General features: G+C 72.4%; 95 protein-coding genes, 1 tRNA gene, 1 other RNA gene and 1 riboswitch (1 of these 98 running past the window's edge). Of the genes, 44 read left to right on the forward strand and 53 right to left on the reverse strand.

Translation table 11 applies throughout. From position 1 onward, the window contains the following. On the reverse strand, nucleotides 1-128 hold the 5' end (the start) of the coding sequence (locus KBY32_RS17690) for a serine hydrolase (protein WP_210980712.1). 688 nt of this gene lie to the left of the window's left edge; 128 of the gene's 816 nt are visible here — the first part of the coding sequence; its start codon is at nucleotides 126-128; the stop codon falls past the left edge of the window. A gap of 140 nt (nucleotides 129-268) precedes the next feature. Between KBY32_RS17690 and KBY32_RS17695 the strand changes: the two genes are divergently transcribed. After that, a complete protein-coding gene (locus KBY32_RS17695) occupies nucleotides 269-751 on the forward strand; it encodes a MerR family transcriptional regulator (protein WP_108706690.1) in 483 nt (160 codons plus the stop codon). Further along, nucleotides 748-1,761 (forward strand): aldo/keto reductase, encoded by a 1,014-nt coding sequence (locus KBY32_RS17700; RefSeq protein WP_210980713.1) that lies wholly within the window; start codon nucleotides 748-750, stop codon nucleotides 1,759-1,761. The genes KBY32_RS17695 and KBY32_RS17700 overlap by 4 nt, the downstream gene beginning before the upstream one ends. A gap of 6 nt (nucleotides 1,762-1,767) precedes the next feature. Here KBY32_RS17700 and KBY32_RS17705 read toward each other — a convergent pair whose 3' ends face one another. The 3 genes from KBY32_RS17705 to KBY32_RS17715 form a co-directional block, all read right to left on the reverse strand. Further along, nucleotides 1,768-2,631 (reverse strand): DUF4429 domain-containing protein, encoded by an 864-nt coding sequence (locus KBY32_RS17705; protein WP_055620762.1) that lies wholly within the window; start codon nucleotides 2,629-2,631, stop codon nucleotides 1,768-1,770. A 58-nt stretch (nucleotides 2,632-2,689) separates the two neighbouring features. After that, nucleotides 2,690-3,907 (reverse strand): alpha/beta hydrolase, encoded by a 1,218-nt coding sequence (locus tag KBY32_RS17710; RefSeq protein ID WP_210980714.1) that lies wholly within the window; start codon nucleotides 3,905-3,907, stop codon nucleotides 2,690-2,692. 93 nt (nucleotides 3,908-4,000) lie between these two features. After that, nucleotides 4,001-4,627 carry a TetR family transcriptional regulator gene (locus KBY32_RS17715; RefSeq protein ID WP_210980715.1) on the reverse strand — a complete coding sequence of 209 codons (627 nt, stop codon included), beginning with the start codon at nucleotides 4,625-4,627 and terminating at the stop codon, nucleotides 4,001-4,003. Nucleotides 4,628-4,777: 150 nt separating this feature from the next. Here KBY32_RS17715 and KBY32_RS17720 point away from each other — a divergent pair, with 150 nt between their 5' ends. Both KBY32_RS17720 and KBY32_RS17725 read left to right on the forward strand, forming a co-directional pair. After that, a complete protein-coding gene (locus KBY32_RS17720) occupies nucleotides 4,778-6,313 on the forward strand; it encodes an MFS transporter (RefSeq protein ID WP_374224955.1) in 1,536 nt (511 codons plus the stop codon). Between the two features lie 271 nt (nucleotides 6,314-6,584). Further along, the gene (locus KBY32_RS17725) at nucleotides 6,585-6,890 is read left to right on the forward strand and encodes a small hydrophobic protein (protein ID WP_210980717.1); all 306 of its coding nucleotides are present in this window, start codon (nucleotides 6,585-6,587) and stop codon (nucleotides 6,888-6,890) included. A 149-nt stretch (nucleotides 6,891-7,039) separates the two neighbouring features. On the opposite strand, the gene aceE is transcribed toward KBY32_RS17725, so the two are convergent. After that, nucleotides 7,040-9,787, reverse strand: a complete 2,748-nt coding sequence (aceE, locus tag KBY32_RS17730) for a pyruvate dehydrogenase (acetyl-transferring), homodimeric type (protein ID WP_210980718.1) — start codon at nucleotides 9,785-9,787, stop codon at nucleotides 7,040-7,042. Nucleotides 9,788-10,150: 363 nt separating this feature from the next. On the opposite strand from aceE, the gene KBY32_RS17735 reads away from it, so the two are divergent. The 6 genes from KBY32_RS17735 to KBY32_RS17760 all read left to right on the forward strand — a co-directional run bounded on the left by KBY32_RS17735 (nucleotide 10,151) and on the right by KBY32_RS17760 (nucleotide 14,704). Further along, nucleotides 10,151-10,588 (forward strand): DUF3052 domain-containing protein, encoded by a 438-nt coding sequence (locus KBY32_RS17735; protein WP_055620756.1) that lies wholly within the window; start codon nucleotides 10,151-10,153, stop codon nucleotides 10,586-10,588. A gap of 116 nt (nucleotides 10,589-10,704) precedes the next feature. Further along, the gene (locus KBY32_RS17740; RefSeq protein ID WP_055620755.1) at nucleotides 10,705-11,163 is read left to right on the forward strand and encodes a peroxiredoxin; all 459 of its coding nucleotides are present in this window, start codon (nucleotides 10,705-10,707) and stop codon (nucleotides 11,161-11,163) included. A gap of 150 nt (nucleotides 11,164-11,313) precedes the next feature. Next, on the forward strand, nucleotides 11,314-11,889 hold the full coding sequence (locus KBY32_RS17745) for a TerD family protein (RefSeq protein WP_055620754.1): 576 nt from the start codon (nucleotides 11,314-11,316) through the stop codon (nucleotides 11,887-11,889). 117 nt (nucleotides 11,890-12,006) lie between these two features. Next, nucleotides 12,007-12,582, forward strand: a complete 576-nt coding sequence (locus KBY32_RS17750; RefSeq protein ID WP_055620753.1) for a TerD family protein — start codon at nucleotides 12,007-12,009, stop codon at nucleotides 12,580-12,582. 126 nt (nucleotides 12,583-12,708) lie between these two features. Beyond that, nucleotides 12,709-13,854: a DUF475 domain-containing protein gene (locus KBY32_RS17755; protein WP_055620752.1), complete on the forward strand. Its 1,146-nt coding sequence runs from the start codon at nucleotides 12,709-12,711 to the stop codon at nucleotides 13,852-13,854. Between the two features lie 106 nt (nucleotides 13,855-13,960). Beyond that, entirely contained in the window at nucleotides 13,961-14,704 is a 744-nt protein-coding gene (locus KBY32_RS17760; protein WP_055620751.1) for a Tellurium resistance, read from the forward strand. 15 nt (nucleotides 14,705-14,719) lie between these two features. Here the strand turns inward: KBY32_RS17760 and KBY32_RS17765 are convergent, their stop codons facing one another. After that, nucleotides 14,720-15,532: a TerD family protein gene (locus tag KBY32_RS17765; protein WP_210980719.1), complete on the reverse strand. Its 813-nt coding sequence runs from the start codon at nucleotides 15,530-15,532 to the stop codon at nucleotides 14,720-14,722. 188 nt (nucleotides 15,533-15,720) lie between these two features. Between KBY32_RS17765 and KBY32_RS17770 the strand changes: the two genes are divergently transcribed. From KBY32_RS17770 to KBY32_RS17780, 3 genes are all read left to right on the forward strand, one after another. Further along, nucleotides 15,721-16,890 carry an HpcH/HpaI aldolase/citrate lyase family protein gene (locus tag KBY32_RS17770; RefSeq protein WP_055620749.1) on the forward strand — a complete coding sequence of 390 codons (1,170 nt, stop codon included), beginning with the start codon at nucleotides 15,721-15,723 and terminating at the stop codon, nucleotides 16,888-16,890. 62 nt (nucleotides 16,891-16,952) lie between these two features. Beyond that, complete coding sequence (locus KBY32_RS17775; RefSeq protein WP_210980720.1) at nucleotides 16,953-19,403, forward strand: phosphoribosyltransferase; 2,451 nt, start codon at nucleotides 16,953-16,955, stop codon at nucleotides 19,401-19,403. Further along, nucleotides 19,403-20,227: a hypothetical protein gene (locus KBY32_RS17780; protein ID WP_055620747.1), complete on the forward strand. Its 825-nt coding sequence runs from the start codon at nucleotides 19,403-19,405 to the stop codon at nucleotides 20,225-20,227. Before KBY32_RS17775 ends, KBY32_RS17780 begins: the two co-directional genes overlap by 1 nt. 90 nt (nucleotides 20,228-20,317) lie before the next feature. Here KBY32_RS17780 and KBY32_RS17785 read toward each other — a convergent pair whose 3' ends face one another. The 3 genes from KBY32_RS17785 to KBY32_RS17795 all read right to left on the reverse strand — a co-directional run bounded on the left by KBY32_RS17785 (nucleotide 20,318) and on the right by KBY32_RS17795 (nucleotide 22,796). Beyond that, a complete protein-coding gene (locus tag KBY32_RS17785) occupies nucleotides 20,318-20,533 on the reverse strand; it encodes a zinc ribbon domain-containing protein (RefSeq protein ID WP_079033540.1) in 216 nt (71 codons plus the stop codon). 9 nt (nucleotides 20,534-20,542) lie between these two features. Beyond that, complete coding sequence (locus tag KBY32_RS17790; RefSeq protein ID WP_210980721.1) at nucleotides 20,543-21,952, reverse strand: hypothetical protein; 1,410 nt, start codon at nucleotides 21,950-21,952, stop codon at nucleotides 20,543-20,545. 73 nt (nucleotides 21,953-22,025) lie between these two features. After that, nucleotides 22,026-22,796, reverse strand: coding sequence for a DUF4097 family beta strand repeat-containing protein (locus KBY32_RS17795; protein ID WP_210980722.1), 771 nt, complete (start codon nucleotides 22,794-22,796; stop codon nucleotides 22,026-22,028). 231 nt (nucleotides 22,797-23,027) lie between these two features. Between KBY32_RS17795 and KBY32_RS17800 the strand changes: the two genes are divergently transcribed. Both KBY32_RS17800 and KBY32_RS17805 read left to right on the forward strand, forming a co-directional pair. Next, entirely contained in the window at nucleotides 23,028-24,707 is a 1,680-nt protein-coding gene (locus tag KBY32_RS17800) for a transposase (protein WP_247689590.1), read from the forward strand. Between the two features lie 16 nt (nucleotides 24,708-24,723). After that, a tRNA-Val gene (locus KBY32_RS17805) sits at nucleotides 24,724-24,795 on the forward strand. Between the two features lie 46 nt (nucleotides 24,796-24,841). On the opposite strand, the gene KBY32_RS17810 is transcribed toward KBY32_RS17805, so the two are convergent. Then, the gene (locus KBY32_RS17810) at nucleotides 24,842-25,183 is read right to left on the reverse strand and encodes a hypothetical protein (protein ID WP_108710630.1); all 342 of its coding nucleotides are present in this window, start codon (nucleotides 25,181-25,183) and stop codon (nucleotides 24,842-24,844) included. Between the two features lie 135 nt (nucleotides 25,184-25,318). On the opposite strand from KBY32_RS17810, the gene KBY32_RS17815 reads away from it, so the two are divergent. Further along, nucleotides 25,319-26,044 (forward strand): bifunctional 2-polyprenyl-6-hydroxyphenol methylase/3-demethylubiquinol 3-O-methyltransferase UbiG, encoded by a 726-nt coding sequence (locus tag KBY32_RS17815; RefSeq protein ID WP_210980724.1) that lies wholly within the window; start codon nucleotides 25,319-25,321, stop codon nucleotides 26,042-26,044. Between the two features lie 40 nt (nucleotides 26,045-26,084). Then, complete coding sequence (locus KBY32_RS17820; RefSeq protein ID WP_108706675.1) at nucleotides 26,085-26,315, forward strand: DUF2277 domain-containing protein; 231 nt, start codon at nucleotides 26,085-26,087, stop codon at nucleotides 26,313-26,315. Between the two features lie 24 nt (nucleotides 26,316-26,339). On the opposite strand, the gene KBY32_RS17825 is transcribed toward KBY32_RS17820, so the two are convergent. The 4 genes from KBY32_RS17825 to KBY32_RS17840 all read right to left on the reverse strand — a co-directional run bounded on the left by KBY32_RS17825 (nucleotide 26,340) and on the right by KBY32_RS17840 (nucleotide 30,278). Beyond that, nucleotides 26,340-26,981, reverse strand: coding sequence for a hypothetical protein (locus KBY32_RS17825; RefSeq protein ID WP_210980725.1), 642 nt, complete (start codon nucleotides 26,979-26,981; stop codon nucleotides 26,340-26,342). Nucleotides 26,982-27,090: 109 nt separating this feature from the next. Continuing rightward, nucleotides 27,091-27,711 (reverse strand): DedA family protein, encoded by a 621-nt coding sequence (locus KBY32_RS17830; protein WP_055620741.1) that lies wholly within the window; start codon nucleotides 27,709-27,711, stop codon nucleotides 27,091-27,093. 177 nt (nucleotides 27,712-27,888) lie between these two features. Beyond that, the gene (locus tag KBY32_RS17835) at nucleotides 27,889-29,532 is read right to left on the reverse strand and encodes an alkaline phosphatase D family protein (RefSeq protein WP_210980726.1); all 1,644 of its coding nucleotides are present in this window, start codon (nucleotides 29,530-29,532) and stop codon (nucleotides 27,889-27,891) included. Nucleotides 29,533-29,633: 101 nt separating this feature from the next. Then, on the reverse strand, nucleotides 29,634-30,278 hold the full coding sequence (locus KBY32_RS17840) for an HNH endonuclease family protein (RefSeq protein WP_115508873.1): 645 nt from the start codon (nucleotides 30,276-30,278) through the stop codon (nucleotides 29,634-29,636). 372 nt (nucleotides 30,279-30,650) lie between these two features. Here KBY32_RS17840 and KBY32_RS17845 point away from each other — a divergent pair, with 372 nt between their 5' ends. Together KBY32_RS17845 and KBY32_RS17850 are read left to right on the forward strand one after the other, a co-directional pair. After that, nucleotides 30,651-31,229 carry a TMEM165/GDT1 family protein gene (locus KBY32_RS17845; protein WP_055620738.1) on the forward strand — a complete coding sequence of 193 codons (579 nt, stop codon included), beginning with the start codon at nucleotides 30,651-30,653 and terminating at the stop codon, nucleotides 31,227-31,229. A gap of 215 nt (nucleotides 31,230-31,444) precedes the next feature. Continuing rightward, nucleotides 31,445-32,113 (forward strand): HAD family hydrolase, encoded by a 669-nt coding sequence (locus tag KBY32_RS17850; RefSeq protein WP_210980727.1) that lies wholly within the window; start codon nucleotides 31,445-31,447, stop codon nucleotides 32,111-32,113. Between the two features lie 76 nt (nucleotides 32,114-32,189). Here KBY32_RS17850 and KBY32_RS17855 read toward each other — a convergent pair whose 3' ends face one another. Next, nucleotides 32,190-33,062: a peptidoglycan-binding domain-containing protein gene (locus KBY32_RS17855; protein ID WP_210980728.1), complete on the reverse strand. Its 873-nt coding sequence runs from the start codon at nucleotides 33,060-33,062 to the stop codon at nucleotides 32,190-32,192. 291 nt (nucleotides 33,063-33,353) lie between these two features. Here KBY32_RS17855 and KBY32_RS17860 point away from each other — a divergent pair, with 291 nt between their 5' ends. Beyond that, nucleotides 33,354-35,423 carry an MFS transporter gene (locus KBY32_RS17860; protein ID WP_055620735.1) on the forward strand — a complete coding sequence of 690 codons (2,070 nt, stop codon included), beginning with the start codon at nucleotides 33,354-33,356 and terminating at the stop codon, nucleotides 35,421-35,423. A 12-nt stretch (nucleotides 35,424-35,435) separates the two neighbouring features. On the opposite strand, the gene KBY32_RS17865 is transcribed toward KBY32_RS17860, so the two are convergent. Further along, nucleotides 35,436-35,927, reverse strand: coding sequence for a GNAT family N-acetyltransferase (locus KBY32_RS17865; protein ID WP_210980729.1), 492 nt, complete (start codon nucleotides 35,925-35,927; stop codon nucleotides 35,436-35,438). A gap of 155 nt (nucleotides 35,928-36,082) precedes the next feature. Here KBY32_RS17865 and KBY32_RS17870 point away from each other — a divergent pair, with 155 nt between their 5' ends. After that, complete coding sequence (locus tag KBY32_RS17870; RefSeq protein WP_055620733.1) at nucleotides 36,083-36,706, forward strand: hypothetical protein; 624 nt, start codon at nucleotides 36,083-36,085, stop codon at nucleotides 36,704-36,706. A gap of 1 nt (nucleotide 36,707) precedes the next feature. Continuing rightward, nucleotides 36,708-37,325 (forward strand): hypothetical protein, encoded by a 618-nt coding sequence (locus KBY32_RS17875; protein ID WP_210980730.1) that lies wholly within the window; start codon nucleotides 36,708-36,710, stop codon nucleotides 37,323-37,325. Here the strand turns inward: KBY32_RS17875 and KBY32_RS17880 are convergent. Continuing rightward, nucleotides 37,314-37,763, reverse strand: a complete 450-nt coding sequence (locus KBY32_RS17880) for a DUF1992 domain-containing protein (protein ID WP_055620731.1) — start codon at nucleotides 37,761-37,763, stop codon at nucleotides 37,314-37,316. The genes KBY32_RS17875 and KBY32_RS17880 overlap by 12 nt on opposite strands. A 98-nt stretch (nucleotides 37,764-37,861) precedes the next feature. On the opposite strand from KBY32_RS17880, the gene KBY32_RS17885 reads away from it, so the two are divergent. After that, the gene (locus KBY32_RS17885; RefSeq protein WP_055620730.1) at nucleotides 37,862-38,254 is read left to right on the forward strand and encodes an FHA domain-containing protein; all 393 of its coding nucleotides are present in this window, start codon (nucleotides 37,862-37,864) and stop codon (nucleotides 38,252-38,254) included. A 58-nt stretch (nucleotides 38,255-38,312) separates the two neighbouring features. Here the strand turns inward: KBY32_RS17885 and KBY32_RS17890 are convergent, their stop codons facing one another. Then, nucleotides 38,313-38,984: an O-methyltransferase gene (locus KBY32_RS17890; protein WP_055620729.1), complete on the reverse strand. Its 672-nt coding sequence runs from the start codon at nucleotides 38,982-38,984 to the stop codon at nucleotides 38,313-38,315. A gap of 290 nt (nucleotides 38,985-39,274) precedes the next feature. On the opposite strand from KBY32_RS17890, the gene KBY32_RS17895 reads away from it, so the two are divergent. Further along, nucleotides 39,275-41,329, forward strand: a complete 2,055-nt coding sequence (locus KBY32_RS17895) for a bifunctional glycosyltransferase 87/phosphatase PAP2 family protein (protein WP_210980731.1) — start codon at nucleotides 39,275-39,277, stop codon at nucleotides 41,327-41,329. Here KBY32_RS17895 and KBY32_RS17900 read toward each other — a convergent pair. Continuing rightward, nucleotides 41,262-42,914, reverse strand: coding sequence for a hypothetical protein (locus tag KBY32_RS17900; protein ID WP_374224956.1), 1,653 nt, complete (start codon nucleotides 42,912-42,914; stop codon nucleotides 41,262-41,264). The genes KBY32_RS17895 and KBY32_RS17900 overlap by 68 nt on opposite strands. A gap of 89 nt (nucleotides 42,915-43,003) precedes the next feature. After that, nucleotides 43,004-44,173 carry a steroid 3-ketoacyl-CoA thiolase gene (locus KBY32_RS17905; RefSeq protein ID WP_210980733.1) on the reverse strand — a complete coding sequence of 390 codons (1,170 nt, stop codon included), beginning with the start codon at nucleotides 44,171-44,173 and terminating at the stop codon, nucleotides 43,004-43,006. A gap of 229 nt (nucleotides 44,174-44,402) precedes the next feature. On the opposite strand from KBY32_RS17905, the gene KBY32_RS17910 reads away from it, so the two are divergent. Then, a complete protein-coding gene (locus KBY32_RS17910) occupies nucleotides 44,403-45,638 on the forward strand; it encodes a cytochrome P450 (protein WP_210980734.1) in 1,236 nt (411 codons plus the stop codon). A gap of 61 nt (nucleotides 45,639-45,699) precedes the next feature. Here the strand turns inward: KBY32_RS17910 and KBY32_RS17915 are convergent, their stop codons facing one another. The 6 genes from KBY32_RS17915 to KBY32_RS17940 all read right to left on the reverse strand — a co-directional run bounded on the left by KBY32_RS17915 (nucleotide 45,700) and on the right by KBY32_RS17940 (nucleotide 51,983). Further along, nucleotides 45,700-46,116: a transglycosylase SLT domain-containing protein gene (locus KBY32_RS17915; protein ID WP_055620725.1), complete on the reverse strand. Its 417-nt coding sequence runs from the start codon at nucleotides 46,114-46,116 to the stop codon at nucleotides 45,700-45,702. Nucleotides 46,117-46,446: 330 nt separating this feature from the next. Continuing rightward, complete coding sequence (locus tag KBY32_RS17920; protein ID WP_210980735.1) at nucleotides 46,447-47,274, reverse strand: ECF transporter S component; 828 nt, start codon at nucleotides 47,272-47,274, stop codon at nucleotides 46,447-46,449. Beyond that, on the reverse strand, nucleotides 47,271-48,959 hold the full coding sequence (locus KBY32_RS17925) for an ABC transporter ATP-binding protein (protein WP_210980736.1): 1,689 nt from the start codon (nucleotides 48,957-48,959) through the stop codon (nucleotides 47,271-47,273). The genes KBY32_RS17920 and KBY32_RS17925 overlap by 4 nt, the downstream gene beginning before the upstream one ends. Continuing rightward, on the reverse strand, nucleotides 48,956-50,137 hold the full coding sequence (locus tag KBY32_RS17930) for an energy-coupling factor transporter transmembrane component T (RefSeq protein ID WP_210980737.1): 1,182 nt from the start codon (nucleotides 50,135-50,137) through the stop codon (nucleotides 48,956-48,958). The genes KBY32_RS17925 and KBY32_RS17930 overlap by 4 nt, the downstream gene beginning before the upstream one ends. Continuing rightward, nucleotides 50,137-50,775 carry an SCO2322 family protein gene (locus tag KBY32_RS17935; protein ID WP_210980738.1) on the reverse strand — a complete coding sequence of 213 codons (639 nt, stop codon included), beginning with the start codon at nucleotides 50,773-50,775 and terminating at the stop codon, nucleotides 50,137-50,139. Before KBY32_RS17935 ends, KBY32_RS17930 begins: the two co-directional genes overlap by 1 nt. After that, nucleotides 50,772-51,983: a prenyltransferase/squalene oxidase repeat-containing protein gene (locus tag KBY32_RS17940; RefSeq protein WP_210980739.1), complete on the reverse strand. Its 1,212-nt coding sequence runs from the start codon at nucleotides 51,981-51,983 to the stop codon at nucleotides 50,772-50,774. Before KBY32_RS17940 ends, KBY32_RS17935 begins: the two co-directional genes overlap by 4 nt. A gap of 138 nt (nucleotides 51,984-52,121) precedes the next feature. Beyond that, a riboswitch (cobalamin riboswitch) is annotated at nucleotides 52,122-52,219 on the reverse strand. A 639-nt stretch (nucleotides 52,220-52,858) separates the two neighbouring features. On the opposite strand from KBY32_RS17940, the gene KBY32_RS17945 reads away from it, so the two are divergent. Continuing rightward, the gene (locus tag KBY32_RS17945; protein ID WP_234350806.1) at nucleotides 52,859-53,704 is read left to right on the forward strand and encodes an alpha/beta fold hydrolase; all 846 of its coding nucleotides are present in this window, start codon (nucleotides 52,859-52,861) and stop codon (nucleotides 53,702-53,704) included. 41 nt (nucleotides 53,705-53,745) lie between these two features. Here KBY32_RS17945 and fxsT read toward each other — a convergent pair whose 3' ends face one another. The 6 genes from fxsT to KBY32_RS17975 all read right to left on the reverse strand — a co-directional run bounded on the left by fxsT (nucleotide 53,746) and on the right by KBY32_RS17975 (nucleotide 64,210). Further along, nucleotides 53,746-57,816: an FxSxx-COOH system tetratricopeptide repeat protein gene (fxsT, locus tag KBY32_RS17950; protein WP_308293749.1), complete on the reverse strand. Its 4,071-nt coding sequence runs from the start codon at nucleotides 57,814-57,816 to the stop codon at nucleotides 53,746-53,748. Then, complete coding sequence (locus tag KBY32_RS17955) at nucleotides 57,809-59,059, reverse strand: TIR-like protein FxsC (protein WP_210980740.1); 1,251 nt, start codon at nucleotides 59,057-59,059, stop codon at nucleotides 57,809-57,811. Before KBY32_RS17955 ends, fxsT begins: the two co-directional genes overlap by 8 nt. Continuing rightward, nucleotides 59,056-59,715, reverse strand: a complete 660-nt coding sequence (locus KBY32_RS17960; protein ID WP_063885451.1) for a TIR-like protein FxsC — start codon at nucleotides 59,713-59,715, stop codon at nucleotides 59,056-59,058. The genes KBY32_RS17955 and KBY32_RS17960 overlap by 4 nt, the downstream gene beginning before the upstream one ends. Beyond that, complete coding sequence (locus tag KBY32_RS17965; protein WP_210980741.1) at nucleotides 59,712-60,557, reverse strand: aminoglycoside N(3)-acetyltransferase; 846 nt, start codon at nucleotides 60,555-60,557, stop codon at nucleotides 59,712-59,714. The genes KBY32_RS17960 and KBY32_RS17965 overlap by 4 nt, the downstream gene beginning before the upstream one ends. Next, nucleotides 60,554-62,740: an FxsB family cyclophane-forming radical SAM/SPASM peptide maturase gene (locus KBY32_RS17970; protein WP_210980742.1), complete on the reverse strand. Its 2,187-nt coding sequence runs from the start codon at nucleotides 62,738-62,740 to the stop codon at nucleotides 60,554-60,556. Before KBY32_RS17970 ends, KBY32_RS17965 begins: the two co-directional genes overlap by 4 nt. Nucleotides 62,741-63,181: 441 nt before the next feature. After that, on the reverse strand, nucleotides 63,182-64,210 hold the full coding sequence (locus tag KBY32_RS17975) for an MBL fold metallo-hydrolase (protein WP_210980743.1): 1,029 nt from the start codon (nucleotides 64,208-64,210) through the stop codon (nucleotides 63,182-63,184). Nucleotides 64,211-64,451: 241 nt separating this feature from the next. Here KBY32_RS17975 and KBY32_RS17980 point away from each other — a divergent pair, with 241 nt between their 5' ends. Further along, entirely contained in the window at nucleotides 64,452-65,909 is a 1,458-nt protein-coding gene (locus tag KBY32_RS17980; protein WP_055620714.1) for an aldehyde dehydrogenase, read from the forward strand. A 2-nt stretch (nucleotides 65,910-65,911) separates the two neighbouring features. Then, nucleotides 65,912-66,145 (forward strand): ferredoxin, encoded by a 234-nt coding sequence (locus KBY32_RS17985; protein ID WP_055620713.1) that lies wholly within the window; start codon nucleotides 65,912-65,914, stop codon nucleotides 66,143-66,145. 5 nt (nucleotides 66,146-66,150) lie between these two features. On the opposite strand, the gene KBY32_RS17990 is transcribed toward KBY32_RS17985, so the two are convergent. Further along, nucleotides 66,151-66,780 (reverse strand): TetR family transcriptional regulator, encoded by a 630-nt coding sequence (locus KBY32_RS17990; RefSeq protein ID WP_210980744.1) that lies wholly within the window; start codon nucleotides 66,778-66,780, stop codon nucleotides 66,151-66,153. Between the two features lie 209 nt (nucleotides 66,781-66,989). Between KBY32_RS17990 and KBY32_RS17995 the strand changes: the two genes are divergently transcribed. Genes KBY32_RS17995 through KBY32_RS18005 form a run of 3 tightly spaced genes read left to right on the forward strand, consistent with a single transcriptional unit; the run spans nucleotide 66,990 to nucleotide 70,230 of the window. After that, complete coding sequence (locus KBY32_RS17995) at nucleotides 66,990-68,438, forward strand: glycosyltransferase family 4 protein (protein ID WP_210980745.1); 1,449 nt, start codon at nucleotides 66,990-66,992, stop codon at nucleotides 68,436-68,438. Next, nucleotides 68,432-69,166, forward strand: coding sequence for a class I SAM-dependent methyltransferase (locus KBY32_RS18000; RefSeq protein ID WP_115508895.1), 735 nt, complete (start codon nucleotides 68,432-68,434; stop codon nucleotides 69,164-69,166). Before KBY32_RS17995 ends, KBY32_RS18000 begins: the two co-directional genes overlap by 7 nt. Next, a complete protein-coding gene (locus KBY32_RS18005; RefSeq protein ID WP_210980746.1) occupies nucleotides 69,163-70,230 on the forward strand; it encodes a prenyltransferase in 1,068 nt (355 codons plus the stop codon). Before KBY32_RS18000 ends, KBY32_RS18005 begins: the two co-directional genes overlap by 4 nt. A 19-nt stretch (nucleotides 70,231-70,249) precedes the next feature. Here the strand turns inward: KBY32_RS18005 and KBY32_RS18010 are convergent, their stop codons facing one another. From KBY32_RS18010 to KBY32_RS18035, 6 genes are all read right to left on the reverse strand, one after another. Further along, nucleotides 70,250-70,543, reverse strand: a complete 294-nt coding sequence (locus tag KBY32_RS18010; RefSeq protein WP_055620708.1) for a hypothetical protein — start codon at nucleotides 70,541-70,543, stop codon at nucleotides 70,250-70,252. 45 nt (nucleotides 70,544-70,588) lie between these two features. After that, nucleotides 70,589-71,599 (reverse strand): LLM class F420-dependent oxidoreductase, encoded by a 1,011-nt coding sequence (locus tag KBY32_RS18015; RefSeq protein WP_055620707.1) that lies wholly within the window; start codon nucleotides 71,597-71,599, stop codon nucleotides 70,589-70,591. A gap of 94 nt (nucleotides 71,600-71,693) precedes the next feature. After that, nucleotides 71,694-72,404 carry a hypothetical protein gene (locus KBY32_RS18020; RefSeq protein ID WP_055620706.1) on the reverse strand — a complete coding sequence of 237 codons (711 nt, stop codon included), beginning with the start codon at nucleotides 72,402-72,404 and terminating at the stop codon, nucleotides 71,694-71,696. Nucleotides 72,405-72,601: 197 nt separating this feature from the next. Further along, a complete protein-coding gene (locus KBY32_RS18025; RefSeq protein WP_210980747.1) occupies nucleotides 72,602-73,525 on the reverse strand; it encodes an N-acetylmuramoyl-L-alanine amidase in 924 nt (307 codons plus the stop codon). 46 nt (nucleotides 73,526-73,571) lie between these two features. After that, on the reverse strand, nucleotides 73,572-74,222 hold the full coding sequence (locus tag KBY32_RS18030) for a class I SAM-dependent methyltransferase (RefSeq protein WP_210980748.1): 651 nt from the start codon (nucleotides 74,220-74,222) through the stop codon (nucleotides 73,572-73,574). Between the two features lie 100 nt (nucleotides 74,223-74,322). Continuing rightward, nucleotides 74,323-76,065, reverse strand: a complete 1,743-nt coding sequence (locus tag KBY32_RS18035) for an MFS transporter (RefSeq protein WP_210980749.1) — start codon at nucleotides 76,063-76,065, stop codon at nucleotides 74,323-74,325. A gap of 226 nt (nucleotides 76,066-76,291) precedes the next feature. On the opposite strand from KBY32_RS18035, the gene KBY32_RS18040 reads away from it, so the two are divergent. Both KBY32_RS18040 and KBY32_RS18045 read left to right on the forward strand, forming a co-directional pair. After that, nucleotides 76,292-76,834: a SigE family RNA polymerase sigma factor gene (locus KBY32_RS18040; RefSeq protein ID WP_210980750.1), complete on the forward strand. Its 543-nt coding sequence runs from the start codon at nucleotides 76,292-76,294 to the stop codon at nucleotides 76,832-76,834. Next, the gene (locus KBY32_RS18045; RefSeq protein ID WP_247689592.1) at nucleotides 76,831-77,769 is read left to right on the forward strand and encodes a hypothetical protein; all 939 of its coding nucleotides are present in this window, start codon (nucleotides 76,831-76,833) and stop codon (nucleotides 77,767-77,769) included. The genes KBY32_RS18040 and KBY32_RS18045 overlap by 4 nt, the downstream gene beginning before the upstream one ends. A 19-nt stretch (nucleotides 77,770-77,788) precedes the next feature. On the opposite strand, the gene KBY32_RS18050 is transcribed toward KBY32_RS18045, so the two are convergent. Together KBY32_RS18050 and KBY32_RS18055 are read right to left on the reverse strand one after the other, a co-directional pair. Beyond that, entirely contained in the window at nucleotides 77,789-78,421 is a 633-nt protein-coding gene (locus tag KBY32_RS18050; RefSeq protein WP_210980781.1) for a response regulator transcription factor, read from the reverse strand. Nucleotides 78,422-78,645: 224 nt separating this feature from the next. Then, nucleotides 78,646-79,845, reverse strand: a complete 1,200-nt coding sequence (locus tag KBY32_RS18055) for a sensor histidine kinase (RefSeq protein WP_210980751.1) — start codon at nucleotides 79,843-79,845, stop codon at nucleotides 78,646-78,648. 332 nt (nucleotides 79,846-80,177) lie between these two features. Between KBY32_RS18055 and KBY32_RS18060 the strand changes: the two genes are divergently transcribed. Genes KBY32_RS18060 through KBY32_RS18070 form a run of 3 tightly spaced genes read left to right on the forward strand, consistent with a single transcriptional unit; the run spans nucleotide 80,178 to nucleotide 83,138 of the window. After that, nucleotides 80,178-81,035 (forward strand): MaoC/PaaZ C-terminal domain-containing protein, encoded by an 858-nt coding sequence (locus KBY32_RS18060; protein WP_210980782.1) that lies wholly within the window; start codon nucleotides 80,178-80,180, stop codon nucleotides 81,033-81,035. Nucleotides 81,036-81,078: 43 nt separating this feature from the next. Further along, on the forward strand, nucleotides 81,079-82,155 hold the full coding sequence (locus KBY32_RS18065; RefSeq protein WP_210980752.1) for a Zn-dependent alcohol dehydrogenase: 1,077 nt from the start codon (nucleotides 81,079-81,081) through the stop codon (nucleotides 82,153-82,155). A gap of 41 nt (nucleotides 82,156-82,196) precedes the next feature. Beyond that, nucleotides 82,197-83,138 carry a 3-oxoacyl-ACP reductase gene (locus tag KBY32_RS18070; RefSeq protein ID WP_210980753.1) on the forward strand — a complete coding sequence of 314 codons (942 nt, stop codon included), beginning with the start codon at nucleotides 82,197-82,199 and terminating at the stop codon, nucleotides 83,136-83,138. A gap of 70 nt (nucleotides 83,139-83,208) precedes the next feature. Here the strand turns inward: KBY32_RS18070 and KBY32_RS18075 are convergent, their stop codons facing one another. After that, nucleotides 83,209-83,376 (reverse strand): hypothetical protein, encoded by a 168-nt coding sequence (locus tag KBY32_RS18075; RefSeq protein ID WP_210980754.1) that lies wholly within the window; start codon nucleotides 83,374-83,376, stop codon nucleotides 83,209-83,211. Between the two features lie 96 nt (nucleotides 83,377-83,472). Beyond that, nucleotides 83,473-84,624, reverse strand: coding sequence for a hypothetical protein (locus KBY32_RS18080; protein WP_210980783.1), 1,152 nt, complete (start codon nucleotides 84,622-84,624; stop codon nucleotides 83,473-83,475). A gap of 257 nt (nucleotides 84,625-84,881) precedes the next feature. On the opposite strand from KBY32_RS18080, the gene KBY32_RS18085 reads away from it, so the two are divergent. The 3 genes from KBY32_RS18085 to KBY32_RS18095 are packed head-to-tail and all read left to right on the forward strand — an operon-like array spanning nucleotide 84,882 to nucleotide 87,706. Beyond that, nucleotides 84,882-85,736: a Nif3-like dinuclear metal center hexameric protein gene (locus KBY32_RS18085; protein ID WP_210980755.1), complete on the forward strand. Its 855-nt coding sequence runs from the start codon at nucleotides 84,882-84,884 to the stop codon at nucleotides 85,734-85,736. After that, nucleotides 85,733-86,476 carry a zinc ribbon domain-containing protein gene (locus tag KBY32_RS18090; protein ID WP_115508998.1) on the forward strand — a complete coding sequence of 248 codons (744 nt, stop codon included), beginning with the start codon at nucleotides 85,733-85,735 and terminating at the stop codon, nucleotides 86,474-86,476. Before KBY32_RS18085 ends, KBY32_RS18090 begins: the two co-directional genes overlap by 4 nt. Nucleotides 86,477-86,494: 18 nt before the next feature. Further along, nucleotides 86,495-87,706, forward strand: a complete 1,212-nt coding sequence (locus KBY32_RS18095) for a bifunctional RNase H/acid phosphatase (protein ID WP_210980756.1) — start codon at nucleotides 86,495-86,497, stop codon at nucleotides 87,704-87,706. Here KBY32_RS18095 and KBY32_RS18100 read toward each other — a convergent pair. Then, the gene (locus KBY32_RS18100) at nucleotides 87,689-88,321 is read right to left on the reverse strand and encodes a bifunctional 4-hydroxy-2-oxoglutarate aldolase/2-dehydro-3-deoxy-phosphogluconate aldolase (RefSeq protein ID WP_210980757.1); all 633 of its coding nucleotides are present in this window, start codon (nucleotides 88,319-88,321) and stop codon (nucleotides 87,689-87,691) included. The genes KBY32_RS18095 and KBY32_RS18100 overlap by 18 nt on opposite strands. Before the next feature lie 75 nt (nucleotides 88,322-88,396). Next, nucleotides 88,397-89,179 (reverse strand): peroxide stress protein YaaA, encoded by a 783-nt coding sequence (gene yaaA / locus KBY32_RS18105; protein ID WP_210980758.1) that lies wholly within the window; start codon nucleotides 89,177-89,179, stop codon nucleotides 88,397-88,399. A gap of 73 nt (nucleotides 89,180-89,252) precedes the next feature. On the opposite strand from yaaA, the gene KBY32_RS18110 reads away from it, so the two are divergent. Then, nucleotides 89,253-90,689: an RNB domain-containing ribonuclease gene (locus KBY32_RS18110; RefSeq protein WP_210980759.1), complete on the forward strand. Its 1,437-nt coding sequence runs from the start codon at nucleotides 89,253-89,255 to the stop codon at nucleotides 90,687-90,689. Here the strand turns inward: KBY32_RS18110 and KBY32_RS18115 are convergent. Continuing rightward, nucleotides 90,601-91,242 carry a hypothetical protein gene (locus KBY32_RS18115; protein ID WP_210980760.1) on the reverse strand — a complete coding sequence of 214 codons (642 nt, stop codon included), beginning with the start codon at nucleotides 91,240-91,242 and terminating at the stop codon, nucleotides 90,601-90,603. The two genes, KBY32_RS18110 and KBY32_RS18115, sit on opposite strands and share 89 nt — an antisense overlap. Beyond that, nucleotides 91,239-91,991, reverse strand: a complete 753-nt coding sequence (locus KBY32_RS18120) for a MerR family transcriptional regulator (RefSeq protein ID WP_210980761.1) — start codon at nucleotides 91,989-91,991, stop codon at nucleotides 91,239-91,241. The genes KBY32_RS18115 and KBY32_RS18120 overlap by 4 nt, the downstream gene beginning before the upstream one ends. A 147-nt stretch (nucleotides 91,992-92,138) precedes the next feature. Between KBY32_RS18120 and KBY32_RS18125 the strand changes: the two genes are divergently transcribed. Both KBY32_RS18125 and rnpB read left to right on the forward strand, forming a co-directional pair. Next, on the forward strand, nucleotides 92,139-92,717 hold the full coding sequence (locus tag KBY32_RS18125) for a Uma2 family endonuclease (protein WP_210980762.1): 579 nt from the start codon (nucleotides 92,139-92,141) through the stop codon (nucleotides 92,715-92,717). 54 nt (nucleotides 92,718-92,771) lie between these two features. After that, an RNA gene (gene rnpB, locus KBY32_RS18130) (RNase P RNA component class A) lies at nucleotides 92,772-93,175 on the forward strand. A gap of 97 nt (nucleotides 93,176-93,272) precedes the next feature. On the opposite strand, the gene KBY32_RS18135 is transcribed toward rnpB, so the two are convergent. The 4 genes from KBY32_RS18135 to KBY32_RS18150 form a co-directional block, all read right to left on the reverse strand. After that, a complete protein-coding gene (locus tag KBY32_RS18135) occupies nucleotides 93,273-93,704 on the reverse strand; it encodes a hypothetical protein (protein ID WP_247689593.1) in 432 nt (143 codons plus the stop codon). Next, entirely contained in the window at nucleotides 93,697-94,614 is a 918-nt protein-coding gene (locus KBY32_RS18140; protein ID WP_247689594.1) for a hypothetical protein, read from the reverse strand. Before KBY32_RS18140 ends, KBY32_RS18135 begins: the two co-directional genes overlap by 8 nt. Nucleotides 94,615-94,948: 334 nt before the next feature. After that, the gene (locus tag KBY32_RS18145; RefSeq protein WP_210980763.1) at nucleotides 94,949-96,340 is read right to left on the reverse strand and encodes a hypothetical protein; all 1,392 of its coding nucleotides are present in this window, start codon (nucleotides 96,338-96,340) and stop codon (nucleotides 94,949-94,951) included. A gap of 159 nt (nucleotides 96,341-96,499) precedes the next feature. Next, complete coding sequence (locus KBY32_RS18150) at nucleotides 96,500-97,135, reverse strand: hypothetical protein (protein WP_210980764.1); 636 nt, start codon at nucleotides 97,133-97,135, stop codon at nucleotides 96,500-96,502. 138 nt (nucleotides 97,136-97,273) lie between these two features. Here KBY32_RS18150 and KBY32_RS18155 point away from each other — a divergent pair, with 138 nt between their 5' ends. Next, nucleotides 97,274-98,785, forward strand: coding sequence for a triacylglycerol lipase (locus KBY32_RS18155; protein ID WP_210980765.1), 1,512 nt, complete (start codon nucleotides 97,274-97,276; stop codon nucleotides 98,783-98,785). Between the two features lie 98 nt (nucleotides 98,786-98,883). Here the strand turns inward: KBY32_RS18155 and KBY32_RS18160 are convergent, their stop codons facing one another. Then, nucleotides 98,884-99,237: a MazG-like family protein gene (locus tag KBY32_RS18160; RefSeq protein WP_115508923.1), complete on the reverse strand. Its 354-nt coding sequence runs from the start codon at nucleotides 99,235-99,237 to the stop codon at nucleotides 98,884-98,886. Between the two features lie 44 nt (nucleotides 99,238-99,281). After that, entirely contained in the window at nucleotides 99,282-99,839 is a 558-nt protein-coding gene (locus KBY32_RS18165) for a DoxX family protein (RefSeq protein WP_210980766.1), read from the reverse strand. 142 nt (nucleotides 99,840-99,981) lie between these two features. Here KBY32_RS18165 and KBY32_RS18170 point away from each other — a divergent pair, with 142 nt between their 5' ends. Further along, nucleotides 99,982-100,308 (forward strand): hypothetical protein, encoded by a 327-nt coding sequence (locus tag KBY32_RS18170; protein WP_055620683.1) that lies wholly within the window; start codon nucleotides 99,982-99,984, stop codon nucleotides 100,306-100,308. Nucleotides 100,309-100,619: the final 311 nt, after the last annotated feature.

The following is a 100,619-nucleotide window of genomic DNA, read 5'->3' on the forward strand; positions in this document are numbered from 1 at the left end:
GAGGCCAGGGGGAAGCGGTGTGCGACGGGACCGTGGGTACCGAGGACCGTGCCGTCGGCGCGGACGACCCCGGCGGCGGCGGTGGGAACAGGCCAGTTCTCGATCAGTGCGAGGCTGCTCAGCGACATGCCGTCGAGCTTAGGGGGTGTCTTGTCGATCATGCCGGGCTCCCGTACGGCAGGCGGGCCGCGGGGATCAGGCCAGGTCCCACCCGTTTCTCACCGTTCTCCTTGCTTGGAGCGCACTCCAAGGTCATAGCGTGGACGGTATGACGGTGATGGAGACCACGAGCACCGACAGCTGCGCCGCCCCGCCGCGCCCGGACCGGCGCCCCCAGGGCCAGGACAGCTACACGATCAGCGAGGTCGTCGCGTTCACCGGCCTGACGGCCCACACCCTGCGCTGGTACGAGCGCATCGGCCTCATGCCGCACATCGACCGCTCGCACACCGGCCAGCGCCGCTACAGCAACCGGGACCTGGACTGGCTCGACCTCGTCGGCAAGCTGCGGCTCACCGGGATGCCGGTCGCCGACATGGTCCGCTACGCCGAGCTGGTGCGCGAAGGCGACCACACCTTCGGCGAGCGCTTCGAGCTGCTGGAGACGACCCGCCGCGACGTCCTCGCCCGGATCGCAGAACTGCAGGACACGCTGGCGGTGCTCGACCGGAAGATCAACTTCTACGCCGACGCGGGACGCCTCCACGAGCGGCAGGCGTACACCGAGCAGAAGACGGAGCAGGCCGGATGAGCGACGGCAGGATCACGACGGCACGCCTCGGCGCGGACGGCCCCGAGGTGGGCGTCCAGGGCCTCGGCTGCATGGGCATGAGCTTCGCCTACGGACCGTCCGACGCGGACGCGTCCCGGGCCACCCTGGGGCGGGCACTGGACCTGGGCGTCACGCTGTACGACACGGCGGACGCGTACGGCAGCGGCGAGAACGAACGGTTCCTCGCGCCCTTCTTCAAGGCCCACCGCGACGAGGTGGTGATCGCCACCAAGTTCGGTCTGGCGATCCACCCCGACGACGCCACGAAGCGGATCATCCGCAACGACGAGCCCTACATACGCCGCTGCGTCGAGGCGAGCCTGAAGCGGCTGGACGTCGACGTCATCGACCTCTACTACATGCACCGCCGCCAGGTGGAGATCCCCCTGGAGGACACCGTCGGCGTGATGGCCGAACTGGTCCGCGAGGGCAAGGTGCGGCAGCTGGGCCTGAGCGAGGTCACGGCCGGTGAGCTGCGGCAGGCGCAGGCCGTGCACCCGATCGCGGCCGTGCAGTCCGAGTGGTCGCTGTTCAGCCGTGACATCGAGACCGGCGTCGTCCCGGCCGCCCGCGAGCTGGGTGTGACCCTGGTGCCGTACTCCCCGCTGGGCCGGGGCTTCCTCACCGGCTCGTTCGCCCGGGCCGAGGAGCTGAGCGCGGACGACTTCCGCCGTCAGCAGCCCCGGTACACGGGCGAGAACGCCGCGGCCAACGCGGCCCTGCTCGACCCGATCCGCGCGATCGCGGAGGCGCGGGGCGCGACGCCCGGGCAGATCGCCCTGGCCTGGGTCCAGCAGCGCGCGGCGGTGCACGGCCTGCCCGTCGTCCCGATCCCGGGCACCCGCAGCCCGGCCCGGGTGGAGGAGAACACGGCGGCGACCAGGATCGAGCTGGACGCGGCGGAACTGGCTCTGCTGGAGCCGCTGGCGGACCGGGTGTCCGGCACCCGGTACGCGGACATGTCCTTCACGTCCGCCGGCCGGGAGTAGGCGGGCTCACAGCTCGGCGAGCAACTCCGCCTTCTTGCCCGCGAACTCCTCGTCGGTGACGAGCCCGGCCTGGTGCAGTTCGCCCAGGTGGCGGATCCGCTCGGCGATGTCGGCCGGGTCGCGCCGCGGTGCCCCGGCCGGCGCCGCGGTCACCGGTCCGGCGCGGCGCACGGCCTCGAGCACGGCGGCGGCGAAGGGCAGCGACTCGTGCACCGGCCCGTAGCCCAGCCCGAAGACGACGGCCGCCGGGTCCTGGTCGGCCTGTGCCGGCTGGGCCTGCGCGGCGTCGCGGCGCAGCAGCCGCAGATGCCCCTCGAAGAGCTCGGGGGAGCGCCACTCGACGCCGCTCAGCTCCGACACAGGGAAGCTCTGGTCGCCGGCCTTCCACTTCGCCGAGGACGCACCGGTCCAGAACCACCTGAAATGGACTATTTTCCCGTCAAATGACGCTTTCCCGTCATATGCCTTGAACTGCAAGGGCACTTCGGGCGCGCCCACGAGAAAGTCCTCGGCCGCGGAGGGGTCCTCCGTCAGCCGGTCGCGCACCTCGTCGCGGTAGTACTCGGCGAGCGTCTCGCGCTCGGCCGGCAGCACCAGCCGGTACGGATCGCTTCCTTCCTTCAGCTGCCCCGCGGCGGCCGTCAGCAACGGATCGGCGCCGGGGCGCAGTTCGAGGCGCAGCACCACGGTCCCGCGCCGGCCCGGAGTCAGCGTCGCGCCGGCGATCGCCCGGTAGGGGACACGGCGCTCCCCGAGCGCCTGGAACAGCTTCGGTGTCCGAAGGCCCCGTTCGTAGCGGATGAGCACGGAGTCGGACTCGAACTCCCAGGCGGCATGAAATCCGGCCAGTACGTCACCCATGCGGCTCATCGTATGCGGCACGTGTTCCTCCGTCCCCACCCCGCGCACACCGCAATTCCTTCCGTCTCTACGCGCGTCCGGCCGACGCGGCGTCGGACAGGCCCGCACGGCACCCGACCGTGTCGTCGGCGCACCGCACCGACTCGTACGCGCCGACCCCGATCTCCGCGAAGTTCGTCACACTCTCCGTGCCGGGCTCGAAGTAGCCGCTGTGGCCCTTCGCGTCCCGCGCCGACAGCACCCGCGCCCCGAACACCGAGGACACCGGGTCCTCGCCGTGCCCGAGCCCGCCGAGCTCCAGATACGGCACGTCCTGCACCCAGTCGTCGGCGTCCCGCATCGCCCACACATGCGCGGACGTGCGCAGCTGCGAGGCCCGCTCCACCCGCATGCCGGGGCTGCCCGCCACCGCTATGTCGGTCACCCGGCCCGGCAGTTCACGTGCGGCCAGACCGCACAGCACCGAGCCGTAGCTGTGACAGAACAGGGAGACGGGCGAACGGCCGGGCAGCGCGCGCACCAGCGCGTTCAGCCGTACGGCCCCGTCGGCGGCGCGGGTCGCGGTCGCCGAGTCGAGTCCGAGACCGCCGGGCGAGGTGTAGTCCGCCCAGGCGATGACGGCCGTACGCGTCCTGGGCGCGGCCCGGCGCTCGGCGTCGTACAGGGAACGGGCCATGCCGACCGGCGCGGAGTACGCGCGGTGCGTGCGCTGGAAGGTGAGCACGTCGGTGTCGACGCCGGGGACGACGACCGAGACCCGCTCGGCCCGCTCCAGGTCGCCGAAGACCTCCGCGGCCCGTCCGGTGCCGGCCGGGTCGAAGGCGAGGATCCGGCGGTCGGAGCGCAGCAGCACCCCGAAGCGCTCGGCGCGGCGTGCCGCCTCGCGCTGCCCGTCCGGCGTGAGCCCCTTGTCGTGCACCCGCTTGCGCTCCACCTCGCGCGCCTCGCCGAGCGCCACCCGATTGGCCCGGTAGCGCAGTTCGACGGGCGCGCCGTTCATGTTGCCGATCGCGAGCGGATAGCGGCGTACGAGATGGGCGCGCTGGTGCTCGGTCAGCGAGTCGAAGAACGCGGCGAGCCGGGTGGGCGGGGAGTCCGCCGCCGGAAGCCGGTGGCCGGCGATGCTGCCGTGCTCCCAGGCGCTGATCGAGGCCTGGAGCGGCGCGGCACCGCGATGGTGCCGCAGGGCGGTCCAGCCCGTGGTCGCCAGCATCACGAACACGACGGCCAGAGCGAGCAGTGCGCGCCAGACGTTCAGCTGCGGGGTGGTGTCGAAGGAAGTCACTGGGAGGACACACTAGGAGAACGAGAGGGTCTCGCGTTAACCAAGTGACGGGTATCACGTTTTGATCAAGGTGGCGTGAACACGCCGATCTTCTCAGTGTGTTCGCCAGCTCCCGGTGAGTGCCGGACCCACCTGTTCCAGGTACTGGACCGTCAACGCCCGTATGGCGTCCAGGCTCGCCTCCTCGCCGGTGCTCCACCGGCGCTCCGTGAGCCGCATCACCCCGCCGAACACGGCCACCGCCAGCCGCGGCCGCGGATCGGCGTCGACGTCGACGCCCTCCCGCTCGGCCAGCACCCGCGCGATCGCCTCCTCCGTCTCCAGCGAGCGCCGCAGATGCGCGGCGAGCAGCACCGGCGTCGACTCGATGACCTGGTACATGCGCAGGAACACCTCGACCGGCGCCACCGACTCGACGACCTCGCTGAGGCTGTCCCAGCTCTCCAGGACGGCCTGCCGCAGCGCCTCCATCGGGGGCTCGTGCGCCGGCCGCTCGCGCACCGCCTGCAGGAAGTGCGTCTCCGTCATCTCCTGGAGCGCGAGGGCGGCCTCCTCCTTGCCGGCGAAGTACCGGAAGAACGTGCGTTGCGACACCTCGACCGCGTCGGCGATGTCGTCGACGGTCGTGTCCTCGTACCCGCGTGTCGTGAAGAGCTCCAGCGCGGTCCGCAGCAGCGCTTCCCGGGTGCGCTGTTTCTTGCGTTCGCGCAGTGTTTCCATATGTGTCAGTTACCGACTTGTGAATTGGTTTGTCAATTGTCAGTGACTGTCACTAGCCTCGAACACATGACTAGTCAGACCACCATCGACACGACGGGGTCGGGGGGCGACGCACCGGCGGTCCCCTCCGACGCGACGTCGGCCAAGGGGATGCGCGGACACCCCTGGCTCACGCTCATCACCGTCGCAGTGGGGGTCATGATGGTGGCCCTCGACGGCACCATCGTGGCCATCGCCAACCCCGCCATCGGCGACGACCTGAAAGCCAGCTGGTCCGATCTGCAGTGGATCACCAACGCGTACTTCCTCGCGCTGGCCGTCTCGCTGATCACCGCCGGCAAGCTCGGCGACCGCTTCGGGCACCGCCAGACCTTCCTCATCGGCGTGGCGGGCTTCGCCGCCTCCTCCGCCGCCATCGGGCTGTCCCAGGGCATCACGATGGTCATCGTCTTCCGTGTCTTCCAGGGCCTCTTCGGCGCCCTGCTGATGCCGGCCGCGCTCGGCCTGCTGCGCGCGACCTTCCCGGCCGAGAAGCTCAACATGGCCATCGGCATCTGGGGCATGGTCATCGGCGCCTCCACGGCCGGCGGCCCGATCCTCGGCGGTGTCCTCGTCGAGCACGTCAACTGGCAGTCGGTGTTCTTCATCAACGTGCCGGTCGGCGTCCTCGCCGTCGCGCTCGGCGTGTGGATCCTCCTCGACCACCGCGCGGAGAACGCGCCGCGCTCCTTCGACCTGCTCGGCATCGCCCTGCTGTCCGCCGCGGTGTTCTGCCTCGTCTGGGCCATCATCAAGGCCCCCGAGTGGGGCTGGGGCGACACCGGCGTCTGGGCGTTCATCATCGTCTCGCTCGCCAGCTTCGGGTTCTTCGCCTACTGGGAGACGAAGGTCAAGGAGCCCCTCGTCCCGCTGGGCCTCTTCCGCTCGGTCCCGCTGTCCGCGGGTGTCGTGCTGATGGTCCTGATGGCCATCTCCTTCATGGGCGGCCTGTTCTTCGTCACCTTCTATCTGCAGGGTGTCCGCGGTCTGGGCCCGGTCGACGCCGGTCTGCACCTGCTGCCCCTGACCGGCATGATGATCGTCGGCTCCCCGCTCGCGGGCGCCATGATCACCAAGGTCGGCCCGCGCGTCCCGCTCGCGGGCGGCATGGCCCTCACCGCGCTCGCCATGTACGGCATGTCGACGCTCGACACCAACACCGGCAGCGGTGTGATGTCGCTCTGGTTCGCCCTGCTCGGCCTGGGTCTCGCCCCCGTCATGGTCGGCGCCACCGAGGTCATCGTGGGCAACGCCCCGCTGGAGCTGTCCGGTGTCGCCGGCGGTCTGCAGCAGTCCGCGATGCAGGTCGGCGGAAGCCTCGGTACGGCGGTGCTGGGCGCCGTCATGGCCTCGAAGGTCGACAGCGACCTCCCGGGCAACTGGACGGACGCGGGACTGCCGCCGCTGGCCCCGGAGCAGCTCGAAGGGGCGGCGACGGCCGTGCAGAAGGGCGGCGCCCCGGTTCCCCCGGGCACCCCCGAGGCCATCGCCGCCAAGATCACGGACGTCGCCCACGACACCTTCATCTCCGGTATGAGCGCGGCCTCGCTGGTCGCCGCCGGCGTGGCCGTCGTCGCCGTCCTCGTCGCCTTCCTCACCAAGAGGGGCGAGAACGCGGGCGCCGGCGCGGGCGCCGCACACATCTGACGCGTGCGAACGGAGGGGTTCGCGGCGGGAGTTCCCTCATCAGGGTGACAACCGCCGCGGACCCCTCCCGTCGTCCGGCGCCTCAGGTGACAGTAAGTCAAGCCCTCCGTACGGCATGGTCCACGGGCAGATGGACGCCGTGGGGGAGGGCGACCGCGGCCGGCGGCGCGCTGCCGGAGGGGGACGGCGCGCCGACGGTCCGGCCCGCGCGGGCATGAAGTCCGCCGCATCGGTTACTCGTCAAGTCCAACGCCGAACCAGGGAGTTGACGATGGCGGGCTTCGGACACGGCACGCGCAGGCACCCCCGCTCACGTGGCCGGACGTGGTCACGGACCGGGCCGGATCGCGCGACGCTGGGAATCGTCGGAGCCATCTGCGCGATCGCCGGATTCTTCGTACTGGGCATCATCCTCGGCCCGGTGGCGATCGTCTGCGGCTGGCTGGCCATGGGCCGCTCATGGTCGGGAGCCCGCCCGGCACCTGCCCTGGTGGCGCTGGTCCTGGGTGTGATCGACACGCTGCTGGCGGTCATCTGGCTGGCCGGCGCGGCCACCCCGGGCATGGGCCTGGCCTGACGCGCCTCGCCGCGCGGTGAACGGCGACGGCGGCGCGTCACCCGGCGCCCTGATGTTCCCCTTCAGTACCTGACCTTCCGCACATGACGACGGGGTGGGGCGCACCGCGGATCACCCGAGGTGCGCCCCACCCCGTCGCTCTGTCTTCCTTACGCGTCGCCGCCGGCCGCGCCCGGGTCCGCCGCCGACACGTCGAGCAGCTGGTACCGGTCGATCGCCTGCTTCAGCGCCGAACGGTCCACCTTGCCCTCCTTCGCCAGCTCGGTGAGCACCGCCAGCACGATCGAGTGCGCGTCGATGTGGAAGAACCGCCGCGCCGCACCGCGCGTGTCCGCGAAGCCGAAGCCGTCGGCCCCCAGCGACTGGTACGTGCCCGGCACCCAGCGCGCGATCTGGTCCGGCACCGCCCGCATCCAGTCGGAGACGGCCACGAACGGCCCCTCGGCGCTGCTGAGCTTGCGCGTCACGTACGGCACGCGCTGCTCCTCCTCCGGATGCAGCAGGTTGTGCTCCTCGCAGGCCACCGCCTCGCGCCGCAGTTCGTTCCAGGAGGTCGCCGACCAGACGTCCGCCTTGACGTTCCACTCCTCGGCGAGGATCTTCTGCGCCTCCAGGGCCCACGGCACGGCCACACCGGACGCCATGATCTGCGCCGGCACCGCGCCGGAGGCGCCCTGGCTCAGCTGGTACACGCCCTTGAGGATGCCCTCGACGTCGACGTCCGCCGGCTCGGCCGGGTGCTGGATCGGCTCGTTGTAGACGGTGAGGTAGTAGAAGACGTCCTCGCCGTGCGGGTGCTCGGCGTCGCCGCCGTACATCCGGCGCAGACCGTCCTGGACGATGTGCGCGATCTCGTAGCCGTACGCCGGGTCGTAGGCGACACAGCCCGGGTTGGTCGACGCGAGCAGTTGCGAGTGCCCGTCCGCGTGCTGCAGGCCCTCACCGGTCAGCGTCGTACGCCCGGCGGTGGCGCCCAGGACGAAACCGCGCGCCAGCTGGTCGGCCATCTGCCAGAACTGGTCACCGGTGCGCTGGAAACCGAACATCGAGTAGAAGACGTACACCGGGATCAGCGGCTCGCCGTGGGTGGCGTAGGCCGAGCCCGCCGCGATCAGGGAGGCGGTGCAGCCCGCCTCCGAGATGCCGTCGTGCAGCATCTGGCCCTGCGGGGACTCCTTGTAGGCGAGGAGCAGATCGCGGTCCACCGACTCGTACTGCTGGCCGAGCGGGTTGTAGATCTTCGCACTCGGGAAGAACGAGTCCATGCCGAACGTGCGGTACTCGTCCGGCGCGATCAGCACGAACCGCCTGCCGAGCTCCTTGTCCCGCATGAGGTCCTTCAGCAGCCGGACGAACGCCATGGTCGTGGCGATCGACTGCTGACCGGAGCCCTTCTTCACGGTCGCGTACGTCTTGTCGTCCGGCAGGGCCAGCGGCTTGGACCGCACGACCCGGGTGGGCACATAGCCGCCGAGGCTCCGGCGGCGGTCGTGCATGTACTGGATCTCCTCGGAGTCGCGCCCCGGGTGGTAGTACGGCGGGAGCCCGCTCTCCAGCTCCTTGTCCGCGATCGGCAGATGCAGCCGGTCGCGGAAGCGCTTGAGGTCGTCGACCGTCAGCTTCTTCATCTGGTGCGTGGCGTTGCGGCCCTCGAAGTTGGGGCCGAGGGTCCAGCCCTTGATCGTCTTGGCGAGGATCACCGTCGGCTGGCCCTTGTGCGCCTTGGCCGCCGAGAACGCCGCGAAGATCTTCCGGTGGTCGTGACCGCCGCGCCCCAGGTGCAGGATCTGGTCGTCGGTCATGCCCTCGACCATCGCGCGCAGCCGCTGGTCGTCGCCGAAGAAGTGCTCGCGGATGTACGCGCCGGTCTCGGTGGCGTACGTCTGGAACTGGCCGTCCGGCGTGGTGTTCATCTTGTTGACCAGGATGCCGTCGCGGTCCTGTGCGAGCAGCGGGTCCCACGAGCGGTCCCAGATCAGCTTGATCACGTTCCAGCCGGCGCCGCGGAAGATCGACTCCAGCTCCTGGATGACCTTGCCGTTGCCCCGGACGGGGCCGTCGAGGCGCTGCAGATTGCAGTTCACCACGAACGTCAGGTTGTCCAGGCTCTCGCGCGCGGCGATGGACAGCTGGCCGAGCGACTCCGGCTCGTCCATCTCGCCGTCGCCCAGGAAAGCCCACACATGCGACTTGGAGGTGTCCGCGATGCCGCGCGCCTCCATGTAGCGGTTCATCCGCGCCTGGTAGATCGCGCCGATCGGGCCGAGGCCCATGGACACGGTCGGGAACTCCCAGAAGTCCGGCATCAGCCGGGGGTGCGGGTACGACGACAGGCCGTGCGGCGCCTTGGACTTCTCCTGGCGGAACGCGTCCAGGTTCTGCTCGCTGAGGCGGTCCAGCAGGTACGCGCGGGCGTAGATGCCCGGGGAGGCGTGCCCCTGGAAGAAGACCTGGTCGCCGCCGTCGCCCTCGTCCTTGCCGCGGAAGAAGTGGTTGAAGCCGACGTCGTAGAGCGAGGCGGAGGAGGCGAACGTGGCGATGTGGCCGCCGACGCCGATGCCGGGGCGCTGGGCCCGCGACACCATCACCGCGGCGTTCCACCGGGTGGCGTTCAGGATGCGGCGCTCGATCTCCTCGTTGCCCGGGAAGAACGGCTCGTCCTTGGTGGCGATCGTGTTGACGTAGTCCGTGCTGCGCATCTCGGGCACGGCGACGCGCTTCTCGCGGGCCCGCTCGATCAGGCGCAGCATCAGGTACCGGGCCCGCTCCCGGCCGCGCTCGTCCACGGCGGCGTCGAGCGAGTCGAGCCACTCCTGCGTTTCCTCGGGATCGAAGTCAGGAACCTGACTCGGAAGGCCGCCAATGATGATCGGGTTGCGATCTGAACCGGAAGCCACGCTGTTCCTTACCTGTCGGAGGGCCGTGTTTCTGGGGACTCTGGGTGCCAGCACCGCTCCCCATCGTGTACCTCGGGGGGCCGGACGTCATCTTTACTGCGAGGTAACCGCCGGTCCGGACAACGGTCGAGACCCCCTAGAGGGTTCCCAAACTCACAAAGGGGGCACATTGGTGTGGTGCACGTCACCATGGAGCCGTGTTCGCGTGCCAGGAGTTGCGGTGACACGTTCCGGATCGTCACCGTTTCGGCGGTCCGGACGGCCGGGTACTTGCGCGATCCGCCCCGCCCGTGTGGACTACGGCCAATGCTTCGCGCACGCGCGTGGCTGAGTTATTCCCAAGACATGATCAGGAGGCAACCCGTGAGCGCGACCGCGGACCACGCGGAGGAGCGGACGAGCCCTGCCGTCAGGCTGGGGTTCCAGCCCGAGCAGGTGGTCCAGGAGATCGGCTTCGACGACGACGTCGACCAGGAGCTCCGCGAGGCCATTGAGGAAGTCATCGGCAGCGAGCTGGTGGACGAGGAGTACGACGACGTCGCCGACGCCGTGGTGCTGTGGTTCCGCGACGAGGACGGCGACCTGACGGATGCGCTGGTGGACGCCACCACGTACATCGAGGAGGGTGGCTCGATCCTTCTCCTGACGCCGAAGACCGGCCGTGACGGCTACGTGGAGCCCAGCGACATCTCTGAAGCCGCGACCACGGCGGGGCTGTCGGCGTCCAAGAGCGTCAGTGTCGGCAAGGACTGGAGCGGCAGCCGGCTGGTGACGCCCAAGGCCGCGAAGTCCAAGAAGTAACCGGTGGCCGAGCCGGGCCGGACCCCAGGGCCCGGCCCGGCCTTCCGCGCGACCCCCGGTGGCCGCTGCATAGGGTGGACACCACCCGAACAGCCCACCGAAGGGACACGACGACGATGGCGATCCAGGTCGGCGACAAGGCTCCGGACTTCGCGCTCAAGGACAACCACGGCCGCACGGTGCGGCTCTCCGACTTCCGCGGCGCGCAGAACGTCGTCCTTCTCTTCTATCCCTTCGCCTTCACCGGCGTGTGCACCGGCGAGCTCTGCGCCGTGCGGGACAACCTGCCGCGGTTCACCGACCGCGACACCCGGATCCTCGCCGTCTCCAATGACTCCGTCCCCACCCTGCGCGTCTTCGGCGAGCAGGAGGGCCTGGAGTACCCGCTGCTCAGCGACTTCTGGCCGCACGGCGAGGTCAGCCGCGCCTACGGCGTCTTCGCCGAGGACAAGGGCTGCGCGGTGCGCGGCACCTTCGTCATCGACAAGGAGGGCGTCGTGCGCTGGACCGTCGTCAACGCCCTGCCGGACGCACGCGACCTCAACGAGTACGTCGAGGCACTCGACGCGCTCTGAACCCCCTACGGCACCGACTCGACCCCGACACCCGCGATCGGTGGGTTCCAAGCCCTGCGAGCCGCGGGAACCCGTCACTAGGATCGAGTCGTTGATCCGATACCGAACGCACGGCGGGGCTCCCAGCCCCCGGACATCAATGGAGGACTCGTGGGAGTCAGCCTCAGCAAGGGCGGCAACGTATCACTGACCAAGGAGGCCCCCGGCCTCACCGCGGTCATCGTCGGTCTGGGGTGGGACGTCCGCACCACGACCGGCACCGACTTCGACCTCGACGCCAGCGCTCTGCTGCTGAACAACACGGGCAAGGTCGCCAACGACCAGAACTTCGTGTTCTTCAACAACCTCAAGAGCCCCGACGGCTCCGTGGAGCACACCGGTGACAACCTCACCGGTGAGGGCGAGGGCGACGACGAGCAGATCAAGGTCAACCTGGCGGGCGTCCCGGCCGACATCGAGAAGATCGTCTTCCCGGTCTCGATCTACGACGCGGAGAACCGTCAGCAGTCCTTCGGCCAGGTGCGCAACGCCTTCATCCGCGTCGTGAACCAGGACGGCGGCGCCGAGATCGCCCGCTACGACCTCTCGGAGGACGCGTCCACCGAGACGGCCATGGTCTTCGGCGAGCTGTACCGGCACGGTGCGGAGTGGAAGTTCCGCGCCATCGGCCAGGGCTACGCCTCGGGCCTGCGCGGCATCGCCCAGGACTTCGGGGTCAACGTCTGACGTCACCCGCACGTGCCCGTCCAGGACACGTCCGGCCGATTCCGGCGCCGTACCGTTTCGGTGCGGCGCCGGACGCGCAGAACAACCGAGAAGCACCACCCGGGGAGGACCAGCATCATGGGCGTCACACTCGCCAAGGGAGGGAACGTCTCCCTGTCCAAGGCCGCACCCAATCTCACCCAGGTGATGATCGGGCTCGGCTGGGACGCGCGCTCGACCACCGGAGCACCCTTCGACCTCGACGCCAGCGCCCTGGTGTGCAGCGGCGGCCGGGTCATGGGGGACGAGTGGTTCGTCTTCTACAACCAGCTCAAGAGCCCCGACGGCTCGGTCGAGCACACCGGGGACAACCTGACCGGCGAGGGCGACGGCGACGACGAGTCGATCCTGATCGACCTGTCGAAGGTGCCCGCCCAGTGCGACAAGATCGTCTTCCCCGTCTCCATCCATATGGCCGACGAGCGCGGCCAGACCTTCGGGCAGGTCAGCAACGCCTTCATCCGTGTGGTCAACCAGGCCGACGGCCAGGAGCTCGCCCGCTACGACCTCAGCGAGGACGCCTCCACCGAGACCGCCATGATCTTCGGCGAGGTCTACCGGTATCAGGGCGAGTGGAAGTTCCGCGCGGTCGGACAGGGGTACGCGTCGGGTCTGCGCGGCATCGCCCTGGACTTCGGGGTCAACGTCTCATGACGCGAAATGGGCAAAACCAGGGTCCGGGTGGGGTCCGCCACCAAGCCGACATAGACTCCGGGTTCAAAGTTTCGTAAAGCCGAGTACGGCGCGGGGGAGCCCCGTACACACAGGATTGGGTAGCCAGTGGTTCTGAAAACCTTCGGCTGGTCGTTCGCGGTCACCGCGCTCGGCTTGGTCGCAGCGGTCCTCTTCGGGGGGTGGACCGCCCTCGGCATCGTGGCGATCCTCTCGGTCCTGGAGATCTCGCTGTCCTTCGACAACGCGGTGGTCAACGCCGGGATCCTGAAGAAGATGAACGCCTTCTGGCAGAAGATCTTCCTCACCATCGGCATCCTGATCGCCGTGTTCGGCATGCGACTGGTCTTCCCCGTCGTGATCGTGGCGATCAGCGCGCAGCTCGGTCCGATCGAGGCCGTCGACCTCGCGCTGAGCGACAAGGACCGCTACCAGGAGCTCGTCACCGACGCCCACCCGGCGATCGCCGCGTTCGGTGGCATGTTCCTGCTGATGATCTTCCTCGACTTCATCTTCGAGGACCGGGACATCAAGTGGCTGGGCTGGCTGGAGCGGCCGCTGGCCAAGCTCGGCAAGGTCGACATGCTGTCGGTCTGCATCGCGCTGATCGTACTGCTGATCTCCGCGCTGACCTTCGCGACCCACGCCCACCAGCATGGCGGCGCCCATGTCGACAAGGCCGAGACGGTCCTGCTGTCCGGGATCGGCGGTCTGATCACGTACATGGTCGTGGGCGGTCTCTCCGGGTTCTTCGAGGACCGCCTCGAGGAGGAGGAGGAGCGCGAGCACGAGGCCGAGGAGGAGGCCGAGCGCAGCGGCAAACCCCGCTCCGCGGTCGCCCTGGCCGGCAAGGCCGCCTTCTTCATGTTCCTGTACCTCGAGGTCCTGGACGCCTCTTTCTCGTTCGACGGCGTCATCGGCGCCTTTGCGATCACCAACGACATCGTCCTCATGGCCCTCGGCCTCGGCATCGGCGCGATGTACGTCCGGTCGCTCACGGTCTACCTGGTCCGCCAGGGCACCCTCGACGACTACGTGTACCTGGAGCACGGCGCCCACTACGCCATCGGCGCCCTCGCCATGATCCTGCTGGTCACCATCCAGTACCAGATCAACGAGATCATCACCGGCCTGATCGGCGTCGTGCTGATCGGCGCCTCCTTCTGGTCCTCGGTCCGCCGCAACCGCGCCCTCGCGGCGGCGGAGGGAAAAGCGGAGACCCCGGACAAGACTGAGGTGTCGTCCGGGGTGTGACACCCCCGAGGGTGAGGAACGCTCTGAGCGGGGCGGCCGGACGTCCGGCCGCCCCGCCGGTTTGTGTGCGGACACTGGGAACGTCCCGCGGGACGTGGGGGGCGCAATGGGCTTCTTGGACGGGTTCTGGCGTGGACGGGCGGCCGAGTTCGACTCGGGCAGCGCGTCGTCGAACGCGATAGAGCTGACGAAACGGCACGACCGGGTCTCACTCACCCGGCAGGGAGCGGCCACCGGCCATCTGCGGGTCAACCTGACGTGGCGCATGCGCACGTCCGACATCGGCGGGTCCCAGCGGGAGAGCCTGCTGCGGCACCCCTTCAAGGCGCTGAAGCCCCCGGAGGTCCTCGGGCACAGCCAGTCCATGGTCAACGTCGACCTCGACCTCGGCTGCCTGTACGAGCTGGCCGACGGCACCAAGGGCGTCGTCCAGCCGCTCGGCGGCTTCCTCGGCGACGTCAACGCGCCGCCCTATGTGAAGCTCAGCGGCGACGACCGGTTCGGCTCCGCGTCCGGTGAGACGATCTACGTCAACCTCGACCACCGGGACGACATCAAGCGGCTGCTGGTGTTCGTCTACATCTACGACCAGACCCCGGCCTTCGACCGCACCCACGCCATCGTCACGCTCTACCCGAGCAACGGGCCCCGCATCGAGATCGGCCTCGACGAACGGCACCCGCAGGCCCGCTCCTGCGCGGTCGTCACCATCGAGAACGTCAAGGGCGAGGTGTGGGTCCGCCGCGAGGTCAAGTTCGTCTACGGCTTCCAGGCCGAACTCGACCGCCTCTTCGGCTGGGGACTGCAGTGGGGCCGCGGCTACAAGACCAAGGCCGAGCCCCAGCACTGAGCGGGAGTGCCCCGCTCAGCGGCCGATGAACTGCGGGCCCTGCGGAGGCAGCCGGACCTCCGGCGCCGGGCCCGGGGCGGTCGCCGGGGGCGGATAGCCGTACCCCGCGGCGGCGGCCGTCCCGGCCGGCTGCGGGTAGCCGTACGCCGGCTGGGTCGGCGGGGGCTGCTGCGGATAGCCGTACGACGGCTGCGGCGGCACCACCGTCGTGGGCTGCTCCGGCGGCAGGGGCTGGGACACCTCGGGGACCGGGTGGGCCGCAGGCGGCTCCTGCGCCGCCGCCTCCGACTCGTCCACCGAGATCCCGAAGTCCGTGGCCAGCCCCTTCAGGCCGTTCGAATAGCCCTCGCCGAGCGCGCGGAACTTCCAGCCCTCGCCCCGGCGGTACAGCTCGCCGCAGATCAGCGCGGTCTCCTCGCCGGTCTCCGGCCTGATGTCGAAATGAGCCAGCGGATCGCCCTCGGGCGCCGAGGCGTCGTACAGCACGATGCGCAGGTCGCGTACGCGGTCGAACGGCACACCGTCCGCCGACGCGACGAGCAGAATCTGGCCGACGGCGGACTCGACACCGCCCAGGTCTGTCTGGATCGTGTCGGTGAGGCCCTCGGCGTCCCGCTTCTTGCCGAGCCGCCACACCGTCCCGGAAGGGTGCCGGGGCTGGTTGTAGAAGACGAAGTCCTCGTCGGAGCGCACACGACCGTCGGGGCCGAGGAGCAGAGCCGAGGCATCGACGTCGGGGACCCCCTGCCCGGGCGTCCAGCGCAGCACGGCGCGTACCGTGGTGGCCTCCAGCGGGATGTTCGACCCCTTCAGCATCGCGTGCGTCATACGGTCATCCTGCCCTCTCCGTCCTGGTCACGACAACGCGGGGTACACGGGACATGTGCGCGGACGTGCAGGTCCGCGTTACCAGAAATTCATGCCCGTCGGGAACCCCCGACATGGGTATCTACGTACTATTACCGGCCACCTGTGAACAGGTCACAGGGGCCACTGAGTCACCACGGGGGAGTTCCATGCGTCATTTCGGGCACATCGCCCCAGAGGTGCGTCAGCGCCTCTTCCACCGGGAGCCGGCCTCCTTCACCGCCGACTCCGCGCCCCGGCTGCTCTCCGCGGCCCTGGGCGCCACGCTCTACAGCCCCGCCACCCGGCCGCGGCTGACCGACGACATCGTCAAACAGAGCGGCCGCGGCGTGGTCTCGATGGTGCTGTGCCTGGAGGACTCCATCGGCGACGAGGACGTGCAGGCCGGCGAGGCCAACCTCGTCACCCAGCTCACCGAGCTCGCCCGGCGGCCCGACGCCGGCGACCCGCCGCTGCTCTTCATCCGCGTCCGCACCCCCGAGCAGATCCCCGACCTCGTCCGCCGCCTCGGCCCCGCCGTACGGCTGCTGTCCGGATTCGTCCTGCCGAAGTTCACCGAGGAACGCGGCATACCGTTCCTGGAGGCCCTCGCGAGCGCCGAGACCGACAGCGGACGCCGGCTGTTCGCCATGCCCGTCCTCGAGTCGCCCGAGCTGCTCTACCGCGAGTCCCGCGTCGAGACCCTCGAAGGCATCTTCCGAGCCGTCGACAAGTACCGCGGCCGGGTCCTCGCGCTGCGCCTCGGCGTCACCGACTTCTGCTCCTCGTACGGCCTGCGCCGCGCCCCCGACATGACCGCCTACGACGTGCAGATCGTCGCCTCCGTCATCTCCGACGTGGTCAACATGCTCGGCCGCGCCGACGGCACCGGCTTCACCGTCACCGGGCCCGTCTGGGAGTACTTCCGCGTCCAGGAGCGCATGTTCAAGCCCCAGCTGCGCCGCAGCCCCTTCCTGGAGGGGCAGGCCGAGGCGCTGCGCGAAGCCCTCATCGAGCACGCCATGGACGGCCTGCTGCGCGAGATCACCCTCGACCACGCCAACGGCCTGCTCGGCAAGACCTGTATCCACCCCTCCCACGTCCTGCCCGTGCACGCGCTGTCCGTCGTCAGCCACGAGGAGTTCAGCGACGCCCAGGACATCCTCAAGCCGGAACGCTGCGGCGGGGGTGTACTGAGGTCGCAGTACACGAACAAGATGAACGAGGTGAAACCCCACCGCGCCTGGGCCGAACGCACGCTGCTGCGTGCCGAGGCGTTCGGCGTGGCCAACGAGGACATCGGCTTCGTGGAGCTGCTCGCCGCCGGCATCCCGGCCTGACCGGACCGGCAACCACCCGGCCGGGCCCACGCCGACGCCCGGCCCCTCGAACCAAGGGACGCATGAACAACGCAGTGAACGACGGGGACTGGTCCGGCAGCTGGGTCGCCGAACGGCTCGGAGTCCAGCTCGTGGGCGACGACACGCTCACCGACCTGCTGGGCCTGGCTTTGCGCCGCAACCCGAAACGAGCCCACCTGCTCGTCTCCAACGTGCTCGGCAAACACGTACCCCAGTCCCCGTCCGTGGTCCACGGCGCCGGCCACGCCCTCGGCCGCCGCGTCCGCGACCTGCTGGGTGACGAGGACGCCGCCGCCGCGGTCGTCCTCGGCTACGCCGAGACCGCCACCGGCCTCGGGCACTGCGTCGCCGACGGCCTCGGCTCCCCGCCCTACCTGCACTCCACCCGGCGCCCCGTCCCCGGCGTCGCCCGCGCCGGCGGCTTCGAGGAGTCCCACTCCCACGCCACCTCCCATCTGCTGCTCCCCGAGGACCCCACCCTCCTCGTCGGCGACGGCCCGCTCGTCCTCGTCGACGACGAGTTCTCCACCGGCAACACGGTCCTCAACACCATCCGCGAACTCCACGAGCGCTACCCGCGCGGCCGGTACGTCGTCGTCGCCCTCGTCGACATGCGGTCCCCGGCCGACGCCGGACGCCTCGACGACTTCGCCCGCGAGATCGGCGCCCGCGTCGACCTCGTCACCGCCGCCTCCGGCACCGTACGGCTGCCCGACGGCGTCCTGGAGAAGGGCCGGGAACTCGTCGCACGCCACGAGACCGCGCCCCCGGCCGCCCCCGCCACCGGCGCCCCCCGGCCCACCCGCGTCGACCTGAACTGGCCCGCCGGGCTCCCCGACGGCGGCCGGCACGGCTTCACCCCCGCCCACCGCACCCGGCTGGACAGCGCCCTGCCCGCCATGGCCGCCCGCCTGGCCCAGGCCCTCCCCGCCGGCGCGCGCCGCGTCCTCGTCCTCGGCTTCGAGGAACTCATGTACGCCCCGCTCCGGCTCGCCCACGAACTGGAACGGGCCACCGGCCTCGAGGTCCGCTACTCCACCACCACCCGCTCACCCGTCCTCGCCGTCGACGACCCCGGCTACGCCATACGCACCCGCCTCGTCTTCCCCGCCCACGACGACCCCGCCGACGGCCCCGGCGAGCGCTACGCCTACAACGTCGCAGGCGCCGGCTTCGACGCCGTCGTCACCGTCGTCGACTCCGTCGCCGACACCCCCGCCCTGCACGCCCCCGACGGACTCCTCGCCCAGCTCGCCGCGCAGACCCCGCACGTCCTGCTCGCCGTCGTCCCCTCGTACGTCCCCGGCCCCCTCGCCCTGCCCGAAAGGCCCCCGATGCTGCCCGAGCCCCTGCGCGGCCCCGCCTTCTCCTCGTACGCCCCGGAAGAGGTCGGCTGGCTGCTCCAGGACCTCTCGGACGTCACCCTGGAGGCGCCCACCGAGGAACGCGAGGAGGCCATCCAGAGCGGCGGCGCCCACTACGCCGAATCCCTGCCCGTCGAGTACCAGCCCAGCGAGCAGTACCAGGCGCTCTTCCACAGCGCCCTCGACGAGTCCGCCGCCCGCCTCGCCCGCGCCGTCGGCGCCGTCACCGAGATCGTCCTCGCCGAACGCTCACCCCGCCCGGTGCTCGTCTCCCTCGCCCGCGCCGGCACCCCCGTCGGCGTCCTCATGCGCCGCTGGGCCCACTTCCGGCACGGCCTCGAACTGCCCCACTACGCCGTCTCCATCGTCCGCGGCCGCGGCATCGACGCCAACGCCCTGCGCTGGCTCGCCCGCCACCACGACCCCCGCGACGTCGTCTTCGTCGACGGCTGGACCGGCAAGGGCGCCATCACCCGCGAACTCGCCGCAGCGATACGCGAATTCGAGGCGTCCGACGGCGTCACCGGCTTCGACCCCGAGATCGCCGTGCTCGCCGACCCCGGTTCCTGCGTCCGGACCTACGGCACCCGCGACGACTACCTCATCCCGTCCGCCTGCCTCAACTCCACCGTCTCCGGGCTCATCTCCCGCACCGTGCTGCGCGCCGACCTCGTCGGCCCGCACGACTTCCACGGCGCCAAGTTCTACCGCGAACTCGCCGGCTCCGACGTCTCCGTCGCCTTCCTCGACGCCGTCTCCGCCCGCTTCCCCGACGTCACCGACACCGTCGACGCCACCGCCAAGGAACTCCTCTCCACCGACCGCACCCCCACCTGGGAAGGCTGGGCCGCCGTCGAACGCATCAGCGAGGAGTACGGCATCCACGACGTCAACCTCGTCAAGCCCGGCGTCGGCGAGACCACCCGCGTCCTGCTGCGCCGCGTCCCCTGGAAGATCCTCGCCCGCGAAGGAGCCGGCGCCGACCTCGCCCACGTACGCCTGCTCGCCGAACAGCGCGGCGTCCCCGTCGAAGAGGTCCCCGGACTGCCCTACACCTGCGTCGGACTCATCCACCCCAAGTACACCCGCGGCGCCACCGGCGCCGACGGCCGGACGGTGAACCTCTGATGCCCGTGATCGTCGCCAGCGACCTCGACCGCACCCTGATCTACTCCGCCGCCGCCCTCGCGCTCACCATGCCCGACGCCCGGGCCCCACGCCTGCTCTGCGTCGAGGTCCACGAGAGCAGACCGCTGTCCTACATGACCGAGACGGCCGCCCAGCTCCTCACCGACCTCGGCGACCGCGCGCTCTTCGTCCCCACCACCACGCGCACCCGCAAGCAGTACCAGCGCATCAACCTGCCCGGCCCGCCCCCCACCTACGCCATCTGCGCCAACGGCGGGCACCTCCTCGTCGACGGCGTCTCCGACCCCGACTGGCACGCCCAGGTCACCGCCCGCCTCGCCGAGAGCTGCGCACCCCTCGCCGAGATCCAGGACCACCTGATGGCCACCGCCTCACCGGCCTGGGTCCGCAAGCACCGCGTCGCCGAAGACCTCTTCGCCTACCTCGTCGTCGAACGCGAACTGCTCCCCGAGGAATGGGTGAAGGAACTCGCCGTCTGGGCCGAGAACCGCGGCTGGACCGTCTCCCTCCAGGGCCGCAAGATCTACGCCGTCCCCAAACCGCTCACCAAGAGCGCGGCCCTGCGCGAACTCGCCCGCCGCACCGGCGCCGAACTCACCCTCGCCGCCGGGGACTCCCTGCTCGACGCCGACCTGCTGCTCGCCGCCGACCGAGGCTGGCGCCCCGGCCACGGCGAACTCGCCGACACCGCCTTCACCGCCCCCGCCGTCACCGCCCTGCCCGAACGAGGCGTCCTCGCGGGCGAACGCATCCTGAGGGAGTTCCTGAAGGCGGCCGGCACGACAGCCGGCGCAACGGGCTAGGGTCTTTCGTTTGGATCAGCCCGGCTGCGGCCGACGGGACATGATGACGTGCCAGACCCCGCGACGCCGGGATGATCCAAACGAAAGGCCCTAGCCGCAGCAGCCCCCGCCGCAGCAACCGCCCCCGCCGGACGCCTTGGGCGCCGCGGGGGCGCTCGCGGTCCCACCCACGGCCACCGTCGACAAAAGCTTCACCGTGTCGTCGTGCCCGGCCGGGCAACTCGCCGGAGCGGACGACTCCGCCATCGGCCGGCTCAGTTCGAACGTGTCGCCGCAACTGCGGCAGCGGTACTCGTAGCGAGGCATGACCCCAGATTAGCCCGGCCCGTGACCGCCGCCCCGCTCCTCACGGATCCGCGCCACCACCCGCGCCACCGACTGCCGCACCGCCTCGGTCTCCGTCAGGAAGTGCCAGTAGTCCGGATGCCGGCCCTCCAGCGTGCCGATCGCCCGCTCCAGCCGCGCCACCGACTCGTCCAACGGCCGCGCGTGCCGCGGATCCGGAGTGTTCCGCCCCGCCATCGCCAGCCGCTGCGCGTCCCGGATCGCGAAACGCGTCCGCTCGATCTCCCGCTCCGGATCCTTCTGCACCTCGTTCAGCCGGCGCAGCCGGTCACCCGCCGCCGACACCGACTCGTCCGTCGCGTTCAGCAGCGCCCGCACCGTCGACAGCAACGCCGTCGCGTCCGGCCAGCGCTGCGCGTCCCGCGCCGCCCGCGCCTCCGCCAGCTTCACCTCGGCCTGCCGTACGTTCTCCGCGGCCGTCTCCGGCACCCCCTGCAGGTCCTGCCAGCACGCCACCGTGAACCGCCGCCGCAACTCGCTCAGCACCGGCTCCACCTGCTCCGCCCGCGTCGTCAGCGCCTGCGCCCGCGTCCGCAGCGACACCAGCCGGTGATCGATCTCCGCCGCCCGCTCCGGCAGTCGCTCCGCCTCCGCCCGGATCGCCCCGGCCTCCCGCGCGACCCGCTCCGCCCGCTCCAGCGTCTGCGGCACACCATGCCGCCCCGCCCCCTCGTTCAGCAGCGTCAGCTCCGGCCCCAGCGCCGCCAGCCGCGCCGCCAGATCGTCCGCCCGCAGCCCCGACTCCCGCACCGCGTCCAGCGCGTTCGACGCCGCCAGCAGCCCCTGCCGGGCCCGCTCCACCGCCGGCGCCAACCGCGCCAGCTGCGTCTCCGCCTTCCCCAGCAACGGCCCCAGCCCGTCCGCGAACCGGTCCAGCTCCCGCCGTACGCCGTCCAGGTCGTCCTTCGCCCGGCTCAGCTCGGCACGCGCCCGGCCCGCCGCCGAGGCCTCCAGATCGTCACGGTCCAGATCGTGCGCGTCGACCGCCTGGATATAGCGGTGACTCGCCTCGTCGATCCGCCGGCCCAGCGCCTCGAACCCCTCGACCGCACGACGGGCCGCCGGCGAGTCGTCCACGGCAGCGATCGTCTCTATCGAGATCCGCAGATCCCGCTGCGCGGTGTCCAGCTCGTAGAACGCGGCCGCCGCGGCGTCCTTCGCCGCCTGCGCCTCCGCCCGCTGATTCTCCGCCCGCCCACCGAACCAGCGCCGCGTCCCGCCACCCGCGAACGCGGCGGGCAGCGCGAGAACGGCGACGACGGGAAGGGCGACGGCGAGCACCACATGATCGAGGGCGGGCCGCACCCGGCGCACGGGACGGTGCCGCCGCATCACGGGCGGCACGGACGGCGAGTTCGGCTGCGGAGGTGTCGCCGTCACATCCCTCTCCCGTGCTGTCATTCACCCTGCCGGTGTCATTCTCCCACCGGTGAAGGACGAACACACGGGCCGGTCAGTTCGCCGTTCGCACCGTGATGTTCCCGTCGCCGCTGTGCGCGCTGATCCGACGGGAGCTGGAGGCGTCCCGCGGCACGGACACATCCACCGAACCGTCCCCGGCCTCCGCCTCCACCCGGTAACCGGCCCGCGGCACCTCGACCGTCACCGAACCGTCCCCGCTCCGCGTCTCCACCAGATCCGGCACGCTCCCCAGCGACAGCCGCACCGAACCGTCCCCGGACTTCGCCCGCACCTCCCGCGACGCGACGTCGAACACCCGCACGGAGCCGTCCCCGGTCTCCAGGTCCAGCGCCCCACTGGAGTCGCTGACCTGCACCGAACCGTCCCCGGCCTTGATGTGCAACGGGTCCTCGAACCCCCGCGCCCGCACACTCCCGTCCCCGTCCAGCACCCGTACGGTCACCCCGCGCGGCACCTCGATCCGATGCCTGGACGAGCAGTCGGCGACGACCCCGGAGCACTTCTCCCGCAGCACCAGCCGGTCGTCCTTCATCGACCAGGTGACCTTCGGATCCTCCCCGAACACCACCGCCCCCTCGAACCACCGCGTCACCTCGACCGCCCCGGCCTCATGCTCCTCGGCCGCGACGATCTCCAGCGCCGAGTCGTCCGAGTCCACGGTCAGCGTCCGCCCCTCCAACGCGAACGACCGCCGCTCCGGCTCCTCGTCGTCCCCGGCGGACGCCCCGCACCCACTCACCCCCGCGACGAGCGCCACGAGCACCCCGGCGACGGCGATCCGAGCGGGAACGGTACGGGCCATGACGATCTCCCCCTGAACTGTTCCGGACCCTGCGCGGCCCGGACTCCGACGATGCTCCGACCGTACGGACCGCGCGCCCCCCGGAGAATCCGGCCTTCTACCGGACCGGGGGTGGGGATAGCCCCCCGGTGCGCCGTCGGACACCCGTTCAGGGATCGCCTGGGTGACCTCGCGGGCGGACAGTCGTTGCATCTGATGAGCGGATCTTCGGGCGGCACAGGGAGGTGGCGGATGGCTGGTGGCCTGCGGGCGGTGGCGCCGCCTTTCGTCGTGCCCGGCCCGGCCGCCGTGTCGATCCGTACCCGGCTGCGGGTGTCCTCGATGGACGCGGAGCTGCTGACCGAGGTCGGTGGCTTCCTCGGCTCCCTGGCGGGGGGAGACCTGGCGGTGCGATCCCGGCCGGGCGCACCTTCCGGCTCCGCCGCCTGGGCCGAGCGGAAGCGGACGCTGACGGAGAGCTCGTCGGCACGCTGGGCGGGGAGCATCACCAGGGCCACCGAGGATCAGTGGGCCCTGGCGAGGCGGAACCAGGCCGCCGAAATGACCTGGCTCCGCAGCCAGATCGTCCGTATCGAGGCGCGGCTCGCCTGCCCTATGGCGCCCAGGGGTGACAGGCGGACCGGAGCCCCGCGCGGCTATGCCACCAAGGCGGAGTGGCATGCGAAATCGCGGCGTCTCGCCGCCCTTCGGGACAGGCTGGCCGCCGTGCGGGACGACTGGGAGGCCGGGAAGGTGCGGGTCGTCCGCGGGGGCAGGCGACTCGTACACCTGCGGCACCACCTGGACGACGCGGGGCTCAGCCGGGAGCAGTGGGCAGAGCGTTGGCGGGCGGCCCGTATGTTCCTGGCGGCCGACGGCGAGTCCGGCAAGCGCTGGGGCAACGAGACGATCCGGGTCACCGGCACCGGCGAACTGTCACTCCGGCTACCGTCCCGGCTGGCGCACCTGGCCAACGCCTCGCACTGCCGGTACGTGCTGGACGCGTCGGTGGCCTTCTCCCATCGCTCCGAGGAGTGGCAGGACCGGATCGCCGCGCACCGGGCGGTGGCCTACCGCATCCACTTCGACGTCCCACGCGGGCGCTGGTACCTGACCGCTTCCTGGAAGCGTGCGCAGATGCCTGCCCCGCCGATCGAGGCGGCGACGGCCCGGGGCGTGGTCGCGGTCGACATGAACGCCGACCATCTCGCCGCCTGGCAGCTGGACCGGCACGGCAATCCCGTCGGCGGCCCCCGGCGCTACGCGTACGACCTCTCCGGTGGCGGTCGGCACCGGGACGCCCAGATCCGGCATGCCCTCACCCGTCTGCTGCACCATGTCCGGCTCCGCGGCGTCACCACGATCGCCGTCGAGGACCTCGACTTCGCCGACGCGAAGAGCCGGGAGCACCACGGCAGGAGCAGGACGTTCCGTGCGCTGGTCTCCCGCTTCCCCACGGCGGCCTTCAGGGCCAGGCTCGTCTCCATGGCGGCCGAGCAGGGCGTCACGGTCATCGCAGTGGACCCCGCCTACACGTCTCGCTGGGGAGCCCAGCACTGGCAGCGGCCCCTGACGACACCCGGCCGCCGGATCACCGGCCACGACGCGGCTGCCGTGGCGATCGGACGACGTGCCCTCGGAGTACCGATCCGGCGACGGACGGCACCGCCCCCTCACGACCGGAGTGATCGTGCGGGGCATCGGACCGACCAGGCCGGACCGGCGACCCGGCGGCGCGAGGGACCCCGCCCCCGCCCTCCCGGACCACGGACACGATCCGTGTCACCGGCGCGCGGAGCGAAAGCGGGTGACCAGCGTGCCCAGCACCACTCGGGGCACGCGGCCGGGCCCACGCTCGGCCCTCAGGAGGACGGCTGCCCCCTTGCGCGGACCGGTATATGGGTTTGTGGCTCGGGGCCCGGGACAATGTAGGCTGTCGACTCGTCCCGGGTGCGTAGCTCAGTGGTAGAGCGCCTGCCTTACAAGCAGGATGTCGGCGGTTCGAAACCGTCCGCGCCCACACGTGGGGAGGACCCCGGTCGCCATGGCCGGGGTCCTTTCGTGTGTCAGGGCGTCTCCTCCGGGTCGTCCTTCGTGTGCTTGAGCTTCATCCGGGCGTCGACCCGGGCCGCCCCGTCGAGCTGCGACCAGAAGCGGTGGCCGCTGACGAACACCGCGAGTTCGTGTTCGCGGCGGCGCAGCTTCTCCACCTCCGCCTGTTCGTCCTCCGTCCAGCCGGGGGAGGCGGGGCGCTCGATCTTGCGCCAGCCGTTGTCGTCGCTGAAGCCGTCCAGGGGAACGACCGACCAGGGCAGCCTTCTCAGCAGGGCCGACAGCTCGGCCCGGACCTGATGCAGCTCCTCCTGACCGGCGAGGAGGTCACTCGGAAAGTCATAGGGCGTAGCCACGGCTCAATGCTACGCCTGTTCGATTTAGGGGTGCGAGTCGCTTCGGGAGGTTCATGCGAACGGGTGTGTGAGGGGCGGACGTTAACGCGTAAATGCGGTGGTTGTCCGTGAGCGGTGCCGCCTACGGTCGCGCTCATGGTTGACGACTGTTTCGCGGATCCGCGGCTCGCCGCGCTCTACGACCCCCTGGACTCCGACCGCAGTGATCTCGACGTCTACGTGAGGATCGCCGAGGAGTTCGGGGCGAGGAGTGTGCTGGACATCGGCTGTGGGACGGGGGTGTTCGCGCTACTGCTGGCCGACCGGGGCATCGAGGTCGTCGGTGTCGATCCCGCCGGGGCGTCGCTCGATGTCGCCCGGGGCAAGCCGGGTGCCGGGCGGGTGCGGTGGATCCACGGGGACGCCACGGCGTTGCCGCCTCTGACGGTCGACCTCGTGACCATGACGGCCAACGTCGCGCAGGCCATCCTCGATCCGGGCGACTGGCGGGGCACGCTGCGCGGGGCCCGTGAGGCGCTGCGGCCGGGTGGGCGTCTGGTGTTCGAGACGCGGGATCCGGCCCGGCGGGCCTGGGAGGAGTGGACCCGTGAGCGGTCCTGGCGGGTGACGGAGGTTCCGGGGGGCGGGGCGGTCGAGACGTGGTTCGAGTTGGTGGACGTGCGGCTGCCGGTGGTGTCCTTCCGGGCGAACTTCGTGTTCGCCGGGGACGGGTCTGTGCTGACCTCGGAGTCGACGCTGCGGTTCCGGGAGCGCGGTGAGGTGGAGGCGGATCTGCTCGCGGAAGGGTTCGTCGTGGACGAGGTGCGGGACGCGCCCGACCGGCCGGGGCGGGAGTTCGTCTTCGTCGCGCGGCGTCCCTGAGAGGTTCCCGCGACGGGCCCGTCGGGGGGAGACTGGGCGCATGTGCCGCAGTATCAAGACGCTTCGTCCGCCCGTGTTGCCCGAGGAGGCGACGGAGGACGAGATCCGTGCCGCCGCGCTCCAGTACGTGCGCAAGGTGTCGGGTTTCCGGGCCCCCGCCGCGCACAACCGCGAGGTCTTCGACCGTGCCGTCGATGTGATCGCGCAGGCCACGGCCGAGCTGCTCGACGGTCTGGAGGTCCGGGGGCAGGCGGCCCGGCAGGCGGGCTGAGCCGAGCGCGGGGTCGGCCCGGCGTCAGTAGCGCTGGGCCTTGGCGATCTCGGCGGTCAGCCGGGGCTCGGGGGGCTTGCGGCTGATGGCGACGGGCTCGGCGCGTTCGCCGGGTTCGAGGTCCTCGGCGCCGACGAACCGGGTCTCGACGACCTTGCCGTCCGGGTCGCGGAAGTCGACCTGCACGGCGTAGGACGCGGTCTCGTCCGTGCGGTTGGTGATGGCCACGACGACGGCCAGCAGGTTGCCGGTGTCCGCGCGGGGCTTGCCGGTGAGGGAGACGTCGGCAGTGGCGTTGCCGCGCCCCTTGACGTCCTTGAGCTGCTCCTGCGCGGCGTCGTTGGCCCGTTTGACCTCCGCCGACACCGAGGCCTCGAACGCGGAGGCGCGGGCGGACGCGGAGGACGCGGCGGCCGAGGCGCGTTCGCGGGCGGAGGCCTCCAGGGAGGACAGGCCGGGCGCGGGTGAGCCGGAGAAGGAGGCCGTGTCGGGGGGTGTGGGGGTGGGGCGGGCGGACGCGGAGCCGTCGCCGTCGTCGTCCCCGCCGCATCCGGTGAGGGCCGTCGCGCCCAGGACGGCGAGGAGGAGTGCGGTCAGGGCGGTGCGTGCGCGGGCCCGTCGGGGTGGTGTCGTCGCCTTCGGCGCGCGAGCGCTCTTACCGCTCATGGGGGTCCCTTCCGGACGCGGACACGTCGGGCGGGCCGGGCGGCCCTTCCTCGTCACCCATCGTGCACGGGGAGGGGGCCACCGGCCACTCAGGGTCACATGGGCGTGCTCACGCCGGGTTGCGGCGCATCAGGAACGTGGCCACGGCTCCGGCGCCGAAGAGTGCCGCCACCGAGACGAGCGTGGCGACCCAGGTGGCGCCCAGCCACTGGGCGCCGAGGTAGCCGAGGGCCACGCTGTAGACGGCCCAGGCGAGGCCGGCGACGGCGGACCAGGGCAGGAAGTCGCGGGGGCTGCGGCGGGTGGCGCCGGCGCCGAAGGAGACCAGGGAGCGGCCGGCGGGGGCGAAGCGGGCCAGGACGACGAGGGCGCCGCCGCCCCGGGACAGGGCGGCGCCGAGACGTTCCTGCGCGGAGGCGAGCCGCCGGGAGCGGGCGAGGGCGCGGTCGAGGCGGGGGCCGCCGCGCCAGGCGAGCCGGTAGGCGACGAGGTCGCCGAGGACGGACGCGGTGGCGGCGCACAGGGTGAGGGCGAGGATGTCGGGGACGTCGTCGGGGACCTGTCCGGTCGCGGCGCCGGAGCCGGCGGCCGCCGCCGTGGCCGCGGTGATGACGAGGACGCCGCTGGGCAGGACCGGCAGGAACACGTCCAGCAGGACCGACAGCCCGACGGCCGCGTAGATCCATGGGGCCGCCGTCAGCGATCCCACGTCCGCGAGACTTTCGAGCACCGCAACTCCCCGTTTCCACCCCCGTGGCCAACCGTGCCGCGGTGTCGCGGGGGAGCGGCAGGAGCGGCCTGTGTCAGCCATACAGCGTACGCCGCCGGTGTGACATCCGGTTCATCGGGGGCTCGTGTGTTCGTTGTGGAGTTTTCTTTTTCCGGGCCCCGGAGCGGGCCGGAGGGGTCAGTCCGTCAGGCCGGTCTCCATGACCGTCCGCAGCCGTGCCGGTGCGCCGCGTCGTGCGCGGGCCTGCTCCAGCCGCAGCCGGGCCGAGCGCCCGTCGAGCGTGAGGGTCATCAGCTGGTTGCCGAACCAGGGTCCGCCGGTGCGGCGCCAGTCGATCTTGGGGCGCCTGGAGCGGCCGTGTCCGGCGATCCAGCCGCCGAGGCCGCGGGCGAGTCCGCTCCAGCCGAAGCGGAAGCCGAACCGGATGGCCGCGGGGACCGCGTTGTGCACGGGGGAGCAGGTCAGCTGGAGGACCCGGGCGCGGGGGCTGCTCTCGCCGTCGGGCCAGGTGGGTTCGGCGACGTAGGCGTGGTGGACGTCCCCGGACAGGACACAGACGGTCGCGGGGGCGTCCGGCCCGGACCCGGCCTCGGCGACGAGGTCGGTCAGGGCGTCGAAGGATTCCGGGAAGGCCGCCCAGTGCTCCAGGTCGGCGCCGCGCCGCAGCTTCTCCCCGAAGCGGGCCCAGCGCTCCCCACGGGCGCCCTTGCACAACGCGGCGTCCCAGGCCTCGGCGTCGTGCACGAGGTGGGGGAGCAGCCAGGGCAGTGAGGTGCCGATGAGGAGGTGGTCGCAGGACTCGGGCGTGTCGAGCGCCTGTTCGCGCAGCCAGCGCTCCTCGCCCGGGTCGAGCATGGAGCGGTTCTGTTCGTCGAGGACGCGGGCGGCCCGGGTGTCGACCATGAGCAGGCGGACGCGCCCGAAGTCGCGCCGGTAGCTCCAGCGCACGGTGGCGGGTTCGGCGTCCGCCTTGCAGGCGAGGTCCCGCAGCAGGTCGGTGCCGTCGGCGACGGCGCGGACGGCGCCGTAGAGCGGGTCGGCGGCGAGCTCGCCGGGGGAGAGGTTCCCGAGGTGCTGGTACACCCAGTACGACATGAGGCCGCTCAGGATGCGTTCGCGCCACCAGGGGGTGGCCCGCATGTCGGCGAGCCAGGAGGCGGAGGTGTTCCAGTCGTCGATCACGTCGTGGTCGTCGAAGATCATGCAACTGGGCACGGTGGACAGCAGCCAGCGCACTTCGGGGTCGAGCCAGGACTCGTAGTAGAGGTGGGTGTACTCCTCGTAGTCCGCGACCTCGGCGCCGGGCGGGTCGTTCAGGTCGCGGCGGGCGGCGAGCCAGCGGCGGGTCGCCTTGGAGGTCTCGTCGGCGTACACCTGGTCGCCGAGCAGGACGAGCACGTCGGGGCGATCGCCGTCGGGTGCGGTGGCGATACGGGCGGCGAGGGTGTCGAGGGCGTCGGGGCCTACGGGGTCCGGTTCACCGGCGGGGGCGGAGGCCCAGCGGCAGGAGCCGAAGGCGAGGCGGACGGGGTCGCCGGGCGCGGGGGTGCGGATGACGGAGGGCGGGAACGGCGAGTCGGGCGGCGGCCAGACGGGTGTGTCGTCGAGGAGCACCTCGTAGGGGTGGTCGGCGCCGGGGGTGAGTCCGGTCACCGCGACGAGCGCGTAGTGGTGGCCGGCGATCTGGAAGGTGCGCGCGGTGCCGCCCGGGGCGCCGCCGACCCGGACCTCGGCGGTGCAGGGGCGGCTCGTCTCGACCCATACGGTCGCGGCCGAGCCGTCGGCGTACCTCAGCAGTGGACCCAGGCGCAGTTCCGCCACGTGACCTCCTCCGTCGCCCCGTACGGTACGGAACGACGGAGGGGGACGGACAGGCCCCGGGGATCACGGTTTCGCCGGAGAGGCCGTCCGGGTGACGGCGGTCAGCAGTTCGCGAGGTACGAGGTGAGGGCGGACTTCTCGGCCGAGTCGACGGAGAGGCCGTAGTAGTACTTCACCTGGACCCAGGCGCGGACGTAGGTGCAGCGGTAGGCCGTGCGCGACGGCATCCAGGTGGCGGGGTCCTGGTCGCCCTTGGACTGGTTGACGTTGTCGGTGACGGCGATGAGCTGGGGGCGGGTCAGGTCGTTGGCGAACGACTGGCGCCGGGAGGTGGTCCAGGAGCCGGCGCCGGAGTCCCAGGCCTCGGCGAGCGGGACGAGATGGTCGATGTCGAGGTCGGAGGCGGCGGTCCAGGTGGCGCCGTCGTAGGGGGAGTACCAGCTGCCGCTGGTGGCGGCGCAGGAGGAGTCGGTGACGACGCCCGAGCCGTCGCGCTTGAGGACGGTCTCGCGGGTGTTGCAGGTGCCGGACTGGGTGATCCAGTGCGGGAAGAGGTCGCGGTCGTAGCCGGTGCGGTTCTCGGAGGCGACGGTGAGCTGGGCGAGGTAGCCGCGCGCGGTGGCGGCGCTGACCGGGGTGGGGAGGGCGGCGGAGGCCGTCGGTCCGTTGAGGAGTCCGACAGAGGCGATGACGCCGGTCAGCGCCGCGAGTATGCTGACGCGTCGACGCGCGTAGAACTTGGACATGGTGAACTCCCTTGTGGGGTGCGGGTGTTGGCGTCCGGGCACGGGCATGCTCGCGACGCCGTGTTGCGGGGAGGTGTGCGCGCGGTAAGAAGTTAGTGGCGCGTACATGACATAACAAGGTTTACGGCGAAACGTTTCGCGTATGCTGGGGGCAGCAGAAGGGGAGTAGCTCTTCGCCGGACCGTCGACATACTGCTCAGCTCGTCTGAGCCGGCGCCCGGAGGCGGACCTCGGTCACGGGGTCGGCCAGCGAGACCTTCGGCCAGCAGTGCACGTCCGTACCCGTGGTGCGGACGCCCGAGCGCTGCCGTGCCGAGGTGTCGCAGCGCAGAGCGGACTCTCGGTGGGGCAGCCCCGACCGATTGAGGACCCTTGATCAGCCTGACCGTGACGGCCGTCGTCTTCGGCGTCGTCTTCCTCGCCGAACTGCCCGACAAGACCGCGCTCGCCGGACTCGTGCTCGGCACCCGCTACCGCGCCTCGTACGTCTTCGCCGGGGTCGCCGCCGCCTTCACCGTCCACGTCGTGCTCGCCGTGGCCGCCGGCAGTGTGCTCACCCTGCTGCCCCAGCAGATCGTGCACGCCCTGACCGGTGTGCTCTTCCTCGGCGGTGCCGCGGTGCTGCTGCTGAAGAAGGACGAGAGCGAGGAGGACGTCCGCAAGCCGGAGGACCAGTCCTTCTGGAAGGTCTCCGGCGCCGGGTTCATGCTCATCCTGGTCGCCGAGTTCGGGGACCTGACGCAGATCATGACCGCCAACCTCGCCGCCCGCTACGACGACCCGCTCTCCGTCGGTATCGGCGCGGTGCTGGCGCTGTGGAGCGTGGCCGCCATCGGGATCGTCGGCGGGAAGGCGCTGATGCGCCGGGTGCCGCTGGCGCTGATCACGAAGATCGCGGCGCTCGTGATGCTGGGACTGGGCGTGTGGAGCCTGTACGAGGCGATCGCCTGAGGATCCGGTGGCCCGGGTGGCCCGGGTGGCGCGACTGGCGCGAGCTGAACATCCGGTGAACGTTCCCGGATGCGGTGGCGCGATCGGGTCCCGGTTTTGTACCGTAGAAAAACAAAGTGGCTCCGCCCGTTCTCCCTGACCGGCGGGCGGATCCACCTTGTCCCTCCCGGGAGCCGTTACGGCACCCCCGTGTCCCACCCCGCTTGGAGTAGCCGATGCCGGCCGCCGCCACCCCCGCCGTGCTCACCGCCCGCGCCCTCCTGCTCGACATGGACGGCACCCTCGTCAACTCGGACGCGGTGGTGGAGCGCATCTGGCGCCGCTGGGCCGACCGGCACGGGCTGGACGGCGACGAGGTCATGAAGGTCGTGCACGGACGTCAGGGACACGCCTCGATGGCCCTGCTGCTGCCCAACCGTCCCGTCGAGCAGAACCACGCGGACAACGCGCGCATGCTCGCCGAGGAGACCGCCGACATGGACGGCGTCGTGCCGGTGCCCGGGGCGCCCGAGTTCCTTGCCTCCCTGCGCGGGCTGCCACACGCCCTGGTGACCTCCGCCGACGTCGCGCTGTCCACGGCGCGGATGGCCGCCGCCGGGCTCCCGCTGCCGGACGTCCGGGTGACCGCGGAGTCCGTCGGCGCCAGCAAGCCCGACCCCGAGGGCTTCCTCAAGGGCGCCGCGGAACTCGGCGTCGACCCGGCCGACTGCGTCGTCTTCGAGGACTCCGGCGCGGGCATCCAGGCGGGGCGCGCCGCGGGGATGCGGGTGGTCGGCATCGGTCCGCGTGCCGGTCTCCATGAGCCGGATGTGCTGGTCGAGGACCTGCGGCGGGTGCGGGTGGAGGACGCCGGGGGCGGGACGATCCGGCTCGTGGTGAACTGACGGGCCACTGACCGCCCCCGCGCCCGCCGCGCGCGTCATGGGATGGATGACCACCCCGGCGCCCGCCGCGCGCGCGTCACGGCTCGCTTGTTTCCGATTCCAGCCTCTGGCGGGTCTTCAGGTCGTAGGCGCCCCACTGCTGGGGCCAGATGCCGCGGGCCCACTGGTAGCGGGAGACCGCGTCCTCCACGTGGCGGTCGTAGGTGCCCTGGGCCGGGCGGGTGTAGAGGCGCAGTTGTGTCAGGCGCAGTTCCAGTTCGACCACCTCGGGGCCGCGTGAACCCCGGCTGAGTACGGGCGGTTCCTCCGGGTCCGCGGCGAGGTTGCCGTCCGCGGGGGCGCTGGACTCCGCGGTGGTGGGGGTCGTGGTCGGCTCCGCCGAGGGCGATGGCGTCGGGGAGGCGTCGGCCGACGACGAGGCGGAGGGGGAGGGTGACGCCGTCGGGGTGTCCGACGGGGACGCGGACACCGACTCCGTGGGTGTGGGGCTTCCGCTCGGTGCTCGCGTCGCCTCGGGCGTGCCCGTCGACGGGGCCGGTACTCCCGCCCGGACGTCCTTCCGCTGTGCCTCGTCCCGTACCGGGGTGTCGTACGCGAACAGACCGCTCGCCAGCCCCGCCGCCGCGATCACGGCGACCACCGCGCCGCCCGCGCCCAGCAGGACCGTACGGCGGCGCCGCGCGCCCGCCCCGGCCGTCCGGCGGCCGTCGTCCACGACCCGCAGGGTCGCCGTCGCCGGGTCGAACAGGCTCAGGTCCTGGGCGCTCGGCGCGCTCGCCCCCGGCGTCAGGGGAGCCGGCAGCGCGGGGACCGCGCGCAGCGCCATCGTCTCGCCGTCGTCCGGCGGGCCGCCGCCCTCCAGTTCCACGTATGGGCGTATGCGCAGCGGATCGAAGTCCTCCGCCGCGGCCGCCTCCGCCGTACGCGCCTCCCGCAGCGCGTCCGACACGTCCTGGGCGCAGCCGCACGCCGGCGTGCGGTCGGCAGCCCTCGCCGCCCCGCACCGCGGGCACGCACGGCCGTCCGGCCCACCCGGGCTGCCCGTGCCCCCGGCCCCTTCGGTTCCCCTCGGCTCCGTCACGCGTCGGTCCCTCCCCTCGCGAACTCCCCAGATTATGCAGACGCTCTCCACGGCTTCTTCGCATACCCCCGGAAGACGCGCTCCGCGGAGGACTCAACAGGCCGTAACGGGATACAGCGATCACGATGGAGAGGAAAACGAGACGGTCGGGAGGTCTTCATGGCCGGGGACGCGCACGGCAGGGCGGGGGGAGTGCGTGACGCGCAGCCCCCGAAGGGGCGGGTCGAGCCGCACGAGAACGTGTCCGGCAACGTCCTCGTCTCCATCGGCGCGCTGCTCCTCGGCATGCTGCTCGCCGCACTCGACCAGACCATCGTCTCCACCGCGCTGCCGACCATCGTCAGCGACCTCGGCGGTCTGGAGCATCTGTCCTGGGTCGTGACGGCATATCTGCTGGCGTCCACGGCCGCCACCCCGCTGTGGGGCAAGCTCGGCGACCAGTACGGACGCAAACGGCTCTACCAGATCGCCATCGTCATCTTCCTCGTCGGCTCCGCCCTGTGCGGCATGGCGCAGGACATGACCCAGCTCATCGCCTTCCGCGCGCTGCAGGGGCTGGGCGGCGGCGGCCTCATCGTGCTGTCCATGGCGATCGTCGGCGACATCGTGCCGCCCCGCGAACGCGGCCGCTACCAGGGGCTGTTCGGGGCGGTGTTCGGTGCCACCAGCGTCCTCGGGCCGCTGCTCGGCGGGGTGTTCACCGAGCATCTGAGCTGGCGGTGGGTGTTCTACGTCAATCTGCCGGTCGGCGCCGTCGCGCTCATCGTCATCGCCCTCGTGCTGCACATCCCGCGCCGCAGCACCAAGCACGTCATCGACTACCTCGGCACCGTGCTCATCGCCGCCGTCGCCACCGGCCTGGTGCTGGTGGCGTCCCTCGGCGGGACGACCTGGGGCTGGGGCTCGGCGCAGATCGTGGCCCTCGCCGTCGCCTCCGTCGTGCTCGCGTTCGTCTTCGTCGCCGTGGAGCGGCGGGCCGCCGAACCCGTGCTGCCGCTCAAGCTCTTCCGGGTGCGCACCTTCACGCTGTCCGCCGTCATCAGCTTCATCGTCGGCTTCGCCATGTTCGGCGCGATGACCTACCTGCCGACGTTCCTCCAGGTCGTGCAGGGCATCAGCCCCACCCTGTCCGGCGTCCACATGCTCCCGATGGTCGCCGGCATGCTGCTGTCGTCCACCGGGTCCGGGCAGATCGTCAGCCGCACCGGCCGCTGGAAGGTGTTCCCGATCGCCGGCACCGGCGTGACCGCCGTCGGCCTGCTGCTCCTGCACCAGCTCGACGCGGGCAGCTCCACCGCCCTGATGAGTGTGTACTTCTTCGTGTTCGGGCTGGGCCTCGGCCTCGTCATGCAGGTCCTCGTGCTCATCGTGCAGAACGCCGTCCCCTACGAGGACCTCGGCGTCGCCACCTCCGGCGCCACCTTCTTCCGCTCGATCGGCGCCTCGTTCGGCGTCGCCATCTTCGGCACCGTCTTCGCCAGCCGCCTCGACGACCTCCTCGTGGACGCCTTCCGCGGCGTACGGCTGCCGCCCGGCGCCTCCCTCGAAGGGCTTGAGGCCGACCCGCGGGGCATCGCCGAACTGCCCGCCGCGCTGCGCCCGGCCGCGCTCGACGCGTACGCGACCGCGATCACCGACGTGTTCCTGTACGCCGTCCCGGTGGCCCTGCTGGGCTTCGTGCTCGCCTGGTTCCTGCGCGAGGACAAGCTGCGCGGCTCGGTCACCGCCCCCGACGTCACCGAGACCCTGGCCAGCAACCCGGTCGAGCGCTCCTCCTACGACGAGGTGTGCCGGGCCCTGTCGGTGCTCGGCACCCGCGAGGGCCGCCGGCGGATCTACGAGACCATCACCGAGCGGGCGGGGTACGACCTGCTGCCCGCCGCGAGCTGGCTGCTGCTGCGGATCAAACGGTACGGCTGGGTCGAGCCGGTCGTGCTCACCGAACGCACCTCCGTACCGCTGCGGGTCATCCTGGACGCCGCCCGGCAGGTGGAGGGGCGAGGACTGGCCACCCGCAGGGGCGTCGACCTCGTCCTCACCGACCAGGGCCGCGAGGTCGCCGAGGACCTGGCCCGGGTCCGGGAGGAGTCGCTGGCCGAACTGCTCGGCGACTGGTGGGGACCCGACCGGCCGACCGACCTCGTCCAGCTGGTCAAGGAGCTCAACTCCGAACTGTGCGGCTCCGACCGGGAGCAGCCGCACAACGGGGCACGGCCCGCCGAGGCCTGAGGGAACCCGCGGTCAGGTCAGGGCTTTGGCGAGCCAGTGCTCGGCGTACGGGTCGTCGTTGTGCGGGGCGGTCTCCGCGTAGCCGAGCCGGGCGTACAGCGCGCGTGCCTCCACCAGGTCGTGCCGGGTGTCCAGGATCAGGCGGCCGGCCCCGAGGGCCCGCGCGGCGTCCTCGGCGGCCCGTACGAGCACCGGCCCGCCGCCCCTGCCGCGCAGCGCGTCACGCACGTACACCCGCGTCAGCTCGGCCGCCCCGCCGTCCAGCAGGCGAACCCCCGCCGTGCCGCCCGGCTCGCCCGTCCACCGGGCCACCAGCAACGCGCCCTGCGGGTGCCGCAGTTCGTCCCCGGACTGCGCCGCGATCGCGCGCTCCAGCTCCGCCGGGTCCGTACGCCGTCCCTCGTGCAGGAGGTACCAACGGTCGCTGACCTCCGTGTAGTACGCCCGCCAGAGGGCCACGGCGGCGGGGGAGTCGGGCGGTTCGGGGGCGACGGTCCAGGACATGGGCGCCATGCTCGCACCGGGGTCCGCGCGGCGGCATCCGATTTGTGCGGGACGGGCGGTAGGCCCTGAGGTGGGTGAGGACGGGAATTCCGCACGCCGGGATGTCGTACGGCCCCCGGCCGTTTGAGACGGCCTTTACCGGCAACCCGACGTCCATGTCAACTGGCGTGATCATTCTGATCGTGATCGCGGTCGTCGTCGTCATCGGCGCGATCGCCCTGGCCCTGCGCACCCGTGGTGGTGCCCGGGGCGGCCGGGGTCTGAAGCGGCGCTTCGGCCCCGAATACGAACGAGCCGTGGCCCGCCACGACGGGGACACCAAGGCGGCCGAGCACGAGCTCGCCCAACTCGTCGAGCGGCACGGCGGGCTGAAGGAGCGCGCCCTGGAACCGGCCGACGCCGAGCGCTTCGAGGCGCGCTGGGCCGCGGCCCAGGAGCACTTCGTCGACGCGCCCCACGAGGCGGTGGCGGAGGCCGAGCGGCTGCTCGCCGAGGTGGCGGGCGCCCGCGGCTACCCGGACGGCGACCGGTACGAGGAGCGGGTCGAGGCCCTGGCCGTGCACCACGCTCCCCATGTGCAGGGCTACCGGCATCTGCACCACGTCGCCCGCAACGGGTCCGGCACGTCCCGTACGCCCGGCGCGTCCGGCGCGTCCGGCACATCGAGCACGGAGGAGATGCGCGAGGCACTGCTGGAGGCGCGGGCCCTGTTCGAGGAACTCGTCGGAGGGTCCCGGTCCCGCCGGACCTCCGAGCGTACGCACGCGGGGAGGAGCTGAGATGAAGGACATCACGCACACGGAGACGGAGCCCGGCGCACGCGGCACCGCCCCCGCCGGGACCGGAACGGACCGGTGGCCCGCCGCCCCCGAGGACGAGCGGACCGGAACCCGCGAGGGCAGCGCGCACGAGGACGCCGGCCTGCGCGAGAACGGGGAGCCCGGCACCCGGGGCACCGGCACGGACCCCGGATTCCCGGACGGGAAGGCGGCCGGGACGCACGGCGACCGCGACCCGCACGGCACCCGCGACACCCGAGAGACCGCCGGCACCCACGACACCCGGCACCACACCACCGGGCACGACACGCACGGCACCCACGGCACTTCGGACGCCACCACCACCGGCGCCACGCTGCTCCCGCACGACGACCGCGACCGGCTGGAGCTGCGGCTGCACGACGCCCTGACGCACTTCGTCGACCGGCCGCGCGACGCCGTCGAGGAGGCCGACCACGCCGTCGAGGAACTGCTCGCCCGGCTCACCGAGGCGATGACCCAGCGGCGCGGCACCCTGCGCAAGTCCTGGCTGAACTCCGACGGCGCGACCGACACCGAGCAACTGCGTCTCGCGCTGCGCGACTACCGCGAACTGGCCGAACGGCTCCTACGCGTCTGACGCACCCGTCCCGCTGGACCCGTCCGCCGCCCGGCGTCCCTCCCGGCGCTCCCGCCACTCCCGTACGACCTCGTCGACGTCGTACGGCCGGCGGCCCAGGGGAGGGCCGGGCGGCGGCTTCAGCAGCATGTCGCGGATCTTGACGTTCACGTCCGTGATGATCTTCCGGACGGCCCGCTCCGTGGGCGCCGCGTACGCCGCGTCCAGCGCGTCCTCGGCCTCCTTGCGCAACGCCAGCGCCGGCGGCAGCACCGACAGGCCCTCGCGGGCCATCTTGCGTTTGACCCACCACAGTTCGTCGTACGGCTCCTCCAGATCGCGCGGCAGCGGCCGGCCGGCGCCGGGCAGGCGGTCGAAGTCGCCGCGCCCCTGCGCCTGACTGATCTGGTGGTCCACCCACGACTCGAACGGCACACCGGGGGGCTTTCGCTCGGTCATGAGTTCATTGTGCCGGACGCGATGGTGCCGGGCGATTTATCATGCGGCGTCGATGGTCAAACCGGCCGTCGGGCAAGGACGTTTCAGAAGGAGCGCACGTGCTCGAACTCACCATGGCCGCCGTGTCCGCGGCGGACGAGGGCGCCACGGCCGGCATGCTCATGGCCGACGCGCCCAGCGAGCCGGGCGCCGTGCTCCGGGTCGGCCGGGACCGGTCCGTGTGCCGGCTCGCGACCCCGGACGACTGGCTGTTCGTCTCCCGCGTCCATCTGGAGTTCCAGTGCGCCGCCGACGGCAGCTGGCATGTGACCTGGCTGCGCGGCTCGCAGGCCGACCCGTCCTCCGAGGTGCGGATGACCGTCGGCGGCCAGGTGCATCCCATCGGGTACGGACAGACGGTGTCGCTGCCCAGGGGCGGCAGCGGCGAGATCGTCGTCCACGACCGCACCGCCCCGCGCAGCGTCAACGTCGGCTTCCACCTGGAGGTCTGACCCGCCCGGCCCCCGTTTCCGGCCGCGCTGCGCCCGCACCCGGACCGCACCGCGGCCGCTACGCCCGCACCCGGGCCAGCACGAACCCGTCGTAGCCCTTGGCGCCCACCGTCTGCACCGCCGTGGCGGTCAACCGAGGGTGCCGGCCGATCAGTTCCACGGCGGCCCGGGTGCCCCGTACGTCCGGGGCGGCGCTGTCCGCGTCCAGGACGGCGCCGCCCCGCACCACGTTGTCGACGACGATCAGACTGCCGGTGCTCGTCAGCCGCAGCGCCCACTCCACGTAGTGCGCGTTGTTGGCCTTGTCGGCGTCGATGAACACCAGGTCGAAGGGGGCCGGGTTCTCGTCGGCCAGCCTGGGCAGCGACTCCAGGGCCGGCCCGACCCGCACCTGCGCGATCCGGTCCAGGCCCGCCCGCGCCAGATTGCGGACGGCGACCTCGGCGTGCCGGGCGTCGTACTCCAGCGAGACCAGCCGGCCGTCGGCGGGCAGCGCGCGGGCCAGCCAGATCGTGGAGTACCCGCCGAGCGTGCCGATCTCCAGGATGCTGCGGGCGCCCTGGATCTCCGCGAGCAGCCGCAGCAGCTTCCCCTGAGGCGCGGTCACGCTGATGGGCGGCAGACCGGCCGCGTCGCTCTCGCGCCGGGCCGCCACCAGGGCGTCGTCCTCGACGGCCAGGTGGTCGGTGAAGTACGCGTCGACATCGCCCCAGAGCTGGGAGTCGCTCATCGCCCTGCCTTTCGGACTGGCGGCCGGGCGCACCGGCCGGATCACGGCTGACTTCCAGCATCCCCGGGACCGGCGCCGCCGCGCACGGGGCCGCGCCGGGGCGGGGCCACCCGGCCGCCGCGTCACCGGAGGCGAACGGGCGGACCGCCGACTATCGTCACGGAAAAAGGTGAAGATGTCAGGCGAAAGGGGACATGCCTGCGTCTCCCCGAGGGGCGGCGCGAGCCGTCCGGCGTTCTGAGGATTCCCTGTCGGATGCGGGGCGGACCGGGGCGGGAGGCCGACGAGGCGTGGCGAAGGCGGAGCACCGAGGGCGACCGGCAGAGGCACCCGGAGCCACGGCGGCCGGCACGGTCCAGGCGCGGGTGCGTGTGGTGCGGCTGGGCCTCTGGGCCGTCGCCGCCGTGCTCGCCGTCCGCCAGGTCGCCGCCGTCCTCGGCACCCCGCGCGGGGAACGGCTCACCGACCTGGAGACCTGGGTCGGCCCGCACGGCGTCCTGCATCTGAAGGGCTCCCTGTACGACTCCGAGCGGTTCACCGGCACCCCGTTCGGCGGACTCGTCCTCAAGCCGCTGACCCGTGCCGCCGAGGAGGCCCTCGGCTGGGGCTGGACCTTCGGCACCCTCCTGCTGGTCGTCGCCCTCGGACTGGTCGCCGCCCGCGCCCTGCCGCCACCGGTCGGCCGGCGCACCGCCGTGCTCGCGGCGCCCGTCGCGATCAGCCTGCTGATGGTGTCGCTGCCGGTGCGCAACGCCCTCCACCTCGGCCAGACCAGCATCCTCCCGGTCCTGCTCGTCCTCCTCGGCTGCTTCGCCGTGCGCGGGGAGCGGTTCAGCGGGGCGCTGATCGGGCTTGCGGCCGCCCTCCAGCCGACGCTGCTGCTGTTCACGCCCCTGCTGTGGTGCACCGGGCGACGGAGGGCCGCCCTGTCCACGGGGGCCGCGTTCGCCGGGTGCACGGTGCTGGCCTGGGCGGCGATGCCCCGTGACTCGGCGACCTACTGGCTCCACCACCCCGCCGGCCTCGGCCTGGGCGGGCCCGCCGACGGCCTCGCCAACCAGTCCCTGCACGGCGCCCTGCTCCGGCTCGGCCTGAGCGGACCACCCGAGATCGCCCTCCTGCTCGTCCTCGGCGCCGGTGTCGCCGTGCTCGCGCTGCGCCGGGCCGTGCGCTACGCCCGTGACGGGCAGCTGCTGCTCGCGGTCGCCGTCACCGGCTGTGCGGTGATCGTCGTGTCGCCCACCGCCTGGCAGCACCAGCTGCTGTGGGTACTGCTCACCGCCGTCGGACGGGTCGGCCGGCGGGCCGGCGACCGGTACGCCTGGCCGGTCGCGATCGTGCTGGTCATGACGCTGCCGGCCGACGCGCTGGTGCCGGACAAGCTGATCTTCCAGCCGCTGCGCGCCGACCTCGTGCTGTGCGCCGCGCTGGCCGCCGCCGTCGCCGTGCCGTTCCTGCCGCGCACCTCGCCGTACTGGCGGACGCCGCTGCCGACGCGGTACGCGGACCCGGTGCCGTCCCGGTTCCAGCACATCCCGCTGGTGCCGTTCCTGCGGCGGGCGATCAGCCGCCCCAACCTGCTCTTCGAGCTCGTCCTGATCCGGGTCACCTACGACGCCTATGCCCGGATCCGGCTGGCCGCGGCCGGTCCCTCCTCGGCGTCGGGCCGGGCCACCGCGGAGGAGCACGGCGCGCAGATCCTCTCCGTGGAACGCGCGCTCGGCATCGACATCGAGCGCTGGGCCAACCACGCCGTGGTGGCGGCCGGCGGGCTGCGGGACTTCTTCGGCTTCTACTACGAGTCGTTCCACTTCGGGGTGCCGCTGCTGATCCTCGGCGTCCTGTACTGGCGGCGGCCCGTCGACTACCGCTGGGCCCGCACCGCGATCGGCTTCGCGACGATCTTCGCCCTGGTCGGCTTCTGGCTTTATCCGCTCGCGCCGCCCCGTCTGATGCCGGGCCTCGGCGTCGTCGACACGGTCAACGGGCCGCAGGACTTCACCCAGCCCGACTACGGCACCCTCACCGAGCTGACCAACCAGTACGCGGCGATGCCGTCCCTCCACTTCGGCTGGTCCCTGTGGTGCGGTGTGGTCGTCGCCGTGCTCGCACCGAGGTGGTGGATCAAGGCCCTGGGCCTTCTGCACCCGCTGCTCACGGCGACCGCGATCGTCGTCACCGGCAACCACTGGGTGCTGGACGCGGTGGGCGGCGCGCTGGTCGTGGCGGCGGGCTTCGCCGTGACCTACGCCTTCCAGGGCCCACGCGCCCGCACCATCACTCCCGCGCGGAGGCAGCCCCGCAGTGATCCGCAGGCCGCCGTGCGGGACCGTACTCCGAACTGATCCGGTACTCGCCGGGTCCGGGGACCGTGAGCCGGGTGAACTCGCCGTTCGGTGCGAGGCAGCCGCCGCCGTCCACCCGCAGCCACGGCGAGTGGGCTATGCGCACGGTCGTGGCGCCCGCCCCCGGCATCCGTACGACGAGGTCGGCGCCGGACGTCGAGACGACCCGGGCGGACCCGGAGACCAGTGGCACGGCGTCCCGCACCCGGAAGACCTTCCAGTGCGCGTCGCGCCACACCGGCTCCAGCCAGTCCGGCCGGTCCTCGCGGATCAGGCGGGCCTCCGCCTCGGCGTAGCCGTCCGGCTTGCCCAGCGGCAGCACCACGAACCCGACGGCCCAGCGGTCCAGCCAGGCCCGGTAGGTGCCGGCCGAGAAGGAGCCGTCGTAGAACAGGCGGGCCCGCTCCATGTCGAGCTGCCGGTTCCAGCCGCGGGCCATGTTGACGTACGGGGCGAGTCCGCTGGCCTCGCGGTGGTTGCGGGCCGGGACGACCTCGACGCGGGTGCGGCCGGCGCCGAGCCGGTCCAGGGCCCGCACCACCCCCTGGGTCTCGGCGGCCCAGGCGGGCACCCGGGTCGACACGTACAGGTCGTCGCCGGTCTTCTTGCCGACCCAGCCGACGGACAGCACCAGCAGGCCCACCAGGGTCTTGCGGCGCCAGCCGGCCAGCTCGGGGCGGGCCAGCAGCACGGCGAGCAGCGCGGCGGGCGCGAACAGCTCGGCGAACCGCTCGACGTTCGTGCCGACGGGGGAGGGGACGAGATACGTCACGACGGTTCCGGCGGCGTACACGGCGCCGCTCCAGCGGGCGACCCGCCAGTCGCGCGGCGCGAACACGGTGACGGCCAGGCCCAGCACGAACGGCGGCCAGATCCGGTCGGCGAACATCAACTGCTCGCCCTTGAACGGGAACAGCAGGGTGGTCGCGGCGACGGTGACGGCGGGCGGGAGCAGCAGGGCGAGGGCGCGCGGACGGTCCCGGGTGAGCAGGAACGCGGCGCCGACGACGGCCAGGAACAGCCCGGCCACGGGGCTCGCCATCGTCGCCAGCGCGGCGAGGACACCGGCCGGGACGACCCGTCGCCGACCGGTCAGCAGCAGGCAGGCGCCGAGCCCGAAGGCCGTGCCCAGCGCGAACGTGGTGCGTCCGGAGGCCACGTTGCACCACAGGGCGAGCGCGGCGAGGAGGGCCGGGCCCTCCGGCCGGCGCAGCGCCTCGACGCGGGTGAGCAGCACGGCCGCCAGCCAGGTCGCCACGACCCCGGAGAGGACCGTGAGGGCACGGACGCCGACGGCGGACATCAGGTACGGGGATATGAGGCTGTAGTTGGCGGTGTGGGTGCCGCCGTACCAGAACAGGTTGTACGCCGAGCCGCCGTGCCGGGCGGTGAACCCGGCCCACGCGTACTGCGCGGCCAGGTCCCCGCCGCCGGTGGCGAGGAAGCCCCACCACAGCGCGTACAGCGGCAGGGCGGGGAGGGTCGCGGTCAGCGGGACGCGGTGCCGGTCCCGGAAACGGCGCAGCCACGGCGGGAGGGCGGGGTGCGCCGGCGCGGGGGCGGCGGGGCGTGTGCGGCTGCTGATGAGTTCGGTCTCGGGCACGTGTTCGTAGACGCCGGACCGGGTGGGAACGTTCACCGGCGGCCCGTGCGGGGGCCGCCGGGACACGGTGCCTACAGGCGCTGGATGATCGTGCCGGTGGCCAGGCCGCCGCCCGCGCACATCGTGATCAGGGCGAACTCCTTGTCCGCGCGCTCCAGTTCGTGCAAGGCCGTGGTGATCAGCCGGGCTCCGGTGGCGCCCACCGGGTGGCCGAGGGCGATCCCGCCGCCATTGACGTTGACCTTGTCCAGGTCCTGCTCGAAGACCCGCGCCCAGCTCAGCACCACCGACGCGAACGCCTCGTTGATCTCCACGAGGTCGATGTCCTTCAGGCTCATCCCGGCCTTGCCCAGCACGGCCCGGGTGGCGTCGATCGGCCCGTCGAGGTGGAAGTGCGGGTCGGAGCCCACCAGCGCCTGCGCCACGATCCGGGCCCGGGGCCGCAGCTTCATGGCGCGGGCCATCCGCTTGGACGCCCACAGCAGTGCCGCCGCGCCATCGCTGATCTGCGAGGAGTTGCCCGCCGTGTGGACGGCCGCCGGCATCACCGGCTTCAGCCGGGACAGCGCCTCCAGGGACGTGTCGCGCAGCCCCTCGTCCCGGTCGACGAGCCGCCACATGCCCTGGCCCGCCTGCTGCTCCTCCTCGGTCGTCGGAACCTGCACGGCGAACGTCTCCCGCTTGAAGCGCTCCTCCGCCCAGGCCGCCGCGGCCCGTTGCTGGGAGAGCAGGCCGAGCGCGTCGACGTCCCGCCGGGTCAGCCCGCGGTGCCGGGCGATGCGCTCCGCCGCCTCGAACTGGTTGGGCAGGTCGACGTTCCACTCGTCGGGGAAGGGCTTGCCCGGCCCGTGCTTGGAGCCCGACCCCAGCGGCACCCGCGACATCGCCTCCACACCGCAGCTGATCCCGACGTCGATGACACCGGCCGCGATCATGTTCGCGGTCATGTGGGACGCCTGCTGCGAGGACCCGCACTGGCAGTCGACGGTCGTCGCCGCCGTCTCGTACGGCAGCCCCATGGTCAGCCATGCCGTGCGCGCGGGGTTCATGGACTGCTCGCCGGCGTGGGTGACGGTGCCGCCGACGATCTGCTCGACGCAGTCGGCGGGGATACGGGTACGGCCCAGGAGTTCGCGGTAGGTCTCGCCCAGCAGATAGGCGGGGTGGAGGTTGGCGAGCGCGCCGCCGCGCTTGCCGATGGGGGTGCGCACTGCTTCGACGATGACGGGTTCGGCAGCCATGGGTGCGGGTCCTCTCGGCTCTCCTCCGGAACTAGTACGTGTTCTAGTTCTTCCAGGCAGTCTGCTGACGCCCGGTCCGTCACCGCAAGGGTCTTGCAGCCTCCGAAGTCGCGAACAGAGGTGATTCCGGCCCGGATTGGGCCTGTCGTGCCCCTTGCCACTTGTAGAACCCGTTACTACCTTCGCCGCGACCATGTTCTGATGAGCCGTCAGATGGCTGGAGCCGCCGATGCCCTGTCCAGCGCTTCCCGACGGGTTCGACTTCACCGACCCCGATGTGCTGCACCACCGCGTGCCCCTCCCGGAGTTCGCCGCGCTGCGCCGGGCCGAACCGGTCCGCTGGATCCCGCAGCGGGGCAACATCGCCGGGTTCCAGGACGACGGCTACTGGGCGGTGACCCGGCACGCCGACGTCAAGTACGTGTCGACGCACCCCGAGCTGTTCTCGTCATCCGTCAACACCGCGATCATCCGCTTCAACGAGCACATCGAGCGCGACGCCATCGACGCCCAGCGGCTCATCCTGCTCAACATGGACCCGCCCGAGCACACCCGGGTCCGCCAGATCGTGCAGCGGATGTTCACCCCGCGCGCCATCCGCGCCCTGGAGGACCGGCTGCGCGCCCGCGCCCTGGCCATCGCCGACGGGGCCCGCCGGCACTCCGGGTCCTTCGACTTCGTCACCGAGGTCGCCTGCGAACTGCCCCTGCAGGCCATTGCCGAGCTCATCGGCGTCCCGCAGGAGGACCGCTCCCGGATCTTCGACTGGTCCAACAAGATGATCGCCTACGACGACCCCGAGTACGCCATCACCGAGGAGGTCGGGCAGGAGTCGGCCACCGAGATCCTCGCGTACGCGATGAACATGGCCGCCGACCGCAAGCGGTGCCCGGCGAAGGACCTCGTCACCACCCTGGTGGCCGCCGAGGACCAGGGCAGCCTGCGCTCCGACGAGTTCGGCTTCTTCGTCCTGATGCTGGCCGTCGCGGGCAACGAGACCACCCGCAACGCCATCACCCACGGCATGCACGCGTTCCTCACCCACCCCGGACAGTGGGAGCTGTTCAAGCGGGAGCGCCCGGCCACGGCCGCCGAGGAGATCGTCCGCTGGGCGACACCGGTCGTGGCCTTCCAGCGCACCGCCACCCAGGACACCGAGCTGGGCGGGAAGCAGGTGCGCAAGGGCGACCGGGTCGGCCTCTTCTACTCCTCGGCCAACCACGACCCCGAGGTCTTCGACGACCCGGACGTCTTCGACATCACCCGTGACCCCAACCCCCACCTGGGCTTCGGCGGCGGCGGACCGCACTACTGCCTGGGCAAGTCCCTCGCGGTCCTGGAGATCGACCTGATCTTCGACGCGGTGGCCGACGCGATGCCCGGCCTCACCCTCGCCGGGGACCCGCGCCGGCTGCGCTCGGCCTGGATCAACGGGGTGAAGGAGCTGCGGGTCGACGCCGGATGACAGGCGAAAGCGGCGACCCGGGGATCGTGGGCCGCCGCTTTCGGTTCATGGTCCGGCCGGATCAGTACCAGCCGTTGGACTGCCAGAAGTCCCAGGCGCCGCAGGCGCTGCCGTAGCGGTCCTTCATGTAGTCGAGGCCCCACTCGATCTGGGTCGCGGGGTTGGTCTTCCAGTCCGAGCCGGCCGAGGCCATCTTGTTCGCCGGCAGGGCCTGGACGAGGCCGTAGGCGCCGGACGAGGCGTTGGTGGCGTGCGGGTTCCAGTCGCTCTCGTGGTCGACGATGTTCGAGAAGCACTGGAACTGGGCCGAGTCCGCGATCATCTTCTTCGCGACCCGCTGGGCCGAGGAGGCGTCGCTCGTGGCGGCCTGGGCGGGAGCCGAGGCGAGCAGGGTGCCGGCCGTGGCGGCGGCCAGGACGGTACCGGCGAGGGCCTTCTTCGGGGCGGAGAGGCGGCGGAAGGAGGAGGCGACGGACACGGAGCACCTTTCGGTCGGGGACGGGGATCGCGGTGTGCCGGCCACTGGGGTGCGGGCCCGGCATGCGTCGGCGCCGAGGCCCTGAGGGCACGTCGGCGCCGTGCGACGTCCTCCACGGAAACAGGTGCGGCGGATGTCCGCAATGAGCCTGTTTGCTAGTGGTGGCCGTATGCCGGGGGTGGGGTGTCCATGTGACGTGGATCTCAATGCCCAGGTCAGACGGGCTTTTGGTGGAGCCATGACAGCGCTCTGGCCCACTAAGGACGGTCGTAGGTGACCTGGGTCATGTGGGGTGGTTCACCGCGCCCCTGACGGCCGGCGCACAAGCGCTCACCGTCCGGGTGCGTCGAACGTGACCGGGCTCTCGAAGGCCGCCCGCCGTGTCGCCCGGCGCAGCGCCTTCAGCACCGCCGGACCCAGCGCGACCGTGAGCACCACGGTCACGATCGCCCGCCCCAGGTCCCAGCCCAGCGAGGTGGCCACGCAGTACGCGGCGAACCGGGCCAGGTTCGCGAGGGGGCCGAGCTCCGGCGCGGGGGAGATCGTGGAGGTGTCCCGCGGGAGATAGGGCCAGCCCGCCATGTTCATCAGCGTGCCGTAGGCGAAGGCGGCCAGGAAGCCGTACGCCGCCAGCAGGGCCACCTCGGCGCGGCCCCGCAGCCGCTCCGCTCCCGGCAGCAGCCCGGCGCCCATGGTGAACCAGCCCATCGACAGCATCTGGAACGGCAGCCAGGGCCCCACCCCGCCCGTGAGCAGGGCGGACGCGAACATCGTGACCGAGCCCAGGACGAAGCCGAAGCCCGGCCCCAGCACCCGTCCGCTGAGCACCATCAGGAAGAACATCGGCTCGAGCCCCGCCGTGCCCGCGCCGATCGGGCGCAGCGCGGCCCCCGTCGCCGCGAGGACGCCGAGCATCGCCACCGCCTTCGGACCGAGCCCGGACTCCGAGATCGTCGCCGCGACGACCGCGACCAGCAGCATCAGCAGGCCCGTGAACAGCCAGGGCGCGTCCTGGGCGTGGGCGTTCACCTGGGAGTCGGGCAGGGCGAGGAACGGCCAGCCGAGCGCGGCGACGCCGACCGCGCCGACCAGCACGAGGGCCGCCACGGACCGGGGTCCGAGCCGGACGGGGCGGGCCTGCCGCCCGGGGCCGCTCATGCCAGCGCCTCCTCGACCTGGGCGACGGTCAGCCACCGCCGAGGGGCGAGGATCTTCGCGACCTGCGGGGCGAAGGACGGCGAGGACACCACCACCTCGGCCGTGGGGCCGTCGGCGATCACCTCGCCCTCGGCGAGCAGCACCACCCGGTGGGCCAGCTCCGCCGCCAGCTCCACGTCGTGCGTGGCGAGCACGATGGCGTGTCCCCGCGCGGCGAGGTCCCGCAGCAGGGCGACGAGGTGCGCCTTCGCCGCGTAGTCGAGCCCCCGCGTCGGCTCGTCCAGCAGGAGCAGCGGCGGACGGGCGGTGAGGACGACGGCCAGCGCGAGCGTCAGCCGCTGGCCCTCGGACAGATCCCGGGGATGCAGGTCGTCCGGGACCCCCGGCAGCAGTGTGGACAGCAGGGCCCGGCAGGTGCCCGGCTCGGCCTCCGCGTCGGCGTCGGCGGCCGCGCACTCGCCGGCGACCGTGTCGGCGTACAGCAGGTCGCGCGGCTCCTGCGGGACGAGGCCGACCCGGCGGACCAGGTCGCGCGGCGGGGTGCGGTGCGGGACGGACCCGCCGGTCAGCACCGTCCCGGACGACGGGGTCACCAGGCCGACGAGGGCGTTGAGCAGGGTGGACTTCCCGGCGCCGTTACGGCCCATCAGGGCGATCGTCTCGCCGGGGGACACCGTGAGGTCCACGCCCCGCAGCGCCCGGACCCGGTCCCGGGTCACGGCGAGCGCGCGCACCTCGGCGGCGTACGGCGACATGGGGGTGGCCGCCTCCGTGGCACGGGAGCGGCCGAACCAGCGGCGGCCGGTGCCGTTACGGGCCGCCGGCGGGGCGGGCGTCTCGGAGGGCGCCGGCACGGGCGCGACGGTGTGGTCGCCGAGGCGCTGCCGCAGGTCGGTCGCCCGGCGGCGGGCGTCGCGGACCGTCAGCGGGAGCGGGGTCCAGCCCGCGAGCCGGCCCAGGGCCACCACCGGCGGATACACCGGGGACATCGCCATGATCTCCGCCGGGTCGCCCAGGACCGGGGGCTCGCCCGGCGACGGCAGCAGGACGACACGGTCCGCGTACTGCACGACGCGTTCCAGCCGGTGCTCGGCCATCAGGACCGTCGTACCCAGGTCGTGCACCAGCCGCTGCAGCACGGCGAGCACCTCCTCGGCGGCGGCCGGGTCCAGCGCCGACGTCGGCTCGTCCAGCACCAGCACCCTCGGATGCGGGGTGAGGACCGAGCCGATCGCGACGCGCTGCCGCTGCCCGCCGGACAGCGTGGCGATCGACCGGTCGCGCAGCTCGGCCAGACCCAGCAGATCCAGCGTCTCCTCGACCCGGCGCCGCATCACGTCCGGGGCCAGGCCCAGCGACTCCATGCCGTAGGCCAGCTCCTCCTCGACGGTGTCGGTCACGAAGTGGGAGAGCGGGTCCTGGCCCACCGTGCCCACCACGTCGGCGAGTTCACGCGGCTTGTGGGTGCGGGTGTCCCGCCCGGCCACCGTGACCCGGCCGCGCAGGGTGCCGCCGGTGAAGTGCGGCACCAGCCCGCTGACCGCGCCGAGCACGGTCGACTTGCCCACCCCCGACGGCCCGACGAGCAGCACCAGCTCCCCCTCGGGGACCTCGAAGTCCACCCCGCGCACGGTCGGTTCGGCGGCACCGTCGTAGGTCACGGAGACGTTCTCGAAGCGGATCACGACGGCTCCTTGCGGGCGGCGGCACCGCGCGGCGCCGGGTTCCTCGGTGCGGGGCTGACGAAGGCCGGGAGCAGCCCGATCAGGACGGCGGCCGCCGGCCACAGCGGGAGGGTGGGGGCGACCAGCGGGATCACGCCCGGGTTCAGGGCCGCCGGCTCACGGCTCGCGGCCAGGGTGAGCAGGGCGGCGACCGCGATGCCGGACCCGGCGACCAGCCAGGCGCGCGCCCCCCACGGGTCGGGCCGGTACCGGGTGCGCGGCGACCGGCGCCCGCCGAGCCGCAGCCCCGCCAGCGCCGCCACCAGCCCGGCGAGCAGCACCGGCAGCCCGTACGTGCCGCCCGCGGCCGTCAGCAGCCCGTACGTCCCCGCGCACACGCCCAGCAGCCCGCCGAGGGTGAGCGCGGCGGTCGTACGGCGCACCCGGTCCGGCACCTCGGCGGTCCGGCCGTAGCCGCGCGCGTCCATCGCGGCGGCCAGGGCGACCGAGCGCTCCAGCGCGCCCTCGAGCACCGGCAGCCCGACCTGCACCAGGCCGCGCAGCCCCCGGTCGGGCCGCCCCCGCAGCCGCCGGGCGGCCCGCAGCCGCTGCACATCGGCGATCAGATGGGGGGCGTACGTCAGGGCCACGACCACCGCGACACCCATCTCGTACAGGGCGCCCGGCAGGGACTTCAGCAGCCGGGCCGGATGGGCGAGGGCGTTCGCCGCGCCCACGCAGATGAGGAGCGTGGCCAGCTTCAGCCCCTCGTACAGCGCCCGGACGAGGGTCTCGGCGGTGACCCGGCCGCCCAGCCGGATGCCCTGCGCCCAGTCGGGCAGGGCGATCTCGGGCAGGGTGACGAGCACATGCGTGCCGGGGATGGGGGAGCCGAGGGCCACCGCGAAGAACAGCCGGATCACGAGGACGGCGAGGGCCAGCTTGACGAAGGCGCCGTAGGAACGTGCCCAGGGCGCGTCGGGCCGGCAGGTCGCCACGACGTAGGCGGACGTCGCGATGAGCAGGGCGAGCAGCAGCGGATTGCTGGTACGGGTGGCGGCGGTGCCCAGGGCCAGCGCCCAGACCCACCAGGCACCGGGGTGCAGAGCGTCGCGAACGACCCGTCCGCCGCGAGGCACGGCGGGACCGACCGCTTCCGCCGGGCCACTTGCCCTCCGCGTGCTGCTGCCCCCACCCATCAGCCGCGCCGCCGCCGGGCCTGCCAGATCGCCGCGCCCCCCAGAACCACGACGGCCGCGACACCGGCCACAAGACCGACCGAGGCACCGCCGTCGGAATCGTCGGAGGAAGTGTTTGTCGCCTCCGGCTTCCCGCCCGAGGCGACCTGCTCCCCGCACCCCTTGCGCGGGTAGCCGTCGATGGCGCACAGCAGGGCGTTGGAGTCGTATCGCAGCGGACCGGCGACGGCCGCGAGGGCGTCGGCGGTCGTGGCGTCCGGCGCGACGCGCGCGCAGACCGTCCGCCGGGCCGGCGGCCTCTCGCCCGACGGGGCGTCGGCGGCCGTACCGAAGTCCAGCACCAGCGCCACCCGCTTCTTGCCGTCCCGCGCGGGCGTACGGGCGCAGATGACGGCGAACTCGGCCGCGCCCCGGGGCCGGGTGGCGTCCTGGGAGTCCTCGCTGACGGCGAAGCGGAAGCCCTGGACGTCACCGTCATCGGGGCGGGACAGCGAGGGGCCCAGGGACGCGTAGGACCAGGAGCCGCCGTCGCGGTCCCAGAACGACCAGTAGCGGTACCCGGTCGCCTGGGCGGCCTGGGCCGCGCCGGCCGTGAGGACCAGCGCGGCCAGGAGTACGGCGAGGGCGCGCCGGATCACGCCCGTCCGCCCTTGCCGCGGTGGCTGAGCAGGAAGCCGATGCCGATGCCGACGACGAGGAAGACACCGACGTACCACCAGACGCCGAACGGGCTGTCGTCGTCCTTCTCCTCCTGGGCGTCCGCGGTCTGCTCCGCCGCCTTCTGCGGGGCGGGGCCGGTCGCGTCGAGCTTGGCGACGAGGTCGGTGCCGCCGAAGGCGCGGGGGTCGGTGCCGGTGGCGTGCGCGGCGAAGATGAGCTGGGCGTAGGCGGCGGGGCCGTTCTGCGCGGCCCACTTGGCGGCGTTGTCCTGCAGCCAGCCGAGGGGCTTGGCGGCGGCGTCGGCTCCACCCTGCGCGGCGAGCGCGACGACGGCGTCGGCCGTGTTGCCGTAGTCGGGCTGGTCCTCAGCGCCGGGCAGCGCGGAGACGAGGTGCCCGTCCTTGTCGAGTACGCGCGTCAGGTAGGCGGCGCCGTTGGCCGCGGCCTGCTCGGGGGAGCCGGCCTTCGCGCAGTCGGCGCCGGCCTTCTCGCCGGGACCGGTGGCCAGGCCCTTGCCGAGCGCGCCGAGCACACCGGCGGCGGTGGCGTCGGCGTTGGCGGCCAGCCTGCCCTTCTTGTCCGGCTGGTAGGCGAAGGCGCCCGCGTCGTCGCCCTCGCAGGGCAGGGCGAGGGAGAGCAGGGCGTCGTACGGCGACTTGCCGTCCTTGGTGACGTCGGCCGGCTTCTCACCGGCGGCGGCCAGGGCGCCGACGACGACGGACGTCGAGTTGGTGTCGCTGGCCCCGCCCGGGGTGTAGCCCCAGCCGCCGTCCTTGTTCTGGACGGACTTCAGCCAGGTGACGGCCTTTCCGGTGACGGAGTCGTGGCCGCCGAGCGCGGTCAGGGCCTGTACGGCGGCGGCGGTGCTGTTGGTGTCGACCATCACCTTGGCGTCACAGGCCTTGGCGGTGTCGGCGCGGTAGGCGGCGAAGGCCCCGTTGGCGCACTGCTGCCCGGTCAGCCAGTCCACGGCCGACGCGGCGGGCCGCACCTTCACGGTGTCCTGGGCGAGCAGGGCGAGGGACTGGCGCCAGACCCCGTCGTACGTCGGGTCGGTGGTGCCGTACAGCCCCTTGGGGAGGGCCGGCGACGGCGACGCGGACGGTGAGTCGGTGGCCATGGCGGGCGCGGCCGCGCCGAGCACGACGGTGGCGGCCAGGGCCGCGGCGCTGCGGCGGACGTTCATGATCGGCGGGTGCCCTCTCCCTGTGGGGGAACCGGACAGCACGGGAGGACCCCCGGGCGGCTCGGCTCCGTATACCTCGACGGTGCCGTGCTCCGGCAGGCTGCCGGGACACGTGAGCCGGTCACGTCCGTCCAGGGCGGTCCGGCTCACCGGCCTCGGACCGTCCGCCACGGGGGCGGCGGTGCGGGGACCGGTTCACGGTTGCGGGTCAGCGCCGGAATTGCACCGGCTTTCCCCCGAACGGGTGAGTGATGACGACCGGGCCACTCTACCCGGGGGTAGGACGGGGCGGTGAGGTGGCCGGGGGGTGGGTGGTCGGCCGGAATTCGCCCATGGCGGTCACCCGGTGTTGCCGCCGTGTATCACCGGGGCGGATGTGATGCGCGGCACGGCGACGATCCGCCCGTAGCGAAGGGACGGAATCGGGCGACGTCAGGGTGCACGGTGTGTCGGGTGACCCCATCATGGGGATGCGGCCCGCGGCGCGAAACGTTCGTCGACGTGGACCGTTGTGATCACTGTGCTGTCAAACTAAACGTGTATTTTGCGCCGAATGGCCCTCGGCGTGGCCGGATTGGCCACGCCGGCGGGTGGGGATCCTCTACCGTTTGGTCGGTGCGAGCGACCCCACGGGACGCGCAACCGTCACCGTACGACACTGCGTCTTACGAGGAACCCCATGGTCCGTCGCTGCAGACGGCTGGTTTGTGTGTCGACTGGCGCCCTGACGGGCGGGATGCTGGTTCCCTGGGTCCCGCTCCGGGCGGCCGCGGCGCTGGCGACGGGAGGCACACCTGGTGTTGGGAAGTGTCGAGAGCGGCGATGGTGAGAGGCTGCTCTCCTTCGAGACGTCGGGGGACCCGAGGGGGCACCCGGTGTTCTTGCTGCATGGCACTCCGGGCAGCAGGGTCGGGCCGCGTCCACGGGCCATCGATCTGTACAAGCTGGGCATCCGGCTGATCTCCTATGACCGGCCGGGGTACGGCGAATCGCACCGGCTGAAGGGCCGCACCGTCGATCACGCCGCAGCGGACGTGGCGGCCATCGCCGATCACCTGAAGATCGGGCGGTTCTCCGTGATCGGACGCTCCGGAGGCGGTCCGCACGCGCTCGCCTGCGCGGCGCTGCTCCCGGACCGGGTGGCGAGCGCCGCCGCGCTGGTCAGCATCGCGCCCCCCGACGCCGAGGGCCTGGACTGGTTCGACGGCATGGCCGAATCCAACGTGGTCGCCTACCAGGCCGCCACCGCGGCCATCCGCGACGGCTCGGCGGAATGCCTGGACCGGCTCAAGGCCAACCTGGCCAGCAACGCCGACGCGATGCGGGACAACCCGGAGTCGCTGCTGAGCCTGCTGACCCCGGAAATGCCCACGGCCGACAGAGCCGTGGTGGGGCACGGCGGGATCCGGGGCCTCCTCCTGGCCAACTACCAGGCCAGCGTCGTGCAGTCCTCCTTCGGCTGGCTCGACGACGTGCTGTCCTTCCGCCGGGACTGGGGTTTCGAGCCGGGCAAGATCGTCGACGTCCCGCTGCTGCTCTGGCACGGCGAGCGCGACACCTTCTCGCCCGTCGGCCACTTCCGGTGGCTGGCCGACCGCATCCCGTCGGCGACCGCCGTGCTGAAGCCCGAGGCCGCGCACTTCGCCGCACTGCCGGCCGTACCGGAGATACTCGCCTGGCTGCGGGATCGGGCGCGCGAACGCCTCGGCGCCGCCGTGTAGTGGATGAGCGCCCGCCGCGGGACGGCGGGCGCTTCCGCGTGTCAGATCGGATGCGGGTCGAACTCCCAGCCCGAACGGCTCCATTCGCGCAGCGCCGAGGCGCGGGGATGGTCGGCGCCGAGCCGGGCCGTGAGAGCGCCCAGCACCTCCTCGCGCAGCCGTTCGGCGGCCTCGGTCTCGCCCAGCTCGTTCAGCACCACCGCGAGATTGGCGGCGCAGACCAGGGGAGCGGGGTGCTGGTCGTCGTCGAGGACATAGCGGATCCGGTCCAGTACCGCCTCGTAGGTCGTACGGGCGAGCTCCCGCTGACCCAGTGCGGCCTGGGCGTTGGCCACGTTCACGCGGCACATCAGGGTGAACGGGTGGTCGTCGTCGAAGATCTCCGCGAAGGCCCGCGCCGCCTGCTCGGCGTGGGCCAGGGACGAGGCCGCCTCGTTCGCCGAGTACAGCAGCACGGCCAGGTTCGCGTAGCAGGCCGCGGTGTAGGGGTGCTGGTCGTGGAAGAAGCGACGGCAGTCGTCCAGGACCCGGCGGGCCAGTTCGAGGGCCTCCTCGGTACGGCCCTGCGCGCCCAGCGAGCCGGCCAGGCCCAGCTGGAGCAGCAGCCGGTTGGGTGAGGCCGACCCCTCCTCGGCGGGGAGGGCGGCGAGCACCGCACGGGTCAGCTCCTCCGCCTCCTGTGCCCGCCCCAGTTGGCGCAGCGCGCCTGCCAGGGCCTTGCCGGCGTTGACCGTGGTGGGGGAGGACGGCCCGAACTGCCGGTTGGCGAGGCAGCGTTCGTACGTACGCCGCAACTGGTGCTCCGCGCCCGCGTAGTCGCCGCAGTCGAGGAGGTCACGGGCGTGGCTGATCGTCGATTCCCGGGTGTAGGCGTGCTCGGAGCCGAGGATCTTGTTCCTCATCTCCATCGTCTTGCGGTCCAGCCGCAGCGCGTCCGCGTACTGCCCCAGCACCCGCAGGCAGACGGCGTAGTTGTTGGCCGCCATGAGGCTGCGCGGATGGTCCTCGCCGAACAGCTCGAAGAGCCGCTCGTAGTTGAGGCGGTCGCGTTTTAGGGCCTCGCTGTAGCGGCCCAGACCCCGCAGGTCGGCGGCCACACCGCCCGAGGTCATGAGGATGTGGAGGTCGTGCGGGCTGTCCAGGACCGCCTCCTGGCGGCGCAGCACGTCCATGTCCATGTCCAGGGCCTCCTGATAACGGCCCTGCGCGCGGAGGATGTTGGCGATCTGGAAGCCCATGTGGAGCACCCATCGCTCCTCACGGCCGCTGTGCTCCACCCATCCCTCGTGGACGCGCGTGCTCAGGTCGTAGGCCTGCTTGAGCTCGCCGCGGCGGCGCAGTTGGCGCACCCGGTCGACGATCAGCTTGCGGATGCCGTAGTCCGGTGTCGTCAGGGCCCACCGGGTGCCGAGGTGCGGCCAGATGATGCGGTAGCGCTCCCAGGTGTTGTGGTCCTCGGGGTCGTCCTGCTCGGGGCGGGCGGCCACCAGTGTGCGGAACACGGCATCCCGGGTGGCCTCCTGCTCCTCCTCCGTCATGTTCAGACGCACCGACATCTGCACCAGGCGGTGCACCCGGAGGCTGCGGGACTTGCGGTCCACCGTGGCCAGCGACAGACGGCTCAGCTCCTGGAAGGCCCGCGCGATCATCTCCGTGCTGTCGAAGGCGCGCGGCCGGAACTCCTCGCCGGGCCCGCCCGGACCGCCGGTCCGGCCCGTCAGGGCCTGCGCGATCTGCGTGCTCTGCAGCAGGTCCATGGAGATGGGCTCGGGACTGAACCAGGCGGCCAGTTTCAGCAGTTGCACGGCCGGCGGGAAGTTCTTGTCGAGCTGCTCGATCGCCACACGCCACGTCTTCGAGACGTCGAGCAGCCGGTCGTCGGGGCTCGGCCCTTCCGTGTCGGTCGCCGGCTGGCGTTCCAGGAGCTTGACGTACTCGTGGGTCTGCAGGCCCGTCTCCCGGAGCACGGCGGCCGCGTGCTCCACCGCCAGCGGCAGGTCGCCGAGGGCGGCCGCCACCTCGTCGGCCTCCTCGGTGCTGCACTCGGTGAGTCTGCGTTTGAGGTGCGCCACGCTTTCCTCGCGCTCGAACACGCCGACATCGGTGATCTCGGCGTACCTCTCCCAGCCCTCGGCCCGCTGACTGGTGACCAGGATGTGCCCGGACTTGCCGCTCACCAGCAGGTCGGACAGATCGCTCACATGCTCGACGTTGTCGAGGATCAGCAACCAGCGGCTGTAGGGACGCCCCAGACCGAGCGCCTCCTTGACGCCGGTCGCGGTCGCGGTCGGGTTCTTGCGCTCACCCACGTCGAGCGGGCCGGCCAACTGGGCGTACTGCTCGACGGCGAGGTTCCGCTGGTCCGCCTGGATGTGCCAGACGACGTCGTAGTCGCCCTTGTAACGGTGGGCGAACTCCAGGGCGAGCATCGTCTTGCCCACGCCGCCCATGCCGCGCAGCAGCACGGTGCCGTTGCCGGCCCGCAGCCGGTCGCGCAGATACTCCAGCAGACGCTCCCGCCCGGTGAAGGACGGGTTGCGGATCGGCAGGGACTGCACGGCGGGCTCGGCCCCCGGGAAGCGCGGACCGCCGTCGCTCGCCGCGACCGGGCTGAACAGCGGTTGTGTCGGCGCCTCCACGGCGTTCAGCAGCACCTGCCGGGCGGCGTCCTCGTCGGCTCCGCACCGGGTGAGGTCGGCGGCCGCGCGATCGGAGAACGGCGCGCTCAGCCGTACGTCGTCCACCCGGACGGCGACCGGGCCGCGCGCGTTCTCGGCCTGCTCCAGGCTGCCGGCGGTGTCCCGCACGCCGCGTGCGTCCACGAACTTGCGATAGGCGTGGGACAGGACGGCGAGGCTCCGCGTGGACGGTCCCGCCGCCTGCTCGGTGCCGGTCCGCTCCGGGACCTCGAGCGTGCCCTGCGGCAGCAACTGGACCCGGAACCCGACGGACTTCAGAGTGAACTCGATCCAGTCGGCCCAGGTGCGGTCCTCGGGGACGAAACTCACCCGTACCTCGGTGTCCTCCAGCGGTCTGGGCCGCTTGTACAGGGCGAGGACCCGCTTGCGCTCCCCGTCGTCCATCGGGGGCAGCGCGGTGACCTCCCCGTCGGAGATGACCTCCGTCAGCCGTTCGCACGCGGCGAGCATCGAGGTGGGGCGGCCGGGGACGTCCCGGAACGGCGCCAGCAGTTCCTCGTAGGCGTAGAAGGGCCGGTAGGGGATCTCCACCTTGCCCCAGTACTCCTGGGCGTCCAGCGTGCAGTGGCGGCGGACGATGTCGGCGAACTTCGCCCGCATCTGCTCCCGCGCCGCCTCCAGGCGGTCGGCCTCGCCGTTCGCGTCCTCCACCCGCATGGGGACCGGGATGATGCGGATGCCGCGATAGCCGTAGAGCGTGTCGATCTTGTGGGCCACCGCATGGGCGCCGTCCATGCCCTGGCTGCTGGGGGTGAACGCGACGACCAGCGCGTCCGGCAGCAGCACCGTGCAGACGTCGGAGACGTCGCTCAGGCCGGTGCGGCTGTCGATCAGGACGTAGTCGTAGTTCTGGGTCAGTTCGTGCTTGAGCGCCCTCACGAAGACCGGGCCGTGCCAGGTGTGGTCCAGGAAGCGCATCCAGTCGAACTGCGAGTACGCCGACAGGTACTCCTTGTTCTGCGTGCCCGGGGACACGTAGTCGAGGCGGCCGCCGCCGGGGAACTTCCAGTCGAGCGGGATGACGCAGTGGTTGAACCTGGCTTGCGAGTCCACCCACGCCGCTTCGGCGGTCACCCAGTCGTCCTCCGGGTGGCTCTCCGGCTGCCTGCGCTGCTCCAGGACGGTCTGGTTGAAGTGCAGGAACAGGTCGATGATGCCGGGCGCCGACCGTAACCGGTCGCGGTCCAGGAAGGGGTGGAGGAAGCGGTCCAGGCCGGGCGCGTCCAAATCCCAGTCGACGACCAGGACCCGCTTCCCGCCGGACGCCAGGATCCAGGCCGTGTTGGCGAGGGACATGGTGCGGCCGGTGCCGCCCTTGTACGAGTAGAAGGTGACGATCTTCCCCCCGGCCGGCTCCGCCGGATCCGCAGCCGCCGTCCCCGTCGTCTCTCCCGCGCCGTTCTCGTCAGTCACTGGTCGTCCTCCGCTCCCCGTGACGCCGCGCCGGACCGGACGACGGGCGCGGGGAATCGTCCTGGATGGAATCGAGATACCGCAAATAGCAACTCTTCGCCAACTCCGCGAAAAGCCAGGCGAACGCGTCGGGCTGGGCGATGCCCTGGGCGGCCGCGCCCCTGGCCGTGTGGCGTACGTCGTCCAGATGCCGGTGCCAGGACAGCGTGTCCCGCAGCCGTTCGGTCAGCCGCTTCCTGTCGCGCTGCGTCTGCGGGTCGTCGCCCGCGAGCACCGCCATGACGGCCAGCCAGGGCCGGTTGGCCCGGTCGATGCGCCGGACCATGTCCGACGTCCTGGGGTCGCCGAGCGCCCACGCGTCGACCACGAGCACCCAGGGCGCGACAGGCCGGGCGGGCTCCCGCCCCGGCCCGTCATGGGCGATGCTCTCGTACGCCTTGTCGAAGGCGACCAGTTCCGGTTCGAAGCCGAGATTGCCGGCGAGAGCGATGGCCTGCTGGGTCAGCGATCCGGACGCCGTGCGATACGGTCGCCACGACTCGGTGTCCGGCCCGTACGTGGCCGCCTCACGCCCCGGAGGCAGCCGGCCGGCCGTCGGCGCGAGGACCGTGATCCGCAAGGTCGGCTTCGAGCGCTGCGGCGCGAACGCGTCCTCCAGACCGTGCCGGTCGCCCACCTGCTCCGCTCCGGCCGGTGCCGGTGAGTCCTTCGCCGCCCGCGCGACGCGCTCGGCGAGACGCGCCAGCACCTGTCGGTAGGCACGCTGATCGTCCTCCAGCTCCATGAGCCGGTACAGACCCGATTCCGCGTAACGGTCCTGGGCGCGCCGCTCCTCGGCGCCGCCCGCGCGCGGCAGATGCGTGGAGATCTCCAGCGCGGCCGGCGGCAGGGTGGTGCCGTCGGTGGGCGGGACCCACAGGACGGGGACCACGGCACGGCCGTAGTGCCGGCCGCCCCGGCGCCTGAACGCAGTCCACTGGCGCCCGCACAGCGGGTCGGTGAAGTAGCGCGGCGCGTACAGCGGGACGAAGACGCGGCAGGCCGCCAGCGCCGACTGCCACGCGTCCGACGGAGCGTCCGGGGCGTCCACGTGCCCGGCGTCCTGCGCCGTCACCCGGGTCAGCCGGGCCACCTGCCTGCGCAGGTCGTCGTAGAAGGAGAAGACCGGCTGGTCGGCGTCGGCCCCGTGCGGCCCCGGGGTGCGCGCGTAGCTGAGGAAGAAGACCGGAGTCGTGGCAGTCATGAGTCCCCCTGGGTGCGCGGCGCGAAGACATTGCGCAGGTCGTCGAAGAGGCTGACGTCGCAGGGTCTGAGCCGGGCCGCCGTGGCGACGTCGACGATCCGCTCGGCGATACGCCACACGGTCCGCCGGTAGACCCGCCACTTCCCGGCCTCCATCAGCCCCCGCAACCCCATGAGCTGGTAGTCCTGGTCGAGGTCGGGACCGTCGTACTGGAACGGCTGGACCGCCTCGGGCAGGGTGAACCGGCCGGGCGAGGTCCACAGCACCGGGACGATCGCGCTGACGGTGTACGGCTCGGAGCGACGGTGCTCGGTCTGCCGCCGGACGAACCCGTCGAACTCCATGCCGCACCAGGTGCTGACGCAGTACTGCGGCGAGTACACCGGCACGAAGACCCGACAGGTGGCCAGCGCTTCCTTCAGGGCCTTCTCCCACTCGCCGCCCAGCGGAATGTGCTGGTCGAGAAAGCCGACCGGCGTCGTCGCGTCGTGCGTCGTCAGCTGGAGGACGAACTGGCTCAGCAGATCGTGGAACTGCTCCTGCCGGTTGTCCGGAGCGCGCGAGCCGGCGGATCCGGAATGCGTCTGCCCGTAGCTGTGGAAGAAGAAAGGGACCTGGGAATCAGCCGGGCGGTCGGCTAAGTGGTCGTCGGTCACCTGCGCTGCCCCCCTCCAGCCGTCCGGTGTTCCTTGAACCATTCCACAGCCAAGTCCACCGAATCAGCCAGAGGGAGGAGACGGGCAATTCCTCCTCCCACCGGTCCCCGCCGGACCACGCGCTCCCCGGTGTCGGTGTGCTCGTGCTCCAGCCAGGCGCCGAGCCGTGCGAAGTCCCGGTCGTCCAGGTCCACGCTCTCGAACCAGCGGTGCCGCCGGCGCGGCGCTCCGTCGGCCCCGGTCCCCTCGGTGACGAAGCAGTCGTAGCGGCGGATCGGCGGGTCGGGTGAGCGGTATTCGCCCAGGTGGAAGGCTGTGCACGACGCGAAGCCCACCCCCAGTAGCAGGATGCGCGCGTCGAGCCGGTAGAGCTTTCCGAGCGGGGAGTCCTCCCCGAGCGGGCAGTCGAGCGGATGGTCCCGGGTGATGAAGTCCGCCAGCGGTCCCCAGGCGGTCAGCGAGGTCTGCGGATGACCGCTGCGCCGCGCGCCCGGCGTCGTGCGCACCCGCTCCGCGACGGCGCCCATGCCAGCACTGGGAGTGGTGGCCGCGTCGAACCCGGGCATGGTCCGCCGGTACGCCTCGATCTCCTCGGCCGTCAGGCCCCGCACCCGCTCTCGATAGGCGGGAGAGGAGAAGGAGTTGGGGGCCGTGAACGTCGGCACCACGATCGTGCCCGAGGCGCCGACGGCGGTCCGCAGCGCGTCGGCGACGGTGCCCGGCCCGCGCGTGGTCGGGCCGATCCGGCGCAGTGAGGAATGCACCAGGACGACGTCGCCCGACCGCAGTCCGAGGGCGCGGAGGTCGTGCGCGAGCTGAGGGCTGGTGTAGGGCGCTGTCATCGATCCGCGGTCAGCTGGGCGACGGCTGCTTCGATGGCGGCCGCGAGACGCAGGCCGGTGGGTGGCAGGGCCTCGGCCCCGGCGGCGAAGGCGTCCAGCGCGGTGAGAGCGCGCTGCCCCCAGCGGACGGCCTGACCCCGGGCCGCCGGGCCCTGGCGCGCGTGCCAGGCGCGGGCCACGCCCAGATGGGCGTAGGCCTGGCGCAGCGCCGCCTCCGTGTCGCCGAACTCGTCCAGGTCGCGGAGCGCGGCGAACTTCGCGTGCTGCCACTCCCGCAGCAGGGTCAGGGCGAGGTCCTGGGGCGTTTCCCGCCGGCTCAGGGCCAGCGCGCCGAAGGGCGGACGGGGGAGGTGCGGTTCCGTCGTACCGGCGCGCAGGATCAAGGTGTTCACCCCGGCCGCCAGAGCGGCGGCCTCATGGGGGTGCCGGTGCGACAGGACGTCCCAGGCCGCCTGAAGGGGCCGCCGCCACACCGCGGCCGTATCGGGCGGCGTGCCACGCGGTCGGAGGAGGGGGTCGGCCTGCACTCTCATCTCGACCCCGCCGACCGAGAGGCGCGGCAACGGCTCCCAGGCGACCTCTTCGCCGTCCATCCGCCACACGTCCCTGCCGTCGGTCCCCACCCGGATCCCCCCGTCGTCCCGGCGGGAGTCGTGCGGCCGCCACCGCAGCCGGCCGACCGAGGGCAGCAGCAGCTCACCACGGCCGCCCGCCCGGACCGGGACGTCCAGCCGCCGTCCCGCGCGGAACGCCGCGGCCAGGGCCAGACCCGCCAGGAACTCGACGTCCGGCACGCTCTGCCCGCGCGTCTCGGCGGAACAGGCCCGCACGGCCCAGGAGTGGACCATCGGGTCCGCGAGCACGGCGTCGAGGGCGGGCCCCTCCAACTGCACGAGGGCCTGCCAGGCCTCCTCGGAACCGACGCCCGCACGGCGCAGATACGCCAGCATCGCGTGCCGCAGGTCCAACTGGGCCTCCACCAGCCGCCGTACGGCGTCGGGCTCCGACGCGCCGCCGGCCGTCAGCGCGCCGAGGTCGGACGAGAGCACGGTGTGCCGGGGCACCGAGGGGGCGGCCGACTGGATGTGGCCGATGAGCTTGAGCAGGTCGGCGCAGTACACCGACGGGTTGGCGAAGCCGCTTCCCGACCTGTACCGGTGGCCGTAGAGCCCGCCACCGCAGACGGCCACCACCGGGCAGGCCCTGCACTGGGCGGACAGCCCGTCCAGGCCCAGGACGCGGGCCTGGAACCCGGGGTGGCGCGCGGCCTCGTCGAAGCTGTCGACCAGGACGTGGTAGCCGGTCTCCGGGGCGCCCTCGGCCACCGTCTTGAGCCAGTCCGCCTGCTCGATCGCCCCGTCGGTCTCGATCACCAGGAGGTCGGGGCTGCCGAGCCCGAGCGCCTCGGTGAAACCGTGCTCCCCCCTCGCGGCGGCCTCGACCGACTCGAACAGCCGGATGCTGAGCGGTCTGTCCTCCGCGTTCCACCGCTCGTACACGGTGATCAGCCAGTCCGCGTAGTCCGTGCCGCCCTTCGGACGGGCCGGCGGGTGATCCCAGGTCGCGTGGGGGAGGAGGAAGTCGACGCGGGGCGGGCGCAGTTCGGTCAAGGCGCCGTAAACCCTGTCCGGATCGTTCGCCACGTCCACGGTGCACAGCAGACCGGCGAACGCCGGACGGTGGACGGGCCGGCCGAGCAGGCGGATCGCGCGCACCGTGTCGTCGTAGCTGCCCGAGCCGTCGACCCGTACCCGGTGCCGGTCGTGGGATTCCCGGTCGCCGTCCAGGGAGACGCCCGTGTTGATCCGTTCACGGACCAGCAGTGCGCAGAAGTCGTCGTCGAGGCGGAGCCCGTTGGTCTGCATGCGCAGGTCGAGTGCGGCGACACCGTCGAGGTGGTCACGGAGTTCTCGGGCCATGGCCGCCAGCCGTGCGGGGCCCGCGAGCAGCGGCTCACCTCCGTGCAGGACCACGGTGACCCGGTCGAGACGGTGGGTCCGCGCGTGCTCGGCGATCCGTTCGGCGGTGGCCCGGACGATACGCGGCGCCATCACCCGGGGGCGGCGGCGCCAGCTCTGGTCGGCGTGTTCGTAGACATAGCAGTGGTCGCACGCGAGGTCGCACCGGCTGTGGATCTTCACCACGAACTGCCGGAAGGGCCGTGCTGTCGCGGGTGCCGCCATGTCGACCGCGGCCCGTCTCAGATCGAGGAATTGAAACCCGCGACGGTGCCACTGCCGAGCGACGAGACGCGCAGGACGTCCCGTTCCCGTCGGAGGCTCAGATGGGTCAGACGTCCGCGGCCGCGGCGGGCGGGCTTGCTCTCGGCACGACGGGCTTCACCCACTGCGTGTGCGGCGGCGTGGTTCACTACGTCGCTGTGCATGACAGTTCCCCTCGGGTGATGCGCCCCGGAGCACCGTGATCCCGCATGGTGTCGCGTCCCGTACTGGGCATTCCGGCAGCGGCGTCGGCAACTCGACACCTTCATGCTGCATTCGGTCGGAGGCCGTGACAAGACGACCTCCGGCCAACCGCTCGAAGAATACGGCCTTGTGAAGAGGGTGTGAGGGGCTCCGGCGAGGGCGAATGACGGGGCCCTCCGCCCGGCACACCTCCCCGCCTCACACCGCCACATAAGCCACCCCCTCACCCCCCGCCACCGCCTCCGCCCGGCCCAGTTTGACCAGGCGGCGGAGGTGGGCCTCCGCCTCGGCGACCGCGATGGTGCGGGAGCCCGGTGGGATCCGGTCCCAGGGGCGGTTCCACTCCATGCGTTCGGCCAGTTGCCAGGGGGTCAGGGGGGTGGTCAGGAGGGCGAGGAGGCCGGCGAGGCGGGCCTCGTGGTGGTCCAGCAACTCCCGTACGCGCGCCGGGGCGTCCGTGAAGGCGTGCTGGTGGGCGGGCAGGATCTCGGCGGGGGCGAGGGCGGCGACGCGTTCCAGGGAGGCCAGGTAGTCGCCCAGGGGGTCGGTGGACGTCATGTCGTCGGGGTCCTCGTACAGGCCGATGTGCGGGGTGATCCCGGGCAGGAGGTGGTCGCCGGAGAACAGCCGGCCGTGGCCGGGGAGTCCGGCCGGGTGCTCCTCCTCCAGGTGCAGGCAGACGTGGCCCGGCGTGTGGCCCGGCGTCCAGATCGCGCGCAGGCGGCGGCCGGGCAGGTCCAGGAGTTCGCCGGGGACGATCTCCCGGTCGGGGTCGGCGGGGGAGAAGCCCGGCAGGGAGCCGGGGCGGCGCGCGGCGCGCAGGGGGGCCACGTGCTCCTCGGGGGCGCCGGCCGCCGCCAGCTTGTCGGCCATGTAAGCGAACCACGTCTCGGGGCGCGTCGCCCGCGTGCGCCGGACGATCGCCGCGTCCGCCGCGTGCATCGCGATCCAGGCGCCGGACGCCTCCCGTACCCGGCCGGACAGGCCGTGGTGGTCGGGGTGGTGGTGGGTGATGACGACCCCGTGGATCTCCTCCGGCGCGGTGCCGCAGGCCGCGAGGCCGTCCGTGAGGGTGTCCCAGGAGTCCGGGTCGTCCCAGCCGGTGTCGACGAGCACCGGGCCGCGGTCGGTGTCGACGACGTGCACCAGGGTGTGGCCGAGGGGGTTGTCCGGGATCGGGACCCGTATGGACCGCACCCCGCCGCCATGGTCGTACACCTGCGTCATGGGCTCCCCCATCACCGCGACGTCCGCGGCACGAACCGGCCGCCCCGGCCATAGTAACTAGAACGCGTTTCGATGGGAGCCCGAGTCATCCAATGGGCCCCGAGGGTGGTGCGCGTTCCGTGGACTCCTCGGGGTGGAACTGGTATCAGTTGCTCTATATCTGATGGGCCGTCAGAGACGAGCGGCCAAGGCCGTCAGTGTTCAGGCGCATCCAGGCGCGGCTCCGGGGAGGCAGTCGGTCATGACCGAACTCGTGGAACACGGGCAGCTGTTCATCGGCGGGGAGTGGACGGGCCCCCTCGGACGGGACGTCATCGAGGTGGTCTCGCCGCATACCGAGGACGTCATGGGACGGGTGCCGCACGCCACGCCCGCCGACGTGGACCGGGCGGTCGACGCGGCGCGGCGGGCCTTCGACGACGGGCCCTGGCCCCGGGCGAGCCTCGCCGAGCGGATCGAGGTCGTCACCCGGATCAAGGACGGGATCGCCGCCCGGCACGACGAGATCGCCCGGCTCATCTCCGCCCAGAACGGCTCCCCTTACTCCTGGAGCGTCCTCGCGCAGGCCCTCGGCGCGATGATGGTGTGGGACGCGGCGATCACGGTCGCCCGTGACTTCTCCTACGAGGAGCCGCGCGACGGTGTCCTCGGGCGCATCCTCGTACGCCGTGAACCGGTCGGTGTCGTGGCGGCCGTCGTGCCCTGGAACGTCCCGCAGTTCGTCGCCGCCGCCAAGCTCGCGCCCGCCCTGCTCGCCGGCTGCTCGGTCGTCCTCAAGCCGTCCCCCGAATCGCCCCTGGACGCCTACCTCCTGGCCGAGATCGCCCGGGACGCCGGGCTGCCGGACGGCGTCCTGTCCGTCCTCCCCGCCGACCGCGAGGTCAGCGAGTACCTGGTCGGGCACCCGCGCATCGACAAGGTCTCCTTCACCGGCTCGGTCGCCGCCGGGCGCCGCGTCATGGAGGTCGCCGCCCGTCATCTGACCCGGGTCACCCTGGAGCTCGGCGGCAAGTCGGCGGCCGTCGTCCTGCCCGACGCGGACGTCGAGGCGACCGTCGCCGGGGTCGTGCCGGCGGCCTGGATGAACAACGGGCAGGCGTGCGTCGCCCAGACCCGCATCCTCCTCCCGCGTTCCCGCTACGACGAGTTCGCCGAGGCGTTCGCCGCCGCGGCCGGCGCCCTCGTGGTCGGCGACCCGCTGGACCCGGCGACCCAGGTCGGCCCGCTCGTCGCCCGCCGCCAGCAGCGGCGCAGCCTCGACTACATACGGATCGGGCAGGAGGAGGGCGCGAAGATCCTCACCGGGGGCGGGCGGCCCCAGGGGCTGGAGAAGGGCTGGTACGTCGAGCCCACCCTCTTCGGGGACGTCGACAACACCATGCGCATCGCCCGCGAGGAGATCTTCGGCCCCGTCATCTGCCTGCTCCCGTACGGCGACGAGGCCGAGGCCGTCAGGATCGCCAACGACTCCGAGTACGGCCTGAGCGGCAGCGTCTGGACCGCCGACACCGCGCACGGCGTCGACATCGCCCGCCGGGTGCGCACCGGCACCTACTCCGTGAACACCTTCAGCCTGGACATGCTCGGCCCCTTCGGCGGCTACAAGAACTCCGGGCTGGGGCGGGAGTTCGGGCCCGAGGGCTTCGGCGAGTACTTCGAGCACAAGATGATCCATCTGCCCGCCGGCTGGGAGGCGTGACGATGGGCGACCGCTGGCACGTCGAGGTCGACCGGTCGCTGTGCATCGGCTCGGCCCAGTGCCTCCACCACGCCCCCGGCGGCTTCCGCCTCGACACCGCCCGCCAGTCCCATCCGGCCGACCCGGAGACCGACGCCGACGAACGGGTCCTCGCGGCGGCGGAGGGCTGCCCCGTGGAGGCCATCGCCATCACGGTGCTGGGCAGCGGGGAGCCGGTGTTCCCGCCCGAGGAGTAGCGCGCTCAGCGGTGCCGCGCCGGCTCCTCGGGGGCCGTCAGGTCGATGAGCCGGCACACCGTCTCGATGTCGATCTTCACCTGGGCGATCGAGGCACGCCCCGACAGCCAGGTGATCAGGGCCGAGTGCCAGGTGTGCTCGATGACGCGGACGGCGGAGAGCTGCTGCGGCGTCGGGTCCTCCAGACCCATCGCGTCCAGGATGATCATCGTCGTCTGCCGGGACACCTGGTCCACCTCGGGGGAGACGCTGCGGTCCGCGAACGTCAGCGCGCGCACCATCGCGTCCGCCAGATGCGGCTCGCGCTGCAGGGCGCGGAACGCCCGCATCAGGGTCTCCGCGACCCGCTCGGCCGCCGTCGCGCCCTGCGGCGGCTTCTTGCGCAGCGTGCCGTGCATGTGCTCCAACTGGGCCTGCATCGTGGCGACCAGCAGATGCACCTTGGACGGGAAGTAGCGGTACAGCGTGCCGAGCGCCACCTGGGAGGACTCCGCGACCTCGCGCATCTGCACGGCGTCGAAGCCGCCCCGGCTCGCGAGTTGCGCGCTGGCGTGCAGGATGCGTCGGCGGCGGGCCTCCTGACGCTCGGTGAGAGCCGGTGAGGAGGGGCTCGCGCTACTGACTTCCGCAGGCATGGATCCCGTTCCGTGACAGTCGGTGAGGGTGGGTGACCGGACAGAGCATGCCAGGGCTCGGTCGTGGCGTGAATCACCTGATCCATCGCTCACAGCGGCGCTACCTGCCGGTAGATTCAGAGCCTCCTGAACGATCAAGTCTGAAACTTGTTCTAGATTAGCGTCCCGGCGTAACCTCGCGGGACAGAGCAGGGAGAGAGGGGCCCGGAGTGACCGCTGAGGCCAGGGAGGCCGGGTCCCCGAAGGACCTTGCCGCCGACGGCGGGCGACCGCTCGACATCGCGCTCCTCACCTACAAGGGGAACCCGTTCTGCGGCGGCCAGGGCGTCTACGTCCGCCACCTCTCCCGCGAACTCGCCCGCCTCGGCCACCGCGTCGAGGTCATCGGCTCCCAGCCCTACCCCGTCCTCGACGAGCACGAGGACTACGCGGGCCGGCTCACCCTCACCGAGCTGCCCAGCCTCGACCTGTACCGCCAGCCCGACCCCTTCCGCACACCGAAGCGCGACGAGTACCGCGACTGGGTCGACGCGCTGGAAGTGGCGACGATGTGGACCGGCGGCTTCCCCGAACCACTGACGTTCTCGCTGCGCGCCCGCCGCCTGCTGCGCGCCCGCCGCGGCGACTTCGACGTCGTGCACGACAACCAGACCCTCGGCTACGGCCTCCTGGGCGATGTCGGCGCCCCCCTCGTCACCACCATCCACCACCCCATCACCGTGGACCGCCGGCTGGAGCTGGACGCCGCCACCACCTGGCAGCGCCGGGCCTCGGTGCGCCGCTGGTACGCCTTCACCCGGATGCAGAAGCGCGTCGCGCGCCGCCTGCCGTCCGTCCTCACCGTCTCCGGCACCTCCCGCCAGGAGATCGTCGACGACCTCGGCGTACGGCAGGACCGCATCCACGTCGTCCACATCGGCGCCGACACCGACCTGTTCAGGCCGGATCCCTCGGTACGCCGGGTGCCGGGCCGGATCGTGACGACGTCCAGCGCCGACGTCCCGCTGAAGGGCCTGGTGTTCCTCGTCGAGGCGCTCGCCAAGGTCCGCACCGAACACCCCGACGCCCATCTCGTCGTCGTCGGCAAGCGCCCCACCGAGGGCCCGGTCGCCCAGGCCGTCGAGCGCTACGGCCTCGAGGGCGCCGTCGACTTCGTCAAGGGCATCTCCGACGCCGAACTCGTCGACCTGGTCCGCTCGGCGGAGGTCGCCTGCGTGCCGTCGCTGTACGAGGGCTTCTCGCTGCCCGCCGCCGAGGCCATGGCCACCGGCACCCCCCTGGTCGCCACGACCGGCGGGGCGATCCCCGAGGTCGCCGGACGCGACGGCGAGACCTGCCTCGCGGTGCCGCCCGGCGACTCCGGGGCGCTGGCCGCCGGCCTCACCCGGCTGCTCGGCGACGCCGCGCTGCGCGACCGGCTGGGAGCGGCCGGACGCGAGCGGGTACTCGCGCACTTCACCTGGGCCAAGGCCGCCGAGGGCACGGTGGCCCGCTACCGCGAGGCGATCGCCGCCGGACGGCAGCCGCGCGGACCCCGCGCCACGGCCGTGGACACCGCCCCGGCCGGCGCCTCCCTCCGCTCCACGACCCCACCCGTCACCGCCACGAGCTCCCCCCTCGTCGAAGGCGCCGACACCGAAAGCAGGGCCACGTGCTGACCGTCGACTTCTCCCGGTTCCCGCTCGCCCCGGGCGACCGCGTTCTGGACCTCGGCTGCGGTGCCGGACGGCACGCGTTCGAGTGCTACCGGCGCGGCGCCCAGGTCGTCGCGCTGGACCAGAACGGCGAGGAGATCCGCGAGGTCGCGAAGTGGTTCGCGGCGATGAAGGAGGCCGGCGAGGCCCCCGAGGGCGCCACCGCCACCGCCATGGAGGGCGACGCCCTCGCGCTGCCCTTCCCGGACGAGTCCTTCGACGTCGTGATCATCTCCGAGGTCATGGAGCACATCCCCGACGACAAGGGCGTCCTCGCCGAGATGGTGCGGGTCCTCAAGCCGGGCGGCCGTATCGCGATCACCGTCCCGCGCTACGGCCCGGAGAAGGTCTGCTGGACCCTGTCCGACGCCTACCACGAGGTCGAGGGCGGCCACATCCGCATCTACAAGGCGGACGAGCTGCTCGCCAAGATCCGCGAGGCGGGTCTCAGGCCCTACGGCACCCACCACGCCCACGCGCTGCACTCGCCGTACTGGTGGCTGAAGTGCGCGTTCGGCGTCGACAACGACAAGGCGCTGCCCGTGCGGGCGTACCACAAGCTGCTCGTCTGGGACATCATGAAGAAGCCGCTGGCCACCCGGGTCGCCGAACAGGCGCTGAACCCGCTGATCGGCAAGAGCTTCGTGGCCTACGCGACCAAGCCGCACCTGCCCCGGGTGGACGCGCGGTGACCACTCCCCGGACAGAACACCTCGTCCTGCCCGGGGTCCTCACCGCCGAGCAGGCCGCCGCGACCGTGGCCGGCCTCCTCGCGGTACAGCGGGAGGACGGGGCGATCCCGTGGTTCCGCGGACACCACCTCGACCCGTGGGACCACGTCGAGGCCGCCATGGCGCTGGACGCCGCCGGAGAACACGCGGCGGCCGAGCGGGCGTACACCTGGCTGGCCGAGCATCAGAACGACGACGGCTCCTGGTACGCCGCCTACCGGGACGGCGCCCACGACGACGTCACCGACACCGGGCGCGAGACCAACTTCGTCGCCTACATAGCCGTGGGCGTCTGGCACCACTACCTGTCCACGGGCGACGACACGTTCCTGGACCGCATGTGGCCCACCGTGTACGCGGCGATCGAGTTCGTCCTCGAACTCCAGCAGCCCGGCGGGCAGATCGGCTGGCGGCGCGACGACGACGGCACCTCGGTGCAGGACGCCCTGCTCACCGGCTCCTCGTCGATCCACCACGCGCTGCGGTGCGCGCTGGCCGTCGCCGAGCAGCGGGAGGAGCCCCAGCCGGACTGGGAGCTCGCCGCGGGCGCGCTGCGGCACGCCATCCGCCGGCACCCCGAGCGGTTCCTCGACAAGAACCGCTACTCGATGGACTGGTACTACCCGGTGCTCGGCGGAGCGCTCACCGGCGCCGAGGCCGAGGCCCGGATGCGCGAAGGCTGGGGCCGGTTCGTCGTGCCCGGACTCGGGGTGCGCTGTGTCGTGCCCAACCCGTGGGTCACCGGCGGCGAGTCAGCCGAACTCGCCCTCGCGCTCTGGGCGATGGGCGAGTCCGACCGCGCGCTGGAGATCCTCCAGTCCATCCAGCACCTGCGGGACGCCGACAGCGGGCTGTACTGGACGGGGTACGTCTTCGAGGACGACGCCATATGGCCGCGTGAACTCACCACGTGGACCGCCGGGTCCGTCCTGCTGGCCGTGGCCGCGCTCGGCGGGCACGAGGCCACCTGCGCGGTGTTCGGCGGGGACCGCCTGCCGGCCGGCCTGGACCCGGACTGCTGCTGACCGCCGGGGCGGCCGGGTGTCAGTGGCGGTGCACCCGGCCGGCGATGGCGTGGCCGACGAACAGATAGACCACCGCGGCCAGGCCGTACCCGGCGACCACGCGGGCCCACTCCTCGTCGAAGGTGAACAGATCGTGCGACCAGCCCGCCAGCCAGCGGGCGGAGTCATGGACGAACTGCACGAAGTCGTTGCCGGGGTTGGCCCCCAGCAGATACATGAGGATCCACAGGCCCAGGATGAGGGCCATGACATCGGCGACGATCGCAATGACCGTGCCGGCCTGTGACGCACCGTTGCGATATCGAGGGGACATGCTCCTCGCTTGACCCCGGAACCGGGAACGAAACCCGGTCACCGGCTATGAGTTGAGTTCGGCCAGCACCCGCAGGGTCCGCCGGTCCGGTGCCAGCGCCAGCAGGTCCGTCACCGGGCCCTTGCGCCACAACTCCAGCCGCTCGGCGATGCGTTCACGCGGGCCGACCAGGGAGATCTCGTCGGCGAACGCGTCCGGCACCGCCTGTACGGCCTCCGCCCTGCGCCCCGCCAGGAACAGCCGCTGGACGCGCCGGGCCTCCTCCTCGTACCCCATGCGCGCCATCAGGTCGGCGTGGAAGTTGCGGGCCGCGTGGCCCATGCCGCCGATGTAGAAGCCGAGCATGGCCTTCACCGGGAGCAGACCCTCGGACACGTCGTCGCAGACGTGGACGCGGGCCAGCGGCGCGACCCGGAACCCGGACGGCAGATCGCGCACCGCGTCGCCGTACACCTCGGGCCGGCCCGGCGCCCAGTACAACGGCAGCCAGCCGTCCGCGATCCGCACGGTCTGCGCCACGTTCTTCGGCCCCTCGGCACCGAGCAGAACGGGCAGTTCAGGACGCAGCGGATGGGTGATGGACTTCAGCGCCCTGCCCAGACCGGTGGCGTCCGGCCCCCGGTAGGGGTGCGTGTGGAACCGCCCGTCCAGCTCGACCGGCGCCTCCCGCCGCAGCACCTGCCGTACGACGTCGACGTACTCGCGGGTCGCGGTGAGCGGCGAGGCGGGGAACGGCCGCCCGTACCACCCCTCCACCACCTGCGGTCCCGACAGCCCGAGCCCCAGCAGCACCCGTCCGCCCGAGAGATGGTCCAGGGTCAGGGCGTGCATGGCGGTGGCCGTGGGGGAGCGGGCCGCCATCTGCGCCACGGCCGTCCCCAGCCCGATCCGCGAGGTGCGCGCGGCGATCCAGGTCAGCGGCGTGAACGCGTCGGACCCCCAGGACTCCGCCGTCCACACCGTGGCGTAGCCGAGCCGCTCGGCCTCCTCGGCGAGCGGTACATGGTCGGCGGAGGGGCCACGGCCCCAGTAACCGAGAGCGAGCCCGAGCCGCATGCCAGCCTCCTGACGGTGCGTCAGCCAAGAGGGGGAGAGTACGGCAACGGCCCCTCACCCGGAAGGGCGAGGGGCCGTCGTACGACGTGAGGGCTCAGCCGCGCTGGATGCCGCTGGTGTCCTGGAGGACACCGCGACGGCCGTCCTGCGTCTGCGCGACCAGGGCCGCGCCGCGCTGCTCGACGGCCAGGTACCAGGTGCCCGGCGCCAGTTCGGCGATCGGGTTGGGCGAGCCGTCCTCCGCGAAGAGGGGACGCGCCACCGGCACGGCGAACCAGAACGGGGAGAAGTCACCGGCGGGCGCGGGCGCCTGCGGCTGACCGCCACCGAACGGCGGCTGCTGCTGCGCCGGCGCACCCGGGTAGCCGTAACCGGCCTGCGGCTGACCGCCGTAGGGCTGCGGCGCGGCCGGCCGAGGCGCGGGCACGAGCCCGGCCTGCAGCGCCGGCACGAGCGGCGTCGCGATGGCGGCACCGGCGAGGACGAGGGCGGCGAGGAAGCCGAGGATGAGGCCGGCGGCCGCGCTGGCGCGGTCGTCGACGTCCACCAGGTACCAGAACAGGGTCCATGCCGCCAGGATGGCGAAACCCGTGCCGACGGTGCCGAGATCGAGACCGGCGACCTTGCGGGGCTGCGGCAGCAGGCGGTTCACGACGATCAGCGCGGCGCCGATGACCCCGCCCATGTACACGCCGAGTCCGAGGCCGAGGGTGTCCCACGCGTTCTGGTCCACGTCGAACCCGGAGACGGAGAAGAGGTCGAGGAACGACGCGATGAACAGCAATACCGCTGCTCCGATCACCACGCCGTCGCCTCGAGTGAGGGAGCGGATATTCACTTCAGATCCTTCGTCAGTCGTCTCAACATCGGCATCGCTGGAGGCGTCGCTGTCACCATGTCGCCGTCTGGCCCCGGTGTGAAGCGCGGGGGTGGCCCCTCATCGTAAGGACGACCTTATCGTCCGTCCGACGAGGCTGTCCGCCGGGATCAGCTCCCGGACCACTACCCTCGCAGGAAACTCACGATTCCCTCAGAGATTCCCTGCGCCGCCTTCTGGCGCCAGGCGCCGCTGGTGAGCAGTGCCGCGTCCTTGCTATCGCGCATGTTGCCGCACTCGATGAAGACCTTGGGAACCGTTGACAGATTGAGACCGCCCAGGTCCTGACGCGTGACGAGACCGGTACCGCCGCCCACATAGTCGGAGGGCGCGCTTCCGGTCACGCGGACGAAGGCGCCCGCCACGCGCTCGCCGAGGGCGCGCGACGGGGCCACGATCGGGCCGGTGTTGGCGGCGCCCTTGGCCACCTTGCCGGGGAGGATGACATGGAAGCCGCGCTGTCCGGCGCCCGCGCCGTCGGCGTGGATCGAGACGACGGCGTCGGCCTTCGCCTTGTTGCCGATCTCGGCCCGCTCGTCCACGCACGGGCCCCACGGCCGGTCGCCGTCCTGGGTGAACTTCACCGTGGCGCCCTGCTTCTCCAGCAGCGCGCGCATCCGCCGGGCGACGTCGAGCGTGAACTCCGCCTCCGCGTAACCCGCGTTGGTGGACGTCCCCGTCGTGTCGCACTCCTTGCGGTTCGTGCCGATGTCCACCTGACGGTTGATCTCGGACGTGTGCCGGAAGTTGCCGGGGTTGTGGCCCGGGTCGATGACGACGACCTTGCCCGCGAGCGGCTCCGCGCCGGAGGGGGAGGGCGCCGGGCTCGGCTTCTCGTCGTCCTGGGTGGAGGACGCCGTCGGCGGTGTGGTCGCCGGCGTCGTCCGGACCGCCGTGTTCCCGGAGCCGCCTCCGCCGTCGCCCACCGTCGCGTACACCAGCCAGCCGAGCAGCGCCCCGGGTACGAGGGCGGTGGCGGCCACGGTCAGGGCGCGGCGACGGCCGCGGCGCGGCTGCGGAGGGTCGAAGTCCGGTCCGAGATATGACACGCCTGCCACCTTACGGGCCGGATACCGGCCGTGCCGTCGAGGGACCTCAGATGCCGTCGCCCGTCCGCTGCAGCACCCGCAGGGAGTCCGTCGCCGACACCTCCGTGAAGGCGCCGGAGGACAGAGCCCGCAGGTAGACGCGGTACGGCGCCTGGCCGGTGAACTCGTCGGCCGGGTCCGGGAACACGTCGTGGATCACGAGCAGACCGCCCTCGGCGACATGCGGGGCCCAGCCCTCGTAGTCGGCGTTCGCGTGCTCGTCGGTGTGACCTCCGTCGACGAAGACCAGGCCGAGGGGCGTACCCCAGACCTTCGCGACCTGCGGGGAACGGCCCACCAGCGCGACCACGTGCTCCTCCAGGCCCGCCCGGTGCAGGGTGCGGCGGAACGTCGGCAGGGTGTCCATCAGACCGAGCTCGGGGTCGACGGTCGAAGGATCGTGGTACTCCCAGCCGGGCTGCTGCTCCTCGCTGCCCCGGTGGTGGTCGACCGTGAGGGCCGTCACCCCGGCCGCGCGGGCCGCGTCGGCGAGCAGGATCGTGGAGCGCCCGCAGTAGGTGCCGACCTCCAGCAGGGGGAGCCCGAGGCGCCCCGCCTCGACGGCCGCCGCGTACAGGGCCAGGCCCTCGCCCGTGGGCATGAAGCCCTTCGCGGCCTCGAAGGCGGCCAGGATGTCGGGCTTGGGGGCGGGGGCCATGGGGGTCCTCTCCGTCGTACGACCGTATGGGCGCCCATGGTGCACCACACCCCCCGTCACCTGGGCGACGGGGGGTGCGGGCGGGCCGGGGAGGCGGGCGTCAGGCGGTGACCGTCTCGCCCGGCAGGGCGAGGTCGACGTCCACCGCGCCGTCCTCGCCGGGATGCGTGGCCGCCGAGGCGAGGGGCGCGTGCCCGTCGGCCCGGGCGGCCAGGACGTAGGCGCCCTGAGCCGGGACCGCGAGGGCGTAGCCGCCGTCGTCGTCGGAGAGGGTGGCGCCGGCCTGCCGGCCGCGGCGGTCGATCAGCGTGACCTTGGCGCGGGCGACCGGGGTGCCGGCGGCGTCCAGGACGCGGCCGCGGAAGCCGTGCAGGGCCTCCTCGGCGCGCTGCAGATTGGCGTCCTCCTCGCTGCTGGCGCGCAGCTGCGGGTGGCCCGACGGCCGCTGCCGGGGCAGGAGCAGGGCGAACGCGAGGCCGAGGACGACGGCGCCGGTCGCGATCAGGAAGGACAGCCGGAAGCCGTGCATCGTCGGGACCGCCACCCCGCCGACGTCGTTCGCGGTGTTCGCCAGCACCATGCCGATGACCGCGCTGGACACGGAGGTGCCGATGGACCGCATCAGGGTGTTCAGGCCGTTCGCCGCGCCCGTCTCCGAGGCCGGCACCGCGCCGACGATCAGGGCCGGCAGGGACGAGTACGCGAGGCCGATGCCGGCGCCGAGGACCACCGAGATCACCAGGCTCTGCCAGGCTGCGCTCATCAGGCCGAGGCCGGCGCCGTAGCCGATCGCGATGATCAGCATGCCGAGGATGAGCGTGGTCTTGGGGCCGTACCGGGCCGACAGCCGGGCGTAGACGGGTGCCGTCACCATCATCGTCAGGCCCAGCGGGGCGACGAGCAGGCCCGCGACGACCATCGACTGGCCGAGGCCGTAACCGGTCGACTCCGGCAGCTGGAGCAGCTGGGGGAGGACCAGCGAGACGACGTAGAAGCTGACGCCGACCATGATCGACGCGAGGTTGGTGAAGAGGACGGCCGGGCGGGCGGTGGTGCGCAGGTCGACCAGCGGCGCCTTGGTGCGCAGCTCGTACACGCCCCACAGCAGCAGGACGGCGGCGGCCGCGCCGAACAGCCCGAGGGTCATGCCCGAACTCCAGCCCCAGTCGCTGCCCTTGGTGATCGGCAGCAGGAAGAGGACGAGGCCCGCGGAGAGGCCGAGCGCGCCGGGGAGGTCGAAGGTGCCCTCCGCGCGGACCTCGGACTCGGGGACGACGAGCAGGGTCAGGGCGATGGAGAGGACGCCGAGGGCGGCGGCGCCGTAGAAGAGGGCGTGCCAGTTCGCGTGCTGGGCGACCAGGGCCGCGGCCGGCAGGGCCAGACCGCCGCCGACGCCGATCGAGGAGCTCATCAGGGCCATCGCCGAGCCGAGCCGCTCGCGGGGCAGCATGTCCCGCATCAGGCCGATGCCGAGCGGGATGGCGCCCATCGCGAAGCCCTGGAGGGTACGGCCGACGATCATCGGCAGCAGGGCGCTGGTCACGGCGCTGAGCAGGGCGCCGGCCACCATCACGGTGAGGCTGGCTATCAGCATCCGCCGCTTGCCGAAGAGGTCGCCGAGGCGGCCCATGATCGGGGTGGCCACGGCGCCCGAGAGCAGGGTCGAGGTCAGCACCCAGGTGGCGTTGCTGGGCGTGGTGTCCAGCAACTGCGGCAGGTCCTTGATCACCGGGACGAGCAGGGTCTGCATCACCGCGACCACGATGCCCGCGAAGGCCAGGACGGGGACCACGGCCCCGGAGGTGGTTCTGCCGGCGGGCCGCTCGATGGTCGTGTGTGTCATGTGTACAACGAACTCCGTCTGCCAGGGCAACTATTCCGATGCTTTGGCACACTAACGAAATCTTGACCTTCTCTTGGGGAAGGGGGCGCGGATCTCGGGGGCGGGCTGCCGACGCCGCGCGGGCACGGGCTGCGAGCCCTCACGGAAGGGCTGCGAAAATCCGTGCCGGGCGGGAGGCAACGGTTCGGGGGGCTCATGGACTCCTTTGGACATCGAGGAGGTGCCCATGGGGGATCGCAAGGCGGTCCGGGACGCGGAGTTCCAGAGCTTCGTCACCAGTCGCTGGCCACGCCTGCTGCGGACGGCTTTTCTCCTCACCGGCGAGCAGCACGCCGCGGAGGACCTGACACAGACGACGCTGGAGCAGGCATATGTCGCCTGGCGGCGGGTGGGGGCGGCCGACGACCCGGAAGCGTATGTACGGCGCGTGATGATCAACGCCCATGCGCGAAGACACCGACGGCGGCTGAGGGAGTTCCTCGCGCCGAAGGACGACACGGGCCTGGCCCGCGAGGTGCCGGACACCGGCGACCGTATCGCCCAGGCCGACGACCGCGATGCCCTGCTGGCGGCGCTGGCCCAGCTGCCGCCTCGGCAGCGCGAGGCCGTCGTCCTGCGCTACTGGGAGGACCTGACCGAGACGCAGACGGCCGAGGCGATGGGCTGCTCCGTCGGCGCCGTGAAGAGCAACGCGGCCAAGGGCATCGCGAAACTCCGCGCCCTGCCGGGACTGGCGGAGATGGTCACGCAGGGAGGGCGGAGCCGATGAGCGCGAAGCGGGAGAGCAAGCGCGAGGCCAAGCGGGCGACGATGCGGGAGCCGAACCACTACATGTCGATCGACGGCCTGACCGTGCACGACCCGGCGGACTCCGGCCGCCCGACCTCGGACATCGCAGTGCTGCTGGCGGATGCCGCGGACGGCGTCGAGATCGGTACGGCCCCGTACGCGGCGGTACTGCGCGGCGGACGGCGCCGCAAGGCCCGCCGCTGGGCCACGGCCTCGGCGACCGCCCTGGCCCTGGTCGCCTCGGCCGGCACCCTCGCGGTGACGGGGCTGCCCGCACGGGGCGGCTCCGGGGTCACCTCGATCGCCACGAACCCCGCGCCGCCGCCCACACCCCCCGCCCCGGACGTGCGCACGCCCTCCCGGACCCTGCTCGCGAGCGGCACGGACGACGGCGAGAAGTGGCGGGTCCTTGTCGACCTCTGGGAGGCCCCGCGCACCAAGGACCAGGCGGCCGCCGAGCTCGCCGCGATGCGGTCCTACGGACAGCGGCCCGCGGACCTGGACGACCCCGAGGACCTCATCGGCAGAAGCACCTACTTCGTGCTGCGCGAGTACGGCGAGCAGGACACGGCGCGTGTGGTGAGCGAGGGGGCCTTCACCGACGGGGCCACTGCGTCCGGCGAGGACGTCGAGGCGGTGGCGCTGCCGCTGGCCCCCGGCGGGAAGGGGGCGAAGCGGCTCGTCGTGGGCAGGGTCGCCCTGGACGCCCGGAAGGTCACCTGCGCCTGGAAGGACGGGACGACGACCGAGGTGCCGTCGTTCTTCGAGGCGGCCGGCGGGGCCACCCCCACGAAGTCGGTCGACATGGGCAGCGAGAACCCGCTGATCCGGGTGGTGGACGGCTCACCGGAGGCGTGGTTCGCGTGCGTGGCCCCCGAGGGCACGGCGTTCAAGTCCGCGGCGGTCACCAAGTAGGGGCCGGCCTGGGCCGGTGTCAAAGCCAGCCCTGCTGCCGTGCCTCCCGCAGCGCCTCCGCGCGGTTGCGGGTGCCCGTCTTGCCGATGGCGGAGGACAGATAGTTGCGGACCGTCGACTCCGACAGGTGCAGCCGGGCCGATACGTCGGCGACCGTCGCGCCGTCCGACGAGGCGTTCAGCACGTCGCGCTCCCGTGCCGTGAGCGGGTTCGGGCCGGCGCTGAGGGCGGCCGCGGCGAGGGCCGGATCGATCACCGTCTCACCGGTCAGCACCCGGCGGACGGCGACCGCCAGCTCCTCGACAGGACCGTCCTTCACCAGGAACCCGGCGGCACCGGCCTCCATGGCCCGCCGCAGATAGCCGGGGCGGGCGAACGTCGTCAGGATCAGCACCCGGCAGTCCGGCACCTGCTCGCGCAGTTCGGCGGCGGCGTCCAGGCCGCTCTGGCCCGGCAGTTCGATGTCGAGGAGGGCCACGTCGGGGCGGTGCGTCTGGGCGGCGTCCACGATCGCGTCGCCGGCCGCCACCTGCGCCACCACCTCGATGTCCGGCTCCATCCCGAGCAGTAAGGCGAGCGCCCCGCGCATCATGCCCTGGTCCTCGGCGAGCAGCACCCGGATGTGTTTCCCGGGCCGACGGTCCGGCGGCATCTCGTTCACGGGGTCAGCCTAAGAGCTCCGAACAAAAGTGGAGCCCGGCTCGCGGCGCCTGGCCCGCACGCTCGCCGCGTTGCCGGAAGCCCCTGGTAGCCCCGCTACCAGGGGCTTCCGGCGCCTTGCGATCGCACGCACCAGACGCCGCGAGCTGATCGGACTCCACTTTCGTTCGGAGCTCTAAGGGCGGTGGGGAGGGGGCGGCACCGGGCGTGACGGGTTCAGTACGTCGGGCGTCCGGCGGCGAGGGGGACGCCGTCCGTGCCCGGCTCCTCCACGGCGTCCGCCGCGTTCGCCGGAAGTTCCGCCGTCACCACGAAGCCGCCGTGCTCCGGTCCGGCCGTGAGCGTGCCCCCGGCGGTGGCAAGGCGCTCGGCGAGCCCTCGCAGACCGGTGCCGCCGCTGCCTCCGGTGGTCCGGGGACGGTCGATGCCGCGACCGTCGTCCGCAACCCTCACCCGCACCCGCTCACCGTCACCGCTCACCGCGATCTCGCAACGGCTCGCCCCACTGTGCCGGACGACGTTCGTGGCCGCCTCCCGCACCACCCACCCCAGCAGGGCCTCCGCCTGCGGGGCCGGCGGCGGCCCGGAGCGGCGTACGACCGGTTCCACGCCCGCCGCCCGCAGCGCGGAGGCCGCGCCGTCGATCTCCCGGCTGAGGCTGCCCTGCCGGTACCCGGTCACGGCCTCGCGGATCTCCGTGAGCGCCTGACGGCCGACGGACTCGATGTCGGTGAGCTGCGCCTGGGCCGCGTCCACGTCCCGGGTGGCCAGCCGCCGGGCCGCCTCCGCCTTCACCACGATCACCGACAGCGTGTGCCCGAGGAGGTCGTGCAGATCGCGGGAGAAGCGCAGCCGCTCCTGTTCGACGGCCCGGTGCGCCAACTCCTCGCGGGCCGCGCGCAACTGCCGTACGGCGTCGGAGAGGGAGAGGATCGCCGCCGTCACCATGGTGGAGATCCAGGTGGCGTAGGCGATGCCGAGCCCGTCCCAGCCGTCGCGGGAGACGGCCACCGCACCGGCCAGCACGCCCAGGGCCGCCCCGGCCAGGCGCAGATGCGGGAAGCGCACGGCCGCGCCGGTGGCAAGACCGAGCAGCGGGAAGAACAGCAGCCAGGTGCCGCCGTAGGCCAGGGCGAGGGCGCAGGTGACCCCGGTCATGAGCACCAGGGCCACTCTGGTCGAGGGCGCCTCCCGCGTGTTCCGCGTGAACGAGCGGAACGTGACATAGATGTAGAGCGAGTTGAACGTCAGCAGGCCCAGCCCGCCGAGCAACGGGTCCGCGGCGTCGCCCCCGAAGACGTTCGACAGGGAGCCCATGCCCAGGAGCAGCCACGGCAGCAGGCTGAAGCCGTTGGGCGCCCGCTCCTCCCCGGCGGCGGCGCACGCGACCTTGTGGTGCTTGAACAGCCAGGCCATGTCCCTGTCCCCTGTCGCCGACGTCCGGTGGCATCGACGGTACGGACTCCGGCGGCCGTCCGGCAGGGGCGTGTGTCCGGCGTCCGGCAGGACAAATGTCCCGCCGGCTGTCGGCTGACACATCGTCAGGAGTCTTCACAAGTGCCTTGGCCTCGGCTATACAGGGGTCGCCGTACTGGAACGCGTTCTACATCACCGTCCGCGAGGAACGGGTTCCACGGCCCCGTGACGACCTCGGTGCGGCCGACGGTGCGGACGGCCGTACCGAGGTCTCGACCCACCCGCACGACGTCAGCCGCAGGACCGCACCCGCCGTCACCTTCAGGAGCCGTATGCCCATCGACGCCGCCAAGGCCCTCGCCGCGCCGCCCCGGACCGGCGAGATCTCCTGGAACTCCAAGGACGTCCAGCTCTACCACCTCGGCATCGGCGCCGGAGTCCCCGCCACCGACCCCGACGAACTGCGCTACACCCTGGAGTCGCGGCTGCACGTGCTGCCCAGCTTCGCGACCGTCGCCGGGTCCGGGGCGCCGGGCGTCATCGGCGGACTGTCCATGCCCGGCATCGAGGTCGACCTCGCCCGTGTCCTGCACGGCGGCCAGCACCTCACCGTCCACCGCCCCCTGCCGACCGAGGGCACGGCCACCGCCACCCACCGGATCGCCGGCCTGTACGACAAGGGGAAGGCGGCCGTCCTGGTACTGCGCACCGACGTCGCGGACGCCGACGGGCCGCTCTGGACCAACGACGCCGAGATCTTCATCCGCGGCGAGGGCGGTTTCGGCGGCGACCGCGGCCCGTCGGTCCGGCTCGAACCCCCCGCCGGGGAGCCGGACCGGGTCCTCGAACGGCCCGTCCGCGAGGACCAGGCGCTGCTCTACCGCCTCTCCGGCGACTGGAACCCGCTGCACGCCGACCCCGAGTTCGCCAAGCGCGCCGGGTTCGACCGGCCGATCCTGCACGGGCTGTGCACCTACGGCATCACGCTCAAGGCGGTCGTCGACACCCTGCTCAACGGCGATGTGACCCGCGTGCGCTCCTACCGCACCCGGTTCGCCGGTGTCGTCCATCCGGGCGAGACCCTCCGTATCCGCGCCTGGTCCGGCGAGGGCTCCGTACGCGTCGCCGTGAGCGCGGCCGACCGCGCCGACGCCCCCGTCCTCACCGACACGATCGTCGAACACACCTGACCCGCACGCCACATCCGCCCGCCCGCCCGAGGGGAGCCGCACCATGCGCGCAGCCGTCCTGCACGAGACCGGCCAGGACAAGCTCGACGTCCTCGACGACGTCGAGGCGGTGGGCTTCGGCCCCGGCAAGGTGAGGGTCCGGGTCCGGGCCACCGGGCTGTGCCACTCGGACCTTTCCGCCATGTCCGGGGTGCTGCCCCAGCCCGCGCCCTTCGTCCCCGGGCACGAGGGCGCCGGGGAGATCCTGGAGGTCGGGGAGGGCGTCCGCGGTCTGAACCCCGGCGACCGGGTCGTCCTGTGCTGGCTGCCCGCCTGCGGCGCCTGCCCGGCGTGCCGGCGCGGCCAGACCGAGCTGTGCCTGGCCGGGTTCATGAACGCGGGCACCCCCAACTTCAAGCGGTCCGGCGGTGACGTCTTCGGCTTCGCCGGCACCGGCACCTTCGCCGAGGAGGTCGTCGTCGACGCCGGCTGCGCGGTGCCCATCCCCGACGACGTGCCCTTCGACATCGCCGCGCTGATCGGCTGCGGAGTCACCACCGGGCTCGGCGCGGCGCTCAACACCGCCGACCTCGAGGCCGGTTCGTCGGTCGCCGTCATCGGCTGCGGGGGCGTCGGCGTCTCCGCGATCCAGGGCGCGCGGCTGAAGGGCGCCGCCGAGATCGTCGCCGTGGACCCGGTCCCCGCACGACGTGAGGCCGCGCTGCGGTTCGGGGCCACCCGGGCCGTGGCCCCGGACGGCCTGGCCGACGCCAAGCAGCAGGTCACGGCGGGCGAGGGCTTCGACTACGTCTTCGAGGTCGTCGGCAGGTCGGCCACGGCCCGCACGGCGTACGAGTCGACGCGGCGCGGCGGCACCCTGGTGATCGTCGGCGCGGGCGCGATGGACGACGTGCTCCAGCTCAACATGTTCGAGCTGTTCTTCGACGAGAAGCGCATCCTGCCGTCCCTGTACGGCGGCGGCGACGTACTGCGGTCGTACGAACGGGCGATCGCGCTGTGGCGGGCGGGCCGTATCGACCTCGCGGGCCTGATCACCCACCGGGTCCCGCTGTCCGGGATCAACGAGGCCCTGGAACAGATGCGCACCGGCAGCGCGCTGCGGACCTGCATCGAGATCTGAACTCAGGGAGATCCGAACCCACCGGCTGCGAAGGGGCGTCGATGGCACTGCCACTGGAGGGGCGTACGGCGATCGTCACGGGCGCGGGCCGCGGCCTGGGCCGCGCCGAGGCACGCGAACTGGCCCGGCTGGGCGCGGCCGTCGTCGTCAACGACTACGGGCAGCCCGGCCGGGACGGCACCGGCGCCGCGTCGGCCGGACCCGCCGAGGAGGTCGCCGCCGAGATCCGCGCGGCGGGCGGCCGGGCCGTCGCCCACACCGGGGACGTCGCCGACTTCGGCCAGGCGGGCGGCCTGGTCGCCACGGCCCTCGCCGAGTTCGGCTCGCTGGGCGTCCTGGTCAACAACGCGGGCATCCTGCGCGACCGCATGGTCTTCTCCATGGCCGAGGAGGAGTGGGACTCGGTGATCCGGGTCCATCTCAAGGGCCACTTCAACATGGTCCGCCATGCCGCCGCCCACTGGCGGGAGCGGGCCAAGGCGACGGGCGCGCCGGTGTACGGGCGGATCGTGAACACTTCCTCGGAGGCGTTCCTCGCCGGGTCCGCCGGGCAGCCCAACTACGCGGCGGCGAAGGGCGGGATCGTCGGGCTCACCACGTCGTCCGCGCTCGCGCTCGGCAAGTACGGCGTCACCGTCAACGCCATCTGCCCGCGCGCCCGCACCCGGATGACCGAGGACGTCTTCGCCGGGCTCGCCCCGCCCGAAGAGGGGCTCGACCCGCTCGCGCCCGAGCATGTCGCCCCGCTCGTCGGCTATCTGGCGTCCCCGGCCGCCGCCGGGATCACCGGGCAACTGCTCGTCGTCCACGGCGGCGTGGTGGCCGTGGTCGAACGGCCCAGGGTGGCGGCGACGTTCGACAGCAAGCAGGAGACGTTCACGTACGACGAACTGGACGCCCAGCTCACCGCGTACTTCGCGGACCGGCCGCCCGGCGAGACGTTCGCCGCGTCCGAGGTGCTGGGCCTGCGCCGCGGCAGGTAAAGGGACTGGACAGGGAAACGGCCCCGCTCCTCCAAGAGGAACGGGGCCGTACGCTCTGCCCGGTGCGGCGTCAGGCCGCCGACTCCGTGGCCTCGGCCGGCTTGCGGTGACGGCCGCGGGGGGCCGTCTGCTGCTCGCCCGCCGAGACGTCGCTGGCCGAGACCGGGCCCCGGTGCCGGCCGTTTCCGCCGGCCTCCTGGACCTCGGACGACGGCTGGGTCGTGGTGGCGTTGCTCATCGGTAAGGTTCACCCCGTCAACATGATCTTTCCAACAGCCGGGTGAGTCTAACCAACCCCTGTCGGGGCGGATCCAGGCAACCGCGCCGACCGCCACTACTTCGTTACAAGACCGCCCAAAGGCGCTTGCTGCAAGGGCACGGGACGGGTCGCAACGGGACCCGGAGGGTCCGTTTCCGCCGGTGAGGGCACGGGTTGCGCGCCGCGGTCCTCCGTCGCCGGTGCGGCCGGCGCCTCCAGTCGCGCCACCCCGCACGGCACGTCCGCGGTGGCGTACGGCAGCCGCAGCTCGCCCTCCCGGGACCACACCCCGGCCCCCGTCAACCACCCCACGGGCGCCGCGAGATGACGCACCGCCCGCTCGGCGGGCCGCCACACCCCGACCCAGCTGCCGACCGGCCCGTCGACGCGCAGCGCCACCCCGCAGCTCTCCGGCGTCAGCACCTGCCCCGGCTGGATCGCGAACGGCGTCGCCTCGCAGTCCGGCATCCGCAGGGACTCCGGGAAGCGCACCGGCAGGGTGCTGCCGAGGACACCCCAGCCGAGCCGCGGGTGCCCCGGCGAGGGGGCGTCCGAGCGGATCAGCAGCAGCCCGCTGTCCGGGTCGGCGAGCAGGACCCGGTCGTCGCTGTCCGCGGTGATCTGCAGCAGCGGCGACACCTCGCCGTCCCGCTCCAGATCGACCACGACGGCCTTCGTCCGCCCGCCGGACTCCCGGTCGAGGGACAGCATCCGCCCCTCCCGGTCCAGCCACACCCCGCCCGAGCAGCGCCCCGGGATCTCCGCGAGCCGCACCGGCCCGAAGCCGCCGCCCGCCACCAGCCACACCGCGCTGGAGTCCCGCCCCACCGCCACGGCGTACGCGCGCTCGCCGCCCGGCGCCGGGGGCAGCATCCGCAGCCGGGTCCCGTCGTCCGGGCACTCGACCGCGCCCAGCAGCAGCTCACCGGTGCCGGGGCCGGTGGGGTACAGCAGGGAGAAGACATGCCGTCCGTCGGTGGGGCGGCGGACGAGGACCCGCCCGTCGCCCATCGGCTGCACCTCCGTACCGGGCTCCTCCGGCTGATGGCTGGGCAGCGGTACGGCGTAGGGCTCGGGGCCGTCCAGGGTCCAGCGCTCCGGGAACCAGCAGTCGCCGTTCAGCGCGAGGCGGGCGGCGTAGGAGCCGTCCGCGGTGATGATGCACTCCGTCCGAGGCGCGTCGCCGCTGTCGGACTCCGCCGTGGACTCGATCGCACAGGCCGTCATGGTCCGGTCACCTCCGGTCACGACGCTAGTTTTCGTCCGCACAGGTGGGGTGCGGCCCCGTTCCGCTTCACACAAAGGGGTGGCACAGGAACGATTCGCCTGAGGAAACGGGGACCGCTGTGCTGGACGGCACCGGACGCGACGGGGGAGGACCCGCGAGACCGGCGGGAACGCCGGGCACGGGCGTCCGGAGGCCTGCCCCACCGGCTGCCCCGAGCCGGTACGGCCCAGGACAACGGCCAGGTAGCCTGTCCTTCGTGCCCCGTCTGTCTGAAGTCATCACCGCGCTGGAGACCCTGTGGCCCGCCGAGCGGGCCGAGTCCTGGGACGCGGTCGGCACCGTCGTGGGCGACCCCGAGCAGGAGGTCACCCGGGTTCTCTTCGCCGTCGACCCGGTCCAGGAGATCGTGGACGAGGCCGTGAAGCTGGGCGTGGACCTGCTGGTCACCCACCACCCGCTGTATCTGCGCGGGACGACGACGGTCGCGGCCTCCCACTTCAAGGGCCGCGTGGTGCACACCCTGATCAAGAACGACATCGCGCTGCATGTCGCGCACACCAACGCCGACTCCGCCGACCCGGGCGTCAGCGACGCCCTCGCCGGAGCCCTGGACCTGCGCGTCGTACGGCCTCTCGTGCCGGACCCGACCGACCCGGAGGGCCGCCGCGGCCTCGGCCGCGTGTGCGAGCTGGACCAGCCGCTCACCGTGCGCGCCCTCGCCGCCCGCGCCGCCGAGCGGCTGCCCGCCACCGCGCAGGGCATCCGCGTCGCCGGCGACCCCGAGGCCGTCGTCCGCACGGTCGCCGTCAGCGGCGGCTCCGGCGACAGCCTCTTCGACCAGGTGCGGGCCGCCGGTGCCGACGCCTTCCTGACGGCCGATCTGCGGCACCACCCGGTGTCCGAGGCCGTCGCCCACAGTCCTCTCGCGCTGCTCGACGCGGCGCACTGGGCCACCGAGTGGCCCTGGTGCGAGCTGGCCGCGAGCCAGCTCGACGAGATCTCCGACCGTCACGGATGGAACCTGCGGGTCCATGTCTCCAAGACGGTCACCGACCCCTGGACCGCCCACGCGGCGTCCACCACCACCGATTCCACGGGAGCCCCCAACTGAACGCCGCGCCCGCCGACCAGATCCGCCTCCTCGACGTCCAGGACCTCGACGTCCGCCTGCAGCAGCTCGCGCACAAGCGGAAGTCGCTGCCCGAGCACGCCGAGATCGAGTCCCTCACCAAGGACCACACCCAGCTGCGCGACCTGCTCGTGGCCGCGCAGACCGAGGAGAGCGACTGCGCCCGCGAGCAGACCAAGGCCGAGCAGGACGTCGACCAGGTGCGCCAGCGCGCCGCCCGCGACCAGCAGCGCCTGGACTCCGGTGCCGTCACCTCCCCGAAGGACCTGGAGAACCTCCAGCGCGAGATCGTCTCCCTCGCCAAGCGCCAGGGCGACCTCGAGGACGTCGTCCTGGAGGTCATGGAGCGCCGCGAGTCCGCGCAGGAGCGGGTCGCCGAGCTGACCGAGCGCGTCGGCTCCGTGCAGGGCAAGGTCGACGACGCGATCGCCCGCCGGGACGCCGCGTTCGAGCAGATCGACGCCGAGGTGGCCACGGTGACCAAGGAGCGCGAGGTCGTCGCGGCCGCCGTCCCGGCCGACCTGCTGAAGCTCTACGAGAAGCTGCGCGAGCAGCAGGGCGGCGTCGGCGCGGCCAAGCTGTACCAGCGCACCTGCCAGGGCTGCCGCCAGGAGCTCGCGATCACCGAGCTGAACGAGATCCGCTCGGCCGCCCCCGACACCGTGGTGCGCTGCGAGAACTGCCGCCGCATCCTGGTCCGTACGGCCGAGTCCGGCCTCTAGACCCGCGGGAGCCGTGGCGTGCGGGAGTTCATCGTCGAGGCCGACGGCGGGTCGCGGGGCAACCCGGGACCCGCGGGCTACGGCGCGGTCGTGATCGACGCGGCGACGGGGGAGACGCTGGCCGAGCGGGCCGAGTACATCGGTGTCGCCACCAACAACGTCGCCGAGTACCGGGGCCTGATCGCCGGGCTCCGCGCCGCGCACGAGCTGGACCCGACGGCCACGGTCCACGTCCGCATGGACTCCAAGCTCGTCATCGAGCAGATGTCGGGCCGCTGGAAGATCAAGCACCCCGACATGAAGCCGCTGGCGTTCGAGGCGGCGCGCGTCTTCCCGCCCGCCCAGGTGACGTACGAGTGGATCCCGCGCGAGCAGAACAAGCACGCCGACCGGCTCGCCAACGAGGCGATGGACGCCGGGAAGCGCGGGGAGCGGTGGAGCGCGGCGGACTCCACGGCGGAGCTGGAGGCGGCCGACGCGAAGGCCGCCAGTGCCGCCGGCGGTCACGCTCCTACGGCGGCTGAGGGCACCCGTACGACCGTCGCCGAGGGCGCCGGTACGACCGCTGCCGCCCTCTCGTCCGGGTGGGCTCCCGCCGACATGGGCGCGCCCGCCACCTTCGTGCTGCTGCGGCACGGCGAGACGCCGCTCACCCCGCAGAAGCGGTTCTCCGGCAGCGGCGGCAGCGACCCGGCCCTGTCCGCCGCCGGCCGGGAGCAGGCCGAGCGCGTGGGCGCCGCCCTCGCCCGGCGCGGCACCGTCCAGGCGATCGTGTCCTCGCCGCTCGCCCGCACCCGGGAGACCGCCGGGATCGTCGCCGCCCGCCTCGGCCTGGACGTCACCGTCGAGGAGGGCCTGCGCGAGACCGACTTCGGCGCCTGGGAGGGCCTCACCTTCGGCGAGGTCCGCGAGCGGTACCCCGGCGACCTGACCGCCTGGCTGGCCGACCCGGAGGCCCGCCCCACCGGCGGCGGCGAGAGCTTCGCGGCGACGGCGGAACGGGTCGCCGCCGCCCGCGACAAGCTGATCGCGGCGTACGCGGGCCGTACGGTCCTGCTCGTCACCCACGTCACGCCGATCAAGACGCTCGTGCGCCTGGCCCTGGGCGCGCCGGCGGAGTCCCTGTTCCGTATGGAGCTGTCGGCGGCCTCGCTCTCCGCGATCGCGTACTACGCGGACGGCAACGCGAGCGTGCGGCTCTTCAACGACACCTCACACCTGCGCGGCTGACCGCCCGAGACCGGCCGCCTCGCGCGCCAGCGTCTCGACCCGCGCCCAGTCCCGCGCGGCCACCGCGTCCGCGGGAAGCATCCAACTGCCGCCCACACAGGTCACGTTGGGCAGTGCGAGATAGTCGGGGGCCGAGCCGGGCCCGATGCCGCCCGTCGGGCAGAAGCGCACCTGGGGGAGTGGCCCGTACAGCGACTTGAGGTAGGCCGTGCCGCCCGCCGCCTCGGCCGGGAAGAACTTCAGCTCCCGCACCCCGCGCTCCAGCAGCGCCAGCACCTCGGACGCCGTCGACACCCCCGGCAGATACGGCACCCCGGACGCCCGCATGGCGTCGAGCAGGGAGTCCGTCCAGCCGGGGCTGACCAGGAACCGCGCCCCCGCCTCCACCGACCGCCTCACCTGCTCGGGCGTGAGCACGGTGCCGGCCCCGACGACGGCCTCCGGCACCGCGTCCGCTATCGCCCGGATCGCGTCGAGCGCGCCCGGCGTCCGCAGGGTCACCTCGATGGCGCGCAGCCCGCCCGCGACCAGCGCCCGGGCCAGCGGGATGGCGTCGGAGGGGTCGTCCACCACGACCACGGGGACGACGGGCGCGAGATCCAGGACCGATGTCATGGCGCACATCCTGCCGAGCGCGAGCATCCTGCGCAAAGCGCGTTGCGCAGGATGCAATAGAGCGGCCCTGTGGGCCTAGTGAACCTCGTCCACGAGCACATCAAGCGCCCACGGCTTCCCGGCCCCGGCGGGCGCCTGCGCCTCCACCTCGTACCCGAGATCCCGCAGCGCCTCGACCAGCTCCGCCGGGTCCTTCGGCGCTGCCCCGTCCGTCAGCAGGCTGCGCACGATCCGGCCCTTGGTGGCCTTGTTGAAGTGGCTGACGACCTTCCGGGTCGGCGCGTGCAGCACCCGTACCGTCGCCGTCCGCCCGGCCACCTCGCCCTTCGGCTTCCAGGCCGCCGCGTACGCCGCCGAGCGCAGATCCAGTACGAGCCCGGTCCCGGCCGCCTCCTGCAGCACCTCGGCCATCGGCGCCCGCCAGTGCCCCGCGAGCGCGCCGAGCCCCGGCAGCTTCACGCCCATCGAGCAGCGGTAGGACGGGATGCGGTCGGTGACCCGGACGGCACCCCAGAGCCCCGAGAACACCAGCAGCGACCTGGCCGCCCGCCGCTTCGCCGCCGAATCCAGGGAGGCGAGGCCGAGCGCGTCGTAGAGCACACCGGTGTAGATCTCCCCGGCGGGCCGGGCCCCGGCCGTGCGCAGGGCGGCGTTCTTGGCGACCTCGCCGCGCAGCCCCTCGCTCAGCCCGAGCACGTCCCGCGCCTTGTCCTCGTCGGCCGCGCACAGGTCGACCAGCTCCGTCAGCACGGCCTCACGGGCCTCGCCGAGCCCCGGCAGGGACAGCGACTCCGGCTTCAGCGGCGCACCGCGACCGGACGACGCCTTGCCTTCGGACGGCGGCAGCAGGACAAGCACAACGACTCCTCACGATCGAACCCCGCCCAGCGTACGGCGTGCCCACCGGCCTCCCTCGCCCTACGCTCGACTCATGCCCCGCCGCCACATCCGCGTGACCGGCGCCCCCGAGGCCCCCCTGCGCGCCGCCCTCACCGCGCTGCGCACCCGGCTCGACGTCCCGGCGGGCTTCCCGCCCGAGGTCCTGGCCGAGGCCGAGCGCGCCGCGAAGGCCCCCGTCCTCCCGGCGCGCGACGCCACCGACATCCCCTTCCTCACCATCGACCCGCCGACCTCCACCGACCTCGACCAGGCCCTGCACCTGTCCCGGCGGGGCACCGGCTACCGCGTCCGGTACGCCATCGCCGACGTCGCCGCCTTCGTCGTACCGTCGGGCGCGCTGGACCGGGAGGCGCACCGGCGGGTGACGACCCTCTACTTCCCGGACATGCGTATCCCGCTGCATCCCGAGGTGCTCAGCGAGGACGCCGCGAGCCTGCTGCCGGACCGGGACCGCCCCGCCGTCCTCTGGACGATCGAGCTCGACGCGGAGGGCCGTACGGTCGCCGTCGACGTCCACCGCGCCCTGGTCCGCAGCCGGGCCAAGCTGGACTACGCGGGCGTACAGCGGCAGATCGACGCGGGGACCGCCGAGGAACCCCTGGCCCTGCTGAAGGAGATCGGGGAACTGCGCGAGCGCCTGGAGCTGGAACGCGGCGGCATCTCGCTGAACGTCCCCGAGCAGGAGATCGTCGAGCACGACCACACATATGAGCTGGCCTACCGGGCGCCGCATCCCGCCGACGGCTGGAACGCCCAGCTCTCCCTGCTCACCGGCATGGCCGCCGCCGAGCTGATGCTGGCCCACGGCACCGGAATCCTGCGCACCCTGCCGGCCGCCCCCGACGGCGCGGTCGGCCGGCTGCGCCGTACGGCCCGCGCCCTGCACATCGACTGGCCGCACCATGTGTCGTACGCCGCGCTGGTCCGCTCCCTCGACCCGCACCGCCCGCACCACGCGGCCTTCCTCCAGGAGTGCACGACCCTGCTGCGGGGCGCCGGCTACACACCGTTCCGCGACGGCGCCCTGCCCGCCCTGACCACCCACGCCGCCGTGGCAGCCCCGTACGCCCACTGCACGGCCCCCCTGCGCCGCCTGGTCGACCGCTACGCCTCGGAGATCTGCCTGGCGGCCACCGCGGGGGACCCCGTCCCCGACTGGGTCCTGGAGGCCCTCGACACCCTCAGCGCCCGTATGACCGAGGGCGCCCGGCGCGCGGGCACGGTGGAACGGGAGTGCGTCGACCTCGTGGAGGCGGCGGTGCTCAAGGACCGGGTGGGGGAGGAGTTCGAGGCCTGCGTGGTCGACGTGGACGAGCACCGCCCGACGACGGGCGTGGTCCAGCTCCACGCCCCGGCGGTGATCGGCCGCATCGACGGCCCTACTCCGCTGCCCCTGGGCGACCCTCTACGAGTCCGCGTGACGGAGGCCGACCCGGAGAGGGCGAAGGTGCGGTTCGAGCCGGCGTGAGGGCGCCGACGAGCCCGGCGGCGTCCTCGGCGTACAGCCGGACCAGCCGCACCTCGCGCCGCCGCCCGAGGAGACCGGTGTGGACGACGGGCTCCGCGAGTTCCAGCGTCACCGTGGTCTGCGAGCCGACGGCCAGATTCAGCTCGCCCTCGGCGGCCGCGTGGGTGGTCCGCAGCTCACGCCGCACCCGCGCGACACGGTCCACCGGTATCCGCAGATCGACATGCCCGGCCTGCCGGACCCGCAGCACGCCGGAGCCGAGCACATGAGGCCGTACGACGGAAGCGGCATGCATCCCGAGCACGAGCACCAGCGTGTAGACGTCGACCGCGAACCACACCCCCCGCACGACCGGATGGCCGCGCAGCAGCACGGACATCATCACCGACTCGATCACGACCACGAACCCGAAGCCGAGCAGCATCACCCCCTGCCCCCGCGCGTAGGGGAACGCGACCCCGCCCCGCACCCCGTGCCGCCGACGGGCCACCCACAACCCGATGCTGACCAGCAGCCGCAGCTCATGCCGCACCAAGGCGGCGACGGCCCTCACCCCTGCTCCATGATCAGCGCCAGCGCCCGCCGGACGGCCTCGGCCTGGGCGGGCGGAAAGTCGGCGTAGAAGGCCCGCAGAAAGCTGTCACCGGAGTCGATCTCGAGCGTCTCCGGAAGCACCCCGCGGGGCAGACACTCCACGAGGGCACGGGCCGCCTCGTCCACCCGGGGATCGGCCGGATCGGCGTCGGCGAGGTCGTCGAGCAGGGCGTAGGCGGCGAGGGCCCGCTCCTGCCCACCCGGCACGGCGAGCGCGTCGCCCAGCGCGGCCATGACGGCCTCGCCGGTCTCGTCCCCCGCCGCGGTCTCGATGAGGGCGAGCAGCTCACGGTCCTTGGCGGCCATCGGGGAGTCGGTGACCTGGGACATGTCCCGGAACAGCGCCGCCAGCCGGGGCGACACGGGCCCCTCGGCGGGCAGCCCGCCCTCCATGTCCAACAGGGCCTTCAGCCGCGCCCGCCGCTCCCGTATGGCTGCCTCCTGCCGGGCGAGGTCCGCGTCGAGCTCGCCCAGCACCTCGACGAGGTCCTTCCCGGCGTCCTCGGCCAGCACGTCCCGCACCTCCGCGAGCCCCAGCCCCAACTCCGTCAGCCGCCGGATCCGCGCCAGTACGACGGCATGCCGCAGGGTGTAGTCCCGATACCCGTTGGCCCGCCGCTCCGGCTCCGGCAGCAGTCCCTGATGGTGGTAGTGCCGCACGGCCCGCGTGGTGACGCCGACCGCGGCGGCGAGTTCTCCGATCCGCATGGGACCAGTAGAGACGTTGACGTCGCGGCAGGGTCAAGGGACGGCGGGGCGGGGGCTGTGCCACGATCGAGGGAACGGTTTCCGATCTCCCGGACAGGTGATCTTCCGATGTCCCAGTCTGACGGGCGACAGAAGGAGGGGCGTGACATGACCGCCATGGCCCACGAGCCGCTCACACAGGAAGACGTCCTGCTGGAGGGCTTTCTCGCCCTGGACACTCCGGAGGGTTTCCGGGCCGAGCTGGTCGAGGGGGAGATCGTTGTGACGCCGCCGCCGGACGGGGATCACGAGGACTGCATCGGGTTGATCGTGGAGCAGGTGATCCTGCGCTCCCGGACGAAGATGCAGTTCGCCGGGACCAAAGGGTTGGTGCTGCGGAGCGGAGAGGGTTCCCCGAGGGACCGGGTGATCCCCGACGCCACATTCGCCCCCAGGGAAAGGCGCCTGTACCGAGGTGCGGACCCATGGATGCCGTGCGACGGCGTGAGCATGGTGCTCGAGGTGACGTCGACCAAACCCAGAGCCGATCGGGAAGCCAAGCGGCGCTCTTACGCCCGTGGCGGTATCCCGCTCTATCTGCTCGTCGATCGTGAAGCGGGCTCGATCACGCTGTTCAGCGATCCGGCGCAGGACGATTACCGAGGGCACTGCACCCGCCCGCTCGGCAAGCCCCTCGCCCTCCCCGCCCCCTTCGCATTCGAACTGGAGACGACGGACCTGCTCTGACACCGCCCGGCGACGGCCGCCCCGACCGCCCGGTACCATGGTCGACACGGCAGACGAGCCGGGCGGGCGGCCGCGTGGAGTCCCTCAGGGGGCTCCCCGAGGAACGTCCGGGCTCCACAGGGCAGGGTGGTGGCTAACGGCCACCCGGGGTGACCCGCGGGACAGTGCCACAGAAAGCAAACCGCCCGGCACTCAGGTGCCGGGTAAGGGTGAAACGGTGGTGTAAGAGACCACCAGTGCCTGGGGTGACTCAGGCAGCTAGGTAAACCCCACCCGGAGCAAGGTCAAGAGGAGCGCTGTAACAGGCGCTCTGCGCGGACGATCGAGGGCGGCCCGCCCGAGTCCGCGGGTAGACCGCACGAGGCCGGTGGCAACACCGGCCCTAGATGGATGGCCGTCGCCCCGGCTCCCGCGAGGGAACCGGGGAACAGAACCCGGCGTACAGCCCGACTCGTCTGCCGCCCAGGTCACGACCTGCCAGAACACCCTCAGATTCGCCGGATGATCTTGCGCGAGACGCCTGCTCGAGCTCACCGGACCTCTGGCGTGGTGCGGTCAGAACTCCCACACCTGATCCGGGTCGTCCAGCGCCGCCCGGATCTGGGAGAGGTCGCCCATGTCCGCCAGCGGGGAGCTCTTGGCGATGTCGACGATCCCGCGCACGACGGCGTGCAGTACCTCGCCGTTCTCCTCTTCGAGTGCTCTGTCCAGCCGGACGAACATCTCCTCGTAGAGATTGCGTCGTTCGGCGAACGCCTGTGTGAAGTAGTCCTTGAGGACGGCTTCAGCGGCCCTGATCCGGGCGACCTCGGTGGCCTCGTAGGCCTGGATCCGGGCTCTCCTGCTGCTCTCGACCTCGTGGATGTGGATGCACTCACGGGTGGCGTCGACGATCTGGCTCAGCGCGTCGAAGACGTCCTTCACCTGAGCGGAGGCTCGGGCCGCCGTGACCACCTTGCCTACGTGCACCTTGGGCCGGTCAGTCATCCTGGGTCTCCTCGATCAACGGCCTGTACCTGATGGTGAGATTGCCGACGCGCTCGTCCAACTCGCCATCAGCGTCGACGATGGGAGCCGCCGCCACGTCGCGGACCGCCATCACCAGCGTCATGGTCCGCTGGAAGCGCGCTGCGTGCCGCAGTGAATCGAACGGCTCGGACTCCAGGAGGTCCAGCGCCTCGAGCGCCCGAGTGGTGAGGCCGGTGAGGAGCCCGCGCAGCTCCGCGGTGCGGGTGTCGACACTCTTCAGGAGCGCGTCCGTCTTGTCGAGTTCGGCGATCGCCACGGCGACGTCCGCTTCGTACTTCTTCGCCTGGGTGACCTTCTTCGTGGTCTGGCCCTTGAAGACCAGTCCGCCGACGAGCAACGCAGGGCCTGCGACGACGATGTTGAGCGCCGCGCCTCCCAGGGCCATGCCGCCGCCACCGGATGCGAGCGACCCACCGCCCAGGAAGGCGAGCAGCGCACTCTCGGCCGCGGCACCCGACAACCCGGAGATGGCCGCACCGGTGCTCGCCACGCCGAAGCTGCTCGCCGCCGCCGTGACACCGATACCTGCGCCGGCGCCCGCCGCCGCGGACCCGAGAGCCCCGCCGATCCACGTCGCCGTATCGACATCGAGGCTGCGAAGCCCGGGAACCTGCCCCATGGTGGCATCTACGCCGTCCACCAGCAGCCGCTCGCTCTCGCGTACCTGGCGCTCATGGCGGCGCAGGAAGTCGGCCATGCGGACGACGACGTCCATGAGCGCCTGCTTCTGTTGCTCCCCCAGAGCTTCGAGGCGGCCGTTCGTCGCGGCCAGGGCCTCCTCGGCCTGAGCCCGGCGCAGTTCGTAGGCCTGGCCGGCCTCCTTGCTCCGGTGTCGCGCCCGCTTGAGGTCGAGGAGGCTTTTGCCCATGAGAGCGCCTCCACTTCCTCCGGTCGCCACCCCGACGCCGATGAGGACGACCGGTATGAAGATGGGCACGATTTCCCCCCTGCGGCCCCTGCGCCACGTGTACCGGCAGGAGTCGACCGTGTCGGTTGCCGGGTCGGCGGATGAGGCCAAACGTGCTGCTGGTGCACCTTGTTGACGTCTCAAGCTTGACGATGAGACGTAAGCACTGTCAACGAGATGTGATGATCCGATGGAGACTCGGTACTATGCCCGCCCCTTCGAGGCATCGGACGTGCCGGCGGTGTTCGCGTACGCCGCGAACACGCGTGCCTGCTCGGTCCTCGTCTGCGGTCCTTCAGCGACTTCCGGTCCCCGTGTGCCCAGGGCTCGTGCGAAGGCCGGTGCCGGCTATGAGGAGGAGCGCAGCGAGGACGGAGACCACACAGGCCGGTACGAACACGTCCGAGTTCTCGTCGGCGAACATGCCCGCTGCGGCGAGTGCGAGGAAGACGCCGAGTGCCTGCCAGCCGGTTCCGGAGGGCATCCGTCCTGCCGTCCGCCAGCGCCTGCGGGGGATCCACAGGCGGAGGAGTTCCGCGGTGGCAGCGAGTGCGAAAAGCCGGGACGCGATCATCAGCCATCCGGGAGCGGTGTTCTCCCCCAACTCGCCGACGCCGACGACGGTCGTGAAACCGAAGTAGAGAATGGGCAGCAGCCAGCCGAGTCCGGCGCGGGAGCCGGCAGGCGGGGCGGCCTTCTTGGTGGGGGCGACCGGTTGCCGGGGAGATGGGATCGCGGGCAGGGATGTCACCGGCCGGAGCGCGCGGGTCTGGGCCCGGCGGATGCGGCGGCCGGCGTCACCGTGCTGATCCATGTGGGCCGACAGGGCCGCCTGCAGTTCGAGGAGTTGTTCCGCCATCGCGTCGAACTCGGCCCGGCGCTCGGCAGTGCGGTCGGCGGCCTCGCGTTCGGCTGCCGTGAGGCGTGTCAGGATCTCGCTGTGGAGCCGTACGGCCTCCGTGCGCGCGGCCTCCGCTGCGCGCGGTACCTCGGCCAGTTCGTTGCGCAGCCGCGTGCGCTCGGCCTCGATGATCTCCGCGATGCGATGGCGCTCGTCCGGGGGAAGCTTGTGCGGGGCGAGGGCTTCGGCGCGGGCCACGGCCGACCTGCGCCACTCCATCAGAGGGCGACCCCGGTGTTCGCCGATGCCGTTGATGTGGACCTTGCCCCCGCGGGTGCGGTGGATGTAGAGGACCTCGCCGCCCTTGCCGTTGGGCGCCTTGCCCCAGCTGACTCGTTTGAAGTCGGCAGCCGTGGTGATGCCCTTGGCCGCCAGGTCACGGATCAGTCCATGGCCGATGCCGTTCACCTGGCTGGCGGTGAGACGGGTGCTGTTCAGTGTGCGCTGGACCGACTCACGGCGCAGGACGGCCAGGGCCTGCCTCTCCTTGTGGTCACGTTTGCCGTCGAGGCCCGTCACCTTGCGGGTGAGGGAGCCCTCCTGGCGTGCCTGCTTCTCGGCGATGCGCTGCAGGGACTTGCCGTGGGCGGCTTCCGCGCGACTGCGTTCCCGTGCCTCGCGGTTCAGTCGACGGACGTCGGCGACCTCGAACGCGTGCCGCTTGTCGAGGAGGCGACGGAGGGCGCGTATCGCCTCGATCAGACGACGGCGTTCGGCGCGTATCTCCGATGGGGTGGACGGGACGGGCGTGTGCCCGTTCCGCTGGATGGTGGTGCTGTCGATCAACGTGGTCTCGCTCGAGGAACAGGGTGGGAAGGGGGGAGCTGCGTGTAGATGCGGACTCTCCGGATGTGGAAATGGTTGCGCACTGCAGTGAAGGAAATGTGTTCCCTCGGTCCGCGCTCTCGCCGGTGTGAGGCGACTGCGGTCCGGCCGGTCCTCGGCTCAGCCGCCCAGTGCCACGATCGTGTTCGGTTCCTTCTCCAGCAGGCCGGCGATGCCCGCCTCCGTGGCCATCGCTCGGCGTGCCGGGTCGGCGGCCGCGCGTTCGGCCTCGTACTCGCCCCACTTCGCGGGCTGAAGGAAGAGCATGTCGTTCGAGCCCGGGACGATCAGGACGCCGCCGAAGGCCGGGTCGCCCGCGAACCAGGCGCCGGCTTCCGTGCCTCCGGGCCAGCGGCGGGTCATCGAGGCGTTCAGGGCGCGCATCGTCGGGGCTCCGTGCCGGCCCCGGATCGGCAGCTTCACCGTGTGGACCGTGCCGAGGAGCAGCCAGTCGGAGCCGCGCCGGTCCACTCGGTCGCGGTACTCCAGGGGGTACGTGCGCAGGACGCGTTCGCACACGTGGAGGCGGCGGCCGTGGCGGACCTGGAGGAGAAGGAGGAACAGCACGAAGAGGCCCGGTACGAGCGGGAGGACCGTCAGAAAGGTGTTCGGGACGCCCGCGTTGATGAGGGTGAAGGGCAGGGCTGTCAATGCGGTGCCCAGGGTGGCCCGCAGGGCTATGTGCCGGGTGCGTGCGGAGCGGCTGCGGGCTGTCACCTCGGCCACCTCGGGGGCCGGGTGCGGGGGGTGCGTCATGCGGTGTCTGTCTCCTCGAAGCGGCTGCGCTGCGGCATCGGACAGCGTAGGGCCGCTTCACCCCCACGGGTGGTCCCGACGGGCGCGGGCCCCCGGCTTCGGTTACCCAGGAGACCTGACCGTCTCCTGGAGGCTGCCGTGGACGACCCCCGCCGTCTTCCCCTTGTCTACGTCCGTGGCTTCGCCGGAGGGACGTCGGGGATCGACAAGGCCGTCGGTGATCCCTTCTACGGGTTCAACGAGGGGTCCACGCATGTCCGGGTCGGGGCGCACAACCAGCCGTTGTTCCATCAGTTCGAGAGCCCCTTGCTGCGGCTGATCCGTGAGGAGGGGTACGAGCTGCTGGTGCGGGGGAGTCAGGAGACCTACCTCGCCGAGCACGCGCAGGTGCCCGCCAACTCCCTGTGGGTGCACCGCTTCTACGACCGGTCCTCCAGCACCTGGGGCGGCCGGCCCGAGGAGTACCGGCTGGAGAGCGCCGCCGCCGATCTGCTCGACCTCGTCGACCGGCTGCGGGAGAAGACCGGCGCCCCCGCCGTCCACCTCGTCGCCCACTCCATGGGCGGGCTGATCTGCCGGTGCCTGCTGCAGAAGGTGCTGCCGGACCGGGGGCGCGACGCCGCCGAGTGCATCGGGAAGTTCTTCACCTACGGCACCCCGCACGGCGGTATCGCCTTCGACCTCGGGGGCGGCTGGCTGGAGCGGGTCCGGGACGCCGTCGGGATCCAGGGCGCCGACATCTTCGGGCCCCGGCGGATGTACGAGTACCTGACGCCGCAGGCCGAGTTCGATCCCGGCGGGCCGCCCGAGGGGTGGGACGCCCGCCAGATGCCTGAGGGGCCCGGGGCGCTGCCGCTGGAGCGGGTCTTCTGCCTCGTCGGCACCGATCCCGCCGACTACGACGTCGCCTTCGGGCTGTCCTCCGCCGCCGTCGGGCCGCACAGCGACGGGCTCGTGCAGATCGAGCGGGCGTATGTGCCGAAGGCGCACCGGGCGTATGTGCACCGCAGCCACAGCGGGCGGTACGGGATGGTCAACTCCGAGGAGGGGTACCAGAATCTGCGGCGGTTCCTGTTCGGTGACACCCGGATCGAGGCGTCGCTGGTCGGGCACCGGCTGCCCGATGACGACGACCTCGTGTGGCAGGCCGAGACACGGTTGTCGGTGCGCGGGCTGCCCGTCGTCATGCACGAACGGCTGGCCGCCCACTGGTGCCCCGTCCAGCTCGACCCGCCGGTGGCCGACACGGGCGCCGACGCCGCCTCCGTCCCGCTCGCGGCCACCTTTCTCAACAGCCGGCTGCGTCAGACGACCGGCGAGCCGATGCGGTTCGTCCTCATGCTGCGGCTGCTGTCGCTGCGCGAGCGCCGCGGCATCCTCAGCCTCGGCGACCACATCGAGCGCACCGCCGACTTCTCCGACACCCTCGTCATCGACGTCGGCACCCCGGACGCCGGGTCCGGCATCTGGGCCGCGTGGAACTCGGAGATCGAGGGCGCCATCCGCGACCATCGCGTCGCCGGCGCGCCCCGGTCCGACGAGGACCCCACCCCTGGCCGCTGGGTCGCCCACATCCCGCTCCCCGAGAGCGCCGTTCCCCTGGTCGGCGACGGAGCCAGGATCCGGCTGGTGGCCACGCCCTGGAGCTGAGCGGGTTCCCTCCGGGGGCGGGGCAGGGGGCGATACGGCGATACGGCGACACGCACCCGAAACCCCTACGCCCGCGGAACCCCGCGCACCCGAAACCCCTACGCCCCCGAACCCCTACCCCCCGCCCCCAGTGACCGTTCCGCCACCCGTGCCAGGTGCCGCGTGAACACCTCGCGTGCGTCCGGCGTCAGCGTGCGCAGGGCGACCAGGGCCGTGATCACCACGTCGCACAGTTCCGACTGCACGTCGTCCCAGGTGTGGGTGACGCCCTTGCGCGGGTTCTGGCCGGTCGCCCCGATGACCGCCTGGGCGACCTCGCCGACCTCCTCCGACAGCTTCAGCATCCGCAGCAGCAGGCCCTCCGTGCCGCCGTGCGGTTGCCCGGTCTCCAGCCACGCCCACAGGGCGTCGACGTCGTTCCACAGGTCGGCGGTGGCCTCGTCGGTCGTCATGCGGGCAGCTTAGGCACCGCACACGTGCGGTACCGGCCCCCGGTTCACTCCTCGAACAGCTTCTCCTGGTCCGCGAACTCGCCGTCCTTGTCCGGGCGGTCGAGCCGCCGGTTGCGGGCGCCCACCACCAGCGCGGTCGCCGCCGCCGTCACGCCGAGCGCCGTGGGGACCATCCAGCCGCGGTCCAGGACGTGTTTCAGCGCGTGGTCGAGGGAGAGCCGGCCGGGGCCCGTGATCGCGAGGCTCGTCGCGGCGAGGCCCAGCATGGCGGCGTGCTCGTAGCCGCCCTCCTGGTTGAAGAAGCCGTTCGGGGCGTGCACCGCGGCCGCGCCCGCCATGCCGCCGGCCGCCGCCGCGCCCGCGGCGGGGGTGGCGAGGCCGAGGGCCAGCAGGGCGCCGCCGCCGGTCTCCGCGAGGCCGGACGCGGTCGCGCTGGCCTTGCCCGGCTTGTAGCCGATCGACTCCATGAACTGGCCGGTGCCCTCGATGCCGTGGCCGCCGAACCAGCCGAACAGCTTCTGCGTGCCGTGCGCCATCAGGACGCCGCCGGCTCCCAGCCGGAGCAGCAGCAGGCCCAGATCGTGTCGGTTGAAAGAACTCACAGCGACTCCCGGAGACAGATCAACAGGGACAGGGCCCGGCGGGGACCTCCCGCCCTTCCACCGTGACACCGGGAGCACCCGCCCGCCTTGCCTCGGCGCCGTTCGGGTGGCGGGGCGGTGGGGCCGGTGTGACGCTGCGGGTATGACCATTCAGACGTCCAAGCTCAGCGACCCCACGGTCCGTGCCTTCGTCGCGGCGGTCAACGCCCATGACCGCGACGCCTTCATGGGCGTCCTCGCGCCCGGCGCGACCATGGCCGACGACGGCACCGACCGCGATCTGACCGACTGGGTGGACCGGGAGATCTTCTCCTCCAACGGGCACCTGGAGGTCGACAACGAGTCCAACCGGGGCCGCGACCTCGTCGCCTCGTACCGCAACGACACGTATGGCGAGATGCGGACCCGCTGGCACTTCGAGGTCGAGGACGACGGGCGGATCTCCCGCTTCGAGACGGGTCAGGCCTGAGCCGCCTCCGTCCCCTCCTGACCGTACGCACGGCAGCCGTTCCACCCACCGGTGCGTCCCTCGCGGTCCCACGCGAGGTCCACCCCCACCCCGGTGCGGTGGAACGGCTGCCGCGTCCCCCCTCGGTATGGCATGCGAACCCTGCTGCTCCGAATGTGAAGCTCTCGTGCAGAGTGATCTGAGCATAAGCCGCCTACCGGGGGCGATGTAGCGGAATTACAGATTCTACATGTGCACATCGTGAAGACGCACGCCCCCTCGGGATCACCCCGGCCCGCCCCCGGCTCCCCACCGCCCCCCCCCGGCGCCCC

This window comes from Streptomyces sp. RK62 (genome assembly GCF_018070255.1).
Lineage (GTDB): Bacteria > Actinomycetota > Actinomycetes > Streptomycetales > Streptomycetaceae > Streptomyces > Streptomyces nigra.

Coding starts and splice junctions, on each gene's coding strand:
- KBY32_RS17785 (WP_079033540.1), bottom strand. CDS start 20,533: ATGCCTCGCTACGAGTACCGCTGCCGCAGTTGCGGCGACACGTTCGAA.
- KBY32_RS17940 (WP_210980739.1), bottom strand. CDS start 51,983: ATGAACGTCCGCCGCAGCGCCGCGGCCCTGGCCGCCACCGTCGTGCTC.
- KBY32_RS17890 (WP_055620729.1), bottom strand. CDS start 38,984: ATGAGCGACTCCCAGCTCTGGGGCGATGTCGACGCGTACTTCACCGAC.
- KBY32_RS18060 (WP_210980782.1), top strand. CDS start 80,178: ATGCCCATCGACGCCGCCAAGGCCCTCGCCGCGCCGCCCCGGACCGGC.
- KBY32_RS17865 (WP_210980729.1), bottom strand. CDS start 35,927: ATGTCCTGGACCGTCGCCCCCGAACCGCCCGACTCCCCCGCCGCCGTG.
- KBY32_RS17850 (WP_210980727.1), top strand. CDS start 31,445: ATGCCGGCCGCCGCCACCCCCGCCGTGCTCACCGCCCGCGCCCTCCTG.
- KBY32_RS18035 (WP_210980749.1), bottom strand. CDS start 76,065: ATGACACACACGACCATCGAGCGGCCCGCCGGCAGAACCACCTCCGGG.
- KBY32_RS17765 (WP_210980719.1), bottom strand. CDS start 15,532: ATGACGCACGCGATGCTGAAGGGGTCGAACATCCCGCTGGAGGCCACC.
- KBY32_RS18135 (WP_247689593.1), bottom strand. CDS start 93,704: ATGACTGACCGGCCCAAGGTGCACGTAGGCAAGGTGGTCACGGCGGCC.
- KBY32_RS18150 (WP_210980764.1), bottom strand. CDS start 97,135: ATGACGCACCCCCCGCACCCGGCCCCCGAGGTGGCCGAGGTGACAGCC.
- KBY32_RS17725 (WP_210980717.1), top strand. CDS start 6,585: ATGGCGGGCTTCGGACACGGCACGCGCAGGCACCCCCGCTCACGTGGC.
- KBY32_RS18065 (WP_210980752.1), top strand. CDS start 81,079: ATGCGCGCAGCCGTCCTGCACGAGACCGGCCAGGACAAGCTCGACGTC.
- KBY32_RS17750 (WP_055620753.1), top strand. CDS start 12,007: ATGGGCGTCACACTCGCCAAGGGAGGGAACGTCTCCCTGTCCAAGGCC.
- KBY32_RS17825 (WP_210980725.1), bottom strand. CDS start 26,981: ATGAGCGGTAAGAGCGCTCGCGCGCCGAAGGCGACGACACCACCCCGA.
- KBY32_RS17980 (WP_055620714.1), top strand. CDS start 64,452: ATGACCGAACTCGTGGAACACGGGCAGCTGTTCATCGGCGGGGAGTGG.
- KBY32_RS17780 (WP_055620747.1), top strand. CDS start 19,403: ATGCCCGTGATCGTCGCCAGCGACCTCGACCGCACCCTGATCTACTCC.
- KBY32_RS17770 (WP_055620749.1), top strand. CDS start 15,721: ATGCGTCATTTCGGGCACATCGCCCCAGAGGTGCGTCAGCGCCTCTTC.
- KBY32_RS17695 (WP_108706690.1), top strand. CDS start 269: ATGACGGTGATGGAGACCACGAGCACCGACAGCTGCGCCGCCCCGCCG.
- KBY32_RS17715 (WP_210980715.1), bottom strand. CDS start 4,627: ATGGAAACACTGCGCGAACGCAAGAAACAGCGCACCCGGGAAGCGCTG.
- KBY32_RS17905 (WP_210980733.1), bottom strand. CDS start 44,173: ATGGCTGCCGAACCCGTCATCGTCGAAGCAGTGCGCACCCCCATCGGC.
- KBY32_RS18080 (WP_210980783.1), bottom strand. CDS start 84,624: ATGACGGCCTGTGCGATCGAGTCCACGGCGGAGTCCGACAGCGGCGAC.
- KBY32_RS18050 (WP_210980781.1), bottom strand. CDS start 78,421: ATGCCGCCGGACCGTCGGCCCGGGAAACACATCCGGGTGCTGCTCGCC.
- KBY32_RS18015 (WP_055620707.1), bottom strand. CDS start 71,599: ATGCGGCTCGGGCTCGCTCTCGGTTACTGGGGCCGTGGCCCCTCCGCC.
- KBY32_RS18055 (WP_210980751.1), bottom strand. CDS start 79,845: ATGGCCTGGCTGTTCAAGCACCACAAGGTCGCGTGCGCCGCCGCCGGG.
- KBY32_RS17870 (WP_055620733.1), top strand. CDS start 36,083: ATGTCAACTGGCGTGATCATTCTGATCGTGATCGCGGTCGTCGTCGTC.
- KBY32_RS17975 (WP_210980743.1), bottom strand. CDS start 64,210: ATGACGCAGGTGTACGACCATGGCGGCGGGGTGCGGTCCATACGGGTC.
- KBY32_RS17985 (WP_055620713.1), top strand. CDS start 65,912: ATGGGCGACCGCTGGCACGTCGAGGTCGACCGGTCGCTGTGCATCGGC.
- KBY32_RS18140 (WP_247689594.1), bottom strand. CDS start 94,614: ATGGGCAAAAGCCTCCTCGACCTCAAGCGGGCGCGACACCGGAGCAAG.
- KBY32_RS18045 (WP_247689592.1), top strand. CDS start 76,831: ATGAGCGCGAAGCGGGAGAGCAAGCGCGAGGCCAAGCGGGCGACGATG.
- KBY32_RS17760 (WP_055620751.1), top strand. CDS start 13,961: ATGGGCTTCTTGGACGGGTTCTGGCGTGGACGGGCGGCCGAGTTCGAC.
- KBY32_RS17955 (WP_210980740.1), bottom strand. CDS start 59,059: ATGACTGCCACGACTCCGGTCTTCTTCCTCAGCTACGCGCGCACCCCG.
- KBY32_RS18125 (WP_210980762.1), top strand. CDS start 92,139: ATGACCGCCATGGCCCACGAGCCGCTCACACAGGAAGACGTCCTGCTG.
- KBY32_RS18110 (WP_210980759.1), top strand. CDS start 89,253: ATGCCCCGCCGCCACATCCGCGTGACCGGCGCCCCCGAGGCCCCCCTG.
- KBY32_RS17700 (WP_210980713.1), top strand. CDS start 748: ATGAGCGACGGCAGGATCACGACGGCACGCCTCGGCGCGGACGGCCCC.
- KBY32_RS17820 (WP_108706675.1), top strand. CDS start 26,085: ATGTGCCGCAGTATCAAGACGCTTCGTCCGCCCGTGTTGCCCGAGGAG.
- KBY32_RS17860 (WP_055620735.1), top strand. CDS start 33,354: ATGGCCGGGGACGCGCACGGCAGGGCGGGGGGAGTGCGTGACGCGCAG.
- KBY32_RS17970 (WP_210980742.1), bottom strand. CDS start 62,740: ATGGCGGCACCCGCGACAGCACGGCCCTTCCGGCAGTTCGTGGTGAAG.
- KBY32_RS18075 (WP_210980754.1), bottom strand. CDS start 83,376: ATGAGCAACGCCACCACGACCCAGCCGTCGTCCGAGGTCCAGGAGGCC.
- KBY32_RS17775 (WP_210980720.1), top strand. CDS start 16,953: ATGAACAACGCAGTGAACGACGGGGACTGGTCCGGCAGCTGGGTCGCC.
- KBY32_RS17720 (WP_374224955.1), top strand. CDS start 4,778: ATGCGCGGACACCCCTGGCTCACGCTCATCACCGTCGCAGTGGGGGTC.
- KBY32_RS17840 (WP_115508873.1), bottom strand. CDS start 30,278: ATGTCCAAGTTCTACGCGCGTCGACGCGTCAGCATACTCGCGGCGCTG.
- KBY32_RS17910 (WP_210980734.1), top strand. CDS start 44,403: ATGCCCTGTCCAGCGCTTCCCGACGGGTTCGACTTCACCGACCCCGAT.
- KBY32_RS17880 (WP_055620731.1), bottom strand. CDS start 37,763: ATGACCGAGCGAAAGCCCCCCGGTGTGCCGTTCGAGTCGTGGGTGGAC.
- KBY32_RS17795 (WP_210980722.1), bottom strand. CDS start 22,796: ATGGCCCGTACCGTTCCCGCTCGGATCGCCGTCGCCGGGGTGCTCGTG.
- KBY32_RS18120 (WP_210980761.1), bottom strand. CDS start 91,991: ATGCGGATCGGAGAACTCGCCGCCGCGGTCGGCGTCACCACGCGGGCC.
- KBY32_RS17875 (WP_210980730.1), top strand. CDS start 36,708: ATGAAGGACATCACGCACACGGAGACGGAGCCCGGCGCACGCGGCACC.
- KBY32_RS18030 (WP_210980748.1), bottom strand. CDS start 74,222: ATGGCCCCCGCCCCCAAGCCCGACATCCTGGCCGCCTTCGAGGCCGCG.
- KBY32_RS17990 (WP_210980744.1), bottom strand. CDS start 66,780: ATGCCTGCGGAAGTCAGTAGCGCGAGCCCCTCCTCACCGGCTCTCACC.
- KBY32_RS18100 (WP_210980757.1), bottom strand. CDS start 88,321: ATGACATCGGTCCTGGATCTCGCGCCCGTCGTCCCCGTGGTCGTGGTG.
- KBY32_RS17705 (WP_055620762.1), bottom strand. CDS start 2,631: ATGAGCCGCATGGGTGACGTACTGGCCGGATTTCATGCCGCCTGGGAG.
- KBY32_RS18160 (WP_115508923.1), bottom strand. CDS start 99,237: ATGACGACCGACGAGGCCACCGCCGACCTGTGGAACGACGTCGACGCC.
- KBY32_RS18010 (WP_055620708.1), bottom strand. CDS start 70,543: ATGTCCCCTCGATATCGCAACGGTGCGTCACAGGCCGGCACGGTCATT.
- KBY32_RS17920 (WP_210980735.1), bottom strand. CDS start 47,274: ATGAGCGGCCCCGGGCGGCAGGCCCGCCCCGTCCGGCTCGGACCCCGG.
- KBY32_RS18040 (WP_210980750.1), top strand. CDS start 76,292: ATGGGGGATCGCAAGGCGGTCCGGGACGCGGAGTTCCAGAGCTTCGTC.
- KBY32_RS17965 (WP_210980741.1), bottom strand. CDS start 60,557: ATGACAGCGCCCTACACCAGCCCTCAGCTCGCGCACGACCTCCGCGCC.
- KBY32_RS18070 (WP_210980753.1), top strand. CDS start 82,197: ATGGCACTGCCACTGGAGGGGCGTACGGCGATCGTCACGGGCGCGGGC.
- KBY32_RS17800 (WP_247689590.1), top strand. CDS start 23,028: ATGGCTGGTGGCCTGCGGGCGGTGGCGCCGCCTTTCGTCGTGCCCGGC.
- KBY32_RS17815 (WP_210980724.1), top strand. CDS start 25,319: ATGGTTGACGACTGTTTCGCGGATCCGCGGCTCGCCGCGCTCTACGAC.
- KBY32_RS17930 (WP_210980737.1), bottom strand. CDS start 50,137: ATGGGTGGGGGCAGCAGCACGCGGAGGGCAAGTGGCCCGGCGGAAGCG.
- KBY32_RS17740 (WP_055620755.1), top strand. CDS start 10,705: ATGGCGATCCAGGTCGGCGACAAGGCTCCGGACTTCGCGCTCAAGGAC.
- KBY32_RS18170 (WP_055620683.1), top strand. CDS start 99,982: ATGACCATTCAGACGTCCAAGCTCAGCGACCCCACGGTCCGTGCCTTC.